The organism is Steroidobacter cummioxidans (assembly GCF_003104955.1).
In genome coordinates, this window is sequence record NZ_LSRW01000003.1 from 1 (window position 1) to 115343 (window position 115343).

Here is a 115343-nt window from a genome sequence, read left to right on the forward strand (position 1 = left end):
GCAGCGTCAGATGTGTATAAGANACCGCTATACGAGTATGTGGAAGGCACTGAAGCTTTTCCGAAGATCGCCAGAGAACGAAAGGGGTTCGTGTGGACACCGGGCAACAAAGCGCGTGTTGCTCGCACAACGTATGAGCGCAGTGCGCAGACTAGACTATAGACAAGGCGCTGCGACACAATCTTGTTCAAGATGCGCTTTTTAAGCATCTCGAAGAAATTCATGGCAAAGACGATGTGAGCGGAGAGCAAGAGTACGGGAACGGCACGCGTGTCGATGTCTCCGTTAAAGATGGGGATAGCTATGTGTACTACGAAATCAAGACGGGGCTCTCGGCGCAGAGCTGTATCCGCGAGGCTCTCGGCCAGTTGATGGAGTATTCGTACTGGCCGGGCGCTCAACAGGCCGAGCGACTGATAGTCGTCGGAGAAGCGACTTACGACAAGGACGCGAAGGCATACATCAAAAGACTGCGGACCGAATTCTGCCTGCCGATCGAGTATCAGCAGTTCGATATGAAGTTAGGGAGACTGATCTAATGCCTGTCATTGCATGTCTCGGCTGGGGATCGCTCGTCTGGGACCCGCGAACACTCGGGATTCAGCGCCAATGGTTCAATGACGGGCCCTTCATCCGGGTTGAGTTTGTACGCAGGTCGAGTAATGGGCGGATCACCCTGGTGCTGGATGAAGCCGCGCCTCCCGTTCGTTCTCTCTGGGCAGTGATGGATGCAACAGAGATTGAAGCTGCGGCGGAAGCCCTTCGCGAAAGAGAAGGGGTGCTGGAAAAGAACAAGCAGAGAGACATCGGACGCTGGATAACGGGAAGCGCTTCACCTGCGAATATTGCGGGCTTGCCGGAATGGGCACGGGCACACGGCATCGACGGCGTCGTCTGGACGGCCCTCGGGCCGAAATATCATGCCTCCGGCTCTCGCGCGACCGCCGAGGACATCACGGGCTATCTGCGCGACCTAACCGGGCGCATGCGTGATGATGCCGAGCGCTACGTGCGATACGCGCCGCCGCAAATCGATACACCGTATCGACGCGCAATCGAAGCAACGCTGGGATGGACACCTGTCGATCTTGAGCGCAGGTCACTCTGATCTCGCCGCGTAGGGCTAGAGCGGATCGACTACCAACCCCTTGTCGAAGCGATCGGAGGAGCGCTAAATAAGGGAATGACGATGTAATGCTTGTAGTCGCCGCTATCGACGGGATCCGCGCAGATGTCAGCCGCCGACCAGAGGTAACGTTCCAGTTGCTCGCGTGACAGCCCTGTCGAGATCGCCGAGAACACGCCGTTAGGCCATTTGTTCGCTCTTCTGTCTAGCAGCAACGCCTCAGCCAATCTCGCGCCCTTGCGCACCCGCGTTGCAAGCCAACGCCAGCTGTCTACCAGCTTGCGTAGCTGATCGACTCTCTCTCTCTCTCTCTCTCTCTCTCTCTCTCTCTCTCTCTCTCTCTCTCTCTCGGCCCGCACTTGGTCGGACGCAACTGGCAGTCCCCAGCTATTGGAGATCTTCTCATATTCGACCGAATCGGCTTTGGCGTCATTGCTGTTGCGGCGGCTCGATCCCAGCAGACTCAGTCACAAAAGCCAAGGTCTCGACGGACGGCTACTCATTCGATCGAACCGCTCTCTCTACCGAACCGCAGCAGAACATGAAATGCCGGATGCCCAGTCTTCACGAACTGCTCCGCACGTCGCATGAGCCAATAATCTAAGCCCATCATCGGTGTCGTCTCCTGACTCCGCGCCGCAATCATCGAACCCGCCTGGACAATCCTCAATAGCTCGGATGGGTCCAGAATATGGAGCAACCCCTTCCTGTCTTCCATGAGCGAACGATAGAACGGGACTCCAACTTCATCGCTCACGGCGAGCAGAGTCAGGTCGGGAATCAAAATCACTAAGTGGGGCGGTTGATCACGGTTGACGTCAACAACTTTGCCTGCCCGATCCGTTACGCGCAGGCCGGCCGCGATGTTGCGGGCCGCCCCAGCAAGCTGACGTGCCGCTTTGCGAACGTGACGAATCGTTTGCTGCGCAAGCCTCTCCCTGGACGGCAGATCAGGCCGCGAAAGCAAGCTCAGAGCTTTGGACTCAAACAGGATACTGCCGTACCGATGAGTCAAGAGAATATCCGTCAGCTCGCGAGGCTTGCCCCGCTCGTCGACTTGCGGGCTCCGGAATATCCCATCAGGCGCAAGTTCACCCACAAGCCAATGTGCAAGCGCCTCTTGTTGCCCGCCCTCGTCATCGTCAAAAAGCGATACGAATCCTGACGCAGCACTTCTGGTAATAAAGTGACTGTTTATTTGCGTCCATTCAGATGGGGGCAGCAAATCGAGAAAGACGCCTTCGCTTTGCGGAAGGGTGCCGTCGATGAGTCGTCCTAGACGGCCGTTCGCCTCCTCGGTCGTTTCGGCGTCGACTCCGCTTGGACTGAATGGATAGGGCTTCACGCCCGCGCACAGCGCTCCAATACTAGCCGACGTGCTGACAGCACAGTCGCCGCTAGTGCTGCAGGTGGCAACCTCATTGAATACGGCCAATCTCACGCTCGAGCGCGTCGAAAGCCCGCGCAGGGCCTCGACTTCGTGTGGCTCCTCATACAGCGACCACCTAACAGCCTCTTCGGCATCTCCATCATAGAACAGCACGCCGTAGAGCAGGAACTCGCGGACGCGCATGACGGCGACGCGAATACGTAAGGAGCGCACGAGATATTTTGCCGAGAGCGTCGTCGTCTTTAGCAGGAGGACTGGACCGGCGTTATCCTCACCCATTCGCACAAGTTCTGGACAAGCAAGGAACTCGTCTCGAAGACGGCCAGACAGGATGTACATGCTCGAAGTTCCCTTTGTACTGGTTGCCTAGATCAGCGATGCTACACTCATAGTAGCGTTTGTCACCAAACAAACCGTGTTTGCAGAAACGTTTTCGCAAGCCTCCCCCTTGGGCCTGCCCCGTCTAGAACTCGAACTCAGCAAGCTCGGCTGCGCTCTAGGTTCGCTCCTGCTCCACAGAGCCACTCCCGTAGCAAGTGTGCTGGGGTATCGCCGATATGTCCGCAATACTCGCAAGTTCAGGTTTGACAGCATCAAACTAGCCCGACGCCGCTACAAACAATTACGCCACAATCCGGACTACTCCCTGCTCAAGTCGCGACCAGCGCAAACTGAACCCGGCTTAGTTGCGCACCTGCGACGAGCTGCTTGTCTTCCTACTGTTCTTGTTGTGCTCCTCCAGCACATCGATGATCCGGACGACGAAGCGCTGCTGCGTTTTAGACAGCGCCTGGAGGCGCTCCGCGTGGCGCATCGCTCTCGGCGAGAGCCGGCGCTTCCTGACCGGTTCTGGAGCGAAGCCGAGGAACTGGTCGATGTTGAGCCGGAACAGCCTCGCGAGCCGTTCGAGAACGAGGACGGAAATCCGCCTGTCCCCGATTTCGTAAGCAAACACCGCCTGCTGAGAAACACCTAGTGCGCGTGCCAGCTCCGCTTGCGTCATACCTCGTGACTTTCGCAACTGCGTAACGCGCTTTCCGAGCGCAGCGAAGTAAGCACGACTTTCTTTTTTGATCTGCGGCGACTTCGGCGGTGCGGATTGCGTGTCGCTCACGTGCGCGCCCTGCCCGCTCTACGTCGAACTACCGGAGCCAGCGCCGCCCGGCGCCTTGTTCGGCGGCGGGCCGAACTCGCCGGCCTTGAAGCGCCTGACGATCTTCTCGAGCGCATCGACTGACTCTGCGATCAGCCTCGCGATGACCTGGGCCACGTCGGCATGCATCGTTCCATCATCGTCATCGGAGTACAGCAAGACGTCGTACAGACATCTGGCCATCCCTTGAACCTGCATGAGATTGCCGCGCTCCGCTTCGATGAGTTCTTCGAGAGAGCGGCTGGCGGGAGGTGCTTCGTATGTTTCCTTCTCCGCCATGAGTTGTTACCTCTTGCGGAGCGGTGAGCTGCACAACCGCTCGATGGCTTCTGCGCCACCGATTAGTCGTTCGTGGAGAGCAGCTTGGCCTTCGTGACATTGTTGAGCCGCGTCGCGGAGGCCGTCAGCGACGAAGAGTGCTTCTGTGATGTCGTCACCCATGTCGCGATTGTCTGGGAAGAACTTGCGCTGGGTGGCAAGGATCGCGTGCGTCAGAAGCCTGCTTCGCCGAAGTGCCGACACATCCCCTTGGGATCGCCACCATGCCTCGGTCTGCCGCACGCTGGCGAGCAGCGCGTTGAGCCCCATCCTGAGGACGACCATGTCTTCGCGGCTGGCGCGGGTCATGGCTCGGACCTCGCGCGAGACGCACCGGGCCATGAACCAAGCTGGTCTGAACGATTGTTAGAAGATACCGGCGAGTATCTGCGAACGCATTCTCGCCGCAGGTTCATGGCCGCGCCCTACCCGATGAACTTCGGTGGAGCACGGCAGAGCCGTTTGCTCTGTGACATACACGCGCACATACCCGCGCAAGCGCCGGGTGCGCCATAATGAAGGAAGCCATAACTGCCTCGATGAAGGCGTTGTGGTTAGGCTCTCGTCGGTGTTGGTAGCACCGGCGGGGGCCGCCCTTGGGCGGATCATTTGCCGCGGGACGACACTATTCCGATAGCGGGTTGGAAGTCCAGACAAACAGACTTGGCATTCATGTTGCGCCGGAGAGCATAAACACCCATGCGGAACCAGCGAGCGAGCGCCGGCGGCTCCTCTCGCGGATCTCCGTGCAGGCTACTCGAACATCAATGCAGTATGCGCATTCGGAATAGAAGAAGCGGAATTCGCCCGTACCCTACAGCAAGCCTGAGAAGATGCTGTTAAAGCACTCGTTTACCTCGCTGCGCCTAAAATGCCCTTCATCATCCAAAGCGGAAACAACGCCGTGTAAGACTGCTGGCTCATTGGCACAGCCATGCAACTTGTTTATGAGCGTCGCGCGCCTATTCGGCTGACCGATGAATGAGTTCTTGAGCTTTCCATCAGCAAGGAGCTGGTTCTCCACGCACGACATGGCGTCATCGTTACGGAGCAAGACCTCCTCTATCGTCCCAGACCAAACAAATGTATTCGCTTTTGCCAGCAGCTCTCTGGATTCTCGCTTGCGAGCTGTCGTGAGCGAGGTGCGAAGCTGGCCCTGCTCCGCGCCGCTAAGCAAGCCGGTTTTCTCGATAAGCCGTTGCAGGGCAGAGCCGTCGTACAACGTTCGCGTTGGTAAGCCCTGATCGACCTCGGAGCGGACCGCTGAAAGTAATTTTGCAGCGTTGGTGCCACGCTTCGTTTGGCCACTGAGAATTTGCTTTACCAAATCGATCGCAGCTAAAGCCTCCGCTCGCTGCTCTGCCTGTAGAGGCTGTATATAAGGCGTCTCGACTGAGTAGAGAGCATCGTTATCCATGACGCATTTCCAGTCCACTCCCAGGCAATGTATGAGATGCACCAGCGCCACAACGCGATCTTTCCCGCCCGCTGCGACAACCAAGAGGTCCGCTTGGTCAACAGTCCGACCGAATCGCTTCTCAAAGAGTGCTGAGAGAACAACTTTATCTGAGGCACCCTCGACTATTAGCACACGGTTCGTCAGAAGCGGCTCGGTCAACCGCAACCCATAGGCATCCAAGTGTGTCCGCGCTTGCTTGTCCGTATAGTGCTTGAAGATCGTCACTTTCCGGCGTTGAGTTACTCCCGTGTTTGAGAATAGAGGACGTACGGGCTCCAACCCTGTATGCCCAAGAAAGACTGGCGAATGAGTGCTCACCAACACCTGTGACTTCGACGATATAGCCTTAAGGTCATCACAGATCGATCTTATGGTAGTGGGATGCAGATGGTTGTCCGGTTCCTCGAACATATACAGAACCGAGCCCGTGATGGCTTCTCCAAGCTGCCTGTACAGATTCATGATGACAGCGCTTTGGTGCCCAGTTCCGAGGGCGCTCAGAGGAATATCGGCGCCCCCGACCCTGACGCGCAACCCAATATTGTCGTAAAGAGCTTCGATATCTATTTGACTCGTATCGAGCGTCAGACTCTCAACTCCAAGGATTCGTGTTGCGACTTCATGCTGCTGCTGCAACAGTACAGTGGCTCGGTTCGACAGGACCTTTCTTGCTTGATCGCCAAGACTCCGAATACTCCCCTGCCCCCTCGCCTTTTGAAGAGCCGCCTTGAGCAGCCTCTTAAAAGGCAAGAGGCCGTCGGCGCTCAGGTCACGTATCGGCGGAATGTAGACTGTGACGAAATGCTCTTTCAGCACCCGGAACTCATCAGGAGTCAAGGAATGCTCTCCAAGCTTGCGCGTGACCTTCCCCGCTCGTGTCAAACGAAGTGAATATTTGAGTTCTGAGGATGTAGTACCCGCGATCTGTTGCAGCGCCTCTGGAACATTAACAAACGAGCAATCTACCCAAATCGATAAGGTAGGCCCGCCTTGGCCCATTTTTTGTGCGCTCAGATTCGCCGATGCATCTTCGACTGACAATTCTTCAGTAAAGGCGAGCTGTAGTGCGCGAAAGATGTTCGATTTCCCACAGCTGTTTGGCCCACAAACCACAGTCAGTTGAGACAGATCAATCTTGATGTCTTCGAGAGATCGGAAGTTCCGAACTCGAACCTCAACCATACGCATAGGAAGAGCGCCCCAGGGTCATCGATCTACGAATTCTGACCCAAATCGACGTCGCTCGCGATTTGGCATTCCACAACTGTGAATCGGTCCAGTCCGTTCCAATCGTGAACTGCGTCACACCGGACCCAGAAGACGCCTGCAAGTCGAAGGCGGCAGCATAGCAAACGAACCGGTTACCTCGCGCGGTTCTGGGCCGACGGTTTTGCCTCGCCTCACCGCAAGCTCATGATCCATCCCCGACACATAACGGGAGCAAGCAGCAGTCGTTGAGCCTACCTAAAACGAGTCAATGGAGCTGTTGTTACGCTTCAGCATCACTGGCGTCCCGCTCCGCGAAGCTCGCGATCACCAGCGCGAGCTCCCTCAATTGGCACAGCAGCTGAGCCAGACTCTCGAGAGGCATTCGAAACGCTGCGATCTCCAGAAATGCTCCATCCTCAGATATCGCCAGAGCATGCGGTTCGTTTTCGTTTAGTTCACCACCCTGAATTTTATCGTCCATATGTTCGATCGCGTTACGAAATGAAGTGACATCAGATTCATGACTTCGTATGAGCCTCCGGCTCAATCGATTGATCTCTGGACCGTTAGGATGTGCCGCAATCCGGTCAACGAAACGCAGCGCACGCTTGACAGAGTTGATGCACGTTTCGAACCGACCGAGGCCTTCTACTAAAAGCGCCCTTTTGTTCGCTGAAGCCGCGTACGCAACCAGACAGTCCCGACTAGCAATGTATTCCCTCATCGCCTTGTCAACCACAAGGACAAAATTAGTAACGAACGATCGGGCTCGGTCATCTCGCAGCCCCCCCGCGCCTCAGCACAATGTTGAATAGGTACTGAGGCAGGACGGGAGCGCTCACGCTGGACAGGTCCGGGGCCTTGCATTCGGTGATGTACGGCAAGAAAAACTCCTGTTGATCTCGACATCAGGACGGCCGGAGCATGGCGCGCAAGCCCCGCTGGTGGCATCTATCCCGCTACAGCCCGCCCAGTATCTTCATCGCGGCTGTTTTCGGATCGCCATAAAATATTGGATCGACGTGCTCCACGATGTCGGCGCTCACATCTAAGAAGTTTCGCTTGTTCTCGATTGGGATCAGCGCACGCTTGGCCCCGTTGTCCTTCGCAACTTGGAGTGGCTCTGTCAGTGAGCGCAGTGGCTTGATATTTCCCTGCACACTCATGTCACCCAATATCAGCAACGCTGGACTTACTGGCGCCTTTCTCATCGCCGAATACGCTGCTACAAAGAACGCAACGCCGAGTTCTGCTTCGACTCTGTTACCAAGCAGGTCAATAACTTCAACGTGCAAATCAGATACATCAAGATCACGTGCAATAGCGAGCTCTGTCTTCTTGGCTTGCAAGAAACTGAAGGCGCGTTGGATCGATTCCTTCATCGCACCGCCGCTGCCGCCAGCCGACTTCAGCTTTCCTGTACCGCTCGATACGGAGACTTCGAGCCGGTACAAGCCAACAGTGCCATCGGACGTCACGCCGGCGCTGTACACCGTCCCTGGGGCGAGCGGATCAGTAGAGATGAGGTCGCGTCCGCCTTGCTCGGGAACGCCGACGAACCTTTCTTCGCCCGTTTCTTGTGACGTATAACTGAATGACGTATGGTAGTACTCGAATGAGCCCATTTTCTTCAACTGCTCTTTCACACGGCGACGGCCCTCCATCGCGAACTCGAGCAATTCGACGAGTTCATCTCGCCCGACCTCTCCATGCGGGAACAAAATCTTCATCAGACCTGAAACAGTCTTGCGTACGGCTTTCCGGTCACGGGCATTCAGGTGTGTGCCGAGCGAGAAGTGTCGATCGATGATCTCCGTGTAGTTGTGCTTGCGCATCTCCCGCAGGGCTTCAGCCAGATAGTCCACCACGAATCCGTAGTGGTCCGTGAACATGTCGTTGCGCATCTTCGGGATCTCCCAACCTGGGAGATAGAAGTGCAAGCGATCGATGAATGCCATGTCGTCACGAATAATGTCTGGCATCGGCGCGAAGAGGTGACCGGTCTGCACCATCACATCGACGGGTTGATTGGTGTTGCCGAACATCGCGATGCTCGCATCGCCTGCCACCGCTTCCTGACCGCGCTGGAACGTTCCCGATTCGCAGTAGGTTTTCATCGTGGTGATGACTTCTTTCGGCATCTTCTGGAGATCGGCAACCTCATCGAAGCCGACGACATCCCAAATCTGCACCATCCCCTTCTGTCGACCGGTCATATGCCCGAAAAGGTTTGCCACGGTCGTCCCGCCAGTCAGCAGCGCTGAGTACGGTGATACTTCCTGCACTACATAGCTCTTGCCCGTGCCACGCGGTCCAAGCTCCACCAGGTTGTAGTTGCGTTCGGCCAGTGGGATGAGCCGCACTAAGAACAGCAGTTTGAGCCGTCGCGACATCTCCTTCGGCTCGTAACCCATGCTCCGCATGATGAGATCGAGCCATTCATCCGTCGTGAACTCACGACGCACGCGCCGATACTCTTCGAGATCAAAGGTTGCGATCTGAATTGGGGTGAGCTTGTCGATCCAGAATGGATTCTTGCCTCTCGACTCTTCGTCATACTCAAAGCGCATGTCCACTTGCGCCCACACACCTCCCATCACCAGACGCTCGTATTCGCGGACGTAGTGCTCGGGGACGTGCACATTCTTGTGCCCGAAGTTCGTCACTTCAGCCCAGAAATCGGAGTCGACGAGGCGCACCTTGACCTTGTCGATGAAAGCGTGGCGCCCTTGGTCCTTCACCTTCGCCTGCGCCTTCATCGATTCGTCGGAACGAATGTAGTTGTTCGCGAGGGTGTCGTTGACGACCTGCAGGCCCATCTGAATGGCCACCTCATCCGACGATGCGCAGTACTTGCCGAGAAGAAACTCGAGCACGAACACAGGGACGTTCGCGCCCACCTTTACCTTCCGCACGAGATCCTTACGCACCACCTTGCCGGCGAAGAGTCGGTTGACCTTGTCGTCAAGAGCGTCTCGTGTCGGGGTTGCTCCGTTGCTCATTGCTTACATTCCAAGTCGAACCGGGATGTCAGTGGGAGAGCGATATAGCTCGGCATCGGTGCTCGGGTCCTGCACCACGACGCGCAGCGATGATGCACTCTCGTCATTGAGCAAGAATGCGATCGTGACTGGCTTGTTGGGCTCGAGCTTCACGGTACCCGTCACACGATCCAACTCCGCGTCTACGGCCATGCCTACGGCACCCACTTGCTTGCCGCCTGCCATCAGTAGTGGCCTAACTTGAACACTGGTGGCGCCGAGCAACATCTGCTTGCCGCCGTAGTAGAACGTCACGCTGAAGATGCGGTTGGTCACAGCCTCTGGAAGCCCACCCGCTTCAATCGGCCCGGCCGAGGGACGGGCGGATTCACGTGCCTTCGTGCGCACCGTCACCACCGGAATAACCATCTCCTGGAGCGATGGCCCGCCGTGATGGAAAGCGAGATCGCCGCCTGCCTTGAAGACGCCTGACGCAGCCGGGAACACGAACTCAAGGTCCGAGGAGTAGCCAAGCGCCGAAGCTTGCACGCGAACGCAGCCAGTCCGCCTTGCCCCACCTCGCCCGATCCAGCAACGCCGATGCAGCTCCACGGTGTCGCCGCCAGGCGCATCGGTGCGCATGGACTCGTCGCGGTCGTTTGCGAAGAACAGGTGGCCATGATCCGCGCTCACCACCGCGTATTCGATACCCGCGCCAGCAAGCTTGCGAATGGCTCGCGCCAAGTTGTCTATGACGGTGTCCATCACCTGCCGCGCCTGGAATGTGAAGCCAGTCTCGCCGGCATGATCGATCTCCTGCGAGCGCACCACAATTACCTGTGCGCCATCGAGCTTTTTCGCGAGCTTCGATGGCTGAAGGCTGAGGAGCTCATCGAGTGAAACGTCTACCAACTTTGGCACACGCGCGCCTGCGTGCTTCTTTCGGCTGGCGAGGTCAGGAAGAAAACTGCCATCAATCTGGGCGCCCAGTTTGCCGTTCTGCTCGACGACCGAGAAACTTGCGGAGGCGCCGGGCTGGAGAGCCGCCATACCGATGGGCGTAATGCTTGGCAGCGCACCGACTGCCGCTCGAACTGAGACCTCAGAGGTCTTGGGTAGCCGCTCGGCAAGCTCGACGCCCATTTCGTAGCGCATCGCATCGACGAGGAAATAGGCAACGGGCTTAGGCTTGTCGCAGACCACATCGCTCCAGATGCGAGTCTGGTGGAGAGCACCAGGCACAGTCCAACCGGCCTTCGCGAGAGCATTGGTGAAACCGTCCGCCATGGAATGACAGACGTCCTCGTATGCGCGCCGGACAACGCTCAGCGGGCGCTCCTCGGGTTCTTCATCAAGGTTCGCGACCCAGGCCTCAAGGCGACGCTGAGCCTGGTCGAGGCGGAACCAACCGTTCTTCGACACGTAGGCATCCAGCCAAGCAGCGGAATCTCCCGCGGTCTGTCTGACTGCCAATCGCACTTCCATCGCTACACTGCCCAGCTCGGCCATACGTCGAGTGGCATCCCATTGCGCCTTTCTGCTGACGTCCCGGTCAAGCCAAAAGCTCTGCTCTCGGTCTGCGACCAACGCGAGCGCCTCGGTGAACTTGCCGTTCGAGATAAGATGGCCCGCATGTCGAAGAAGAGCGCGTTCTTCGAAGCGGAACGTGTCGATCGAACCGAGCGCGCCGGCCGGTAGCGTCGCGTTCTTGAGCCCCAGCTCTTCCTCGATGCGGTCCGCGAGCGCGGCGTATGCGTCAGCGTGGCTCCTGCGAAGGCGCCGCGCGATCTCCCGCACTGCCGACTCCCCGTCCTTCGTGGACGGCTTGGCCACGCCGTGGAGCGACGCGGGCACATCGCAAGAGAGATCCAGCCGGAACTCGCCCGCCAACACGTAGCGCAGCGTGATCGCGCGGAGCTTCGGCAAGGGTGAGTCGGCGGCCAGTTCGAGCCCGAGACGGGCCTTCACAAGCTTGGTTAGCTCGCGCGCCGCATCCTTGCTTACAATCTCCGGGTCACGAGCGTCGCACACAAGCCACGCTGCGAGGAGCGCATCGTTGCCGCTCGCGTCGTGAAAGATGCTCTTCAGAATCGACGGAGGTTCGGCGCCGGAGTTGCGCGCCGCTGCGCGCGCGAGATCCTCGTAGGAGACCTTGCGCTCGAACCGCAGCATCTCGTCGACGAGGCCGAGCGTGTACGTCTGGAGCAAGAGGTTTTTCGCGAGCTGCTTCAGCTCTGGCTTCCAGATCCGCCCAGCCTTCTCCAGCTCCATCAGTACTGATGACTTCACATCGTGTGCCAGGCCCGGGATGAAGATGACTACAGGATCGGGCTTATCGCCGCAGACGAGAGGCTCGACGATCGCCCGCAGTTCGAACAGCGAGCCCGCGTACTCGGCAAGGGCAGCCTTCGCGCCCGCGAGCGCTACCGGAACTGGCTTGGTCGCAGACCTAGGACCACCGCGAACTTCGTCAACGAAAGGCTGGAACTCGCGACGCTCGTCGTACCAGACGATGACGCCATGATCCTTTAGCTTGTCGGCGAGCTGCTTCGCCACGTAGTCGTGAAGCGGGTGCATCAGGCTTCTTCTCCCTCGGCGGCAACGGCAGAACCCTTTTGCCGACTAGCGCTCTTGCGTCTGGTGCTCTTGCCGGTGGCCATGGGCGCCTCCAGCAGGCTCTTCAGTGCGGACTTGACGGCGGGCGAGGTGCGCTCGCCCACGAGATCCTCGATGCTGCGCGTGGACGTGCCGCGAGCTGTCCATTTGCCATCGGCCCCCTCGACCCAAAACACATCCTCAAGTCCATGAGCAATGGCGAGGCTTCGGTCCTTCGCGCACTTGGTGACGACGCGCTCGGGCCAGAGGTGCATCGAAAGGTGTGCCCAGTCGTACTTGCCTTCGCAGAGCGCATCCCAGGTCGCCTTGAGCTCCTTCTGCCAGGACTTGTTTTGCGGAACGAGCCTCCAAAGGGGCGCGAAATTGGTGATGACGCCGTCGTCGAGGTTTGGGTTCCAGAGCGGCGCGACTCGCTTCACCTCGTCAAGGAAAGCACGAAGCTCCTCAACGAACGCGTGCTGGGCCGTTACCTCCTTCGTGGGCGCCTTCTCGCGCATCATCAGATCTAAGCGACGTTCTTCGTGCGCGAGCTTCGGCGCGACGTATTCGTTTTGCACGCGAAAGAGCGTGTCCTTGCCGAATGCGTGAATGTAGAGCCACACCGAGTAGCTCGCCGTGGGTGTAGCGAGCTGCCAGTAGATCGGTGCCTTACGACGGCTCTTCGAGTAGCGCCGAACGTGGTACGCGAAGAACTCACGCGCCAACCACGGCCGCAGCTCGTCTTTACCAGAGATCGCCCGACAAACCTCCTGTCGCCAGGCATCGGCCCTCGGCCCGAAGTGCTGTTCGAGCACTTGGCTAACGGCGCCAGTAATGTCGCCTGCACTGCCGGGGTCATCAACTCCAACGAGCTCAGGCGCATGCGCGCTTCGTCGGCGCAGGACGACCGCGTCGAACGGGCGCTGCTTACTCGACGAAGAAGCAGTCTCAGCATCCTGCTGAAAGTGTCCAGCTACAACTCCGAAGGCGAACCCAATCAACTCTCGTGCGAGTTCGGCTGCGTCTGCGCTAGCAGATTCATCGTCCTCATCGGCGTCATCGTCCTCCTGAGCTGGCTCCTCGTTGCTCGGACCGGCCGTCTCAGTCGCTCCGAAACCAGAAGCAATCGCGAGCTGGTCTTCGTCGTTGATGCCGTACGCCGCAAAACACTTCTCGTCGATGAGCTGCTGCACGCGCTGATACCGCGCATCGAGATCTTGGACGTGTTCAGTCCAAGCCGTCGTTCTTGCGGCCAAGTCATCACCGGGAACCCTGAGCAGTGCGGGCGCCGTAAACGACGGGGATACCTCGGCACGTAGAGACAATCCGTGGCGAGCTCGCCATGCTTCAAGTGCGAGCTGAGCGAGCTCAGCTCGAGCAGTCGCAGTGAGCTCTGGCACCGGCGTGCGCTGAAAAATTCCGACCTCATACGAGCGTGCGGCCCCCCCGCGCCCGGTCGGCTCGGCGGCTGCAAGCTGAAACTCGATCAGCGACAGGAAGGCCCTGCTATTGCTGATGGCGAGGAGGGCAAGTAACTCCTCCTCGTCGTCCCCATCGACAATTGCAGCGGGCCCTTTGTCACCGAAAATGCACCCTGCGGGCAGCGCACGAACGGAGAGTTCTCCCTTCGTGCGACGGGTCCAGGTCAGGCCCGGCCGGAAGTACAGCTCTCGGCTAGGAACGATCGCGAACTTGTACGCGCGCGTCGTCACGCGCTCCGCAAGCATCTCCTCGCCATTTTGGCCCCACTTTACTTTCATCTGCGGATCAGCGTGGAAGGGCGACCACGGGCCACCCTTGACATGCAGAGCCCAATGATCGCCGTTGACCTCCCATGCAAGTCGAAGAAAGCGATAGTCATCGTTCGTATTGACACCACGCCGCGCGACACGTCCTCGTGACTCCAACTTCGGTAGACGCGCGAACACTGCGCGCAGGGCGTCACTTACCCAGTAAGCGAACGGAGAACCGGTCACGGCACCGAATGCGCGGGGATCGACCTCAAACCATTGTCGCCCCAACGCCCGATCCGGAGAATGGAGCACTGCCTCCAGGGCGCCCTTCTTGTCCGTGCGCTCTTCAAGCACCCGGATGAACGTCGTTTGGATGCGAGTGCGTGTAGGCCCGAGCTGCAAGCAGTACGCCGCAGCCTCAACCATCGCCGCGTCCATCACGCCCAACCCCAGGTCGGCGACAACCACGGGGGGCGCGCTGTTCAGCACAACCTCCTCACGCCAGCGCTGAAACCGCGGCAGGAAGAAACCGGTTCTGGAAGTGATGGCACCAAGCATCCCCGAAGGAACAAGCAGTTCGGTGCCACGCTCAACGAAGGCAGCGTAGATGTCGTTCTTTGTCCTCGGATAGGATTGGTCGAAGGCCTTCTTCGAACGCATGCTGCCGGCACCGAACGGCGGATTCATCAGTACCGCATCGAACTTCTTCTCCGCGACGCCGAGCAGCGCCACCGCATGCGCTGCATCGTCGGCAAACAGGCGTCGCCGGGTATTGGTCGCGCTGGCATCCTCGCGCACGAACCGATTGAGTGCTGCGCGTATGCGTTCCTCCGTTGGTGCGAATAGCTCGCCCTGGTTTTGGGTCGCCTGGACTAGCGTTTCGACGCGGAGCAAAAGTCCCATGTCGCCTGCAAGGTTCAACGACTCGACGAGTGACGTGAACACGCGCCCGAGCTCCGCATCGCCCAACTTCGCGACGAAGTCCTTGGCGATCTGCTTATCGGCCACGAGAGGCTCAGCTACGACGATGTTCGACCGGCGGATCCGCGCACGCTCGGCGCGCCCGACACCGAAATCGCGATAAGCCCTTTGCGCGCGCATCCAGAGGGCGAGCTGCGCAATCTGCGCGCAGCGCGGGTCGATATCCACGCCATACAGGTTGTGGGCAAGGATTAGACCCGGAATGGCATTTCGAAGCGCGTCGAGGCTCTGGTAATCCTCCGCGAGCGTCTTCCCCGTCGCTTCGCTCTTCGGGCTGTCCGGATCGGCGTAGGCCTCCTCGTAGATGACAAGGAGAAGGTCGAACGCATAGAGCAGGAAGTGCCCGCTACCACAGGCTGGGTCTAGCACGCGGAGATCGCGGGGGTCCTTTTTCGCGCGCCGCGCGAACTCCTCGCCGGGCTTGTGGACCATGTACTCGCACTTCTCGGCGAGTACTGTGTCAGTGCCGCGCATTTCATGCCAGATGCGTCCCAGCGTGTTGTCGGTGAGGAACTGAACGACGTATCGTGGCGTAAAGAACTGATTGCGCACAGCGAGCTCGCGGCTGTTCCGCGGCGACTGACTCTCCTCGCGCATCTTTCGCCGCTCCTCCTGGCCGTTGAAGAACTGATAGACCCAGCCTATTGTTTCGTCCTCCCCCCACACCTTGGCGAGATCAGTGGCATTCAGAATCTCAAGAAGCTGTTCGAACGTCGCACGCTTCGGCCAGAGCACGCTCGAAGAATCCCGTCGATCGAACAAAACCTTCACCTCGGTCGACAACTCATCAAAGAGGGACTCGATGTAAAGGCGGTAGCCGTCGTTCTCGTGCAGGAGCGCTAGGCCCGGCGCCATACCGTAGAACTCCCGGTAGCCAGCCGACTGCTCTCCCTTTGTGATGCACTCCTGCGCCAAATCGCGGCACTCGAGCATCTTGAGCGCGACAAACCGGTTCAGCGTCGTAAACGCAGCATCCCGTAGATAGTCCGCGACGGAATCCGTGGCGCTCATGCCAGCGGCACGCTTGTGCTCGATGGAGGAGACAATGCGCTCGCGCTGAAACAGCTTGCGGGCATCGTCCTTAAGGTGACGACCGGCTTCGGGAGCGACAGTGCCATCCTCGTGCACGTCGAAGATGCCCTCCAGCTGGTCGGCGAAGTCGTCCGCGAGGAGCTTACGCGCTCGCTGCGTGGCGCGTTCGATGGCGTTGCGTGCGTCCTTGTCCATCAGGTCGTTCCTGCTCGAACCGATTGAGGTGGAGCGGCCGCCTCCGGATATCTCTCTGCGAACCATCGCACCCTCGCCACACCGTCCGTTGGCGAATCGGTCGTGGGAGCGTGAAGATGACGGCCGATCTTCGGAAGGAGCAGCACTAGAAGGAGGTCCGAAGAATTGGATTCGAGAGTGAAGCGCGACTCTCCGTGAATCTCGAGTCGACGCGAGAACGCATCCAGGGAGGCGCGCGCGACGTCTGTCAGCGGCTCTACCGACCCAAGGACCCGACGAATGCTGTCAGGGTTGACGAGGCGAATCGGTTTCAGCGCCTCGAAGAGAGCACCTGCGTTACGACCGAAGTCGACGCCTGGAAACCAGCCACGGAGTCGCGCCACAAAGTCGTAGACGTCAGTGAAGGCACCACCCTGCTCGCGCTGCCGCCGCTCGGTTTCGGCGAAGAGGCTAGAAATGGTGCCGTCGCCCATCCGGACCGACTGGCCAAGCATCACAAGGAAGTTGCGTTCCTGATCTGACAGGACTCCGGCGGCCGGCTTGTAGCCGAGGTCGTGTTCGATCTCGTTCCAGACGTGCGCCATCATGCTGCACACCTGCACCTCGCAGGGCACGTCCATCACGTTGAGATAAGTGCCCACGCCATCCGCTGGAGTGAGAAAGACCTCGACATGGCTGGATCGATAGAAGTTGTTGGGGTCATCGCGGTTCTTGTCTTTGCGCTCGTGGATCGGCCGCTCGCCGCTTGCGCCCATAAAGCGGTTGCAGACAAGCTGCACGACGTGGTCCTCGTGACGCTGCTCGTACGTGGCAACGCGGACCGCGGCGAGATCGCGAATATGCTCGAACACCGCGTCGACGTCCGGGAACGACTTCTTGCCGCTCGCGGCGAAGCGACGCAGCTTACCCTCGAGACTTTTCGGACTCTTCGCCCGCGATGTGACCTGAGCGCGTATAGCATTGCCCTCGACGATCTCCGAACGGCAGATCTCGGCCACGCGCGCAGCAAGCTTCAGATAACGGTCGTACTCGCGGTGGTACCGCTGCACAGCCTTCTTGATCGTGTCGTCCGAGATCGTCATGTGCGCTACTGGATGAACACCTTCTTGCCAGCGCCGATAAGCCTGGCGCACTCCTCGCGAATACCTTCGAGCGCCGCATCGAGCTGATCCTTTGTCTCGATGCCGCCAGCGAAGTAGCTCGCGACGCTCAGCGAAACCGCGCGATCGCCCTCGATCAGACGATTGAGCTCAGCAAGGGCGGCACGTAGGCGGCCCTCACAGGCGTCCCGGTCCGACCGCAGTTGAGGAATAGGTACAGGCTCTATATCGCGTTTACGCAGCAGCTCGAATGGCGCAACGAGGCGATCCCGCGCTGGCTCAAGGCGCTTCCGGTCTTCATCGTTGAGATCGAGCCACGCGGGCACCTTGGCCAATCGGCTGAACGCTTCCTCGTAGGTTGCAGCGCGGGCCCCAAGAGCGTCTTCGAAGCGGCGGCTGTATTCGGTCTCGATAGCCTTTGTGTGCTGCTCGATCGTGTGCAGCTCCCTGAAAAACGTCTCGCGGGCGAGCAGGTCTTCGAGTGCCGCAGCGCGCGCACGCAGCTCCTCAGATATATCCGACTCCTGGCTTAGAAAGCTCCACAGTCCACAGGTGCGAGTGTGCCTTGCGCGCGCGGTCGAGATCGTGGAGGCGGGGCTCGTCCAACACCTGCTCAAGCTCGACCGCACGCTTGATGACCTCCTTGATGGCTCGGTGGCTCGCGTTAAACGTCGCGATGGCGTTGTCCTCGGAACCTCGGAGGATGGCCTTTATCTCGCCGATTGCGCTTTCGAGCACCGTGCCGCCGGGAAGTCGGTGCGCGGTGAGAGTCGCGAGCGCCGACGAGACATTATCCTCATTACGTGCGACTTCCTTGCGAAGCTCAGTCGCGATCGCTCCTGCGTTCAGCTCCTTGACCTCACTGCCAAATGTATCGCGGAATGCCTCGGAGGCCTTCACCAGCTCCTCAAACTCGATGCCCTTCTTCGGCCGGAACGAGGCCTGCCGAAACAGGTTGTTATTCGAGAAAGTGTCGCGGGCTTCGACGCCTGTCACGGTGTCGATCATCTGACCTTTGCTGGTCGCCTCAATCTTTCCGGCGCGCAGCAGCGAGAGCACGAGCAGCCGTACGACTTCGAAGTCCCAGCCGAACGGTTCCTTCGCGAATTCGTCGCTCAGGTAGCGGCCGCTCGCAGTGTCCCCGTAGTTCGCGCGCTCCTCGATGCGATCGAGCACCTCCTTGATAGGTCCACTCTCGGTGCGAAAGACTGTCTTGCCTTTTTCGTCTCGCAGGAGACCAATGCTGCCAAACACGCTCGGCAGGCCCTGGAGGTTATCGGCGGTGAACAGGGCGTCGGCGCCCTTCTTGATCTCCGTGACCTTGGCAGCGGCCTCTTTGAAGCGATCGAAGACCTCCGGCAAGACCTGGCCGAGGACCTCCGCAGCAGACTTGCCGACGTCGACGGCACGGTCGCCGGGACTGCGATCGTTGCCACGGAAGTAGATGCGCCCGGATAGGCACGCTGCACGCAACAAGCGCCGGAGCTCATCGCCATGGCGGCGCAAACGAACGCGCTCATCGGCGAGGAGTTTCGGGGTGTCCTCGCCCTTGGTCTCACGCTCCTTGCGCGCGAGCATTTCCTTGCTGCGGAAGAGCTCGACGGTCTCGCGCTCTATTGATTCGGTCACAGCGACAGCCCAAAAGACGTGCTTGCGCTCTTGCTGGCTGCGCGTGCGCAGCTCGGCTGCTAGTGAGTCGAACTCTTTTCCGTCCTCCGCGAGATGGACCTGGAACATCATATCGCCGCTCGTCACTTCGCGGCCTTGGATGGCGAGGCCTGCTTTGAACGTTTTGGTGTCGAACAACGTGTGCCACGGCTGTGGCTGCCAGAACGCTGACAGCACCTCGGAGTAGAGGCGATGGAAGTCGCCGGGCTTCGGGCTGATGCCGTTACGCAGTCGCTCCCAGTCGTCCTCAGCGGGCGTCGGGATGCGATAGCCATCGTCGCCATGGCGGACTTTGTGGGATGCCTCGAGCTCGCGGAGCGCCTCCTTCACCAAGGCAAGCTGCGAGTCACCGCCGACGCTCCGGTGGAGCGCCGCAGCGATGTTCTCGGCGCTCCGGTGAACGCTCTTGACGTACTGCAGCAGACAGATCGCCTTCGCGACCGGCTGCGCGAGCGGATGGCTCAGCTCCTTCGAAATGGCTGCTATCTTCGCGCGGACCTCCGAGCTGATGTTCCCCTCGACCAGGTCGTAGACCTGATCGAGCCGTACGAGATCGCCGAGCAAACCATTGGCCAGATTCACCGCCGGGTTGACGAGAAGCTGCTGCGCCAGCTTGATGATGGTGCGGTTCGCACCGCCAACGTGCTTGCTCGCGCCGCCCTGCGTGCGCAGACCGGAGACGACCTGGATGATGAGGTCAATCTGATAGGGCAGCAGCGGGTATAAGTCGATGAAGCTTTCCCGCGACAGCTCGGGGAGCTTGATATCGGCAGAGAGTCGCGTGTGCTCGGTAAGGCGCCCACGATACTCCTCGAACAGTTTTCCGAGCGCGCTCTGTGCGGCGGCGTTCTTCGAAAGCACGCGTCGGCTCGTGACCTCCGAAATGTCGGACGGCTCCAGATGCACCTGGAGCGGAAAGCGGTCCCTCAAGCGCGAAATCTCGATTCTCTTGTCGTCGAGCCCGGAGACGATCTCGCCGAGCTGCTCCTGCGAGGTGACTACCACCCAGTGCTTACCGCGCCCCTTCACACCGAGCTGCTGCACGATGGCCTGCAAGTCGAGCATCTTCTGTACGTCCCGAGCGACGAACTGGCCGACCTCATCAACAACAAACATGAGCGCGAGGCCCGGCTTCCGGCGCTTCATCAACTCGCCTGCGCGTTCAGCCAGCTTGCCCGGCGTAATGTCGGCCTTGTTCTTGACTGCCTTCACCCATGAGTCAGCAAATGGGTACGTCTCGGAGTCGAGGCTATTAAGTACGCGACTCGCCTCGGACAACGCAAATGCGACCTTGCCTTTCTCTGAAGACCAGTCCTTCTTGAAGATGCGCTTGTATTCCTCCTCGAAACGAGCGAGCCGCCCCTTCTCCTCAAGGGCAATCTCGAGCTCCGAGAGGTCGAGATCTTTTGCGTAGCCAAGGCTCTGAAGGAAGAGGCCATACATGATCTCTGTAAGAGTCTGGTTGCCGCTGCGAATTCCACGGTCCGTAGAGACGTCGAAGATGACGGCATGTGTCGGGATCTTCTCATTGATCGCCTTGAGCAGGACCTGCAGCTTCTTGTCACCCGCTCGCTCGGCAAAGCGATCGGCAGCCGACTCGCCCGCCACAATGCGGTTCGCGATTGAAAGGCCAACCATCTTCGCAAAGCTCGATTTACCCGAGCCGAAGAACCCCGAGACCCAAATGGCAATTCCCTCATGCGGTTTGTTCGGCGTTTCGCTGTAAGCATCGAAGATGTTGGTGTAGTGCGCGCGAATCGCGTCAGTAACGACGTATTCCTTGATTTCGTCGCGGATGATCTCTTCATCAGTCTGGTCGACCTTGATGACCTCTTCGATCCGACGATAGATATCGTTGGCGAAGAGGGTCTTGATAGGCGTGGTGGTCATAATCGTCCGCGGTCCTCAGAAGATCTTCGGGCGATAGTTGTGCTCTGCGTCGAGCACGCCCATGAAGCGCAGGCCTGCCGCGCCATCGAGATCGCCGGGGTAAAAGAGAACGGTGGGTACGTGTACGCGGCCCTTGAGCTGCTCGAGCAGCGAGAAGGTGCGGTACACGGGAAAAAGCGCCCCTGTGCGCACGATGAAGACTACGTCGCGCAACGGATCGGGGTCGTCCGGCATGCGCGCGGCGACGAGGTCAACGAGTGGCGAATACTCAGAGAGCACTGAGTGAATGGTCTCGACCATCGTCTCGACGCCCTGTTCTCGCTCTGCGGTGAACCACTCCTGAAGTGGGCGCTGCGAGCGCATCGCCTCATCGAGACACTCTGCCAGAGAGATACGCTTCACGCGTTTTCCCTTCTGTGAAAGGCGCGTCTCGAGCAGCGTCACTTGCTTGCGCAGTTCAAACTCTTCCTCGGGGTCGTAGCGAAACAACGCGTACGGCATGTCGTGGTACGCACTGATGCGCTCCCGGGGGTCAGGAAGTTCAAGTACGGGCTCCAGGCTCTGTTTGATTCGCTGCTCAAGCTCACTCATGCAACCATCCTCTCCGCGTACTCGCGGGTGCTCGTGCACGGCAGAGACAGCTGCACAACGCTACCGGCAACGTGGTATTCAAGCTTGCGGTACTGGTGAAGCCGCAGGAGTTCGTGTTCGACATCGGCAGGGCGCATTAAAAACAAGCGCCAATCGCGAGACGAGATGAGCTTGCTGGGGCTCAGGTTCTCATCGCGCATCGCGTGAAGCAGGTACACAAAGCTTCGCTCAGGCAAGTGGGACGAAACGAACTCCTTCGAGACGGAGCCGCGCAGCAAGCCGAAGTCGACGGCGATCTTCAGAAGTCCCGCCGCCACACGCCTCGTGGTTTGCTCCGACCACGAATGCTCTGTTTTCCCGCCACGGTTCTCGATCGTCGCGAGGTATTTCTCTACGTCGTCCGCATGGACGCGGAAAGCTCCAGAGTCGTAGGCGTCGAATAGCCAGTTTGCGAGAAAGTCACGGACCAGAAACTCGTCACGAGTTATGTGCCAGAGGAGCAGAGGCTTCCATTCCTCGACAGGCAGGCCATGCTTCGCCAGCACCACTAGCGAGCGGTCGCGGCCGACAGGGTCGAAGCGGCGGTTCAGCACCTTGGCAACGTCACGAAGCCAGGTGGAACTGCTCGCGCCGATAAAGTTCTGCTCGCGCAGGCGGTCGAGGTTGTCGCGTTTCGAGCGCTCGAAGTCCCAAGCCGCGAACACGGCGTAGGTCTCTTCGATCATCGCGCCCTTGATGATCGTGAAAGACGACGCGACATTCGCACGAGCGGACAACTTCAAGCGCCCGCCCTCCTGGCATATGGCACTGCCAACGAGTTCGGTTCACCTCGCGCGAAGCCAAGCGCAAGCAAGGCAATGTCTGAGTCGCTCGATGAGAACGGGCTCGGTAGTGGAACGGCTCGACCTTCGTTCGAACGGCGAAGACGCGCGTACGCGTCGAGGTCGCTATCACTAACTACCTCGAATGCGCGCAGCGTCTCGACGAGGTCATTACCCTGGATCGCTTCAACCTTCTCGAAGAACGAGGACCACTCGTTGGCAGAGTCGAGCCATTGCTCCCAGCGAGCGTCAAACCCTTCTTCGATCGACTCTGGCAAATGCCACAGCGTGACCGAGTTCGGTGGATTGAACCACTCAGCGCATCTATGCGCAGCGACTACGAATACAGAACGCGCCTGGGCGAAGCGGTAGGTGCGCGGGAACCCGCGTTTCAGCGTCAGCGCGCCGAGACGCCCAAGCTGTCCCTTCGTGTTCCACCATCTCGCGAGATCCATCTCACCAAAGCGCGCAACCACGACACGCAGTCGCAGCAGGCGGTCAAGGTCAATCAATTCTGTAAAACTCCGTAATGGCGAGGCCCCGCCGCGTGAAGTCCGTTAGTCCCAGCCCACAATACGCAAGTGTCCCCGCCATCTTCTTGTAAATCGTTGATCTTAGTCGCAAAGATTAGCCTTCCAGCCCGTTTCTGTCGACTAGGGAATGGCTTATTTGGAGCCCAAATTCAGCGACCCGCCGTTCCCCTACCCTTCGGCAGTGCCTTACGGCATGTCCGGCGCACCGGAGATGCGTATCTAGAACTGCTACTGCGACAACCCAGCTCGCGAGGTCACTCCGGAGAGCAGCTAATGATCGCCAGAAATCCCGGCAAGCTGAACCCACGGGCCTTTCAGCTCTGCTTGGCAGTCTCGATTACCGGACCGCTTCCGGTCGTGGGATCCAAGTTTGCGTCGGTCCCGCCGTGGCGGTCCGACGCCGCGGCTGGGCGAGCACATCTGCACACACCCCTTTCCCTTTCGGTCTGCTGGCGGACATTCGGCGGACGAAATGCGCTACTTGGTCAGCGAGTTCGCGTTTCCGTAGGCCGCGAGAAGCTGGTCGACCGCTCGCCATCCTCGCTCCAAACTTCCTTCGCGTCTGCGGCGTTCCACATGAACCGATCCGGCTGATAGCGCTGCATTACCAGTTCTGCGAACGTGCGATTATCTCTAATCCTCCATCTTTCGAACATTCACAATCGTCTTTGAACGCTCGCCTTACCTATCATCGAACGAGATGCTTATCTTTCGAACGCTGCTGACGCGCAAGCGTCATTAGCTCATGTGCTAACTCCTCCTTTTCGGTGCGCGCGGGCGGCATTTGGTTGACGAACCCCGCAACATCATTGGCAAGCTGATGCCGTCCCTCAACGAGCAGAAGATCCCGCACGGCTTTCCAACCGCGCAGGACTTTTAATCTCGTTCGCTGGAGCTGAGCGGCACCGGATCTGTCCAGGGACCCTGCTTTCAACTCGCGCACGACATCGTTCACCCGCGCGGCCACGTGCGACGACTGTCCCCTCTGAGCTGCCCTAAAAATTGAGTCCAACTTCGGTGCCCGACTTTGGCCGCGCACACTACGCTCCGTAGCGCTCGCCTCAACGCCGTGCGCTCTAAGCTGTCGCGCAAACTCTTGCCGCCAATATCGCAGAGTCGCCTTGCGAATGTTCAGTCGCACGCCATCTTCGCTAAGCGCCTTCACCACGACATGCACATGCGGATGTGGCTCATCCGTGTGCAGCACCATCGCGTATCGGTGCTTGAATCCGAACTCCTCACGCGAGAAGTCGCGGACGGCCGCTAGAACCTTCTGCGGCGGCGTGCCCGCCGGCATGGAGAAGATCAGCCTGTGGACGAGCTTCGGCGGCGTTCGCCGATTCGTCGCGAATAAGTCGAGCCGCTTGCGATCCTCCTCCAGATCCAAGTCCCAATCATCGACGAGATGCCACCCTACTCCCCGGCCGGTCAGACGCTGGCCGTCGTCCGTCTCGATCTCTAACTCACCCCGCCTGCCGATGTAGCTGAAATGAGCATTAACGCCTCGGCCCGTGGTCGAACCCCCACCGCCTGTCACCTTGACCACCACTTCAGGCGCTCGCGAGACCGTCCGGTGGATCTGTGCGATCTGAGCGGGCGTCAGCGAAAGGCGAGCGCCCGGACCTGCACGGCCATAGCTGATGATGTCCAAGATCGGTCGACCGGTCTCAAGTCTGATCGTTCGCATGGCCTGCCTCCCAACTCCGGGCATTGGCTTTGATCAGCCCCTTGGTGTGAGCGCGCATCGCTTCGCATACCTTGAGCATCATTTGCAGAACCTGCCCGCCGGGTGTGACCGAGCCCGGTCGCTGGTGCGCCAGACGAGCCAGCTGGTTGAGGTTTCTACCGATCGCACTGAGCTCGGTGACAGAGCGCCTGAGCTCCATCAGCTCCGCCTTGGGAAGCGGCGACAGCGCCCGCAAGTGGGCGCGCACCAGGACGGAAACGTACGTGGCCGCCGGCATCTGCCGAGCTGCCGCCCTTTCCGCCAGCAACAACTGATCGTCCGGGTGCAGTCGGACACACAGTCGAGCGCCTCGCAGACGTCGCTCTGGCGACTTCAGAACATCGGCATCGTTCACGCCGCCGGTGTGTACGGCCATATCGACGAGCCGTTTCAGCAACGCCGACTCCGTCATCTGCTGCTGTTCCGCGAGACTGCGGAACCGCGCTTTCGTCTCCGGAGAGACGCGAGCAGCGATGAGGTGCGTGGTGCCCATGGACCAGAGTGTTAAACAAAAGCAGCCGCAGGCCAATCCTGCCTTTAGCCGTTTTTCTGATCAAAACTCAAACTTTCGCAGTCACTGATTACAGCGGAGTGCGTAGTAGTTCGAGGAGGGAGAGTTCGACCGTTGGCGATATTTGCTAATTTTTTCCAGGTCGGTGATCTTTGGTCCGGATCGCGCGTGTTTTATGGCGAGACTGAGATTTCGGTGCGCATGAGTTCTGGAATATATCGCCGGGTGTGCTCGGCCGAAGTCAGCGTACCGCCTTGCATCCAAACGCAGGCGACGCGACGGCCTGTGTAACGATCACCCAGAACGCTCCTTTCGATCTTGGCCCACCACCCCGCCGGACGCCTGCATCACGGGCTACACGAGGGGCCGCTCGCGCGAGGGATAGACCCTGCCCAGTCACCAAGACAGCAGCAGACTCGTGCTCGCATCGGTGGCCGACGGGGCCCTGTCGAGGCGATGCCCATCTCTACGGGGCCAGTTGTCGGCTGGGCGGCGGCAGGAAGCTTGCCGCAGGCGGCTCTTGGGTCGCTTTCCTACAAGCTCACCCGATCTCACCGTTCTTATTCGTCACGACATCGGGAGACTATCGAAGCAGCGCGCCGCGAGACTACTCGCCTATAGCGCTCAATCGGATCTGGTGGCAGTGACGTGGATTGTGGAGCCGTCGCCAACATAGAAACGGTCGCGCGACAACTTGCGACGCCACGCGACCGTTTGGGATTGCCACCTATCCGTCACAAGCCATACTCCGCGCGTGCACGTTCGACGAATCGAGCGACGCCCTCCTGGCCTTGCCCGCGCAGCCACCGGATGAAGCCATCAACCTCGAGCGGTGGCCATTTCCCGGTTGTCGTGCCCAAGTGCCGCCGTCACTCCTTGGGAATGAGACAACGTACGCTGCACTTTCGCAAGCCGCTCGCGGGCTACGCGGAAGTAATCGGACTCCAGCTCCACACCAAGGTAGCGCCGGCCATTCAACGCAGCGGCTACCAGGGTGCTACCGGAGCCAGCGAAGGGATCGAGGACGAGTTGCCCAGGCTGCGAGAACGCTTCGATGAGCGGCGTCAGAATCTTCACCGCCTTCTGAGTCGGATGATCCGGATTGCCCGAGTACACCCAGGGCTGGATGTCATCGATTGGCTGCTCCGGCATCTTCGGCGATCCCTTCGCCAGCACATACGCCTGCTCGTGACGGTAATGGAGATAGCGTGTGCGCGACGCGTAGTCCTTGGCCCAAACGATGTGACCGATCGGCCGAAACCCCGCGCGGCGCCACGCTCGGAAGAATGCATCCACCCGGCCCCAACCGTAGAAGGAGATGCAGATGCTGTTGGGCTTCAGAACCCGGTACAGATCTGTAAAGGCACCCAGAATGCGACTCGGATCATCGTCGTTCGCAATCGTCCGACCTCTGCTGTCTTGATAGCGGACACCGTAGGGCGGATCGGTTATCACGAGATCGACGAACGAATCCGGCAACCGCCGCAGTACACGAGTGCAATCACCCTGAAGAACTTCGTTGACCGGGAACATGATGGCATCTCCATTGGCATCGGTGGGTTTGCCGATGCGCTCTCCCGATCACGGCGCGCGGAGCGGTCAATCGAAACGCGGCGGGACGTGGAATAATGGAGGGGGCCCCGCGTCTTCGCGGGGAGGTGCCGTTATGCCGCGAAAGCCCGGCGGGTTTCGATTGACGGCGAGCACGGCGTGATATCGTAGCGGAGCAGGGGCAAACTCACCCTCCTACTTCCCTCTCTTCTGCAGCACTCAGCGTAGCCAGTTTGGCAGTGTAATCACGAGAAATTCGACGAGCGGAGTACCACAAGCGGCGCTCACCCGGAAGGTCGAAATCCTCGGGATCGAACGCTTCTAGAAGCCCATATTTCTCGGCTAGTGCTTTGAATCTGTGATTCCCGCTCTCGCCCACACCATAGTGGAAAAGAAGGAAGAGCTCTCCGGGCGAGAATGTCGCGCGAAGAATATCTGTGTAGAAGATCGCATCGGAACGATTGTTCTTCTCGATGAATTCTAGCGTCATCAGAACCAGGGCAAAGTACGACGACAGTTTCGGCCGATGAGTTGGATACCAGCTCGCAAGCACGCTCGCAGCTCCATCAGGCGCCAGTTGGCGGCTTCGCAACTGTCCGTGAGCGTGATCTCTCAGCTGTACTGCCCACTCGAACATCGCACCGATGCCTCGCGACCTCGAAGTAGCCTCGAAACTTTCGGTCAACCTACGCAGCGCCTCCATGAGACGAAAGAACGTAGCCTCAAAAACCTCTCGCTGAGCGGCCTCTGCCTGTAACTGCAACTGCTCGCTTTGTTTCGATAGTACGGCCCTTGTCTGCTCCAGCTCTGCTCGCTGTAAGTTCAGCTGCTTCTTAGCCTCCCGCAATGTATCGTTCTGTATACGAACACCGACCGCGAGCAGCCCCAACGCGGCAAGTGCGATAATTGGATTCATCACGCCGCCAAAATAGTCACCGAACTGTCCCCAAGCATCTGGCTCAGTGGAAATGCGTCGGCCGACATACAGAGAGAAGTAAAGCATGTACGCGAGGGCCGCGATTCCAGCCGCGATTAAGGCGGCAGCAAATACCTTAACAATCCCGACTGACAATTGTGGCTTGGTGGCCTCGAGATCCTTTGACATCATCTCCCCTTTTCTGTTGGAGCCTACTAGAGCATCAGCGATTGTTACGCTACTACCGCGGAATAGCTTTCTCGGAGCACGTTGAAGAATAGAGCGCCACCATCAGGTTGTGTCGCCCAACACTCGTCGATCTTCGGATGCGCCTGTCCGCCGGGCAAAGACTCCAAGTTTGCGGAGAAGGTGGAGAGGAGCACCTTCTCGGCGGTGTACGCTGCGGACTGATGTTGAGTCTGGAGTCTGGCCCGGGAATCGGGCCGTCCGCTTCAACGCCGGTGCTGATGTATATCTCGTTCATGCGAAGTGCTTCATGTGAAGTGCGCCGGCTGGGTATTAGCAGTGCCACTTTCTAGCAAATGGCATGCGCTTTACCCAGCACGCAGCCTCAAAGCTGGTGAGCTTCCGCCGAGATCCGGCCGACAGCGTCATGTTGTGATCAGGCGGGCCGCGTCCCTCAGCAACGAGGATTCAAACTGCAACCCCAGAATTCGCTATCTGCCACCACACCAAGGATGCCAGGACTGAAGCACTGCACCCGAGCGCGAAGCCAACTGCCTCTCCTTCCATTTCGACCGCCAGCTCGTGGCATCGACAAGCAGTCGCCTGAGCTCGGCATTCTCGAGCTTCAGCGCCTGATAAGAATTCTGAGTCTCCTGACGGTGGGCAAGAGAGACCTCCAGATCCTTGTGCAGGGCCTCTGGCACCGCGAAATAGGGCGCCTCGGCGCGTTCGGTTGCGATTCGCCTGTCAATCTCAATTGCTCGGCCCAGGCGTCTTTGGACCTATCTTTAGGCAACCTTCCTGCTTTGAAACCATCCCCTAAAACCCTCACCATCCCCGTGCATCATCACGAGATGCAACTCGATCACAAATGATGCGCGATGCCTGCCGCCCCCAATATCGTGGTAGTCCAGCTCGAGCCCCAATTCCGGCACACCTGGAAATGGCTCAGGGTCATGGCCCTTTGACGAGAAGTAGATGAGCGCTGATATCAATTGCATGTATGCATGCGGAACTTGGACACGAACGCCCGCGGGATCAAAGGAGGCAGGCAACGCATAATCTATGGATGCCTCCTGTTGATTTTTCCACATCGACATTGAGGTACCCAGACGATCCGACTTGAGTGACAGCATGCCCTTCTCAAGAGAAAAGTAGGCCGGGACCAATGCCTTCTGAGCTCTCGCATTGACCGTCGCAACAAGGTCGGCAAGCGCGAATGACCACTTTAACGTTAGCCCTTTTGCCGCCCCAAGCCCTATATTTCGAAGGGGCAAAGCGAAAGCCGCTGGTGCGACATCGCTTTCAGAACTCCCTTCGTCCCTCTCGACCACCCATAACTCAGCAAAGCTTGCAGCCCTAGCAGGATGCTTTGACGCTGTAAATACAGTCCGAGTCAACACCAACTCAGGCCGGTAGGAAGCTTCCCTCTGTTTAGCATTTTGCCGCACGGCGAAGAGCGCCACCATTGCTGACATGCATGCTCCAACACTGGCTGCCAGCGCGATAACTTGATCTATCGTCATGTAGTTGCAATCTTTCTTCTTGTCTGATGGTTCCGTTGGCCGGGCTCCAAACGCGCCCGGAGCGATGGGTTAAGTTTCTCTTGGATTGCAGGAGTAGTTTTGGATTGCATTCGTCACTACCTTCTCGACATATTGAGCTTCCGTGAGCTCTCCGAAGTACGGTTCGGCCGTGTTCCGAATTCTGCTCAAAATGCGATCGATGCGCTCCTGAACTTCATCTGACAGCCCGACCGCCGGACGCTTGACGGACACAGCAATCATCACATGAAGTGCAATCTTAGCCGCCGAACGGATTTCTCGCATATATTCATCGAGAGTGACGCAGCCTCTCTCACTCTTGAGATCGAACCATGGCGCCATGACGAGATTGTGAACGAATACGTTCCGTCGCTCCAACAGGTCGTCAAGTGTTTGGTCAAAGTGCTCGGGCAGGTCAACTCTCTCAGCAAAGTGCCTCAAGAGCCGACCCAGAGTTTCCTTGTCGCGGAGTAATGCCTTTTGGAGTCTCTGATCCGCCTCTGATGGTGTGACTATGCTGAGTAGCACCGCACTTAGATAGTGCTCAAATTTCTGTAGGATGAGCAGCGTTTCGCCAATCATGAGAACTGTGGATTCGCGCGTGCGGCTGGCCATAAGGAATCTACCGAGATTAGAGCAACGCCGTTGTCCGAACCTTCTTAAGTGGTATCGGCAGGCACAGCGACGCCAATCCACTGGAAATACAATACCCTCTTGCCAAGCAGTCAGTATAACAAGTGAGGACACTTCGAGCTGCTTTTGTTCGCTCAGACTCGGCGTCACGGATGAAACCTTAGCCAGCGTATTCGATTGCAAGCGCAGAAGACTTTATCGTTGGCTTTGCAAATTTGTTCCTGATTAGTCTCTCGGCGACCATTGCTCCGCCGCGGATATGACTTCATCGGCGTACGCGAGGAGTTCGTCAAGAGTCGCCAACCCCTTCCGCCCCTGATCGTAGATGATCGGGTATTTGTTGCTTGCAGCATCCTGCAGCATCAACTCCAGCACCGCCAACGCACCAAAGTGGCGAGTCATTGGAGGGAAATACTCATCTTCATAGCGCTGCTCCTTGATGTCGCGCAAGCGATTGTAAGCTTTGAACCGGCGCCAGTTTACACCCCCGATGGCGGCATCGATTAAGTGCTCGTGAGTCGCCTCGTTCAAGTCAGCGAGGCTTGCCAACGTGATATTGGTTTTTGTCGCGGCACGAACAGCGCCCGACTGAAATCCGGTTTCGGACAGTAGAAAGCCGCGATCCGCACCGACGTCCTGCACAATGGCGGCGAGCGCCATTACCTTCTCCTTCGGAACATTGCTCGCCCATGCCTTGCATTCCACAATCCACCTGAATTCGATGCCCTGGTACTTGCCTTGAACTAAGACATCGACGCTGTGAACCGCGCGCACGCCTTCAACGGCGCTCTCGATGGTTGCGGTTAGGCCAAGACGCCGGAAAAAGTCTGCGCTTCTTTGTTGATACTCCTTCCATTGCACCGATGAGGTCATAGCGAGATTGATTCCAATGTGACGTTGGTTCTTGGGATGCGCTTGCGCTTCCGGCAATGTTTCTAACTTTTCGGAGAAGTGGACACGAGCAACTTTATCTGCCGTGTACGACAGCCTTCGCTTAAGGGCATCAAGCCCAGTGGAATGCATTTGTGAGAAATATAGGCGTGGTCGAACTAACAAACGCTTTCTGAAGCATCGTCGACGATCTCAAACTATTTTCAACCCCGTTGTTTCGGGAACTCGCCCAAGACAAGCCCCACGCTGATGAACAGCCACAGCCACTCAAAGCAGACAGCCCCCCGCCAATTCAGCGCCAATCTCAACCATGGTCCTTGCAAGCTAACAACAAACTTTTCCTCGATTAAGCTCGCTGGACAGGACATTCTCTCAAGCCGCAAATTGCCCCTTGCGCTGAATGAAGCTCCGGACTATATAGTCTATTTACCTACAGGGGTAATTAAATAAATAGAGGGCGCGCGTATGTCCGGAAGCGGCGGCGGCGGTGGCGGCGGTCACGACTACGATTCTCCATGTGACACGGTGCGATTTGAAGCGCAGCTCACGAGCCCTCGGCCAGCAGTTGTTGAGACGCTCGCTCCCAAAGAAGTTCTCGACATTGGAGTCGCGAATATGAAGGGACAGATCGTTGTGCAAGTTCTAAAGAATGACCAATTAGTGGGCGGACTGGCTGGCCCCGATGCTACGCGACTCCGAAACTGCATAGACCGCGGCTACCAATATAAGGCCACTGTCCGGACCATCAACGGAGGACAAATCCGCGTCCTTGTCGAGACCGCCTGATGACCTTGCATATCGTCGGCGGCGTGTACTGGGAGCACTGCGTTCACCCTCATTGGAACGAAATCTACGGCTCGGCGGGACGAGCAGCACTTGCGATCGCTGAGTTCGGCACTCCTGTCGTTCTACACACATATGTGGGTGCAGATGCTCTACAAGTCATCAATGACAAGGGCGCCTGGCTAGACACGTTTCAAGTCAGTCCAACGATGGTGCCAACCACCGTTGGCTTCACGTACCTGTATGACATGGCAGTGCCAGACATACGAGGCATTCCCGAAAGGCCGCATGCTCCGCTAACATTGACCGAAGACAAAGTCGTCCGTTTTGGCATGCTCGAAGGCGATGCCGTCGTGCATGCTAAGTGGGCAGTGTACGATCCTCAGAATGTTAGGAACGGACAGCCGTTCGGTACAAATGGATCGACGGCTGAACACCTAGCGCTTATCTTGAATACAGACGAAGCCAGCCAGATGGCTGGCATACCGGGAGCACATCCAAATCAGACCGCGCCTGTTTTAGCGCAGCAGCAAAACGCAGAACTCGTAATTGTAAAGATGGGGCCCGAAGGTGCTTTCATCTGGACGCCAACCGAGACAGCGCAGGTACCCGCCTTTAGAACGAACCGCGTGTGGAAAATTGGCTCTGGCGACTGCTTCGTCGCACATTTCGCGAACGCGTGGATGCACGAGGGTAAGACACCCGTAGAGGCAGCGGAGATCGCGTCTCGAGCGACAGCGTATTACTGCGAGACGCAGGGCTTCCCAACCTCTGATCTTTTAGCGCAGCGGAGATTTTCGCCTGTGCAGCTTGGCGCTGATTATCCAACTAACGCGCCTCGTCAAGTTTATCTAGCCGGTCCGTTTTTCGACCTGCCGCAGGTATGGATGGTGCACCAAGCACGCGCCAATCTGCTCGGGATGGGATTGAAGGTAGTCTCGCCTTATCATGACATCGGGCTCGGAAGCGCCGAGGATGTTGTTGAAAGGGACTTAGAAGGTATCCGCGCTTCGGATTTGGTTCTAGCCATCACTGATGGTCTTGATGCCGGGACGATCTACGAGATCGGATACGCACGAGCGCTGAATAAGCCCGTCATCGTGTACAGCGAGCGCCATAAAGGTGAGAGCCTAAAGATGATGGAAGGGTCTGGATGCATCATCTGTGACGACTACACCACCGCTCTATACTCTACCTTGTGGGAAGCGGTGAAGATTTGAAGACAGGATTGCTCTTATCTGGCGGCATGGACTCGATTGCTGTCGCATGGTGGAAGCGCCCTCATTGGGCCATTACTATTGACTACGGCCAGAAGGCTGCCGCGGCGGAACAACTCTCATCGGCGCAAGTCTGCAGGGAACTCGGCATAGAGCATGAATTTATCCGTGTCGATTGCGGCGCTCTGGGATCGGGTGACATGGCGCACACCATTCCAAACGTCCACGCATCGACTTCGGATTGGTGGCCATACCGCAACCAGCTCCTTATCACCTTAGCCTGCATGCGAGCGATCTCACGCGACGTACGGACGCTTTACATCGGGACCGTCAAGTCCGATGGTGAAAGCCATCGCGATGGGACGCCGGATTTCGTGAATTGCATCGATCGCCTGATGTCGCTTCAGGAGGGAACGCTGAGTGTTGTCGCTCCCGCCATCGCGCATACAACTGCAGAGCTGGTAAGGTTGGCCGCAGTGCCTTCCGGATTGCTAGCGTGGGCGCATAGTTGCCACAAGGCTGACATTGCCTGCGGCGATTGTCGGGGCTGCAACAAATATCTTGAAACGCTTGCGGAACTAGGCCCGGAGTACGCAGGTGGTAGTTGACCCAAAGCCCCGCGCACACCCCGCGAAGTACCGACCGTTTGATTGGCCCTCTGGCTTGAAGCTTCAGCTAGAACCACGCGATCAACCGCTCAAATTGGATTTGTGTGCGCTACTAGAGCAGCGACAGACCCGCAGGACTTTCAGTAACAAACTGGAAAACGTAGCACTGGGCGAGTTCCTCTGGCTCGCGTGCCGCAATCGCAGCTCACGAGCCAGTCCCTTCGGACCGAACCAAGAGTCTCGGGTATATCCGTCCGCTGGGGCTATGCATCCTATACACGTACTGTTAGCTCGGCGCGGGAGCCCATGGATGCGGTACGACCCGATAGAACATGCACTCGTCGATCTGGCAGGGTCGATGGAAAGTGCTGCAGCAAGCCGAGACGCGGCCGGAAGTCTCATAGACCTCGGCCAGGGCACGCTCATAGGCCTCGTGGCCGAGTTCGGAAAAACAGCTGCCAAGTACGAGAACCACGAAACTCTTGTATGGCGTGACGCGGGCGTGGCACTGGGTTATATGTCGATAGTAGCGGAAGCACTCGGCCTCGCCTTTTGTCCCCTCGGCATTACCGGCCAGCCTTACCTTACAGACTACCTCTCAGACGCAACGCGACTACAGGCGGCCGGTCTTGCGGCACTTGGCCCTGCGTAAGCCTCCGCTACACAAAGCTCAGCCGAACCTGCCTGCTATCATGTTTCCCGCGTCGGCGATTCGTGTCCATTGAGGAGGCGCGCAACTGATCGATGAGGACTCGCGCTGTTGCGGGAGAGGACGCCATTTCATGCCAAACCACGGCATCAAGCTCCGAAGCACGAACATCGAGCGCCCGGCTAAATTGCAGGAATAGTGCTTCGAGATCGAAGTAGTGCCGATCAACAGTGAGGTTCGATGGGAACAAACCTATTATCTGGCCGACACGCATTATGTGGATGTCTAAGATGGCTACATCATCGGCGTCCATCCAATTGCGAGCGATCCAGGAAGCGGTCTTTGGTCCGATTCCCGGCAGTTCCATGAGCCAATCTCGCAGGCATCTTCCGCTTTGGAATGCAGGCGCCGATTGCACAATGGGAAGGGCTGCGGCCAAGTATCGCGCCTTCTGTGCCGCGAACCGATATCGCACTTGGCGGTCACCTATCTGAAGAGGCTCACTAAGCCATGCCCTAATTTTCTCTTGAGAGGGAGGTGAGTCGGAGAAAGCCTCAAGACTACGCAGCCGCTCGTATGCGGCGATGCCCACAGGCGCCGGAATGCCATGCCCACCCAGTAGGCACGCCCCAACTTCCTCTGCAAGCGTGCGGCCAAGTTTGTATCTAGGAGGACAGCCCGATAAACGTCGAGCGACAACTTGGAATTGCCAGTACGCAGGAGTTGGGAACGCGTCTACCGCCCCCCATCGAACTCCCTCCAACAGGAGCGTTTGTGGCGAAGGAAGCTCCAGTTGGATTGCTCCCGTTCGCGTAAGAATGGCGACTGTCTGCGTCATCGTTGGCCACTCCCGAATTCGCAGGGATACATATCATTCAGCCAGCGGACGAACGCCGACCGCTCGATCGGCGACATGCGCGTCACCCTGTCTTGCAGCCTTTGCAAGCGACGTTTAATCGTCTGACGCGCCCTGAAGTCATCGCCTATATAGCGGCCATCATGGAGCGCCCGAGGCGGCTCAAAATTGAACCAAAGTGTTTCCTCTCGTGTATCGACATGAGTTTTCGCACTGAACTTACGTGTCCGCCACCCAGATAGTAATTCGTCATAGAGGCAATTGGCATAGCCCGACAGAATGACCATACATGGTAAAGACACAAGAATCTTCAATAGTCGCTCGTGATCCTCTTCCGAGTAGTCGTAGGCATAAACTCGCGACCGCCGTCGAGTATCCGGATGATAGGGCGGATCGGAATAGACCAACTCGTCCCCCCGGAATGCGTAATTCACGAGGAAATCCTCAGCTCTCCCGTACAGCAGTTCGATTCCAGGAGCACTCTCAACGCGCCACGCTGAAACTACTTTCGGATCTGCATCAATCCCAATGCTGCGAAACGAAGGTCGCTTGTGCCTCAACACGGCTCCACCACCGAGATGAGTCTCAATATAGACGCGATGCGGAGGCATCAAGTTGATTACGTGCTGATAGGTCTTTCCTTTGCCACCGGGATAGCGCATGCGTCGAATCATCGTCAGTTCCGACGATGACGTCAAGACGCTTCACGTGTGACAGCGAAGTTGATGGCGCGGCGGCATTTCAGAAACCGCGCATGACTACCGGAGGCGGCCCACTAAGACTGATGCGCCAGTGTGGTGCCCGACCACGCAATCAACCGCAACCAGTTTCAACCGCTTTCTCGGCGAAACTCACTGCACGACTCTGGTGACCGGATTGCTCGGTTTGCCCCTGCTCTATCCCGTCGCTTTCGGATGCGGGAGTTTCACTGCCGGCGACCTTTACAATCAGCGCGCACCATCAACAGCACGTTGAACATCAGCGCCGCCAATCCGGGTTATCTTGATGAACTAAGGACGTGCCGCATGCACTACTCGCCTAGGCCTCTTGCAATCACTCTCCGAACAGAGCTAACACACCTCTGTTTCTATCAATTCCCGTCAATTTCTCCGGCTGACATTTACTCGCCGGCCAGGAATGATCTTTATCGAGTAATACCGTCCCGACAGTTGAGTAAAGCCCCACGCAAATGCGGCGAAACTCGGTGCACATATCGGATTTGTTTCGCCGAATTTTCGGCGAAACTCCCCGCTGACATTTCCTCGCCACTGAGGGATGCTGCCCATGGAGTTGAGCTTCGTTGCCTCGATCATCGAAATCACATCAGGAGTAACGATCATGAATCCCTATCCGTCCCGATCGCTCCGTGCGATACCCACTTCACCAGCAGCTACGCACCCGGCCCACACGGCTGGGCAAGTCGAAGCACGCGCACTCACCGGTCATTCGATCGATCCGGTCTCTCCGACACAATCGGAAGTACCGCAAGATGCACGACGCGCCACACCGATTCGAATGCTCCGGCTCTCGCAAGTCGCAGCCATCACCGGCTTGAGCAAAACGAAGATCTATCAGCTCCAGAATGAAGGTGACTTTCCGATGCGAGTGCAGTTGACGCCGAGACGTGTCGCGTGGGTGGAAGCGGAAGTGCAGGCCTGGCTCGCCGCACGTATCACATCCAACACGCCTCTGATCGAACGCTGACTTGGCTCGACTCACATGACCCATCAGCTTGAGCGCTCGGCAGCGCCGCATTGTCGCGGCCTCCGAGCGGCCTTTCTCTTGCCTAACGTCCTTCAGCGCGCCACCAGTTCGCCGCAGCGGTTCCCACTCAAGCCACCTCCGTGGGCTCGACGATCACATACGGCACCATCTCCGGCTCGGGCCATACGCTCGCGGCATCCAAATCACCACCAGTGAGCTCCTCCATCCAGCGCTCGAGAACCTCGCGCATCTCCTTCACATAGCCGTATCGGTTGTAGATCGCAGTTACGCTGCCATCGGCATGGCCTAGCACTCGCTTGATCAGTTGCTCACCACCGACACCCAGCTGCTCGGCGATCCGGGTGGCAACTGTTCGTCGCAGATCGTGTGGCGTCCACGGCGCCACGCCCCGCTCGCCGCTCACAGCCGTCATCGCACGGATCATTCTGCTTTGCGCCTTGGTCCAACCCGACACCGGCGATAGGCCGTCGGTGCCGCTGAAGACGAAGTCGCCCTGTCGTCCAGCGTAGTTCGTCAAAGTGTGGTCGAGTATTTGAACCGCAAACGGAACAAGCGGCACCACATGCACGTGATCGCTCTTGTATGCCTGCGCCGGAATGACCAGCAACGACTGCTTGAGGTCGATATATGTCCGGCGACATCGTGACCACTCGCCGGGACGGCAACCAGTTAGCAAGATCAGGCGATAGAGCGGACCGAACGGATAGCCAAGCGTTCCAGCGGCATGCCAAACGATCTGGGCTTCCTCCAGAGACAGGACACGCTCCTTCTTCCTCTTCTTCGGCAGGTTGTCCTCCATCCCCGCGACGGGATTGTCCGTGCGCTTCAACATCCGCTCCCGAATGCCCCAGTTGATCATCTTGCGAAGCACGCCAATCACGGATCTCGCTGCTTCGATGCCGCCGCGAGGACGAGACTTGCCTTGACCGGTTGAAGGCATCTGCACCATGACCTTCTTCATGAGGCCGCGCACTTGGTCGCGAGTGAGCATGTCAGCAAGCACCCGCCCTACCCCTTCAACGATGTGAGTCCGGATCGCCAGCTCATACTTACGCGCGGCGCGCAGTTGCTTGATATAGACGTAGTCGGTGAGAAACTTCTCGGCCAGGCCTTCAACAGTGAGGCGCCCGGTCGCTACTCGCTCGAGCGCCTCGATCGGACTCTCACCGCGCCTCGCTTGGTCGATATACGCGCTGGCCTTTGCTCGGGCGGCGTGCAAAGAGACCTGCGGGTACGAGCCGAGCGTTAGACGTCGCTTCGGGCCCATAAGCCACCTCGCTCCTGGGGTGTCACCTCAAATTCGTGGGTGCCAGCCTCAGATTTGCGGGTTTCAAACCACCGCTCCGGGGTGCCACCACAGGGTGATACTTTGCTCGTCTCTGCCTGAGAAAGCGAGCACCTCCGTGAACTACGAAAGACGCGAAATGCCTATTTTTATAGTCTTTGCGACACTCCATCACGTTCCCATAGAAGCGCCAGAAGATAATTCGGGACGCATAGGCCGCAGGTTCAAATCCTGTCGCCCGACCACCTCCAACGGCGCCCTCCTCATTCGATCAACCCAAAAAAAACCAACATCTCCAGTCAAGCAACCGCAAGCCAGCGCCTCCCATCTCTTCACCTATCTGCTCCACTCATCCGCCACTTTTCTGCTTACCTTAAAGCCCTATTGATCGCCGCCATCCCTGGCTCAAATCAGCTGGCGAAACTTCCTGGACCTGCCCTCCACCTGTAGAATCCAACAACTCAGGATGGGGCACACGTCATGAAAGAGCGACATGGCAAGGGATGGTTGCCCGAGGAGACCCAGATACTCCTCGATGCATTTGCTGCCGGTCGTTCCGTAGCTGAGATAGCGCATCAGCTGGGGCGCAGCGAGCGGGCTGTTCAAATTAGGGCCGAACGGCACGGCCTCATCGCTTCGATTTCCTCTCAGCCGAATGAAGGGCTTTCGCGATCTCAGACAAACGTCCCAGTGCAGGCACCGCAAAGCATAGATGCGCTCACTCGTCTGATACTCGGAATCGACGGGCTCGCATCATCGCTCGCGACACTCAGGGAGGTAGCGTCAGAGGGCCATCTTCCTTCCTCGGCGGTTACAGCGGTGGCTCGCGCTTACGATAGATACGACGCCACTCTGCTTCAGCTGCTCGCGCAGCCGCAGAGCGGTGATTCCGAAGACAGCTCCTCCGATCCTCTTCCTGATCGACTGCGAGAAGCGTTAACCGCAGTGATCCGTGCATGCGTTCGGGAAAGGAAACGACGTTTCATAACGTTTCAATTGTTGGGGCTCGATGATGACGGCATTCCGCCGAGCATGGCGACGCTGGCCCGCACGATTGGAAGGTCTCGCGAGCGGATCCGACAGCTCCGCAACAGCGCATTCCGCCAGATCGCATCGAAACTCGCCATTCGGATCGGTAGCTCGGCGCGCCTTCGTACTGTGCTCAATGCCATCAGCCCGGACACGGATTGGTCGAAGCCATCAGGCACAGCGCCGTGGATCATCAAGTTGGCTACGGACAACTTCGCCGCTGCCGAGCTACTTACGTTCATTTGTTGTCGGGCAGCCGGTGCGGACGCACCTGCCAAGATCTTGAGACAAGAATGTGCCAATGCGGCGTCTCAGGCCGCCAATGATCCGAACCTGCATGGCTCGTGGCGCTTCAACCGCTGGGAAGAAGCTCAGGCCAAGGCAATCTTCGCAACTCAGGCGCGCTTTGAATCTCCGCCAGCTGATTTGATAGGGCTCAAACGGACACCCGGCCGTGTAAACGGCACCACAGCGTTCGACATCAACAGCAAGCTTCTCGGCCGCCCAGTGCTGTGCGAATCCGGTACTGAGAGGCGCGTGTATCAATGGCTCGAGCGGTCGCCGACAGTGCAATGGTATCAGGAGCAACCGACTCACTTGCCCTATCAATTCGCGGGGCGGGAACGACAGTACTACCCCGATGTCGCAGTCATGAGCACCGATGGCCAAGTGGTTGTAATCGAGGTCAAACCGGCCTACCAGATGTATCGTTACAAGACTCTCGCCAAAGCGAGCGCAGCGCTACGACACTTTGGCGCACGGGGGATCGGATTTCTGCTCATCGATGCCTCGGGACGAACGTTGACTGACATCGCGCGCCACCCATTCTCACTGGAAGTGGCAGAGAGAATCGAGGAGCTTTTGGCCAACGGCGCCTTGCCATTTGGTCAAGTAAGACACGAACTCACAAGGCTTCAGGGGCGCTTCGATTTCGCCACCTTCTCGTCAATGGTCGTCAATCGTGACTGGGGCGTCACCGACGCTCCTGGCGTTCGCGTCCTCAAGCTACCAGACGAGCTGTCGTTCCGTCCGTTGCTTAGTGCAAGCGATTTACCGTAGGAATGATCCTCGGTCAGATCGGCGTCGGCAGCACCGATGAGGACGTTCTCACAGACTACCCGCAACTCGGACGCGAAGGCGTACCTCACGGCCTTCGATATGCAGTCTGGCTCGCAAAGAGTGCGTGAGGTCGAAACTGGCCACGACGAAAGCACGACCGCCACTGCCCGCAGCTTGAGCCCCGAGCGACAGAGCGAGCGTTACTCATAACCCCTAAATGCATCAAACCTAATCTGCAATCGATCGGGATCCGGATGATCCCGCTTCCGATCCGGAAGCAGGATCTTCTCTCCATGCACTCTTTTCAGCAGCTCCAGCATTGGTCCGCCATCCTGCATGAGCAAGCGACGCGACACGTGAATCCGGAAGTTCGAATCGACGCCGAGCAAATGAGCGTCAAATGCCGCGTGGTGTAACTTTGACAGCGGCAAACCATTCGCGACAATTGGCTGACCAAGGGCCTCATTCGCGTCACTAACAATGTGCGCCGCATCTAGCAATCTAACTTCCGGCAGTCCCGAGATCGCGCACCTACTTCGATATGCTGCGAAGACCGCCTCTCTGAACGACGCCTGATGCAGTCGCTGCTTGACTTCCCTGAGAGCATAGCGTCGCTCGCCGCTGGTGGCGGGATATTCGGGGACCGTTGATTTCTCCGCTACGCCGAAAGCGAGACTCGCCTTTAGTTTCGTAGCGTCCCAACCCACGATGTAGGTAGGAATGATTGCCTTGTATAGGCCGGGCGCAACGCCAAGGAAGTAGATGATTGGAGTCCGACTCTCCATCGCCTCGCGCAGCCAGCGATTGTCTGCGGCGTTGGGATCAGTGCCCATGAACGCGTACTCGACCTGCTCTTCACCCTGATAGATCTGACCGTGCACCGATCGTTGATCGTCGTACCAGACGCGAGCTCCAGGTTTCGGGAAAACGGTGCGGATGGAAAGCAGGTACCGCATCCGCTGTGGTTTGAAGATCCCTCTTTGCGGATTGATCAGGGGTACGCGCGTTCCCTGAAACTGAAAGCCGGCCTTGAGATCTGCCGAGGTTAGATCGCCCTGTACCTCGGCGAGCTGCCGAATGGCCGCGAAGGCAGCTTCACGTATTGCTGAGTCATCGTTAGCGACCACGACCACCGTGACCTCCGTTCACCCTCGGCTAATATAGCTATTTGTTTCTATCTTCACCAACAGGCAGCCAATGGTGGTCAGGCTAGGCTGTGACTACGACAGCGAAACTGGAAAAGAAGCCGACACCGTAGCGGTGATGACGAGATCAGATACCGCGATGTCGTCTTGACCGGCTCATCCCGACGACCGCCATCCACAGCCCAAACTCAGTTATCACGAGTCCCACCTCCACGGCCAAAGTCTTGAAAAGCGGCCACGATAAGATCGCGCCAATTGAGCCAGCGATGGGCGGCTTTCACAGGTCTGCGAAGCGACTACCTACCAGCACACCCTCAGCGGGCCGACAGCTCACAAGTTCCTTGATCTAAATCAGCGCGCGAGCACGCGTGAGCTCAAACTCCCGCCAGCCTTCCACCAAGGCCGCAATTGAAAGACGAAGACCGCCGCGCCATGATCGTCCAACGCATGCGCGAACAAACCGGCATCGACGAGATGCATGATCGAGCAGCTGGTTCACGGCTTTTACGGCCGCGTCCGCCGACGACCTCCTCGGCCCGATCTTCGATGCACGCATTCGCGTCCTCGTCGTAACCGGCCCATCCCGAGACGCACCATCCACCGCCACAATCTCCGTCGTATCCGCCCCGGCTCCCGCGATCGAGTGAACTCCGCCCGCGATGAGACCCTGTAAGCAAAGATCAGGCGATATAGTGGCCCGAACGGATAGCCCAGTGTTCCGGCGGCGCGCCAAACGATCTGCGCTTCCTCCAGAGATAGAATGCGCTCCTTACGCCTCTTCCTAGGCAGGTTGTCCTCCATTCCGGAGACCGGATTGTCTGTCCGCTTCAGCATCCGCTCACGAAGCACGCCCAGCACAGTCCTTGCTGCTTCCATGCCGCCGCGAGGGCGCGACTTACCTTGGCCGGTCGAAGGCACCTGAACCATTACCTTCTTCATGAGGCCGCGAACCTGGTCGCGGGTCAGCAAATCGGCCATCACCCGCCCTACTCCTTCAACGATGTGAGCCCGGATCGCCAGCTCATATCTGGTAGGAGACCGCGCGCCGGGCGCACGACTACCCCTGTCTCGAACCAGGCGCGCGAGCAACCACTCAGGCCAGGCGACACCATCCGGAGGTTCGCGAGCCTCTCAGCGGCCAACCGCGCGGTGCGCGAGAGACGACAAGGCGATCGCTCAGCTTTTCTACCAGTTAATCAATAACTTATGCGATCAAGCGACTTCGACAGGTCTCGACCAGAAACCCCAAAGATCCCTCGACGGGACGTTTCTCACTGCGGCCGAAACGTGTACCGTAGGCGGATGGTAGGGAGGGGGCTACATGCGTTGGATTCTTCGCGAGGGTTAGAGCAAAGCGGCTTGGTTCGGCAGCACAACCTTGGCCACAGCTTGGCGCGCGCGGGTCAGCTTGACCCAATCCCCGACGATCTCCGGCAAACGCGTCTCGACCTCGCGCCCGAACAACACTTCTTGAACGTATCCCATGTGAAGCATGTCGACCATTCTGCAGAGGTAGCCTCGCCCCCGGCTGCTCCACCACGTCGGCTTGGCGTCGACGATCAACAAGTGTTCGACTGCCACGCCTTCCTCCGACCGCATTTCTTCAAGCTCCATTCCGTCGAGAAGCGTTTCATAGACGCCATCCGCGACTCGGCTTCCGAAAGTTGTCGTGTGGTAATACTCTTTGATCTCCCAGATCGCGACTGGATTGACTGTTGCGGGGAACGCCCCATCCACTCGTCTGGAGAGAGTCCGCAGGGGGCGCCCGTTCCTGGTGACTGTTGTCAACTTCTGAGGATCATGGGCGTATTCGATTCCCTCCGAATTTGCTTCAATAAGCATGTTGACAATCGCGGTCAGGTAAGCGATTTGCTTCTTGTCGCCCTTCTGCTTATTCATCGTCGCTGCGATTCTGTACTTCTGAACCCCGAGCAGTTTTTCATACAGTGCTTTGGCGGCCTCTGCATCCATAAGCTGATGCTGAACGGTGTTGTTCAAGACCTCCGCACGGAACGCAAAGTAATCGAGGATCTGTTTCGCAAAGTCTGTGGGCTTGCCACGTTGAACAAGATGATCGGTGACAAGCTCCAGCTTTTTCATGCCCCTAAGCATTTCGGCGAACGTCGGCGCCTTTACGGCATCCATTCGGCGCACCGTGTAGCCTAGAGTTTGAGACAAAGAACGTACATGAGCCCAGAAACTCTTATCGAGCCCTTTGAAATTGACGCTAGCTCGCACGGTTCTTCTTCGAAGATGATGAAGGGCCGAGAGTACATCCAATCCACACTGCCGCTCAATGACGACGACCGGGCCATGCCTGAGCTGAAGGGGCAATTACTCAAGTGGATCGGCAACAAGCAGAAATTTGCAACTCAGATCATCCACCATCTGCCAAAGAACTTCGGCACCTATTACGAACCTTTCCTGGGCAGCGGCGCAGTGCTTGCGCACCTGGCACCCAAGCGTGCTGTCGCAGCAGACGTGTTCAAACCACTAATGGAAATCTGGCAGCAGTTACATGATGACACTGACGAACTGATCCGCTGGTATGCTAAACGCCACGCGCTAATAGCCAAAATTGGCAAAATCAAGGCCTACGAGAAGATCAAGGCCAACTACAACGCGTCGCCCACAGGCGCAGATTTACTGTTCCTGTCTCGCGTCTGCTATGGCGGCGTCATTCGCTTTCGCAAGGCAGATGGTTACATGAGCACACCGTGCGGCCCCCATCGTCCAATGGCACCAGAGAGCTTTGCAGAACGCGCCAGAATCTGGGCGGCTCGCACCAAGGGCGTTGAGTTCGTGCACGCATCCTTTGAAGAAACCATGAGCCGCGCAAAGGCCGGCGATGTTTGCTATCTCGATCCGCCGTATGCCGATAGTCAAGCCATCATCTATGGTGCGCAGGGGTTCAGTTTGCCGCGCCTCTTCTCGGTCATTGCCGACTGCAAACGCAGAGGCGTCTATATCGCGTTGAGTATCGACGGCACAAAGAAGTCAGGCACCAAAAAGATCTCACTGCCCATCCCGGACGGCCTGTTCAAACGGGAGGTACATGTGCACCTTGGTCGCTCAATGCTTCGGCGCTTCCAAATGGATGGTCAAACTTTGGAGTCTGAACACGTCACGGACCGACTGCTGCTCACGTATTGACTGTTCAATCAATCCGAGAGGCTCCGTTGCTCAAAAAATCACCAGCTCGCGTTTTATCCCTATTGGTGTAGGATTTTTGAGTTGATGCACAGGGTTATCCACACATAATGTGGATAACTTGGCGCCACTGTCACAGTCCCCATCTCGGCGTCGAGATCAGCCAGGGCATGCCCCAGTCTGCTTCCAGATATAAGCGCTCGCCAAGATCCTGCAATACACGCGTCGAACAATAGGCGGCCGTGCAGGAAGCCTCTTTCTTCGAGCGCAGCTCCTTGAGCTTGGGAAGTTTGCCGAAGGCCTCGCGACCGCTCACCAGCGAGCTGTCCCTGGGCAGATCGATCATGAGCTTCAACAAATCGGCGGCGCCTGACGGAGCCGCCGACATTGCGCTTTGTAGTCTCGTTGGACTGGTGCCAAACCAGTAAGCAGCCTTTGCTTCCTTGGTGTTGAAGCGCGGCCGGGCCTTGGCATCGGGAGTCGCCATGCCGCGTGAAGTTGCGTCGAGCCGCGCGGAGTACGGATCCCAGTACATGACTTGAAGCGGACGGTATTGACGGACTCCAGCCGCATCGAAATACGCTTCGGTAGCCCTGACGGAAAGGTTGTAGCCGCCGACATGGAACTGCTCGGTAATGTCCAACACCCAGACACTGCCCGTCTTATGGTGATCGAGCAGACCCGTTATCTCGTCGCTCGTCTCTATGACGCTGGCGCGCATGTACTGGAACGGCGGCTTCGTCAGCAACTGAACTTGCTTGCAGGGTGAGAACAGGCAACCGAAGCTGCTCTGAAATCTCTGCTTCTGGTCGACCTGGTCGAGCTCGCTCTTCATCTTTTCCACCAGTGGCTTGTTCGGCATGTCGCCGAGGCTGGCGAGGCCTTCGGCGATCATGGCCGTGCCCCAAGGCAAATTGCCCGACGACACCTTCGGATTTCCGGTGAACGAATAGATGAAAAGTGGCGCTTCACCCGCAGTTGACATCTCCCCTTCGGCCGCGGCCACATTGAAGAAATGCAGTCCCGCGAGTCCACAGAGCAGGAGTGCCCAACAACGACGCTGCATGATGAACAAGATCCCGCCCGGCTGTTTGTTGTAGTTCATGGCGGCTAGCTTACACCGTGTGCCCAGCAGCCCGCTCCTCTAGCTCTGCACACCCCTGGCAGTTTCGCTGTCGGATGCGGTCATCCAACTGTTGCTGAGTGTCCTCGTGGCACTGACCACAGGCTGTACAGGTGAATCCCATATTCTTTATGACCTCTACTGGCCACTCTGTATATCCAAGACCACCCAACGTTCCGCCTCAGCGGGACTGAACTCGACGCGCTCCGCTGGTGAGAACCGAATGGTAAAACTGGCCCCAGCGCCAATCCGCAGCTTCGAGCCGTCCGTGAGTCGCACGTTGTTCGTCAAAGGGACCCACCCGCGCTGTCTCTCTAGAACTTCAACATCGCCCGATACCTTGTCGGTGACACATTCGCGCGGAATCGGGATTACGTCGAAGGTCAGGATCGGGTGCTCCAATGACACCGTCGTGGGCTGCGACGTTATCACTGGCAGCGTGTCTTCATGCGTTGGCTTCGCCGCTGTACTGCTGCAGCCTGCCACCACCGGAACAAGCAGCGCATAGATGAGCCTCATGCCATCCAACAGCTTGTCATACGTCATGCAGATCGCGCCGTGTGGCAGACGCTAACCGAATGCCCAAATACATGAATGCACTAGATACCGCCCCGGTCCCGACTGCCCCAAGGACGGCACCGGCGCGATCATCTGACGAGCCGAGGAGCGCCACCAGAAGCATGAGCACGGAGGAGAAAATTCCCAAGGACGACAACACGATCAGTCCGATGCCACCAATGCGCCACCAAAGCACGACCGCTTTCTCCGCCAAGGCGTCGAAATCTGCGCTCATCTGGACCTCTGACGTATCACGATGACGTCGCCCAACTTCATAGACCAACCAGACATCCCGTGTGAACTCGTGCTGTCCATTCATACATTTTAGCCAACTTATGGAGACCGACCCAAACTGCCTTCATCGAACCACAATCCCCTCTCTTGGCGTCTGCGGCTTCGCTCCCATGTCCGCAAGCACATTCACCGCGAATTGCTGGACGCGCGGATCGACGCGCGTCGGGTTGATTAAAGTGCTGTCCAGGCCCCACATCCATTGAATGGAGCCAGTGGAGAACACTTTCGCGCCGCTGGGGTGCGTGTAGCGGACGGCATTTGCGACCTGACTCGGGTTCTTCGGAATTCCAGTCGTCACGGATGAGGCAAGCACCGGTGAGACGCCGAGGATGACGAGCCCGGGTGGAGTGTGGCCGTTGTCGACCACGCCGTCCCACTCGTAGCCGTACAGCTCTCGCGGGGCCGGCGCCTCGTCCAGCCCGGTATGGGCGAAGTACGGATCATTCGTGTTCTTGACGATCCAGTCGAAGCCGCCGTATACGTTACCGTAATTGCCAATCGTCATCACGCCGACGAGCGCGTTCTCGGGCAGGTTGTTAGGGGGATCGCGCCAGCGATAGGTGGGCGCAACAGGATCGGGGGTGCGCGAATCCTTGTAGCACACCATCACCCGATTCGGGACGCCGCTGCTCGAGGGTTCGAAGCGCACGCGCCAGTACACATTGTTCGCAGAAAAGAATCCGAGATTCACTCCGGCGTTGCGCGCCGCTTCGACCGCATCGCGCTTCTCTTTCGACCAGTACTCGTCGTGCCCGACCGACAGATAGACCTTGTGATCGAGCAACGACACCTCAGTCGATTGCAGATCGAAGTCTGCAATGTAAGTGACGTCGTAGCCCTGCGACTCCAGCCAGCGCAGCATCTGCAGCTCAAAGTTCAACAGCCTGCTCGCCGTGTCTTGTTCAGTGCTCGGCCGATCGAGCGACACCTTCTTCGCTGCGTTGTTGTTCGTGCTGTTGTACGTGTACAGGCTGTAGTGCTCGGTCGCATTGCCCCAGCTCGAATAAGCAAGCGCAGTCGCCCGGCTGCTCTGGAACACGATGTCGGAGTCGCGAGCATCGTCGCGCACGATGAAGTACACCGGATATTCTGCGCCGGTCGCCGAGTGCGTCAGCACGGCGACATAGATTCCAGACGTCCAGTCGTTGCCAGTCGTGAGCACGTAGGATTCGTTCCACTTGCATTCGATGAGTCGCGTCTCTCGATCCGTCACGGCGCAAGCCGTCTGCGTGACGCCGTCGAGCTCGCCGCTGCTCACGACGTGCCGCGTGCTCAGTCCGTTGTAGTAGCCGAGGCGATATACATCGACCTCGTACTTGCCTGGTTGCGATGTCGACACCTTGAATGTGATCTGCTCACCCACGTTGACGCTCGCGGCATCGGCATATCCAGCGATCGTGTCCGAGTTGTAGTTCTTGATGAGGCTCGATAGCACGTTTGCCGTGCCGGCCTTTTGGTTCTCGGCCACGATCGGATTCAGCGCAGGCGGGTCCGGCTGCTGTGGCGGATCGGGTTGTGACGTAGTGGAGGCCGGAGGCGCCTGCTGCGCTGGTGAAGGTTGTTCCGCTTGTTCGGTCCCGGAGCGACTGCCACCCGAGCACGCTGCACAGGCGACGAACACAGCACTCAGGATGGAATAGAAAACCCTCGTTGCAGCGCGTTGCATGATCTGCCCTCCCGCGAGCGAGTTCCTCTGCGAGCAGGGAGCAAGATATGTGCCGCGTGTTCACCGCGGCATGCGTTGACTTCACTGCCGAGGGCTGGATTGCTTGCCGTAGAAACTACACGCGGCTGCGAAAAAAATGCCAACCGCGTGGCGCTTCGCGCTGTTGAACAACCCGTTATCCCTACTCAGCGGGAAAGGGGCAGCAACACTGCCCCGAAACATCGATCCAGCTCGCAGGCGTGCTACTCAGTCCTGCTTACAAACCAGTCGCGTAACGGTTGTTCCCGAGGTGAAGTTTGGGACGTCCGCCCGCACCTTTTTTCCTTCGGGCGTATCGAACACGGCCGCCATCTGTTCAGGGCTGTCAAACCACATTTCAAACACTCGATAGAACGCTGGCGGCGAACCATCGGCTTGTGGCAGACATTTGGCCGCTTCCATTCTGCGTGCACCCTTGATGGCGGCGACCAGCGGCATATGGACGCCGAGGTAGTACTTTTCAAATTCTTCGGGACTCGGCGGGTGACCGTAAAGAACCATGAGCTTGATTCCACCGGTGTCCTTGGCAGTCGCTGTGGCGCTGAGCCCTGCCGTAGCCAGTCCAACCGTCAGGAGCGAGAGAGAAGTTCTGCGGTCCATGGTTCATCCTTGTGTGGTGGAAGGGCAGTGTATCAACAACAGACATCGCCCCGCTCGCAGATCATCCTCTGAATCCCTTGGCCACGACATAGACCTCCCTCGATCGGGGCCGGGACGCCTTGGGCTTGCGCACCGAGACCTTTTCGAACGATGAGCGAACGTCTTTCAGATACGCATCTGATCCGGTGCCCTGAAACACTTTGACCACGAAGTTGCCCTTCGGCTTGAGCACTCGGCGCACCATATCGAGCGCGAGCTCGACGAGGTACATGGAAGTGCCCTGATCGGCGGAGTCGATGCCGGTGATGTTGGGCGCGATATCCGAGATGATCAGATCGGGTTTTGCGCCATCGAGCGCTTCCAGAATCCGGTTGAACACCGCTTCGTCGGTGAAGTCGCCCTGGATGAAGTCGACGTTCACTATGGAATCCATCGGCAGGATGTCGGTGGCAAGCACGCGCCCCTTCTGGCCGACCAGCTTCCCGGCCACCTGCGACCAGCCGCCCGGTGCGGAGCCCAGGTCCATGACCAGCATGCCGGGACGGATCAGCCGATCCTTGTCGTTCAACTCGATGAGTTTGTAACTCGAGCGGGCGCGATAGCCGTCCTTCTGCGCCTGCTTGACGTACGGATCATTGATGTGTTCTTGCAGCCAGCGATGACTGCTTTTGGATCGGGCCATAAATAACTACCGAGTCGGGGGCACAGGGACGGTACAATTCGCAGCACATTCTACCGCTCCTTTGCCGGACATACCGGCCAGGATGTCAGCCGTGATTCGTATTACCGAACTGTCGTTGCCCCTCGAGCACCCCGCTGAGGCCGTACGGCAGGCCATCGTGAAGCGTCTGAAGATCACCGACGCCGACCTGCTCGACTTCACGGTGTTCAAGCGCAGCTACGACGCGCGCAAAAAGAACAGCGCCATCACGTTCGTCTACATCATCGATCTGACTGCCCGCAACGAAGCCGCGATCCTGAAGCGGTTCGCCCACGACCCTCATATCCGCCCCGCGCCGGATACGAGCTACCACCCTGTCGCACAGGCGCCGTCCAATCTGCAGGAACGACCGCTGGTGATCGGCTTCGGTCCGTGCGGCCTGTTCGCGGCCCTCCTCCTCGCGCAGATGGGATTCAAGCCAATTGTGCTCGAACGCGGCCGCGATGTTCGCCGCCGTACGCAGGACACGTGGGCACTGTGGCGCAAGAAGACACTGACCCCGGAATCCAACGTGCAGTTCGGTGAGGGCGGCGCGGGTCTGTTTTCGGACGGCAAGCTGTACAGCCAGATCAAGGACCCGAAGTTCTACGGTCGCAAGGTGATGAGCGAGTTCGTTCGCGCCGGCGCGCCCGACAACATCCTGTATGTCAGCAAACCGCACATCGGCACGTTCCGGCTCACCGGCGTGGTCGCAAAGATGCGCGAGGAGATCATCGCGCTCGGCGGCGAGGTGCGGTTCGAAAGCAAAGTCACCGACGTATCGATCGAGAACGGCCGCATCGAGGGCGTGACGCTCGCCAGCGGCGACACGCTTCGCAGCCGACACGTGGTACTGGCACTGGGCCACAGCGCGCGCGACACGTTCCGGATGCTGCATGCTCGCGGCGTGTACGTCGAAGCGAAACCGTTCGCGCTGGGTTTCCGCATCGAGCATCCGCAATCGCTCATCGATCAGGCGCGGCTCGGCAAGTACGCCGGCCACGCGGAACTTGGCGCAGCCGACTACAAGCTCGTACATCACGCCCAAAATGGCCGCGCGGTGTACAGCTTCTGCAATGTGTCCCGGCGGCAACGGTCGTCGCCCGCGAAACCCTCGGAGCCGGAAACGCGTCGTGACCAACGGCATGAGCCAGTACTCACGCAACGAGCGCAATGCCAACGCTGGCATCGTCGTCGGCATCAATCCCGAACAGGACTTTCCCGGCGGCCCGCTGGCCGGCGTGGAGCTGCAGGAGCGCTTGGAATCGCTCGCCTACGAACTCGGCGGCAGCGACTACTGCGCGCCAGGACAACTGGTCGGTGACTTCATTCGCGGGGTACCGTCCACGGCGTTCGGCGATGTGGAACCGTCGTACCAACCCGGCGTGCGACTCGGCGATCTTTCACCGTCGCTGCCTGCCTACGCGATCGAAGCGATCCGTGAAGCGCTGCCCGCCTTCGGCAAACAGATCCGCGGTTTCGATCGTCACGACGCCATACTGACCGGCATTGAAACCCGCACGTCCTCGCCCGTTCGCATCACCCGCGATGCCGACACATTGCACAGCCTGAACGTGCGTGGCTTGTACCCCTGCGGCGAAGGTGCAGGCTACGCAGGGGGCATTCTGTCGGCCGGTGTCGATGGGATCAAAGTCGCGGAAGCTGTCGCGAGATCGATGCTGGAGTCTGCCACTTCTCGGGAGCCAGCATGAAATTCGACGACATCAAAAAGCTGCACCAGAAGAAGTACCGCGAAGAGTTCCGTCACTTCCTGGTCGAAGGCGAGCATCTGGTGCTGGAGCTGCAAAAGGCAGCAACAAAGAACACGCCGCTCAGGGCCAGCAAGCTCTACGTGTCGGGCCAACACGAGCACTGGCGCAGCCAGTTCGAAACTCATGTGATCAGCGATCGCCGCATGGCGGAGATGTCCGAGACAAAAACGCCTCAGGGCATCGTCGCCCTGGTACCGATGCTCCCGGCAACCGCGCCACGCCAAGGCGAACACGCGATCTATCTCCACGAAATCCAGGATCCCGGCAATCTCGGCACGATACTGCGCACCCTCGCCTGGTTCGGGAACTTTCGGTGCCTGCTCGGCCCCGGCAGCGTCGATCCCTACAATTCGAAAGTCGTGCGCGCCAGCGCGGGCGCGATCTTTCACGTGCCCATCGAGCTGGACGTGGCCCTCGACTCACTGCGCAGCCGCTTCGAGCGCATCGCCTGTCTGGATATGAAAGGCGATCCGGTACAGTCGGCCGGATTCCAATCGTTCGAGTGCTATGTGTTCGGTAACGAAGCCCGCGGCATTCCTCGCGAGCAACTAATAAAGCTCGATGCCAAGGCGTTCTCGATTCCCGGCTCGGGCGCCATCGAGTCGCTGAACCTCGCCTCGGCCGTCAATCTATGCGTGTATGAGCTGAAGCGCTGATTCGGCGGCCGGGTCGGTGTCACATCATCTCGACTCGCCGCGTTCGCGAGCCAAGGCTTCCACGCGGCCCTGCTCCCGACGGATAGCTTCCTCGCGAGCCTCGTCGATGGCCAGCATGACCTCACCGACATCCGTAACCGTTTCATCCTTGGCAAAAAGTCCCGTGAGCTGTGTCTCGGGTTTCAGTTCGCCGAGTTCGAACAGCGCCCACATCTCGGCTGCATATTGTGTATCGAGAAGCTCCGGCGCGAATCGGCCGAGCGTTGCGGTCACGTTCCGTACATCGCGATCGAGCATCGCAAACGCGCTGTTGTTGCCCGCCGCGTTCACAGCCTGAGGCAGATCGATGATGACGGGCCCATCGGCGCCGACGAGCACATTGAACTCCGACAGGTCGCCGTGGATCAGACCGCTGCACAGCATGCGAACGATCTGCTCGATGAGGATGCCGTGATATTCGAGCGCCAGGTCAGCCGACAACGTGACTTCACCCAGACGCGGTGCCGATTGCCCATCCAGATCGGTAACCAGGTCCATGAGTAGCACGCCGTTGAAGAAACCGAACGGCTTGGGCACCCGCACGCCCGCGGCGACCAACTGATATAACGCATCGACTTCGGTGTTCTTCCACGCGACTTCCTGCTCCTTGCGACCGTAACGCGTGCTCTTCGCCATCGCACGCGCATTGCGACTGCCGCGAACCTTGCGGCCCTCCTGATACTGCGCACGCTGCTGAAAGCTCCGTTGCGCCATGTCTTTGTACACTTTGGCGCAGCGAATCTCGGCCCCACAGCGGACGACGTAGACGGACGCCTCCTTGCCGCTTTTGAGCTGGCGTACGACCTCATCGATGATGCCGTCGTCGAGCAACGGCTGCAGACCTTCAGGAGTTCTCAATCTCTTCTCACGCGGGACTTACCCGACCGACTTGAATGAAGCAGTTCCCGCATTATATCGATATCCGGCAATCGTTCCGACTTTGATGCGGCTCACCGCCTCGTCGATGACGAACCGGGGCACAAGCTCATGTGCCGTTTCCTTGCCTCCGGTCGCGCCGATCCCTGCACCGCCCTACCTCGCTGCGTAAGCGCATATAAACCGAACAGCACCTCCAGGCGCTCGGTATCATTTCTGAATCGTCGTCCCACGTAGATGCGCTCCACGACCTCATCATTGCGGTCGTGGGCCTGCTGCAAATGAGGAAACTCATTACGCATCCGCTCCGGATCATACATCTCGTCGATCGTTTCCGGGTGATACCTCTCCCGCGCCTGCAAGATCTCGCTCGCAGCGTTGCTCAAATCTGCCTTGTCCTGCTCTGTCAGAGGCGGCAGCGGGAACGTGTTCCAACCCAGAGTATTGGAGTAACGATAATCGGTCTTCAACTTGCCGCAGACGGCGGCGATCCAGGCGAGATGCAGGCGTGACACGAGCAACGCCAGATTCCACAGCGGCGCATCGTACAGGGCGAACGCACTATCCGCGACAATCGTGGTCGCATCCAACAGACCCACTGGCAGATAGGCGCGACGCTCGGAACTGTGACGTGGGACGATGATCGCCGACTGCCGGGCAGTGCCTTGGATCTGGACGAATCTGTAAGGCGCTTTTGCGTACTCGCGGGTTGAGTCGGCCTTGCTGGACAAGCGCATGGCTTTCACGGCCTCCAGACGTTGCGCGATCAATGGCGAGCCGGCCGCTTCCTCATATTGGGCTTGCTCGATCCAAAGACAGTACCGGATCTTTCCTTGGATGAAATCTTCCGACCCGACAAATCGCCTCAAGTACTTGCCGTAGATTGCGTCGCTGCGCTGCCCGGCGTCCTTCTCCTCGTGAGAGGCAATCAGATGGCCACCATCGCGCGGCATGTTACCGAACAGCATTGGCGCGCGATCCCTCGGAGGATCGCGTCGGGCCTCGACGACGAGATTCGGGCCATCCACGAGATATGGATTGATGTTGCCGCAGATCTTCTCGAGTGCTGTGCCATCGGCATCGAGGGTGTAAAGACGCTTTTTCTTGCCCGGCGTATTCGACAGGCCAACGATGATTACGATGACGCCAGCATTGCGACTCGCCAGATTCGCCCACTTGAATGAGGTATGAGCGAAATCGATGTCATGCGCGGTTGCAAATATTGACGGCCACAAGATAGGGACCTGTTGTCCCTGACAAATCGAATTCGTGGCCACGAACGCGGAGCCGGCGTTGGTCCTGGTTCCATAGTCCGCGGCTTTCATCAGCCAGGCCGCGGCGTAGTCCAGGGACTTCCAACCTTCCACACGCCCATCGAACACGGCTTTCAAATCGGCCTTTTGCTCGTCCGACTGGAGCTTGTTTCCTAAGTACGGCGGATTCCCACAGAGATAGGTCTCTCCACCCGAGTTTTCGAGCTCGCCATCCACTTGGGCCGGGTCGGCGGGATGCTTCACGCCAGGCCCCACTGGCGGACAGATGCTCAGCCAATCCTCCCGCAACGCATTGCCGCACGTTATCCCGATCTCGGCATCCAGCGGCAGGATCTCCGCCAGCGTAAGTTTCTTACCGCGATAGAGAGCATCGCACTGATACGCAGCGATGATGAGCGCGAGGCGTGCGATTTCCGCCGGAAAATCGCGCAACTCGATGCCGTAGAAATTCGACAGCGGGATCTCGGTGGCGCGGTTCAACTCGCCGCGACGCTCATTGATCTTCGCCTCGATCGCTCGCATCTCCTTATAGGCGATCACGAGGAAGTTACCGCTGCCGCACGCCGGGTCGAACACCCGGATTTTCGACATGCGCTTGCGGAGATTGAGCAACGCCCGAGCGTTGTCGCCGGCCTCGTTGAGCCGCGCGCGCAGATCATCCAAGAACAGTGGATTCAGCACCTTCAGGATGTTCGGCACGCTCGTGTAGTGCATGCCCAGCGCGCCGCGCTCCTCGTCGTCGGCAACAGCCTGAATCATCGACCCAAAAATATCCGGGTTGATCCTGGTCCAGTCCAGGTTGCCGATGTGCAGCAGATAGGAACGGGCGATCTTGCTGAACCTCGGCACGTCCAGGCTGCCCGAGAACAAGCCGCCGTTTACGCACGGAAACGCGGCGGCCCAGCGCGGAAGGTTGACCGCTTCGTGGTCGACTCTCCTGGTGTTCAGCGCCAGAAATATGGTTCCAATCACTTCACTGGTGTTGGAAGACTCGCGGGCGCTCAAGCGCTCCACGGTGGAGGTAAACAGGCGGCCCGTCGAGCCACTGGGAAAGATATCGGTGTGCTCGGCGAAGAAACAGAAGATCAGCCGAGCCATGAAGCGGTTCATGTCATGGCGGCTCTCCTCCGTATCCCAGGCCGGATTGTCCTTGCGAAGCTCGACGTAGAGGCGATTGAGGCGGCTCGTCGCCCGAATGTCGAAGGAGCTGTCCCGTACTTGCGGGACGGTGGTAATCCCAGCCAGCGACAGGAAGAAACCGAAATGATCCGGGAACTCGCTGTAGGGGCAGGAGATCGCCTCACCGTTGCCGATATCCTCGGCCGCAAAAGTCTCCCCATCGGTCGCCAGCACGAATTTCGCTTTCGCTCTGGCCGTCGCCGGGCTGGACTTGAGCGCGACCAACGTCTTCGTCACCTCGCCGGGGGCGGCGACAGCAATGTGGATGTTGTTGGTCTGGAGGACCCCGCCCAGATCGGACTGGTTGGACTCGCTCCTGCGCAATCGCTTGAGGGTGGTTTCCTTGATGCCAAAGGCGTGCAGGAAATCGAATGGGAACTGCGTGAGGTCGAAAGTCTGCTCAGCTAATGCTGAAACAGCCTCTTCGATCTCAACAGCGTTCATTCTTCGCCTTTTTCGTCGCAGGTTGCCAGGATCGGCTCAGCTCCCAAGCTCGAATGCGTATAGCCGACCCTTGAGGTCCACGGCATACACGGTGTCGTCCACGATCAGCGGGGACGCGCCAAAGCCCCAGTTTTTCTTCGCGTCGATGACGTCTTTGGACGGCTCCTCTTGATACAGCCAGCGAACTGCGCCGCTACCGCGCTCCAGTGCGACCAATGCACCGCTGCGGGATCCCGGTAACGGGCCGACGCCAACCGTGCCCGCCACGACGAACTTGTCGTTCACCGCAGTACGTGACCACGACCAGCCCGGTACCGGCGTTTTCCAGTGCAAGGAGCCGTCTGCGACCTTGATTGCATAGACGCTGACAGCATCCGACGAGCCCGTATAAACGAAACCGTCGCGCACGACCGGAGTCGACTCGATCCACGAGAACCAGTAGTAACGCCGCCATTGTTCTTTCCCGCTGGCGGCGTCCAGAGCGATCAGGTCGTAGGTGCGACTGCCGAGCAGTACGCGATCGCCGCTGATAACGAGATCGCCAGGCACCGCCAGCTTTGCATCGTAGGTCCACCGCACCTTGCCATCACGCGCTGACACGGCCTGGACCTTGCCGTCGAACGCCGCGAAGAGAACGAGATCGCGATACACCGCAGGTGTCGCGGTCATCATGTCACCTGCAGTCACGCGCCAGATTTCGCGGCCATTCTCTGGATCGAGCGCATAGAGGTTGTTGTCGCGGCTGGCAACATAAAGACGCTGCGCGTCTGCGACGACGCTCGATCCGTACTGGTCCCAGCGTGATTTCTCCTGGTCAGTGGGAAGGCGCTCCGGGCTGCCCGCGTCGATGCGCGCTCGCCACTTCTCGGCGCCGGTGTGTTTATTCAGTTGGTACAGGAAGCCGGAGTCCGAAGTGACATAGACGCTCTCGCCAATGACGGCGGGCCGGCCACGAATCGCCTTTTCCGTCGGGAATTTCCACCGAATGCTGCCGCTAGCGTCGACAGCGTTGAGCACCCCCTGTTCATTGCCGACGAACAGCAATCCGGACTGCGCATCGCGCTCCAGCCCCGCCCACGCCGCAGCGCCGAGCTGCACCGACCACTTGACCTTCGGCTGCTTGCCCTTCCATTGCATGGGCTCGGGTTTTGCGACGGGCTCGCCTCGATGGAATTCGACCGCGATGTCGTAGACCGGCACCGCATCGTGCGGCAGCACGCCACTTAGCGTCCGACTGTCGGGATTCCAGGTGAGAGGAAAAGAAAGCGGCTTGGTATCGATGCGATTTCCATCCAGTATCACTGTGCCCAGCGAAATTGCATACGCACCGATTGCAGGCAGCGAGAGCTCCGCTACGGGCTTGCCATCCTTCTCGCTGAATTGCAGCACGACCCGGGACGACTCGCCCGCGTAGACCGGATCCGCCGACCACCAGCCGGCGAGGTCCGAGAATGCCAAGGTCGCAGGTTGCGCCTGCAACGCAATCGCATTCGTCAGGCAGATCAACCCAATCCCCAACCGCACGATCATTCTCACGGTGCTCCCCTCGTTCGAAGTTCTCCGACTCCTCCAGCGAGCAGCTTCGGGAGTAGCGTGTCGCGCAAGCAAGCGAGCGCTCTGGATTCGCGATCGTTCTTGGCTATCTGTGCAAACAACGGCTTTGCGATGTGACCGAACGCAGCTTGCAGCGACAGCGGCGGGACAACAATGGTCATGGCACCCAACGAAGCGCGACTAAGCTCTGTTTGGCCGGTCGAGCCTTCGGCCAGCTGCTCAATCTCCGTTTCTCTGCCGGTCAATTCCAGCCCGAGATAGTAGGGATCGACCTCGCTTCCAGGACGCACGACAGTCACATGCGAGTCCACTATGGTCGGTTCCGATAGCTCCAGAACCTGAGCGACGCGCCCCAACGTCCCGGTACCAGTGGAGTTCACAAGAATGTCGAGCGGGCGGAGCAGTCGACCGCGAGTGCTGCGTTTCCGATCATTGTGCCGTCGCGCGTGATGGGCACTGACGCGATGATCTCGAATGCACTTCTGATTCAGCACCAGGACGCCGCCGGTGTCGCAATAGGCCGGTCCGACACCCCGACTCAGATAGTCGCACAATGACGCGAGCGGTCTCGTTGTCCATCCGCTCGGCATCTGCCGGCGCTCGAAATCCACGAACCAGTTTCGAAAAAACGTGCGAGCCAGCGCTTCAAGCGACGCACTCATGCGTCGATTCAACTCGATCTTTGCATCCAGCGTGCCCAGGATCCGCGCTATCGCTGCTTGTTCTTGCAGCGGCGGGATCGGCAGCGGAATGACCGCTAGATTCCCTTTGTTGAATCCCGCTTGCGCGCTTCTCGCCCCGCCTGCGGCCAGTGGCTGCTGAAAATAAGGACTGCGGAGCAACTGATACACGAAATCGACATCGACGTGGCTGCTGGGAATGACCTTTGCCAAGGCAACGTTGTAGGCACCGGAAAGCCCCCGGCAGATACGCCCAAGGGCGGCTCCATAGCGCCCGATCAGCACATCGCGAGTCTCACACTTGCTCCATTTGGCCGAGTCAGGAATGTAAGTCCGGTGCGCGTCGGTATCGAAGTCTCTGATCTGAACCAGCCGAACGTAACCCTCTCGCTCCGAGTCGACAAACGTGGACGCGGGCGGTTGCGTGCCCCCTTCGACATCCAGTACGTCCGTAAACCATTCCCACCGCCAGCCTGCGGGAAGCCCATGAAGCTGCTTCGCCAGCGAGTCCCGAATGTCAGTCGCCATAGCCCAACCCCTCGAGATTGGCCTTGATTGCTCGTTCGAGCCGCGCGGACTCGGCAAACTGTGCCTTCAGCTCCGCAACGAGCTTCTGCACCTTTTGTTCGAAGGGCTCGCCGTCGTCCTCCACTTCCTCCGCGCCGACATATCGTCCTGGCGTGAGCACATATCCATGAGCGGCGATTTCGGCGAGCGCTGAGGATTTGCAGAATCCCTTGATATCTGTGTAGCCGTTGCCGCGTTTCCACGCTTTGAACGTGTCGCTGATCCTATCCAAATCGGCCGCAGTGAGGTCGCGCAGTACGCGATCCTTCATATAACCAAGCTGCCGGGCATCGATGAACAGTGTTTCGCCGCTGCGATCGCGATTGTGTCTGCGCGACTGCTTGCTTTTGGTCAGGAACCACACACACGCGGGAATCTGTGTATTGGTAAAGAGCTGGCTCGGCAACGCGAGGATGCATTCCACCAGGTCCGCCGCCACCAGCGCTTTGCGGATTTCCCCCTCGCCTTTGGTATTGGATGACATCGACCCGTTTGCCAGCAGCAGCGCCATCGAGCCGTGCGGGGCCAGGTGATACAACATGTGCTGGATCCACGCAAAGTTGGCATTGCTCTTGGGCGGCAAGCCATAGACCCAGCGTGGATCGCCTTCCAGGCGGCCGTCCCACCACTCACTCATGTTGAATGGCGGATTGGCCATCACATAGTCGGCGCGCAGGTCGGGATGCTGATCGCTCAGGAATGCGTCAGCAGGCTGTTTACCAAAGTTGAAGTCGATGCCGCGGATGGCCATGTTCATCGCGGCCAGCCGCCAGGTCGTGGGGTTGCTCTCCTGACCATAGACCGACAGCTCACCGATGCGACCGCCATGGCTTGCGATGAAAGCTTCACTCTGCACAAAGAAACCGCCGGAGCCCATGGCAGGGTCGTACACCTTGCCTTCAAAGGGCTCGATCATCTCGACGATCACGGCGACTATCGACTTGGGAGTGTAGTACTGCCCACCATTTTTTCCTTCCGTCACCGCGAACTGACCCAGGAAATATTCGTAGACGTGCCCCAGGATGTCCTTGGCGTTGAGGCTGGCGTGACGGAACGGAATGGCGGAGATCACCTCGCCGATCAAGCCAATGAGCTTGCCGGGCTCGAGCTGCAAGCGCGCATAGCGGTTCTTTTCGATGACGCCCCTGAGCCGCAGATTCTCCTTCTCGATCGCTGCCAGCGCATCGTCAAGCAAACGCGCGACGGAGCGAAATATGTATGTCTCGGTCGCGCCGTTGCGAACGGCAATTTCAGTGCCCGGCGCCAGCGTTGCGCTTTCCCGAATCGTTTGCCATCGCGCCAGCGCAGGCACCCAGAAGACGTTGTTCTCGGTGAAGTAATCGCGATCTTCCAGCTCGGCGTGGATCGCCGCGTCGTACGCAGCGTCGGATTCGTAGTCGCTGCGATCCAGAAAACAGTCACTGGCCGGATCTTTGAACGCCGCCTGCAACTCCTCCCGACGAATATCGAACGCGTCGGAAACGTACTTCAGAAAGATGAGTCCGAGCACGGCGTGCTTGTAGACCGCAGCATCGAGATTGGAGCGCAATCGATCGGCGGCATTCCAGAGCTTCTTGTCGAGCTCGTTGAGGAACTGTTGCCCACTCTCATTCATGCACAAAACCTTCGATCTGGTTCAGCGCTGCCACTCCGCGCCGCCTGATGTCGTTGTAATGCATTGATCTGGATCGCAATATAGCCCAAGGCAGCGGACCCGTCGATGAGCCAGCTGAACCTTTTCCCCACTCGCGAGTTGCTCCAAAAGACTATCTCCTTCAGTCGAGCACCGTCTCATGACCAGAAACTTCAAGCCAGGCGACCACGTCCGCTGGAACTCCGAAGCTGGTCGCGTCAGCGGCAGGATCATCGCCGTTCACTTGAAAGACGTCGACTATAAGGGCCACACGCGTCACGCGAGCCCGGACGATCCGGTGTACGAGATCAAGAGCGACAAGACGGATCACATCGCCATGCATAAAGGCGCCGTGCTCCATAGGATCAACTGAGACGGGCTACCGTGCGGCGCGATTTCCTTGGTGTATGATCGACGCTCGCTCGAGCAATGAATGTTAGTGGATGATGAGAAAGATCGCTGCCGCCTGGATTATTTACCTGCTCACCACCACTTCGGCCTTCTCAGAAACAATCCAGCAACAAATGGGCTGGGCTGGCTGGTTCAACACTCACCGGCTGAGCGAGCACTGGGGCTACGTATCGGACGTGCAGCTGCGCTCGAGCGATGATTGGGAAGAGGCGCAGAATGCTTTGCTACGTCCGGGCCTCACTTACTTTCTCGACAATCGCAACAACGTCTCGCTGGGCTACGCGTGGATCGCCACGCTCAACAACCCAGGCGACAATCTGATCGAACATCGCATCTGGCAGCAGTACATCCATACTCATAGCTGGAGCGCGGCGGCGATCATGCACCGCGTCCGCCTCGAACAGCGCTTCGTCGAACCGCAAGGCGGCGGCGATCGTCGGTTCTCACAGCGCCTGCGCTATTTTGTCCGCTCGGTGATACCGATGAGCGCCGGCCAGTCTCCTTTCACCCAAGGACCGTTCGTCGCCCTGCAGAACGAGCTGTTCTTCAACATCCAGCACGACGAGAACGTCAACGGCCACGTGTTCGACCAGAATCGCCTGCTGCTCGCGCTTGGCTACCGCCTCAGCAGCCGTTACGACCTCGAGCTCGGATATATGAATCAGTTCATCAACGGTCGCGTCAATGACACGATGAACCACATCGTCCAGTTCGGTTTGTATTCGCGCTTCTGATCGTCGCTCCCACTACGCCGCCACCCTCTTTGCCCCCACCACGCACGCCACCACGGCGAGCGTCACCACAAGCATCCCGGCACTGACGTGCTCGCCAAGCAATGTCGCGGCGAGCGCGAGACCGAAGAAGGGTTGCAGCAGCTGTAACTGCCCCACCGCAGCGATGCCGCCCTGAGCGAGGCCTCGATACCAGAACACGAAGCCGATCAGCATGCTGAACAAAGAAACATAGGCGAGACCGAGCCACGCAGGCAGGCTCACATTGCCGAAGCTCGGCGGAGCAAGCGTGACAACCAACACGAGCATCAGTGGCAACGACACGGCGAGCGCCCAGCAGATCACCTGCCAGCCACCGAGCCTGCGCGACAGCTTCGCGCCTTCCGCATAGCCCAAACCGCAAATGACGATTGCCGCCAGCATCAGCATGTCGCCGGTCGGTGAAGCCGATACACCTTGCCCGACGGCGTAGCCGACCACGAGCGCGCTGCCGACGCAGGAAAACAGCCAGAACGCCGGCCGCGGTCGCTCACCTCCGCGCAGCACAGCGAAGATCGCCGTCGCGAGCGGCAACAAGCCGACAAACACAATCGAATGAGCAGAAGTGATGTGCTGTAGGGCCAGCGCCGTTAGCAACGGATAGCCGATAACCACACCGATCGCCACGATGACGAGTGACGGCACATCGCGTCGCTCCGGGAGTTTCTCGCGCGCCGCGAGTAGCAACGCGATCCCTAGCAGCGCGGCGATGGTCGCGCGAGCAACGGTGAGGAACACCGGATCGAAGTCCATCACGGCCGCACGCGTGGCCGGCAGCGAGCCACTGAAAATCAGCACACCGAGAAACCCGTTGAGCCAGCCGCCCGCCGTCTTGTCCACGCACCGCTCCGCCACCTGAAGATTGCGCATGAATTCTGTGTTGGCGGGCGATCCTAGCCCAGGGACAGTACGGTACAATTTCGCCGAACTGTCCTGGTCGTTGGAGCGGTACGGTGGACGGACAAATGGCGGAGCCCGCCGCAAGCGGGACATTGATCGAACAGGTGATCGCGACGATCAAGCAGCGGATCGCCGGGCGCAACTTGACGCCAGGCGCGCAGCTGCCATCGATTCGCGCACTCGCGCAAACACTGAAGGTTTCGAAGTCCACAATCGTCGAGGCCTACGAGCGGCTGGCCGCCGAAGGCATCATCCGCTCGCGCCCAGGTGCCGGCTTCTATGTCGCCGGACATCTCGCGCCGCTGTCGCTGGCCGACATCGGCCCGAAGCTCGACCGCGCCATCGATCCCTTCTGGATTTCTCGACAATCGCTCGACGCCGGTGACGCGGTGTTGAAACCGGGGTGCGGTTGGCTGCCGCCCTCATGGATGCCAGAAGAGGCATTGCGCCGTTCTTTACGTACGCTCGCGCGAGCGCCGGAGGCAACACTCACCGACTACGGAACATCGCTGGGCTTGCCGGCACTGAGACAGCTGCTGGCGCGACGCATGAGTGAGCGAGGCATCGAAGCGTCGCCGGAACAGATCATGCTCATGGAGTCCGGCACACAAGCCATCGACCTGCTGTGTCGATTTCTGATCGAACCGGGCGATACTGTGCTCGTCGACGACCCGGGCTATTTCAACTTTCACGCGCTGCTGCGAGCCCACCGCGCCAACGTGATTGGCATTCCGTACACGCTGACCGGCCCGGATGTCGAGTTGTTTGCGCAAGCGGTGAGCGAACATCGACCGCGCCTCTATATTACGAACTCGGCCATCCACAACCCGACCGGCGCAACGCTCTCGCCCGTGACGGCGCATCGCGTGCTCAAGCTCGCGGACCAGGCTGGCATGACGATCGTTGAGGACGATATCTGGGCCGATTTCGAGCACACGACGGCGCCCCGGCTCGCTGCCTTCGATGGCTTGAATCGAGTGGTTCACATCGGCAGCTTCTCGAAGACGCTGTCGGCTTCGATCCGTTGCGGCTACATCGCCGCGCCTCGCGGGTGGATCGATGGCTTGATCGATCTCAAGATCGCCACCTCGTTCGGCGGCGCCCGCCTGTCGCCCGAACTGGTGCTGACCTTGTTGAAGGACGGCAGCTATCGCAAGCACATGGAATCGGTGCGGTCGCGGTTGTCCAAGGCCATGGGCAGGACGATCGCACGGCTCAAGCCCCTGGGCCTGAAGCCATTGATATCGGAGCCGTCCGGAATATTTCTCTGGTGTCGCTTGCCCGACGGTATCGATGCGACGGACGTTGCGCATCGAGCCTTGGCCAACCATGTCGTGCTCGCCCCGGGCAACGCGTTCAGCGTTTCGCAAACGGCGAGCAGCTTCTTGCGCTTCAACGTCGCCCAATGCGAGGACGAGCGAATATTCAAAGTCCTGAAAGCGGCGATGCGCCCGTAGCCGATCGAGTCACCGTCGCGAGGAAACGGCGATACCCCCGACGATCAGCGCAAATGCCACGCCATGAAACCATCGCGGCGGTTCGCCCAGCACCGCGGACGACAGGATCGCTGTGAAGACTGGCGTCAGATTGTTGAAGAAGGACGCAACGGCCGGCCCCGCTCGCTGCACACCGAGACCCCAGCAGCGATAGGCAATGAGCGAGGGGCCGATCGCGACGTACAACAACAGCGCGACGATCCAGCCGTTCCACTCGACATGAGCCGCCCCGACCGACCACTCGCCGAACGCGGCAGCACTCGCCCACAATGCGCCGAACGCCACCTGCGCCTGCAGGAACTCGGCCCAGGGCCAAGTGCCGATCGATGGATCGCGCGGCCGGGCTAGCATCCAGCTGTAGAACGCCCAGGAAATGATGGCCACCAACACGAACAGATCACCGGGGACCAGTTGCACGTTCGCAAGCATGGTCCAGTCGCCATGCGACAGCACCAGCAGCACGCCGACCAGTGACACCGCGGCACCGATGATCTGCATCCTGCGGGGTCGCTCGCCATACCAAAGCGCGCCCACGCACAGCGTCCACACAGGCAAGCTCGACGTGATGAGTGTGACGTTGATGGGCGTGGACGTCTGCAACGCCAGATACTGAAACGCGTTGTAGCTGCCGACGCCGAGCAGACCCAATAGCAGAAAATAGCCCACGCGGCGCCACAGCGGGCTGTCCGCACGCAGAACTTGCCGACCGAGGGGCAACAGAATTGCGAACGCCAGCAGCCACCTCAGCGCGTTGAGCAGCAACGGCGAGATCCAGCCGACAGACATCCGTCCCAGAGTGGCATTACCCGCCCACAACAGCGGCGGCAGCATCAACAGAAGTGCAGTTCGAGCAGTCAGCGGGGTCGTCATCAAGGATCAGGCAGCGTGAACGTCGCTGATCATGTTACCGCGGCATCGACATCGCTGCAGGTTGACCCATACCCCGCCTTACTCGAACACCTCCGCCGACGCCACCGCCCGGCGCGACTCATCCAATCCGCCCACGATAAGGAGCTTCCCACTCTGAAGCGCCGTCACGGTGTGCCAGAACCGCGTTCTCGTCATGACCGGCCCATCCCGACGGCCGCCCTCGACGGTCATGATCTCAGTCGTGCCCGTGCCGTCGCTCGTGAACGTGTCCAGCCCGCCCACAATGAGCAGCCGCGAGTCGACCAGGCGTCCAACACCTAGGGACGCGCGCGGTGTTGCCATCGATGCAAACGGGGCGAACGTATTGGCAGCGGGATCGAAGCGCAGGACGGCGCTGATCGGCTCATCGTCCGCGTCCACGCCGCCCAAGATGAGCACGCCGCCATCGATCATCGTGTGAGCAACGTGTCTTGCTCTGGCAACGGGCTCCGGTGCAGGAAGCAAAGTAGATGTTGTAGATACCGGATCGTACAGCTCGGGTGGCGCGGCTTGGCCGTCAGCCGTGTACCCGCCATAGATCAGCACACGCCGATCATCGATACGAACTGAAGTATGTTCCGCGCGAGCGACTTGCAGAGTTCCTGGCAGCAGCGTGAAGGCACCCGTCGCGGGATCGTAAATCTCGACCGTGTTATCCGGCCCCACGCCTCTCAGGCCGCCGGAAATGAGCACGGTGCCATTTGGCAGCAGGCTTGCGGCTGCGAACGTGCGATCTCGTTGTGGCGCATTGGCCAGCGGGGTCGCCGCGCCCGTACTCCCATTGATCAATTCGGCGCGAGGCGAACCGGTCAACGAGCGGAAGCCGCCAGCGACCAGGATGTTGCCGTCGTACAGTTTCACCGATATGAAGCCCACGCGCCCGGTGGCGAGCTCGCCGATCTGCGAGAACCGCTCGGTGGCGGGATCGAACGCCCAGACGCTATCGGGGAACACCGGACCATTGTCTTCGCCGCCGAAGATGATGACGCGTCCGTCCTGCAAGGTAGAGGCAGCGTGTTCGGCTCGTGCGAAAGGCATATCGACCGCCCGGGTACGCTCGCGATAACTCACATTCAGATCGAGATCGCGTGACACGGACTGAGCGCCACCAGTAACCACCAGCTTGTAACGGATGGTGTGCGTCAGATCGCTGATCGTGACTGGCTGCCCGCTCTGCACGGGGATGTCGTCGGGTTGGAGTACAGCCGTGCCGTTTGCGAAGACCGCCGTCAACCGCGCGCTCTCGCCGACGTAGTAGGCGGAACGATCGGAGGTAAATTGATTGATCACCGGGCCCGTCGGCGGCGGCGAGCCGCCGCCCCCACCTCCACCACCGCAGCCGCTAAGGAGGATGCCGAGGGTAACGAGCGCTGCCGCTGCTCGATAAGTGTGTGCAAGCACGTTGCCGGTCCGCTGCATAAACATTAGCGCGCGACAATGCCAAAGCGCACCAGCCAGGTGCATCCGCCGAACGGGCTATTGAGTGGGGCGCTCTGGCCGAAAAGCGCTCTCTGCATCGGCGCAGGGCTACTGGGGCCTTCTCCCTCGAAGCGGATCGTTCGTCTGCGCCGGGTCCGCCCGCGGATGCATGGGTTTCTTCGGTGAATCTTTCTTTGGCGGGCGGCCATGAAGCTTCGATGGATCCGGCGCAGGTCTCGGCTGCGGCTCCACATACGTTCCTTCGCTCTGCGCATCGTCCCGGACATCCGCTGTATCGGCGACGCTTGCTCCAGCAAGCAGCATGCATCCGGTGACGATCGGGACTCCACGAAATCGCCTGTTCATGCGCTCTCCTTCCTTGTTGTTGGCAACGCGAGAGCGACTGTAGAGGCGGGTGCGACGCGACATCCGCGAGTTACGACATAAGCGACGCACTTTATTCTCATCCCTCCCTGCCAATCGATACGGTGCAAGCGATCGCAACCGCCTGCGGCTTTACCCTAATCGATCCCGATGACGTCAGGTTCGATCCAATGCCGGACGGACGCTCGCCGGCCGCCACCGAGGCGTATTGCATGCATCGTGGATGCGGCATTCCCTGAGAATCTTGGATTGGGAAAATGTTGTGCACAACCGCACTTCAGTTCCCCAACAGCCGACCGCTACACACCTGCGGTACGCACTGGTATGTGCTCTGGAGTCTCAAGGTCAATGTTCAACGATATGAAGGTAGGCACTCGCCTCGCGATGGCCTTCGGCGTGGTTCTGCTACTGCTGGTGGGCGTGGTGCTTACCGGGGTCAGCCGCATGGCCAATATCAACACGATGCTGCAGGAAATTACGCAGGAGAACGTCGTACAGATGGCACATGCCCAGGAGATTCGCGCGGCATCGTATGGGCTCGGCACGTCGAGCCGCGATCTGATCATCCTCACCAATGAAGACGACATGAAGGCCGAGTATGCGGTTCTGCAGGCCACCCTCGAGAAGTTGCGCTCGGAGCGCACGGCGCTCGGCGAACTGTTCAGCAAGCTCGACAGCACCACTGCCAAGGAAAAGGAGCTGTTCGCAAAGCTGGACGAACTCAGCAAGCCCGTCCCGGCGCTGATCGAGAAGGTCGCCAAGTTGGCCCTGTCGAACAAGAATGCCGAAGCCACTCAGGTGCAGCGAAACGAAGTCTCGCCGGCCACCGACGCTGTGATCGAGGCGGCTGAGGGGCTCGTGCAACTGGAGAGCGACCTCAACGACAAAGCTGCCGTGGAAGCGGTGCAGACCTACGCTGCCGCTCGCAACATGATGGTTACGCTCGGTGCTCTCGCGGCACTGCTCGCGGTCGCCGCTGCTTTGCTGGTCACGCGTAGCATTCTCCAGCAGCTCGGTGGCGAGCCCTCTTATGCCGCGCAGCTGCTCACGTCCGTGGCGAACGGCAACATCAACATCGAGGTGGCCACCAAGAACGGTGACAACAGCAGCATGCTGTACGCCGTGCGCAATATGATCGACCGCCTGAAGCAGGTGATCTCCGGCCAGCAGCGCGTGGTCGAAGCCGCCAACCGCGGCGATTTCAAGGAGCGCGTGGACCTCAACGGCCTCGCCGGCTTCCAGAAGGAAATGGGCGAAGGCCTCAACCAGCTGGCCACTACCACCGGCGGCAGCATCGACGACGTGGTGCGTACGATGCGCGCGATCTCCGAAGGCGATCTCACCAAGACGATCGACAAGGACTATCAGGGCGCTTATGGCGAGATGAAGGAATACGCCAACAACACCGTGCTGAAGCTCTCGATGATCATCAGCGAGGTCAACAGCGCGACCGATTCTCTGTTGAGCGCCGCTGAGCAGGTCAGCACGACCGCGCAGTCGCTGTCGCAGGCCGCCACCGAACAGGCGGCGGGCGTCGAAGAGACCAGCGCCGCCATCGAACAGATGACTGCCTCGATCGCGCAGAACACCGAGAACGCCAAGGTCACCGATACAATGGCGTCCAAGGCGTCGACTGAAGCGGGCGAAGGTGGCGAGTCGGTGAAGGCCACGGTCACGGCGATGAAGCAGATCGCGCAGAAGATCACGATCATCGACGACATCGCTTATCAGACCAACCTGCTGGCGCTCAATGCCGCGATCGAAGCGGCCCGCGCTGGCGAGCATGGCAAAGGCTTCGCCGTGGTCGCCGCTGAAGTGCGTAAGCTGGCCGAGCGCAGCCAGGTCGCCGCGCAGGAAATCGGCACCGTCGCGACGGGCAGCGTGGAGCTCGCGGAGCGCGCCGGCGCCCTGCTCAGCGAAATCGTCCCGAGCATCAAGAAGACTTCGGATCTGGTGCAGGAAATCTCGGCGGCATCGCAGGAACAGTCTTCCGGTGTGGGTCAGATCAACTCGGCGGTCGCGCAGCTCAACCAGACGACGCAGCAGAACGCAGCTTCGTCCGAAGAGCTCGCCGCCACCGCGGAAGAAATGAGCAGTCAGGCCGTGCAGCTTCAGCAGACCATGTCGTTCTTCAAGACCGGCGGCAGGGCGTCTCGAGCAAGCGCGCCCCCGGCTCGCAAGCCCACGGCGGTGAAAGACCAGCAGCGCAAAGTTGCTTCAGCCGCGCCGGTGATGGGCAATCTCGCAGTTTCGGGCAACGAGCCTGATGCATCTCAGTTCGCGAAGTTCAACTGAGCGAGCGCCGCGATGACTCAGGCAAGCACACATCAGGCAACGGCGGCAGCAATGCCGCTGGCGCCCGGCGCGGAAGCGCAGATCAATCAATATCTCACATTCGTCCTGAACGCCGAGACCTTCGCCATCGGCATTCTCTCGATCAAGGAGATCATCGAATACTCGAGCCTCACCGATGTACCGATGATGCCGCCCTATGTCCGGGGCGTCATCAACCTGCGCGGCGCGGTCGTGCCGGTGATCGACCTGGCAGTTCGCTTCGGGCGCGTCTCGGCGCCGGTCACGAAGCGCACTTGTATCGTCATCATCGAAGTGATGGTGAACGCGGAGCGGCAGGTGATTGGTATCGTCGTCGACGCGGTGAACGAAGTGCTCGACATTCCGGCTGCGGATGTCGAGCCGCCACCGGCGTTCGGCACCGGCATCCGCACCGATTTCATGCTGGGCATGGGCAAGGTGCACAACAAGTTCGTCATCCTGCTGGACGTGAACCACGTGCTGGCGTTCGACGAACTCGCCAGCCTCGAGCTGCCTCCTGCCGAGTAAGGACGCGCAACACCAGGTGAATGGATAGCTGGCTGGGAAGAGCTCTCCCAGCCAGCCTCCTGCTGCAATCCGGTGCGATTCGACGTACACTGCCCGCCTCTGGATGCAAATCCAGAGCCCTATGCGCCAATAAACAACCTCTGCATTTCCTACTTGTTTCTCCTGCAGACGTGCACGCCTGTGCGCGGAGGTTGTTTATGTCCCCAGTTATCGTGGCGCGCGACGTCGCGTACGAATTTTCCAATGGGCGCGAGCTGTTCAAGCAGCTGAGCTTTTCCCTGAATGCCACGCGCTGCGCCTTGGTCGGCCCCAACGGCGTCGGTAAAACTTGTCTCGCCCGACTGCTTGCCGGAGAGCTCGAACCGACCCGTGGCGTCATCCAACGTCACGGCTCCGTCTCACTGTTTGCTCAACGCCAGCCCGCCGAGCCCATCGCCGTGGCTGACTATCTTGCAGCCGTCGATGAATGGTCGCTGACGCGAGACCAATTGCTGACAAACATCGATCAGCAAGCGCTGTGCACGACTCTTAGTGGCGGACAGTGGATGCGAGTGCGGCTGGCACGCGCGCTGGACGACGGATTTCTAATTCTCGATGAGCCCACCAATGACCTCGACCGCGAGGGTCGCGAGGCTGTATTCCAGTTTCTTCGTGCACATACGGGCGGCGCATTGCTGATCTCTCACGATCGCGAGGCACTCGAGCTGTGCGATGAGACCCTGGAGCTGTCCAACCTCGGCTTGATGAAATTTGGTGGCTCGTGGTCCGAATACGTCATCGAGAAGGATCGAGAGCGCGCACGCCTCGGCGCGACACTCGATCAAGCGAAACGTGAGCGGGATGCAGCGGTCGCTCATCGCGTCGAGCAGCAGGCTCGGCAAGAGAAGCGCAATCGTCGTGGACAGGCGGCCGCGGACCGCGGCGGCCTGCCAAGAATTCTGGCGGGTGGACGCAAGCGTGCAGCCCAAGTCACCACGGGCAAACGCGACATCGCTTTAGTTGAGCGCGCCGAGACTGCTGTGACGAGGGCACATGAAGCGTTCGCGGATCTGAAGATTGATCCGGTGATGTACGCGGATCTGATGGGCCAGGCACTGCACTCACAGAAACTGATCGCCGAGGCCCGCGACTTCAACATTCGCTTTGGCGATTGGCTCTATCCGCAGGACGTCGATTTCAGCTGGCGCGGCAATGTGAGACTGGCCTTGCAAGGCGCCAACGGTTCCGGCAAGTCCACGCTGCTCAAGGCAATCACTGGCGCACCCTTGATCACGCGCGGTGAATTGAACCGCGGCCCGCTTGTTACCTTATATATCGATCAACATTGCAGCGTGCTCGACGACACCTTGAGCGTGCTCGACAACGTGCGCTCCGTCGCCACCGGCAGCGAAAGCGAAATCCGCACGCATCTCGCTCGCTTTCTATTCACCAAGGACACCGTCTTTCAAAAAGCCAGCACCTTGAGCGGTGGCGAACGCCTCCGCGCCACCCTCGCCCGCGCCCTGCTCGCCACGAGCAAGCCCGAACTCCTGCTCCTCGACGAGCCCACCAACAACCTGGACCTGGCCAACATCGAGTTCCTGGAAACCCTGGTTCGCGAATTCCGCGGCGCACTGATCGTCGTCTCGCACGACCAGCGTTTTCTGGAGAACTGCGGGATGTCGTCGGAGTTCGTGCTGCCGACGGCTCGTTGATCCACTCCCAGCGCGCGTGTCGTTCATACGGCACGCGCGCTCCTGGCAGATTTCCGCGGCACGGACGCCGCGGCGTGCTGCGCGCGGCTGTCCACGGAATCAGCCGCGTAAGCAATCTTGAAACAAACAGCTATTCATCATTTTTGAGCGCACTCATCGATGCATCATCGTAACGGCGGGTTCGCCAATACCGAGCGACTCGCGATGGAGGTGACGGATCACCGCCGAATGGAGCAGTCCATCGATGGGCGTAAATTGGGACTCGGGCCTCATTTACTGGAAGGACCACATCCCCAGTACATCAGAGCGCTACTCGCTCTCTCATTTGCATCCTTTCATCCAGCCATTGAACCTGTCCGCTACCGAGAAGCACCCCAGTCGCAACGTGCAGCTACACGTCTCCTTCGGCCTGCACACATTTACCCGCGCAATACTAGCTTGCGATAGCGATCATCAGTTCTACCGGGACAACAGAGAGGTGCGCAGCTTCTGCGCGAAGAGATATGCAAGCTCGTTTGAGCTGCCACAGATCATTCAAACTCTTGAGCACCGTCGCTGTGAGTTCGCGCGTGGCATGGGCGGCATCATTAACTACGTCACAGTGGAAACGCGGAGAGGCGAGCGCTATGCAGTTTTCTTCGACCTGCGACGATTCAAGAAGGCTGGCGCGGATGCTGTACACCTGATGGTGCAATCGGCGTACGTACTCGATGCCAACAAGCCGGCGCCAGGCCGGGGCCGCATCAGCTTCCATGCCTTGCTGGGCCATATTCTGCGGGGCACAAATCCTCGCCCTCCGCCTTGAACATCGAACCCCAGAAACGCGAAACCCCGCTCGAGGCGGGGCTTCGTCAGTCCGGATCCGCTTACCTGCCACCGGGGCAGACCTCTCGCGAGGCGGGCGTGCACCGGGCCGGCTTTTGTGCACTGGTGGGGAGTGTAAGGCGACCGCCGGAGGAGAACAAGCCGGTTTATTTTATTAATTAGGCAGACCATCTCATTGGTTGCTCCCTACGGACCACCCTCCCAATCGGCTACACTAGTTTGCTATTCTGTGTATCCGTACAGTAACCCAAGCAGGGGACGACGATGAGCGACGCGCAAGGGTTGTCCGAATTTCTCGTCATTTCCAAAGGAACGTGGGATGAAGACAAGTCTCCGGAAGAGATTCAGGCGGCCATCGATGCTTTTTATAAGTGGCACGACGTGCTGGTGGCACAGGGCAAGATGATTTCCGGGCAGCGGCTGCAGCCGGCCAAGAGAGTAGTTTCCAAGCATGGCATCACCGACGGGCCGTTTGCTGAAACCAAGGAAGTGATCGGCGGTTACTGGCATTTTCTGGCAACCACCCTGGAAGAGGCGGCTGCACTGGCCGCGCAGAACCCGTGTCTGGCGTGTGGGCTGAGTTTGGAGATCCGGCCGATCGAGCCGGTGCGCTGTTCCGCGTTCGAGCAGACGACCGAGACGCCGAAGAGCCGCCGGAAGTAACGACCGTCAGCGCGCCGCGAAGTGACCAAGCACCGCCTTGGTCTCGAGGAACTCCTTCAATCCCTCGCGCCCCCACTCGCGGCCGTTGCCGGACTGTTTATAACCGCCGAACGGCGCGTTCATATCGATCGGCGCGCCATTGATATGAATCATTCCCGCGCGCAGCTTGTTAGCTACATGCTGCGCTCGTTCCAGATCCCCGGAATACACATAACCTGCCAACCCGTAGATCGTGTCATTGGCGAGGCGAATGGCCTCCTGCTCGTCCCGGTACGGAATCATCACTAACACAGGCCCAAAGATCTCTTCGCGTGCGATGGTCATCGAGTTGGTGACATCAGCGAAGATCGTCGGTCGCACAAAGTAGCCGCGCGTGAGCTCGTCAGGCCGCCCGAGCCCGCCCGTGACCAGCCTCGCGCCCTCCTCCACACCTCGTTGAATCAATCCCTGAATCTTTTCGAACTGCGCCTTGCTCGCCACCGGCCCCATGGTCGTGGCCGACGCTTTCGGATCGCCAACGACGCAACGCTCGGCCACACTCTTGGCAATTCGCACCGCCTCATCGTAGAGCTTCGCCGGCACTAGCATGCGCGACGGCGCGTTACACGATTGACCGCTATTGGTGAGCATCGGCATCACACCGTTGCGGATTGCTGCGGTCAGATCGGCGTCGTCCAATATGATGTTGGCGGACTTACCGCCGAGCTCCTGTGACACACGCTTCACCGTGTCCGCAGCCATCTTGGCTACCTGGACACCCGCGCGCGTCGATCCGGTGAAAGAAATCATGTCCACATCCGGATGGCGCGCCAATGCCTCACCCACCGTTGGACCATCGCCATCCACGAGATTGAACACGCCCTTCGGCACGCCCGCCTCATCGAGGATCTCGGCGAACACATGGGCACACAGCGGTGCAATTTCACTTGGCTTCAAAACGACCGTACACCCCGTCGCAAGCGCCGGCGCCACTTTGCAGGCGATCTGATTGATCGGCCAGTTCCAGGGCGTAATCAAGCCGCACACGCCGATGGGCTCGCGGCGTACCAAGGTGCTGTCCATCTGCTCTTCGAACTCAAACGTGCGCAGCGCCGTCAACGCCGACATGAAATGGCCGATACCCGCACCGGCCTGAATCTGCACCGCCAATCCCAGCGGCGCGCCCATTTCGTCGGAGATCACCTCGCCCAGGCGCGGCAAATGTTTCTGCATCACCTCGATGATCCGCTGCAGCAAGGCAATGCGCTCTTCACGAGATGACACCGAGAACGACTCGAACGCAATCCGCGCCGCCTTCACGGCTCGATCGACGTCCACTGAAGATCCCAGGCTGATCGCACCGACCGGCCGTTCCGTCGCCGGATTGACGACTTCGAGATCCCGATGCGATGCCGGCGCCACCCAGGCGCCGTCGATATAGAACTGACGGAAATCGTACATGGTTGCCTCTTACTTCGGCGGCATGCGCTGAGCACCGTCGAGACGGATGGTCTCGCCGTTGAGGAAGGGGTTCTCGGCGATCGAGATCACCAGCTGCGCGAACTCCGGCGGCCGCCCCAATCGGGCCGGAAACGGAATCGAAGCGGTCAGTGCCGCTTGTAACTGTTCATTGAGCTCGCCACCCAGCATCGGCGTTTCAAACACACCCGGCGCTATAGTCACGACACGTATGCCCACGCGTGCGAACTCACGGGCCAACGGCAGCGTCATGCCCACGACACCGGCTTTCGATGCCGAATATGCCGGCTGTCCGATCTGACCATCAAACGCCGCGATGGACGCGGTGTTCACGATCACCCCTCGTTCACCGCCATCGAGCGCATCCGCATTCTGCAAACGCGCGGCCGCGAGGCGGATGATGTTGAACGTGCCGACCAGATTCACATTGACGATGCGCGAGAACTCCGCGAGCGACAGCGGCCCGTCACGCCCCACAGCCTTCCCCGGTCTGCCAATGCCAGCGCAGTTGACGATGACGCGCGCCACGCCGTTGCGCTGCTCTGCTGATTCGATCGCGCGGACCGTGCTCGCCTCATCGGCAACGTTGCACACTTCGGCATGACAGCCAAGCGCCTTCGCCTGCGCTGCCAGCGTCGTCTCGTTCAAGTCGAGTAACGTGACTTTGGCTCCCGCCTTCAACAAAGCCGCGGCGGTCGCGGCTCCGAGGCCGGATGCGCCGCCCGTGACAATCGCTCCATGACCCGCTAAATGCATTCGAGCAACTCCGATTAAGCTGTGTGAGGCGGCTGCACGATGGCTTTGATCGCCAGGCCGCTGGCGCACGCCGCGGCCGCTTCGTTGAGCTGCGCCAGATTGAAATAGGAAACCAGCCGATCGAACGGAAACTGTCCAGCGCGCCACCAATCGATCAACTGGGGAATGAATCGATGCGGCACGCTGTCACCCTCAGTGACACCCCGCAGCGTCTTGCCGTACAGAAAGCCATTCATGTGAAACTGCGCTTCGGCCTGGTGACCAGCGACACCCAGCGACGCACACGCGCCACAAGCTCGCAGACTATCTACTGCTTGCCTCAGCACGACCGGCGAACCGGTACACTCGACGCTGTAGTGAACCCCGCGCCCCTTCGTGATATTTCGAATCGTCGCGAGGGCATCATCGACCTGAGCATTGATGGTGGCGGTCGCACCCAGCTCCGACGCGATTCCCAACCGTCCGGCGTTCCTGTCGATCGCGATGATCGTCGCGCATCTGGCGATGCGAGCGGCCATGATTGCCGACAAGCCGACGCTGCCCGCCCCGAAGATCGCGATACTGTCGCCGCGTCTCGGCTTCAGCACATTGATGACGGCACCAGCGCCCGTCTGCATGCTGCATCCAAGCGGCCCCATCAGCTCCAGCGACACATCGGTCGGCACACGGATCGCGTTCGACTCCAGCACGAGCGCGTGCGTGCTGAACGCACTCTGTCCGATAAAGCGAGCAAAGAGCGACTGACCCTCTTTGTCTCTCGCTAGCGCACTGCCATCCGGACGCACGCCGCCAAAGTTGAGGCGAGCGTTCCGCGTGCAGTACGCCATTCGATCATCCTGGCAGTACTCACAATCGCCACAGTATGCATACGAAAGCACGACTGCATCGCCGGGCCGCAATCGCGTCACGCCCGCGCCCACTTGCTCGACGATGCCGGAACCTTCGTGCCCCAGAATCGCAGGCAGCTTGAACGGCAGCTCCTGGTCGCGCGCACTCAGATCCGTATGGCACAGGCCGCAGCCGACGATGCGCACCAACACCTCGTGCTCCCGAGGTGCGTCGATCTCGATCTGTTCGATCTCGAACGCACCCGGGCGACGGACAACGGCGGCAGTGGCAGCTCGCATTCGGATCCCACCAGCTCACGCCCGACTAGAACGACATCCGCAGTGTCACGCCGTAAGTGAGCGGCGCGGAGACGTAGCCGTTGGCGTCCGCTCCTTGCAGTGGCGAATTGAAGTGCTGAGTCACGTAGCGCTGATCGGTGCAGTTCTGACACCAGGCCGTCACGGACCAGGCGTTGTCCGGCGATTTCAAACCGATGTTGAAATTCAGCTCGGTCTGCGCATCCCGCATGAGATCGTTGGAGGTGTTCGTGTATTGCTCACCCGTATGAGTGGCAGCGACGCGCCCGATGAGCGAGAGGCTGTTGCTCAAAGGCTGATCGAGATTCAGCGAGATGTTGGCCGCCAGTTCAGGTGCCTGCGCAAACTCACGACCCGACAGATTGAGAATCGACGCAGACTGACCGAACTCCGCCTTCGCGAGCCAGGTGGCGTCCAGACCGAGCGTCAATGTGTCTGTCAGCGAGTAGCTGTTTTCTGCTTCGAGTCCATACACGGTGGCTTCTGGCGCATTCACGATCGTGAACTGCGTGCCCAGGAACTGCGCGACCTGCAGGTCTTTCATCTCATCGTAGAACGCAGCGAAGTTGCTACGCGCGCGACCACCGGCGTACTGGGTCTTGAGACCCACTTCGAAACCATCGACATACTCCGGCTTGTAGCGCGGATCGAGCGGCACGGCGCCTGCAACTTCGGCGGGATTGTTGGCTCGCGTGCCCGCAGCGGTGTTGTCGATGTTGACGCCGCCAGCTTTGAAACCCCGGCTGTAACTCACGTAGCCCATCACATCCGGCGTGAATTGATACTGTAGACCCAGCGTTCCGGTAACTGCCTCATCTTCTTGCCTGGCGCTGTACTCGGGACCCGGCTGGACACTCAACAACCGGAACGCGGCGTTCGGCAGCGGCGTGAAGTAGAAGCGCCGGAACGCGCCGGTCTTGTCTTCGCGCGAATAGCGGGCACCGACGATCAGCTTCAAAGGATCGCTGAGCGCGATGCTCCAATGCGTGAATGCGGCGTATGAACGGCTGCTCGCCGGCAGAACCGCGTCGCTCCACAAACCCTCCGGCGCAGCCGACGTACCCGGCGGCAGACCAGCCTGCGCCGCGAACAGCACATCGAAGAACGCCTGCGCTTGATTGCCCCACAACAGCTGGTGAGTAGCGTCGATGTCCTCGTCGGCGAAGTACGCGCCGACGACATAGTCCGCCGCAGCGAGCGTGCCGTTGTATGTGAGCTCCTGCGAGAAGAAGTCAGTGCGGAAGCTTTCATTGATAGTGAGGATATTGGCGCCGGTGAAGTCGGCGTCCATACCGTCCTGCTTGATCTTCCAGCTGCGATAGGCCGTGACCGAGTGCAGCGAATTGCCGTCGCCGAGCTCCCAGTCAGCCTGCAACACGACCCCTTTATCGGTGAGATCCTGGCGCGTGTCGTTGCTCAGCACCTGCTCGTAATCATCGAACTTCGGAGACGGCGGGTTCAAGCCGCGAGCACGGATGAGTGTGTCGATGAAGGGCTGCAGAGGGCCATCCACATCATCGACCTGTCCATAACAGCAGTTGCTCTTCTCCTCGGAGTAATCGGCGATCAATCGCAAAGTCAGCGACTCAGTGGGCTCAATCAGCAACTGCGCCTTGGCGGCGCGCGGTTTGCGTTCGTTATAGGAGTCGCCCGTGTTCGGGTTCTCGATGAAGCCATCTGCTTCGGACCACAACGCCGCGACACGCGCAGCCGCGCGGTCACCCAGGGGAATGTTCACGACGCCCCGTGCGAGCAAAGTGTCGTAGTTGCCGTACGTCAGCTCGAAATTGGACTCGACATCGCCCAAAGTCGGTCGAGTGCTGTTGATGAGCAGCGCACCGGCGGAAGTGTTCTTACCAAACAGGGTGCCCTGCGGACCGCGCAGCACTTGCAGACCGTCGATGTCGAGCCAGTTCTGCAGCGCCTGGCCGGCGCGCGTGCGGTACACACCATCGACGAACACGCCGACGGCGCCTTCAAACGCCCGGCTGTTGCCGACCGTGCCGATGCCTCGAATTCGGATGTTGGCGCTGTTGGCTGCGCTGTTGCTGCTATCGAATGAAATGCTCGGCGAGATCTGTTGAACGTTGGCGATGTTCTCGACTCGCGCGGCTTCGAGCGCTTCCGCCGTCACGGCGGTCACAGCGACCGGCACTTCTTGTAGATTTTGCGCGCGACGCTGAGCGGTGACGATGACCTCTTCGGTGTGTATTCCGGCGCTCTGGTTCGTGTTCGCAACCTTCGATTCTTGCGCAACCGCAGTCCCCGCCACGGCCAGCATGACCGCCAGCGACCCGCCCACCCGCTTGTACCCCAACTCGATAGTCATCGTTTTCCCCCCGACTCTTATAGATCTGGCGCAAGCATGGACCCGGGGCGGGTCGGACCGACTCGTCGGATCTGACGATCTGCGATCAGGGAATGAGGTTCAGCTTGCGGGCCACGGCGATGGCCTGGGTGCGGTTGTGCACCCCGAATTTGGCGTTGATATTGCGTAGATGGGTGCGCACGGTCGTCTCCGACACGAACAGTCGACCGGCGATCGCAAGATTCGACAGCCCTTCGGCCAGCAGTCGCAGGATTTCCAGCTCCTTGCGGGTCAACGCCTCTGTGGCACCCGGCGCGGGGGTCGGCGCTTCGACCTTCTCGGTGCGTTGACCGGCGAGGCGCTTCAGGTATTCGGCCAGATTCGCGGTCTCGTCGAGCTCGTTCTGTTGAGCCAGTGACAAACGCTGCAACAATCGCTGCATGGGCTCGCCTTCATCGAGGAAGATGCGCACGAAGCGTTCGCGCGCCCCTAAACGCAGCGCGTCGCGGGCCATCCGTAGCGCCGCTTTCGAGTTGCCCGACTTGTCCAGCGCGAGCGCCAGCAGAATGCGGAGCTTCAACGCCCGACGATGGCGCTTGGCATTCTCGGTGCGCTCCAGCTCCTGCTTGAGTTGATTCACTGCTTCGTCGGCAGCGCCGCTGTGAATCATCAAACGCAGCTGGCCTTCCAGCAACGTATCCATGTCGTTGCCGAACAGCGCACGCGACATCACCGGCGTCCAATCCACCGCCGCACGGGCTCTTTGCAGCGCTTCGCGAGCGCTCTTCGCATCATTGCGCCACAACGCGAGCCGTGCCCGCTCCAGCTGCGCATTCGCTACCAGACGCGGCAGGCTCATGCGATGACCGAAACATTCCATCTCGGTAACGGCCAACAGCGCGCGATCGTGATCGCCAGCATGATGAGCGATGCGCGCCAGGCTGCGATGGCCGCAGATCAGATGATCTGTCATGCCCAGCTCCTGCATCAGCGGCACATACACGCTCAGCAAGCGTTCCGCCTCTGTCAGCTCGTCCTGTTCGTACAGAACTTCAGCGAGCAGGATGCCAGCCATGGCATTGCCATTCGTATCGATGAGGAACTTGCGCGAGCCCACCGCAGACGAATGCTTGAAGCGTGCAGTCGCCTGCCTGAGGCGGCCATGCAGCAGGTCGATCGCACCTTCCACACACTGCGCGAAAATCGTCATGAACGGACCCGCCGGCGCATCCTGCTGCACCCGACTGCGATCGAGCAGCTCACGAGCGCTCGTGTACTTGCCCATAATCATGTGCAGGTTTGCGAGTGAGGTGCGCAGGATACTGAAAGGAAAGACCTGCTCCGCAGTGACCTGCTCGAGCGCGCCTTGTGCGGCGTCATAACCTTCATCAAAGCGATCGAGCATCGTCAGCAGCATCGGCCGCAAAGCGAGCGCATGCACTTCCAAATGCTGAGGCAGCGGCCCTTGCGCCTCGATGCGTTTGAGCATCTGCATGGCTTCCTGCCCGCCTCGCGTGAATGACAGCGACCACGCGTGCATCAATCGCAGATGCGGCCAGTTCGCCAGTTCCTGCGGCGGCACCGAATCCAGCAATCGCGCCAGCAGTCGGATGCGTCCGCCTTCCAGCAGCTGCTCGGCAATGCGTTCCAACATCGGCAACGCATAATCGAAATCCGCCGATGCGAGCGCATGTTCGACCGCTGGGACCGGACGATTCTGCGCGTCATACCATCGAGACGCGGCTCGATGCAGATTGGGAATGTCCTGCGGATACTGACGCTCCAGTTGAGTGCGCAGAAAGCCGGCAAACAAGCTGTGATATCGAAACCACTCGCCGTCTTCGCTGATCCGCTGCACGAACAGATTCGAGCGTTGCAACGATTCGAGAATCTCGCGGCTATCGCGTTGACCGCGCACCGCGTCGCAGAGCTGTGCGTTGAAATGATGAAGCACACTGGTGCGAACCAGGAACTCACGCACGCTCTGGCTCTGCTGCGCCAAAACTTCCTCGGCGAGATAGTCCGCAACCAATGCGTTCGAACCCGAGAAATGCGAGACCAATTCCATTGAGCGATCGCTGCGCTCTAGCGCCAGCGACGCGAGCCACAACGCGACCGGCCATCCTTCGGTCGCACCTTGCAGCCGCGCGATGTCGGCCCCCGGCACGTTCAAGCCGCGTTTGTCGCGCAGATAGTCGCCGGTCTCGGCAACGGAGAATCGAAGCTGCATCGGATCGATCACCAGCAACTGACCGCGTGCCAGCAGTCGTGGCGCGCCGATATCCAGCATGGTCCGCGAGCCGATCACGATGCGGCAGCCTTCGGGCAGGTTCTCGATCACCTGTCGCAACACCGCCAGAGAGGCCGCGTTCTGTAACGACTCGGCGTCATCGACAAACAGCACAAAGGGCGCGGGCGTGCAGGCAATGCGTTCCATCAGATCGAGCGCGACCACACCGGCGGCCTCATCGTTCTCCGGCTCGGTGCCGGGCGCGACGCCGCTGAGCAATTTGTCGAACGACGCGTCGAGGAAGGCGAGAAAGCGCCCGACGTCGTTGTCGGCCGCATCGACGGTCAGCCAGGTGGTGGTGACACCCTGCGCACGCAGGCCGTCCATGACTTGCAGCATCAACGTGGTCTTGCCGAACCCGGCCGGCGCTTGAATCAGCACCACCGTCTCGCCACCGGCACGGCACACGCGTTCCTGCAATTCCTTGCGTTGAATCTGCGAAGCGGGCAGCGTCGGTGGCGTGGTTTTCGCCAGCAGCAAATGATTGCGCACGCCCGAGACGAAGTCAGAACGATTTTTCGGCAATCCCACGTACATCTATCGACCCGCGGCCGCAGGCTCACCGCGCAGCGACCACCCCCCTGATGAATCGACTCGATTTTGCGTAATTCGTCGTCCGCCCAGTTGAGCGGGTTTGGCCGCGGCTGCAATCGTCAGTTCCGACGAAGTGTCGCGCCGGCCGCTGCCTAGAATACGGGATCGTTGCCTCCAACGTATCGCCCCGAGGAATCGATCATGCCAGAAGCTTACATCGTTGCCGCCGTTCGCACCGCAGGCGGGCGCAAGGGAGGACGCCTGTCCGGCTGGCATCCGGCCGACCTTGCCGCGCAGGTGATCGACGCGCTCGTGGCTCGCGCCAAGGCACCGAGCGATGCCATCGACGACGTCATCATGGGCTGCGTCAGCCAGGTCGGCGAACAGGGCTTCAACGTTGCACGCAACGCCGTGTTGTCCTCGTGCTTGCCCGAAAGCGTGCCGGGCACTTCCGTCGATCGCCAATGCGGTTCCTCGCAACAGGCGATTCACTTCGCGGCTCAGGCCGTGCAGGCCGGCTCGATGGATGTGGTGATTGCCGCTGGTGTCGAGAGCATGACGCGCGTGCCCATGGGCCTGTCTGTGTCGCTGCCTCAGAAGCACGGATTCGGGTTTTATGTCAGCCCGGCCATGCAGGCTCGCTATCCCAACGTGGAGTTCAGCCAGTTTCTGGGCGCGGAAATGATGGCGCGCAAATATGACTTGTCGAAGGACCAGCTGGATGAGTACGCGCTCAAGAGCCATCAGCTCGCAATTGCGGCGACCCAAGCTAAAGCGTTCGACAACGAGATCGTGCCGGTGCAAGTCCGCCGCGCACCGGTAACGGTGCCGAGCGGCGAAGTCGTGACGCCCGCAGCGACCGAAGACCTGCACACGACCGACGAGGGCATCCGCTTTGACGCCAGCATCGAGGGCATTCGAGGAGTGAAGCTGCTTGCCGAGGATGGACGCGTAACCGCCGCGACGGCGAGCCAGGTGTGTGATGGCGCCGCCGGCATCATGATCGTCAACGAGCGCGGCTTGAAGAAGCTCGGGGCGACACCGCTGGCCCGCATTCATCACATGAGCGTCATGGGTCATGATCCCGTCATCATGCTGGAGGCACCGCTGCCCGCCACTCAGAACGCAATCAGGAAAGCCGGCCTGAGCATCGACGCTATCGATCTGTTCGAAGTCAACGAGGCGTTCGCGCCAGTGCCGCTGGCCTGGTTGAAAGTGACTGGCGCAGATCCGGCGCGGCTCAACGTGCATGGCGGCGCCATCGCGCTCGGCCATCCGCTGGGCGGCTCGGGTGCAAAGCTGATGACGACGCTCGTGCATGCGCTCCATCGTCGTGACAAACGCTACGGACTACAGACCATGTGCGAAGGCGGCGGCATGGCCAATGTGACGATTGTCGAACGCCTCTGAGGCGCTCGTAGCGATGCGTCGAGCGGTCTCAGCCGCTCGATGCCCACTCCGCCCAACCATCCAACGCCTCGATCTGCTCGCCGTTCGCGCGCAGTGGATTGATCTCCAACGACACCAACTCCGAACCCAACGCCAGGGCCGCATCGCCCAATGCAACGATGACGCTGGCAAGGGCGTTGCGATCGACGGCAGGCGTGCCGCGGAAGCCATTCAACAATGCTTTGCCTCGCAGCTCATCGAGCATCGCGAGCGCATCGGCTTGCGAGATTGGCAACAGCCGCAGGCTCGTATCGCGCAACGCTTCGACCCAGACACCGCCGAGACCGACAGTGATCACAGGCCCCCATTGCGGATCGCGCATCGTGCCGACGAACAGCTCAACACCTGCGTCGCGCATCGGTCCGACAGACACGCCTTCGATGCGAGCCTGAGGGCCTGCCTTGCGGGCGCTCGTCAATATTTGCTCGTACGCCGCCGCGACGTCATCGTCGCCCGTGACGCCCAGCATCACACCGCCAACCTCGGTCTTATGAGGAATGTCGGGGGACACGATCTTGAGCGCGACTGACGAGCCGAGCGCACGAGCATGACGGACGGCCTCGTCCGCACTGTTGACCACTCTGGCAGGAATGACCGGCACACCGCGACGCTGCAGGTACTCGAGCACCTGGCGTTCTGATCGCGGTTCCTCCCTCGACATGCACCCGCTTTGCAGAACGGACAAGTCTCGACATGACAGCTCGCGCGCAAGCCTCGACCACTCGATCGCGCGCGCCACCGCTCGAATGCCGTGCTCCACGCCGCAGGGAAGATAGTTACAACCCGTGATATCGATGATCTCTTCGCTCAACTCGCTGAAGGGTCGCACGGTATGGCTGATCAGCAGCGTCGGTCGGCTGGCGCGAGCCTGTGCTGTGGCGACACCAGCGAGCAGCTGCCGCAACAGTTTGCTGTCATCTGCGGTCGCCGAAGCCACATCCAGAACAGCGACCACCGCCGCGAACTCGGGTTCGTCCGTCATGGCATCCAGCGATTTCTCCAACAACGACGGATCGAGTAACGCGCCGCCAGTCACGTCCAGTGGGTTGTGTGGCGTTCCAAAGTTCGGCAACGCTGCCGCCAGCCGCGCTGAGGTAGCGGACGATAACGCCGGCAAGCTCACACCCGCATCGGCAGCGCGATCGGCGGCGATCTCACACAAGCCACCGGACAACGAAATCAATCCCAATCCACCCGCTGGCAGCCTGCCCCATCGAGCCAGCACTTCGGCGGTGAGAATCAAATCTTCAAGCGATGTAACGCGCACGAGGCCGAAGCGACGACAAACGGCGTCGAACACGCGATCGTCACCGACCAGCGAGCCAGTGTGTGCCTGCGCCGATCGAACCGTGACCTCGCTGCTGCCGATCTTGAGCACCACGACCGGTTTGCCGGCTTGCGAAGCTCGCAGGCAGGCACGCGCGAACGCAGGAGCATCCCGCACTGATTCGAGGAACAGCGCGATCGACCGGGTGGCCGGATCATCGACCAGATAATCGATCACCTGCGCGACACCGACGCCCGCCTCGTTACCCGTGGATACCATGTAGGTGAGCCCGATGCCCTGCCACTGCGCGAAATAGGACATCTGCGCAGCCAAGGCGCCGCTTTGAGAGATGATCGCGATCTTCGCATTGCGCGCACGTTGCGGCCGCAAGCTCACGGTCCATACCGGCGCTTTGCTCGTGTAATTCACGAACCCGAGACAGTTCGGTCCGAGCAATGAGATGCCGTGATCGCGAGCCAGGCTCGTCAGCCGGCCTTGCAACTCACGCCCCGCAGCACCGGACTCGGCAAATCCAGCACTCAGGATAATGGCGTTGCGAATGCCTGCTACACTCAGCTCGGGCAACGTATCAAGCAGCGCCTCTGATGGAACCATCAGCAGCGCGACATCCACCGGCTCGCCAATCTCTGCAATCGTGCTGACGGCCGGGTGCCCCAGCACCTCGCCGCCCTTCCGATTGACCAGGAACAGCTTGCCGTCATAGCCGAGCGTGGCCAGATTCGCGAACGCAGCGCGTGTCCAGACGGAGCGTTCGGTAGCGCCCACGAATGCGATGGAACGCGGCGAGAACAATGCGGCAAGTGGATGTGACATGCAGTCGCCAGTCGCTCGCCTCAAGATTCCCAGATCACGGGCTGCGCGAGCTCGCGCCACCGCGTCGCCTGGGCGAGATAGCGGTTCTCGATCTGACTCCGACGGATTTTCATGGTGGGGGTGAGCATGCCGCTCTCAATGGTCCAGGGCTCCCTGGCCACGACCATGTAGTCCACCCGCTCGTGGTCTTCCAACGAAGCGTTCACTTGTTCCAGCAGCGTCGCCAGTTCGCGATCCAGTTGCGCGTGGATCGTTGCGTCTGCTTGCGCCTGACGATATTTATCCGCCGCGATCATGAGCAGCGCGAACGGCTGCGGCTCGCCGTGACCCGTGACGCAAATCGCCTCGACGAACGGATGCGCGCCCAGCCGATTCTCGATCGGCACTGGCGCGACGTATTTGCCCTTGCTGGTCTTGAACAGTTCTTTCACGCGTCCCGTGATACGCAGCCGGCCGGCCTCATCCAGCTCACCGCGATCGCCGGTGTGGAAGAAACCATCAGACGTGAAGCACTGCTTCGAATCGTCTGCCGCGCGGTAGTAACCGAGCATCTGCCCCGGGCTTTTCACCAGCACTTCGCCGTCCTCGCCGAGCCGACACTCGACCCCAGGTAGCGGCACGCCAACATAGCCAGGGCGCACGTCGTCACGCGGGCTCGCATGGGAAGTCGCGGCATTCTCGGTCATGCCGTAGACCTCGATCAGATCCAGCCCCAGCTCGCGATACCACGAAAGAATCTGTGCCGGCAACGGCGCAGCGCCGGTGAATCCCAGCGTCGCCGCATCCAGCCCCAGGCTTGCCAGAATGTTTTTCTTGGCGATCGGGCCCTGCACGGGATCGGCAAATATCACCTTCTGCTTTTCCGGCGGCACCTGCTGATTCACGGCCTGATAGAACTTGGTCCACAAGCGCGGCACCGAGAAGAATCGCGTCGGACGCGCGCGCTTCAGGTCCGCCGCAAATGTTTCCAAGCCGAGATTGAAGAACGCCTGGAAGCCGAACACGATCGACGGCACCTCCAGAGCGACGCGCTCAGCGATATGCGCGAGCGGCAGATACGACAGCATGCGGTCATCGGGGCTCGTGCCCCACAACGGCGCGGTTGTCAGGCAGGGCGCGGTCAAGGAGTTGAAGCTGTGCATCACTCCCTTGGGTTGACCCGTCGTTCCCGACGTGTAGATGATGGTCGCCAATGCGTGCCTGTCGCGCTCGACTGACCTGGCCAGAGGCTCTCGACCCGCAATGAGATCTTCCCATCGCATGCTCACAGTCGATGGCGCCATCGGCAATCCGATCTTCGGCAGTGAGACCGGCAGAACTCGCTGGACGTCGTTCCAACTATCCGTCACACCATCGACTCGCCCGATGAAGATCAGGCGAGCATCGCAGTGACGCAGCACATAGTCGGCCGTCGATGAGCTCGCGCTCGGATACAGCGGCACACTCACATGCCCCGACATCCAGATCGCCAGATCCGCCATGATCCAGTGCGCGCAGTTCTTACCGTAGATCGCAATGCTGCTGCCGGCGGGCAACCCGAGCGAATGCAGATGTGCCGCCATGCGCCGGGCCTCATCCCAAACGCGCGCCCAGCTGTATTCGACGACCGTGCCGTTCGGCAGCGGTTGGGTGAGATAGGTGCGGTCGGGCGTGGTACGGGCCCAATGTTCCAGACGCTCCAACATCACAGCGTCCTCGCAATCAGTTCCTTCATGATCTCGTTGGTGCCGCCGTAGATCCGACTGGCACGGTTGTCGATGAAGGCGCGCGCGATCGGGTATTCGAGCATGTAGCCGTAACCGCCGTGCAATTGCACGCACTCATCGACGACATGACACACCAGCTCCGAAGCCGTGAGCTTGGCAGTGGCCGCCGCTTCGGGACTCAATTGATGCTCCAACACCAATTCGAGGCAGCGATCCACGAACACCTGGGTCACGGCAATCTTCGCTTTCAGATCGGCGAGCTTGAAGCGCGTGTTCTGATACTCCGCGACGGATTTGCCAAACACCTTGCGCGTACGCGTGTAGTCGACGGTCCAGTTGAGCGCAGCCTGGGCCGACGCGATGGAAAGAATGGCGATGATCAGTCGCTCCCAGCCGAGCTCTTTCATCAGCTGTGGGAATCCTTGACCCTCCACGCCGCCGAGCAGATTGGAGCGCGGCACCCGCACGTTCTCGAAGAACAACTCGCAAGTGTCCTGCGCCTTCATGCCCACCTTCTTCAAAGGCGCGGCCTTGGTGAAGCCGGGTCGTCCGTTCTCGACCAGGATCAGGGAAATGTCCTTGGAACCGGAGCCCGAGTTGCCGGTCTTCGCGACCACCACGACGATGTCGGCGAGATAGCCGTTGGTGATGAAGATCTTGTTGCCGTTGATGACGTAGTCGTCGCCGTCGCGCTCAGCCCGGGTTTTCACCGCCTGCAGATCTGAGCCTGTGCCTGGCTCGGTCATTGCGATGGCCCCGATCGCCTCGCCGCTTGCCATCTTCGGCAGCCACGTGCGCTTCTGCTCTTCGGTGCCGAAGTTCAGGATGTAGTTCGCGACGATGTCCGAATGCACCGAGAAGCCGGGACCGGTGACGCCGGCATAGCTCTGCTCTTCCATGAGCACCGTGCTGAACAGGCGATCGCCGCCCATGCCGCCGTATTCCTCCGGAACAGTGAGACACAGAAATCCCAGCTCGCCTGCACGCCGCCAGATATCGCGGTCGACATGTTGCTGCTCCTCCCAGCGCGCGTGGTGCGGCACGCATTCCTCGTCCAGGAAGCGCCGGACATTCTTGCGGAACTCATCGTGATCGGCAGTAAAGATGGTGCGAGCGAGCATGATTGCCTCAGTAATACTTCCGTCGTTCACGCGCCATGGAGCGCAGCATCGGCGTGGCTTGATATTGCGGCCCGAGGGCAGCGTAACGCTCCGACAGCTCGATCACCCGATCCAGCCCGAGCCAGTCGGCGTACTTGAGCGCTCCCCCAAGGTACGAAGGTAAACCCACGCCGAGCAGTAGCGCCATATCCAGTTCGGGGGCGCTGGCCACCACGCCCTCTTCCAGGCAGCGGGCCGATTCGAGGAGCAGCGGCAACATCATGCGTTCGACGATGTCGGCGTCGCTGAACGATTGCGGGCCTTGGCTTTGTACGTCCTGCAACAGCACGTGAGCCACCGGATCCGGGTGCTTCATGGGCTTGCCGGTGGCGCTGGTCTCATAGCGATAAAAGCCCAGGCCGTTCTTCTGGCCCAGGCGGCCGTGCGCGACCATGAGCTGCAACGGATCTTTCCAGGTCCGGCGCAACCGTTCAGGAAACCCGGCACAAATGATCTCGGCGACATGCACACCGGTATCCATGCCGACCACATCGTTGAGATAGGCCGGTCCCATGGGCCAACCGAACGCTTCCATCGCCGCGTCGATCTGCTCGTAGTCCGCGCCATCGGCAAGCAAACGTCCGAATGCCTGCATGTACGGCGTGAGGATTCGGTTGACCAGAAAGCCCGGCCCATCGCGCACGACAATCGGCGTCTTGCCCATCGAGAGTGCGTAACTCACGACCGTCCCAACTGCAGCGTCGCTGGTCCTGGCGCCGCGAATGACTTCAACCAGCGGCATCATCGGCACCGGATTGAAGAAATGCATGCCCACGAAATTCTCGGGCCGCTGCAGCGGCGCGGCGAGGTCATCGATGCGCAGGCTGGAAGTGTTGGACGCAATCACCGCATCCGGTCGGACGTTCTGCTCCAACTCTCGCAGCACCTGATGCTTGATCTGCAGATTTTCGACGACCGCCTCAACGATCACGTCCGATGTGTTGAAATCCTGGTAGGTCAATTGCGGGACGATCGACGCGAGTACGCCGTCGGCCTGAACTTGCGCGAGTCGGCCCGCCGTCACTTGTTTGTTGAGCAACTTGCGCGCCTCGCCGATGCCAAGATCGAGCTGGCCTTGCGCGATGTCCTTCATCACGACAGGAATGCCGCGGCTCGCGCTGGTGAAAGCGATTCCGCCGCCCATGATGCCCGCGCCAACGACCGCGGCTCGCTGCACTCGACGGCCGCTGCTCGCGTGCCGTTTAGCCGTCTTTTTTACCTGCTGTTCGCTTAGAAAGATCTGCACCAGCGAACCCGCCGCCTGGGTCTTCGCGATCCTGGCGAATGCAGCGGCTTCAGCGGCGAGCGCGGCATCTCTGTCCAGCGTCATGCACTCGTGCAGCAGGTCGAGCGCAGCTTGAGCGGCAGGCTGATGCTTGGGCATGCGTGCGATGAGTGTTCGCTTCGCCTCCGCAAACACTGCGCTTACATCCGTACCTGCGGTATTCACGGGACCCAGCTTGGCCGACCGACGCGCGCGCCAGTCGAGTTCGCCACGGGCCGCTTGATTCAGAACCTCTAGTGACGTTTCACGCAGAGACTCGGGTGATGCCAGGAAATCGACGACTCCGGCCTTCTCCGCCGCGGACGCTTTCGACGACTCGCCACCAACGATCCAGCGAATGGCGACTTCGATGCCAGCAACCCGAGGGAGTCGAACCGTGCCGCCAAAACCCGGAAACAAGCCAAGCTTCACTTCCGGCAGTCCGACCTGAGCGTCCTGCGCCATCACCCGATAATCGGCCGCAAGTGCAGCTTCCAGTCCGCCACCAAGCGCGAAACCGTTGATTGCAACGACGACCGGCACCGGCAGCGCTTCCAGCGCATGAAACACGCGATTGGATGCCATGTTGCTCGACATGACTTCCTGCTGTGGCTTGCTGAACAACGCACCAAAACCGCCGATGTCGGCGCCGACGATGAATGACTGCTTCGCGCTGGTGACCAACACACCGCGCAACCCATCATGCGCACTGATCGCCGTTATCGCCTGCTGCAATTCACTGACGGTACGTTTGTCGAACTTGTTGATCGCGTCTTCGTGGCGATCGAAACACAGTTCAACAAGGCCGTCCTCGATCGCACTGACACGAATCGACTCGCCCTGGAACATTGGAATCTGCCTCTCCTCGCGCTCGCGCGCTCAATGAAAACAAGCGGTGACGTGCCGCAGCCGCTCGCGGCATTCGCTCACCATGCGCTCAATGAGTTCGGCGCACGTCGGCACGTCGTCGATCAAACCGACGACCTGGCCGGCCGCAATTACGCCGCCATTCGGATTGCCGACAACGAGTGCTTCGCGTCCGCGCTGGCCCGCGACCAGATGCCGGATGTCGTCGAACTGACAGCCCTTCGCCTCGGCCGCGACCACTTCCTCCGAGATCGTATTTCTGAGCACGCGAGCGGTGTTGTGCAGGGTACGAAAGATCAGGCGTGTGTCGCGTTCGCTGGCCGCGACCAGTGCCTGTTTGATGTTGTCGTGTATTGGCGCTTCACGGGTGGCACAGAAGCGAGTGCCCATGTTCACGCCGTCAGCACCCAGCGTCAGCGCGGCGGCCATGCCACGCCCGTCACCGATGCCGCCAGATGCAATGATCGGCACCGACAGTCGGCGCGCAGCGGCGGGAATGAGCACCATGCCGCCAACGTCGTCGTCACCGGGATGGCCGGCGCACTCGAACCCATCGATGGAAATGGCATCGGCACCATGCTTCTGTGCCGACAACGCATGTCGCAACGACACGCACTTGTGGATGACCTTGAGTCCCGCCGCCTTCGCAACCGCGATGAACTCCGGTGGCACCTTGCCCGCCGTTTCGATGGCCGCGACCTGGGCGCGCACGATCGTGTCGAGATAGCGCTCGTACGGCGGCGGATTGATCGTCGGCAGCATGGTGAGATTCACGCCGAATGGCCGATTGGTCAGCGTTCGGCACTTGCCGATTTCTTCCCACAACGCTTCGGGCGTCGGCTGGGTCAGTGCCGTGATGATGCCGAAGCCGCCGGCATTGGAAACCGCGGCGGCGAGCTGTGCCGTGCCGACCCACATCATCCCGCCCTGGACGATGGGATACGTGCTGCCCAGCATGTCGGTGATGCGCGTGCGCAGAGGATCCCCCGGTTCTTCATGTTTCGGTGCGGTCAAGCTAGGGGTCGGGGGGAGGAGCACGCCTCGTCGGTTCTGACGATTTTCGGCGTCTGGCCGCCGTGCACGATGAGCTGCACAGTTAAGGCTCGAGCATGGCAATCGTTTCACCGCATCGAATTCCCGTCATCGTCGGCGTCGCCGACGTCATCGACCGGCCAGCAGCTCTGGCGCAAGCTCGCGAGCCAGCGACATTGATGGTCGATGCACTGCTGGGCGCTTTGCAGGACGCGGCCGGTGCCGCGGCTCCAGCGTTGCTCACCGCGCTGGATTCGCTCAATATCGTGGCCGAACACTCCTGGCCGTACGACGAACCCAGCGACGTGGTCAGCGCCCGGATCGGTCACATGCCGAAGCGCTGCATTTACGGTACTGCTGGCGGCGAATCGCCGGTTCGTTTCATTCACGAAGCAGCATTGCGGATCGCTGCCGGTGATAGCGTCGTCGCTGCCGTCGTCGGCGCGGAGTCGCAGCACTCCGTCGCCGCTGCCAGCAAACAATCGATTCAGTTGCCCTGGTCGCCGCGCGGTTCGAATGCCGGTCTGCTACGCGGGAAGGACCTGTGTCATCCCATCGCGATCAGCCATGGAATGACTCAGCCCGCCCACGTCTATCCGCTTTACGAAAATGCCGCGACGGCTGCGTGGGGGCAGACACCGGGCGAGGCGATACGCGAGTCGGCGGAACTGTGGTCGGCCTTTTCCAGAGTCAGCGCCGAAAATCCTTGCGCCTGGCTCAAGCAAACCTACTCCGCAGAACAGCTCGCGACACCGACGCAGGACAATCGCCCGGTCGCCTGGCCGTACACCAAGCACCTGGTCGCGAATCCTTTCGTGAATCAGGGCGCAGCGGTCGTTCTGACTTCCTTGGCGAAGGCCCGTGAGCTCGGCATTTCTGAAGAACGGTGCGTGTTCATTCACGGCGGCGCGCGGGCAGTTGAGCCAAGAGATTATCTACAGCGCGACCAGTACCAGCGCTCTTACGCGCAGGAAGCAGTGCTGGCGGCCATGCTCGACGCTGCAGGCCGGTTCGACGCGGTGGAGCTGTACAGCTGCTTTCCCATCGTGCCGAAGATGGCGCGCCGAGTGCTTGCCTTGCCAGCAAACGCGCGACTGACTTCGATCGGCGGACTGAGCTTCTTCGGCGCGCCGCTCAACAATTACATGACGCATGCAGCAGCCGGCCTCGTCCGTGCACTCCGGAACCAGCGCAACGGCCGCGCCCTGCTGTATGGACAAGGTAAGTTCGTCACCAAACATCATGCGCTACTGCTCAGCTCATCGGCTCCAGCGAACGATCTGGCGACCAGCGATGGCGACGTGCAGCCGCAAGCCGATCGGCAGCGACACCCCGTGCCGGAGTTGATCGGTGACCACAACGGACCTGCCGCAGTGGAAACATTCACCGTCGTTTACGGACGCGGCAGCGATCCGGAGTTTGGCACGGTGCTCGCCCGTACTGCCGAAGGTCGCCGCCTGATGGCGCGCGTCGCTCCGACCGACAGCTCATCGCTGCAAGTGCTGACCAGCCTATCAACGACTCCCGTCGGCCGCGTCGGTCAAGTGACCCGCGGCGCGGACCACCTTCTTTACTGGACTGTGACATGAGTGAGCCGGTACTCGTCGAGCATTGCGGCGATGTCGCCATCGTGACGTTGAACGTGCCCGAGAAGCGCAATGCGCTCGGCGTCGCGCTGTATCGCGGACTCTCGCAAACATTGACGTCGCTTCAGGACGATCCGTCGGTGCGCGCGCTGGTCTTGTACGGTGGCACACACTTCTGCTCGGGCGGTGATCTATCGTCGCTAGGCGCGACACCGCTTGCCATGCGCTCGGCGATGCACGTCGGTCATCGTGCGGTTCGCTCCTTGATTGGCGGCCGACTGCCTGCAGTCGCCGCCGTCGCTGGCAGCGCGTTCGGTGCTGGCTTCTCGCTCGCGATGGCCTGCGATTTCGTGGTCGGCGATCCATCGACCACGCTTTGCGCCGCTTTCGGCAAGGTCGCTCTCACCCCTGATTACGGACTGATGTGGACACTGCCCCAGCGCATTGGCATCGGACGCACGCGAGAGCTGTTGATGTTGTGCCGGCAGGTCGGTGCCGAAGAAGCGCTGTCGATGCACTTGATCGATCGCCTCGTGCCTCCGGGCGAGACGCTCGGAGCAGCGCTGCAACTCGCCAAAGAACTGGCCGCCGCTGCGCCGGGTGCGATCGCAACCACCAAAGCCATGTTGTCGCGATCGCCGCTGTCGCTGGACACGATGCTGGCGTGGGAGGCGGACACACAATCCCTGCTCGCGCGAACGCTGGACCTGCAGGAAGGCATTCGCGCCTTCGCCGAGCGGCGGCCGCCCGCATTTCGTGGAGAGTAACGCGATGTTGAATGCGGCAGCCGACACCATGCGCGCCGAGATCGAAACCGTGCCGCAGTACTGGCCGCGTCTCGCCGAGTATCTGGCGGGCCTGGGCATGCAACTGGATCTCGATACTCCGCCCCAACAGTTCGCCGGCGGTTTCGCGAATCTGAACTATCTCATCCAGCTCGACGGCCAATCGGCCGTGCTGCGTCGACCGCCGAAAGGCCCGCTGCCCGCCGGCGCGTACGACATGGCTCGCGAGTTTCAAATTCTCTCGCGCCTTTGGCAAAAATTTCCGTTGGCGCCACGCGGCCTGCATCTCTGTGAAGACGCTCGTGTCATCGGCGCACCGTTTCAGATCGTTGAATATCGAACCGGTGTTTCACTACGAGACTCGCTGCCCGCTCCGCTCGCCGGTGACGCGACAGTAGGTGCAAGACTCGGCAACACGCTCGTGGACATCCTCATCGAGCTGCATCGAGTGGATCCTGCTAGCGTTGGGCTGGAAACACTTGGCAAGCCCACCGGCTTCCTAAAGCGCGCCACCGAAGGCTGGATCAAGCGTGCCAGCGTCGCAGTCGATGGCTGGGGCACCCCGACGACGCTGCAATTGATCATCGAGCTCGCGCACTGGCTGCGAGAAAACTGTGTTCCTGACGCAAACCACACGCTGCTTCACAATGATTTCAAGCTCGACAACGTGCTGCTCGATCCCACGAACCTGACTCCGCTCGCCGTGCTGGACTGGGATCAAGGCACACGCGGCGACGGCCTGTTCGATCTGGCGGTGCTACTTAGCTACTGGACGGAGCCTGGCGATCCGGCCGCCATGCATCAGATGGCGCAGATGCCTACGGCAAGCGCCGGCTTTCCCACACGGCAGCAAGTTGCTGAACGCTACGCGTCGGCGCTGGGTCGCGACCTCTCCACCTTTCGCTTCCATCGCGTGCTCGCTCAGATGCGCACCGCGGTGATCTTCCAACAACTCCATGTGCGGTGGCGACGAGGCGAGACTCGCGATTCCCGCTACGAACGCTTCGGTGAAATCGGCGAGGGACTCTTGCAGTTCGCACGCTCGATTGCGCGCGGCGAAGTATTCTGACCCCTCAAATAGAAACGCCGCGTAACCGACCTTGGAGAAGATCGATTACGCGGCGTGAAGCCAACCCTATAACGTCTTGATGTATTCGATCAGGGCCCAACGCTCCGAGTCGGTCAACGACTGGGTGAAGTCGTGGCCGCCGTTGTCGTTGCCGTACAGATAGCTGTTATAGACCATGCGCGACTTGATCTGCTGATCCGTGATCGGCGGGGGCGACTGATACGCCAGGTTCAGATACTGAGCCGCCACGTTGTCCCACATCGAGTACAGGATATCGATGGTCGCCATGTTATGCGTGCAAGGCAGGAACGGCGAGGTGAAGATACTGTTGTTGCAGGCTACCGCTGTGTACTTCCAGCCCAGCTTCTGCCAATCGTACGAAGCGAAACTGTAGTCATAGCCCGCGTTCTTGCCGCCGATGCCCGCCGCGGTGTACGGACGCTTCCACAGCTTCGGTCGATCCGAAGGCTTCAGCACGCCCCACAGATTCGGCACGCTGCCATTGTGGAAATACGGAGCCGTGGCCCACGCGCCATACAGCGGCGGCGCGATGTAACCCGTCGGCTCTTCCCAGATATTGGGTCCGAGTGGCGAGTAGATCGGTCCACCATTGTTATAAATGGCACGCGGCACGCGACGCAGTTCGCTCGCGACGATGTTGTCCGAAGGATAGCCGGTCCAGCTGGGGCTGAGATTGTTGTACGCCCACCAGCCACTGTTCCAGGCGCGGCGCTGACGCTCATCGGCCATCAGCCGCATGCGTCGCGGATCGGTACGAATCGTTTCGATCGGCGTGACGACCGCGGCAACCCCTTTCAAACGAGGATCCGGCAGATAGTTGGGATCCGCCGCGTGACGCGGTGAATAGACACCATGACAGCTCGCGCATGAGCCGTTGCCGGCCGGCTTGGGAATCGCCCCGTTCGCGCCGCTCGCCCACAGGTCGCGCTCGTGATAGATGACCGCGCCCTGCTCCGCCAATGCCGTATTGATGGTTTTTGGATAGGTCGCCGGCGACAGCGAGATCAGGAAGTTGTTGATGTCCTCGAACTCGTCTTCGAGCCCTCGGCGCGCGTTGGCATCGCGGAAGATATTCGCAACGCCAAAGGCCATTTCCGAGTGCACGTTGTCCGATGACAGCGAGCCGTCCCAGAACTGACGCGTCTTGAACGCTCTCGCCCACCAGGCCGGCGCCTTGGTCATGCCCGCGTGCGGGGCATCGGCGACGTACTCGAGCAGACTCGGCGCCAGGGTCAGGGTTTCCATGTCGAACAGCGCCGGCAGCAGCGAGATCAAGCCGATCGCGTCCGAGCTGCCACGACCCGTGCTCCACGGAATGGGTAACAAATTGCCCAATGCCGTGATCGGTGTGGTCCGGAACATATCCGACGCCAGCAAGCCCGCGTCGTTCGCGCTGTTGGGCAAGCCCCACTTGAACGATGCTTCGCTGGCGGTGCCGAGCCGCGAGTCGTGACAGGCCGAGCACGACGCGCCGATCAGGCCCGTCCACCGACCGTTGTCATCCTTGCCTTGAATCAAGCCCAACGGCAGTTGTCCGCTGCCACCATTGGTTTGATTGGGATCCTCGCCCGGCAGCGGGTAGGGATTGCGGAATGGCGCAGGATACAAACCATACCGCTTCGACACCTGCTCTTCGAAATCGGGTGGGCGAATCAGATAGCCCCATTGCAGGAAGATGAAGTGATAACTGGTCGCCAGCGCCATGGGCTGGAAGAATTGTCTCTCTTCGAGATTGACGCGCCCGCGAGTGGCGCTCGCACGAAACTGTCCGCAGGTCGTCGGCCGTGGCGGCAAACGATTCACGAACGGCGGCGGTGGATTGTGCAGGTCGACGAAATAAGCGTTGAACTGAAGCGCCGCGTTTGGATTGGAATTCACTCCCTGCTTCACCAGCGAGCGAGGATCCACCGGCAGCGGCGTACTGTCCGGCTTACCATTGCAGCCCACCATCAACGGCGAGCGGATCGATGCCTGATCGAGCAGTGGCAACGCCTGCCCGCCGGCTCCCTGTCCTATGAACAATATGGGCGTGAGTGCCAACGCAGCCCACGCCCTCCTTAGCCCAAGGCGTCTTGCGATCATGATTCCCCCTGTACGTCCCAACGAATGAGTTCTGTACAGGGTGAATCTAACGACGCAACCTGGATGCGGCTTCGTCGGAAGGGACGATTTCGAGGATGATTTCAGCGCGCGGCGTCAGCCGNGCGCCAGCGCCTGCAACTGCGGGAAAGCTTTGCAACCCATGGCGAAGTAGGTCACGTCGCGTTCCGTGCCAATCGCGTGATAGCCCAGATGATCGGCGGCGGCGAGGGTCGAGGTACTGCCGGCGAATGGGTCATAAACAATGCCGATGCCAAGAGGCAATGCCGCACGCACGATCTGACGCAGGAAACGTTGTGGCTTGAGCGAAGGATGAGGAGCGATCTCGCGTTCGGCACCACGCGTCGGCGAACAGGCAATGACGTCCTTGAACGGCTCTTCGCCGGAAATGCGGCGCAGCCCGCCAGTGCCCCACTTGCGCAAATTTTCCGCAGCCGTGCCTTCGAATGGCTTTCTGAACAAGCCCCACGGCTCCCAGCACGAGCGGGCCATCATCGAGACATCGGAGAATTCTTTTTCAGCGCCCTTCGGACGATCGCCACCGCGCAAGGTTTGCACGAGACGGATGACTTCGCCGCGCTTCTCGAAACCGGCGCGCTGGAACGCATGAAACGTCATCGTGGACAGCAAAGGATTGGACGCAAGGAACACGTGGCCGCCCGGCACCAGTGCGCGATTCAAGCCGTAAGCGAGCGCGCCGAAGAAGTTATAAAGAGCGCTGACTTCCTCTTGCGATAGGACTGTAAAGCGCGGCAGCGGGCTGCGCTTGGCACCGTCAAAGGAGGGAGGAATACGCCATACACCACCGCGCCCGGATCGCAGCTTGCGATGATTCTTCTCCTCGAACTCGACCATGCCGTAAGGCGGGTCGGTAACCACGGCGTGGACGGAATTCTCGGGAAGCTCGGCGAGCCACTGAATGGCATCCCCCAGCACGCCGGTCGTCCGCTCGGACAGGTGTTCCCGCCGTTGCTCGCCATGCTCTCGCACTCGTTGCCAGAGCTCCGCTTGATGCTCGACGAGCGCGGCACGCCAGGATTTCGTGCGACCGGCGCCGGAGGCGATTGTTTTCATGGCCTGCGATTCTGATTCAGCCGGCATCGCAAGCCAAGCCACCCGTGTGCCGCTACAGATAGCTGGTCACTTTCGGCTCGTGCATCCAGTCGTAATCGCGGCCATTGAGATACTTGATTGGCAGCGACGCCAGTTCCTCATCCGATACGCCGTCGAGGCACGCGATGTTGATGGACACGAAAGCGCCGCCGATCTCCGGCACGTTGCCGCGACCGAAAGAGCGCAGTCCGCAACGCTTGCAGAACAGGTTGTGACCTTGCATCGAGCCGAACTGGTAATCCCCGAGCAGCGCTTCGTCGGTTTGCAGGCGGAACGCTTCCGGCTTGATGACGATGCCCCAGTACCGCGTCTTCTTACAGATGGAGCAATTGCAGCGGGTCGTGCCCTGACTCAGATCGATGTCCGCTTCGTAGCGGACGGCGCCGCAATGACAGCTGCCCTGGTAGGTCTTCAACATGGCCGTGCTCCTGGAGGTGAAACCTGCTTGCTGCCAGGCAGTGTAGTGGGCACCGCTGTCAGATCCTGTCAACCTTCCGTCGCTGCCGGCGCGCGAGACCACGCCGACCCCGTTCAGGCAATCCCTGATCCGCGCCACTGGCGGCTGCTCAATGCGCATTTTGCGAGCCACTTCACTCAAGAAGTAGCCCCCTCGTTTCGATTACTACATATCACGCCTGCGTCTGAAGTTGCCGATACAGGCGATAGACAATATCGGCGGCGATTCAGGGCGATCCGAAGATTGAGTGATGTGTTGTGACGACTGGCATCGACACTGACCCTTGGCGCACCAAGTACTTCAACAGCCTGGGCCGGCTGGAAGAGCAGCAATTGCAGTTTCAGGCCATGGAAGCGGCCCTCAAGCGGCTGGTTGGCCGCCTGTGCACGGCTGCACTCGGCCTGGCCCCACCGCTGGATGAGCAGATCAGAAAGCTGCAGTCGGTCATCCGTCGCGAAGCCACTGCGGAAGAACTCGAGCAGCTCACCCCCGCGCTGACCGACGCCATCGGCGCGCTCGATCACCCGCTGCCGGCCCCGACCATGGCCGCCGTGAATGACGAGCAGCTGCGCTCCATTCTCGCCGCCCTGCTGGTCGAGTTGCGTCGCGATACCGAGCTGGTCGAGCAGGCCGATGCGTTGGATGCGAAGCTGTCGGTGGCGCTCACCAGCGAACAGCTGCCCGAAGTCCTCGGCTCATTGACCGAGCTGGTCGGCAAGCGCATCCAGCACATCGAGCGCGCCAAGGACGAAATCGAAAACCTGCTCAGTCACATGGTCGGCAAGCTGGACGAGATCGGCCAGTTCGTCGCCGAGCAGCACCAGAACCAGGCCCAGTCGCAGGCCAGCAGCGACACCTTGAACACCCAGCTGGTCGGTGAGATCAAGGCCATGGGCGAGAACGTCGAGACCGCCAAGGACCTGCAGCAGATCCGTCATCAGGTGCGCAGCCGCATCGACTCGATCGACCGGCATCTGCAGGAATTCCGGCAGCGCGAAGCCACCTTTGCCGCAGCCGTTCGAGCTCGCAACGAGCAAATGCGCTCGCGCATCGTCGAGCTGGAAGCCGAAGCCAAACGTTTGCAGAATCAGTTGCAGGACGAGCAGCGCGCCTCAACCGTGGACATGCTCACTGGCATTCCCAATCGTCAGGCGTACGACAAGCGCGTCGACGAGGAGCTGCAGCGGCTGCGTCGTTTCAAACAAGCGACCTGCCTGGCCGTGTGGGACGTCGACAATTTCAAGCGCATCAACGACACCTACGGACATCGCGCTGGCGATCGCGTGCTGCGCGTGGTCGCGGACTGTTTTGCCAGCCGGATCCGCTCGTCCGACTTCATCGCTCGCTATGGCGGCGAAGAATTCGTGATGCTCCTTCCCGGCACGCATTTGGAAGATGCATCTCGCTTCAGCGAGCGCATCCGCGCGGCCATCGCCGAGATCGGCTTTCACTTCCGAGGCGCGCCGGTATCCATCACTGTTTCTAGCGGCATGACCGCACTGTTGCCCGACGACACCGCGGGCGCGGCGTTCGATCGTGCTGACAAGGCTTTGTATCGAGCCAAGCAAGGCGGCCGCAATCGCTGCGTGACTGCCTGAGTCTGGAAATCCCGGCTCTATAGCGCCTCGCGCAATCGCCACTCGCGCTTGCCGGTGTAGAATGCCGGCATGAACACCACGTCCGAAATCTTCCAGTTCGAAAAGGATTTTGCCGGCGCGTTGTACTGCATTCCCATGGCCGTGCGTCGCAAGCTCGATCTGAGCGGCGTCAAGGTGTCGTTGAAACAATGGAATCATTTTGCGCTCGACGAGCGCGAGCAGATGGTTGCGCAGAACTGCGAAACCTCGAGCGAGATCGACGACTACGGCCGTTACGTCGTCGCCGTGATCGAAAAACGGACCCACCAGCCGGCTCAGTTGCTCGAAAGGGACGACGGCTCGGAATGGAATGACACGCAGAGCGTGCCTCAGCGCGTCGTAGACTATTCGATCGAGTGCGAGGTTGCTCCGCCGACCGCGGCACAGTGGGCCAGACTCACGCCGTTACAGCGCTTCGCAATTTTCAAGCTGACGCGACCCGGTCACAGCAACGAGAACTTCGTGCCTGCGATGCGCGAGTTCAAGCTGATTCAGTAACTCAAGCCTTGGCCTTGGCCGCCGTTTCCTCTGCGAGCCGCTGAACCGCGGTTCGCACCGGTCCTTCGAGGTCTTTGCCGCTAGTCTCGTTGTAATACCCGATGATCCGCGAGCGCATGCGCGGATCCCAGTAGCGGTGGATGTGCTGCCGGATGCTTTCAGCCGCGACGCTCTGGTCCTTCTCGCTGGCGAAGAAGGCACCGATGTCATTGGCCATGCGAACTAGGTAGTCGATGTGCATATGAGTCGCGAAGGATGCGCGTAGATCACGTGTTGATGCTCACGCGCGAAACCGATCAACGTCAGTCCGGCCGTTTCGGCCATTCGAATGGCGAACGCAGTCGGTGCCGAAACAGCGGCGAGCAACGTGCCGCCGACCGTTACGGCCTTCTGAACCATTTCATAACTGGCCCGGCTGGTGACTACGAAGTATCCATACTTGAAGTCGCCACCCGCGCGAACCACGGCGCCAATGACTTTGTCCAGCGCATTGTGCCGACCGACATCTTCGCGCACCAGTCTGATCCCCGAATCGGGCATCACCCAGGCAGCGGCATGAACGCTGCCGGTGCGCGAGTTGATTGCCTGATGGCCGTGCAACTCCCGCAGAGCTGCATGTAACGACTTCACGTCGACAGTCACTCCGCCCTGCACGGGCACCGGCTGACGAATCGCATCTTCAATCGTCTGCGCGCCACACAGACCGCAGCCCGTGCGGCCTGTCATATTCCTCTGCCGACGTAGCAGCTCGGATAATTTTGACGCGGTAATGCCGATGCGCACTTCGAGCGTCCCGTCTTCGCGTGTCGAGGCGTCTACTGACACGATCTCCTTCGGCGAGTCGACGATGCTCTCGCTCAACGTAAACCCGACCGCCAGATCTTCCAGATTTGCTGGCGTCGCGAGCATCACCACATGCGGCACGCCGTTGAACACCAGGGCGACTGGCAATTCCTCAGCGACTTGATCGACGACGTGCTCGACATCGCCATCACGCCAGCGATGTACCGTGACTGCACAGCTGGTCGCTGGCGTTGGGCTGGGGCTGGGGCTGATATCAAGCATGCACGCCAGCACTCCGGCGAATGCGCGTGTTGCGCTCGGTCAGCTCGCGATAGCGTTTCTGCCACTCCGACGGCTGATTCACCTTCACGACCTGCACCGCCGTCACCTTGTACTCGGGGCAGTTCGTCGCCCAATCGGAGTTGTCGGTGGTCACGACGTTGGCGCCGGACTCCGGGAAATGGAACGTCGTGTAGATGACGCCCGGCTGCACTCGGTCCGTCACTTCCGCACGCAGCACCGTCTCGCCGGCCCGGCTGGCGATGCCAACCCAATCGCCGTCGAGAATGCCGCGCACATCGGCATCGTGCGGATGAATCTCCAGCCGATCCTCGTCGTGCCACACCACGTTTTGGGTGCGACGCGTCTGCGCGCCCACGTTGTACTGGGTAAGAATGCGCCCGGTCGTCAGCAACAGCGGGAAGCGACTCGTCGTCTTCTCGCGTGTCGGCACGTAGTCGGTTACGAAGAACTTGCCCTTGCCGCGCACGAAGTGACCGATGTGCATCGTCGGCGTGCCCTCAGGAGCTGCGTCATTGCACGGCCACTGGATGCTGCCAAGCTCGTCGAGCTTCTCGTACGTCACACCCGTGAACGTCGGCGTAAGCATGGCGATCTCATCCATGATCTGCGACGGATGCGTGTAGTTCATGGGATAGCCCAGCGCATTCGAGAAGCGCACCGTCACTTCCCAATCCTCATAGCCCCCGAGCGGCTGCATGACCTTGCGCACGCGACCGATACGTCGCTCCGCATTCGTGAACGTGCCGTTCTTCTCCAGGAACGACGAGCCAGGGAAGAACACATGTGCGAACTTCGCCGTCTCGTTCAAGAACAGGTCCTGCACGACGACGCATTCCATCGCGCTCAATGCCGCGGTCACGTGTGTCGTGTTCGGATCGGACTGGGCGATGTCTTCGCCCTGGACATACACGGCGCGGAAGCTGCCATCGAGTGCCGCTTCGAACATGTTGGGAATTCGCAGCCCCGGCTCGGATTGCAGCTGCACGCCCCACTCCGCCTCGAACGTCGCGCGAACCGCATCATCGGACACATGTCGATAGCCGCTGAACTCGTGCGGGAACGAGCCCATGTCACACGAGCCTTGCACGTTGTTCTGACCACGCAGCGGATTCACGCCGACGCCGACGCGACCGAGATTGCCTGTCGCCATCGCGAGATTCGCGATCGCCATGACCATCGTCGTTCCCTGACTATGCTCGGTGACGCCCAGGCCGTAGTAGATCGCGCCATTCGGCGCCGTACCGTACAACCGGGCCGCACTGCGCACCGCCATTGCCGGTACGCCAGTGATCTCTTCCATCGCCTCGGGCGAATTCTTCGGATCGCTGACGAACGCCTGCCATTTTTCCCAGGAGTCGATTTCGCAGCGATCGACGATGTACTGATCGTGCGCCAGCCCTTCGGTCACGATCACATGCGCGATCGAATTCATCAGCGCGACGTTGGTGCCCGGCTTCAACTGCAGGTGATAGTCCGCTTCGATGTGCGGCGTGCGCACGAGCTTGATCTGACGCGGATCGATGACGATGAGCTTCGCGCCCTGACGCAGCCGACGCTTCATCTGCGAAGCGAACACCGGATGACCCTCGGTGGGATTGGCGCCGATCAGCATGATCACGTCGCTTTGCATTACCGAGTCGAATTCCTGCGTGCCGGCCGATTCGCCGATCGTGTTCTTCAGACCGTAGCCGGTCGGCGAATGGCACACGCGAGCGCACGTATCGACGTTGTTGTTGCCAAACGCCGCACGCACCAGCTTCTGCACCAGGAAGGTTTCTTCGTTGGTGCAACGGGACGAAGTAATTCCGCCCACCGCATCCTGGCCGTATTTTGCCTGGATGCGCTTGAACTCGGAGGCCGCGTAATTGATGGCCTCGTCCCAGCTCACCTCACGCCACGGATCGGTGATCTTGCTGCGGATCATTGGCTTCGTAATGCGATCCGTATGCGTGGCATAGCCGTAAGCAAAGCGGCCCTTCACGCAGGCGTGGCCGTGATTCGCATGACCGTCGCGAGACGGCACCATGCGAATGACCTGCTCGCCTTTCATCTCAGCCTTGAACGTGCAGCCGACGCCGCAGTAGGCGCACGTCGTCGCGACCGCGCGCTCGGCTCTGCCGAGCGAGATGACGGACTTCTCAGTGAGCGCCGTCGTCGGGCACGCTTCGACACAAGCGCCGCACGACACGCATTCCGACTCGAGGAACGACTCGGCCTGACTCGCCGAGACCTTGGAATCGAACCCGCGCCCTTCGATGGTCAGTGCAAAGGTGCCTTGAATCTCGTCGCAGGCCCGCACGCAACGTGAACACACGATGCACGCATCCTGATTGAAGACGAAGTAAGGATTGCTGTCGTCCTGCAATGAGCCTTGATGATTGAGACCGGCGGCCACACCGTCGACCGCAGGCAGCGAATAGCGCGATTCGCCAACACCCGCGGCGGCCGCCATTTCATGCAGCTCGCAGCGGTTATTGCTGGAACAGCACTCGGACTGCGATGGATGATCCGACAGATACAACTCGAGCACGTTGTTGCGCAGCTCGCCGAGCTTCGCGCTTTGCGTGTGGATCTTCATGCCATCGGCCACAGTCGTCGTGCACGACGCCGGATAGCCTTTGCGACCCTCGATTTCCACCAGGCACAGGCGGCACGAGCCGAAGGCTTTCAAGGAGCTCGTCGCGCACAGTTTGGGAATTTGATTGCCGAGCAGCGACGCCGCACGCATGATGGAAGTGCCATCCGGCACCGTCACGGTGAACCCGTCGATCTCGACGGTGACCTGCTTGGCCACCCCCTCGGCGGTGGTCGGCACGGCCGGTGTGCCTGGATCTACGAAATCGAGTGCGTGCATGGCTTACTCCGGCTACTGCACAGTCTTGCGAAAGTCTTCAGGGAAATATTTCAGCGCGCTCTGCACCGGGAACGGCGTCATGCCGCCCAAGCCGCACAGCGAGCCATTTAACATGGTGTCGCACAGCTCTTCGACAAGCCGCAAATTCCGCTCACGATCGATATTGGCGAGCACGCGATCCATCAACTCCACTCCACGGGTCGAGCCGATACGGCACGGCGTGCACTTGCCGCACGATTCCTTCGCGCAGAACTCCATCGCATAACGCGCCATGCCAGCCATGTCGACGGTGTCGTCGAACACCACGACGCCGCCATGACCCAATAACGCACCAATGGCACCGAGCGCTTCATAGTCGATCGCGGTATCGAACTGCGACTCTGGAATGTAGGCGCCCAACGGACCGCCCACTTGCACGGCGCGAATCGGCCGCCCCGAGGCGGAGCCGACACCGTAGTCATAAATCAGCTCACGCAGTGTGAGCCCGAATGCGCGCTCGATCAGTCCACCGTGCTTGATGTTGCCTGCGAGCTGCAGCGGAACCGTGCCGCGCGACTTGCCGGTGCCGAAGTCTTTGTAGAAGTCGGCGCCTTTCGCGAGGATCACCGGCACCGATGCGAGCGAGATGACGTTATTGACGATCGTGGGCCGGCCGAACAACCCCTTGATCGCCGGCAACGGCGGGCGCACGCGCACTTCGCCACGTTTGCCCTCCAGGCTTTCGAGCATGGAGGTCTCCTCGCCGCAAATGTATGCGCCGGCGCCCAATCGCACTTCCAACTCGAACTGCTTGCCGCTACCGAGGATGTTGCTGCCCAGATAGCCGCTGGCGCGAGCTGCGGCGATGGCTTCATTCAGCGCGCGATGCGCATGCGGATATTCGGCACGTAAATATATGTATCCCTGCGTGGCGCCGACCGCGATGCCCGCGATCGTCATGCCCTCGATGAGCATCAGCGGATCGCCTTCCATCAGCATGCGATCGGCGAAGGTACCCGAGTCACCCTCGTCGGCATTGCAAGTCACATATTTCTGCTGAGGCGGCTGATCGAGGACCGTCTTCCACTTGATGCCCGTCGGGAACGCCGCGCCACCGCGGCCCCGCAGGCCGGACTGAGTGACAGCGTCAACGATTTCTCCTGGCGACATAGCGAGTGCACGCTGCAGCCCGGCGTAGCCCCCGTGAGCAATGTAATCATCGACGGAAACCGGATCGATAACACCCACGCGCGCGAATGTCAGACGCTGCTGACTCTTCAGCTCCTTGATCTCTTCGGTGAGCCCAAGGTGCAGCGGATGTGCCTTGCCTTGCAGAAAGCCTGCATCGAACAAACCCGCAACGTCTTGAATGGTCACAGGCCCATACGCATGCCGACCGTCAGGCGTCGCGACCTCAACCAGGGGCTCGAGCCAGAACAATCCACGCGAGCCGTTGCGAATCAGTTGAATCTGCAGCCCGCGACGCTGAGCTTCGCGATCGATCGCGGCGGCAACCCGGTCCGCGCCGAGCGAGAGAGCGGCTGCATCTCGCGGTACATAGACTTTGATATTCATGACAATGGCGCGATCAAAGCATCGAATGCATCTGGCGTAACCCGACCGTGCAGCTCGCCATCGATCATCACGGCCGGACTGCAGGCACAGTTGCCCAGGCAATACACGGGCTCGAGCGTATAACGACCATCTGCCGTCGTTCCATGCAGCTGAACGCCGAGCTTGCGCTGAGCATGTTCCGTCAGCTTTTCACAATGCATGGAGCGGCAGGATTCCGCCTGACACACCTGGATGACGTGCCGGCCCGCCGGAGCCTGCCGAAAGTGATGATAAAAGGTAACGACGCCGTGCACGTCGGCGCGAGACAGATTCAATGCCTCGGCAATGATGGGGATGGCCGCCGGCGGCACATACCCCAGACGATTCTGAACCTCGTGCAATACCTGCAGGAGCGGCCCGGGCCGACCTTGATGGACCGCCAATGCGGCTTCCACCTGGTCGCGCGCGAGGTCGTCGAGCGGATCGCGGAGCGCCCGATCTGCACTCATATCTATCACCCTCCACCAGCGTTGGGAGAGTGTGACACTGTCGTGCAGAATCAACCACCGCGACCGCGTCGATTCGACCGTGCGGTCTGGCTGGATTGTGCGAGTGAGCCGGTTTTTATCGATACCGGGCCAACATGGCCTTAGCTGTCGAGCTGATCGCGAACCGTATCGCGACGAACGGCAATGCATCGCAGCCAGGTAGGACCGAGCTTACGGAGCATCGCAGCGCTCAGCGCCCACCTTTGCTGGCCAGAACGCCGTCGCCGTGCAGCCTGGTCTTCAGGCCGCTGCGCTTCAGGCGGGTTGCGACTTCGTTGGGGACATCACGACCCGTCGTGAGCTTGTTCGGTGTTCCAGTGTAATGAAACATTCGGCCGCCGCGTTTCAGAACACGCGCGAGCTGGTCGTAAAACACCTGCGAGTACAACTCGCCGGCGATACCGAAGCGTGGCGGATCGTGGAGAATCGCATCGACGGACGCATCCGGCAGCTCCGCAATCTTTTCCGAGACATCGCCTTGCGTCAGTGAGAGCGCCCCGCCAACTTGCGGCGACCAGGGGTTCAGACTGCGCAACCAGATCACGTCCGGGTTCTTCTCAAAAGAAATGATCCGCGCCGCACCACCTTCCAGACACCACGCCGCGAAGTAGCCCAAGCCGCCGCAAGTATCGAGCACCACCTGCCCACGCGGCTCGATCAGCGCGACTTTCGCTTGCGCATCCTGAAACGGCGACACCTTCTCGCTCGGCAACATCTTGATGCCATCGATCTCGAACGTCGGTGCACCCCAGTCGGTCGGCACCAGCTTGATCAGCGACGAGCTGTAGCGAGACACGGGCGCAAACTCACCGTCACGCCAGTAATACACCGTGCGCTCCTTGCACTTCTCCAAATACGGATAGCGCTGGCCCTGCCAGCTCCAACCGGACTCATCGACCGTCACCGTCGTCGTCGTGCGATCCAGATCGAGCGAGCACGTCGACTCGCCAGCACCCGCGCGCAGCGCTTTTCGCAGCTGCTCGTGAACCTTCAATGTCAGCAATGGCTGTGTCATGCGCGCAATGATACCGGGGATATGCACGCTTGTTGCCCGATCTACCGATCTTGATCGAGAGCGGCGCTGTGGATCAATCGCGCTGAAGTGAAACTCATCGGTGAGAATTGCCGAATAGGGCGAAGATGCGTGTGCAGAAAAAATTCCTACTGTCACGAATCACGACAGTAGCGCGCGCCGACGTAGCGCGTACACTGAGATTGCGTTCGGCGATTTCACTTATCATTGCGAACCGTCCACGCAGGCGTGTTCGCAGCAGGGAGACCGAATAATGCGCAAGGCGAGTCTTTGGGCGGCGTGCGTGGGCTTGATCTGGTCGGCGACCTCATCGGCCATTCCGGTTTACTACACGTACGGTTACTTCGGTGAGGGTCGCAGTTACGAGAATGGCGACGATCCTACGTTCAGGTTCACGATGGAGTATGACGTGGACATCCAGCCCACGTACCTGAACAGCGGCGGCGTACTGGTGACACAACTGGATCAGGGCCTGCACACCGACCCCAACGACCCCTGGTTCGGTCACTATCAACTGGATTATTTCCACGCGCGGCTGGTCGGCACGACCGAAGCGCTGGATTGGGATCTGGCATCGCCGAATCAAAGCACCAGCTACCGGCAGTTCCTCGGCCCGAATCCACAACAGCCCTTTTATGAAGACGTGGTTCGCTGGGCGTCGGGCGATTACTTCATTCAACTGGTGCGCACTTCGGTCGTCGATGCGCCGCTCGGCCACAACTTTTCTTTCATCGCCGACATCGGCCTCGGTCAGAACATGATTTGCCTCGGGACCTGCGGTGAAAACCTGCGCCTGGTGGCAGTGTCACCGACCAACAACATTCCCGAGCCCGCAACGCTGGGCCTGCTGACGCTCGGCGCCGGACTCGCTATCGGCGTAAAACGTCGGCGCGGGGCGAAAAAGAGCGCCCGCGCCTGACGCGAGCGCCCCCGCCCCCTTTCGATTAAGGCATCTTCACTCGCATCGGCATCGGCAACGATGCCGTGCGGCTGGGCATCGGCGCGCGATCCGCTGGCGTCAGTCCCGTCACCAACTGATCGATGCGCACGGACTGCCCCGTTTTGAAGCACTGATTGGCCGCGGCACCGATCAGCATCGAATACGCACCGCCGCGCTCGTCCGACGCACGCTTGTACTTATCCGCCGGCGCATCGCCGAAGATCTCATTCAACATCACATCGTCGCCGCCGCCGTGACCGCCCGTCCCAGTCCAGGGCTCGATGTCGCGCGGCGCGCCTCGCAAAGGAATGATTCGCGTGGTCACGCCATCATCCTTGATCTTTCCTTGCGTCTCGTCGGCGCCCGCGACACCGGCTTGCTCGACTATTGAGTGCTCGATGCGACCTTTGGTGCCGTTGAATGCGATGTGATAGCCCTCCCACGAGTTGAACGCATTGAGCGAATAACTGAGCGTCGTGCCGGTGTCGTAACGAACCACGACATTCATCGTGTCTTCGATATCGATGTCCGGGCGCCACACGCATTGATCGCGGAAGTAGCCATCGTGCTGCTCGTTATCCAGATACAGCGCCTTCAACCCCGGATCCGCTGCGAGATCGAAGTAGAAAGTGCAAGCGGCCCGCTCAGGGCAAGTCCGACAGCGCTCGTGATGACCCTTCAGCCCCATGCGCCTGGCCATGTCGGGTGTATAGAACTCTCGTTTACCCACGGCGATCACCGACTCCGGTTGCGCCCCCAGCCACCAGTTCACCAGATCGAAGTGATGCGTGGCCTTGTGAATCATCAGGCCGCCGGAGATGGCTTTATTGCTGTGCCAGCGGCGGAAGTAGTCCGCGCCATGCACGGTGTTCAACAACCAGTTGAAGTCCACCGAGAGAATGTCGCCGATGTCGCCGTTCATCAGCATTTCTTTGATCTGCGTGCGCGGTGGCGAGTATCGATAGTTGAAAGTCACCCGCACGTGCCGGCCATTGCGCTTGCAGGCATCGAGAATGGTCTGAGCCTTCTCGGCAGTCGTGGTCATCGGTTTTTCGGTGATGACATCGCAACCCGCATCCAACGCCCGCACGATGTAATCGTTGTGAGTGGCATCGGGCGAAGTGACGATCACGGTTTGCGGCTTGGTTTCGCGAATCATGCGATCGAAATCGACCGCGCTATAAATCTTTGGCTTGCTCGCGCCGGTCGCGGCAATGGCCTTGGCGGCGAGCGCCGCGCGGCCGGCGTTGTTATCGCTCACTCCAACCAATTCGTTGGCGTCGCGAAATTTGCCCGTGATGGCGTTCGTGTACATGCGTGAGCGCGAGCCCAACCCGACCACCGCGAAGCGCTTCCTGGGCGTGGCGGCATAAGCGGTGCTCGCCAGACCGAGCGCGACGGCACCAGCCGACTTGAGCACGGTGCGTCGATCCAGGCCGACCGAATCTTTGTCATTCATGCATGAAACCCCTGGAAAATAAGTGTTTTGTGACAGTTCGCAAGCTTGGCGCCGGAACCCGGGCGAGCGCCTTGGCAGAGATAATTGTCTGCTTTATTCGCTCGACCTGATCGATCGTCGTGACGTGCGATCGAGCCAGCAGTGATTTGCTCGACCTCTAGCCAACTTCAATCAACTATGATAATTCTCGCTCATTGCCGGTCATGGCGGCAAGAAATGATAGCGGTAACTCGCAGGGAGAAGCGCAGAATGCGATCGGTATGAGCCGGTCATCATCAAAATGATTCAAAACCGCTCACGCGCTGGCGCGGGCGACCAAGACAAAATTTCTTCATAGGGGGCTATGAAATGATCGGGAGATGGAAACATCGCCGGCGGGCGGCTGCGCTCGGCTTCGGCGTGGTATTCGCGGGTTCCACTTTTGGCACGGCGGCATTCGCACAAGACGCGCAGCGCACAGAAGTGGAAGAGGTGCTGGTGACAGGTTCGAGAATCGCGCGCGCGGGCATCGATACCTCGACGCCGGTGAGCGTCATCGGCGTGGAGGAGATAAAACTCTCCGGCGCGGCCAACGTCGAAAAGATCCTGAGCGACTCACCTCAATTCGTGGCCTCCACCAACGGTGGCGCCTCGGCGAACACGGTGCCGGGCGGCACCGCCGATGTGAACCTTCGCGGCTTCGGCGCATCCCGCAATCTGGTGCTGGTCAATGGACGACGTTTCGCAATCTACGGTCCGGAACAGGTCACCGACCTCAACACTATCCCCACTGCGCTGATCGAGCGCACCGAAGTTGTGACTGGCGGCTCCTCTGCCGTGTATGGCTCCGACGCCATCACCGGCGTCGTCAACTTCATCATGCGTGATGACTTCGAAGGCGTCGAAGCCACGGCGCAAACCAGTTACGACAGCCCGACGACCACGCCGACTTACAACATCGACCTCACTGTTGGCGGTAACTTCGCCGAGGGTCGCGGTAACGCAGTCGTGTCGGTGAACTATCTCAATCGCGGCTCCATCACTCGCGGCGAGCGTGGCGAATGGGCATTCGACTCTCTATCCGACGGCTGCGTGACACCGCAATCTGCCAGCCGCGATCGCGCGGGCGTGCCAGTGTCCGTGCCTTCCGGCTCATCGTGTCGCGCCGCTGGCGGCGTGCCCGGCCTGATTGCGGGCGGCAGTGGTGACATTCCTAACGGCCGCTTCACAGGCGTGCCGCTCGCCGGCTCGTCCACGTCGAATCCCGGCTTGAATGCTGCGCTGGCCGCTGCCGGCCTGACCGGCATGGGCTCGCGGGGTTTCACATTCAACGACGATGGCACAGCGGTTCGCCCTGCACTCACCCCGCAGGACGATTTCAATCTCGGCCCGGACAACTATCTGCAAGTGCCGCAAGAGCGCTGGATGGTGAACGCGTTCAGTCATTACGACTTCACCGACAAGGCGACCGGCTATCTGGAGTTCCACTTCAGTAACAACCGCGTCGACCAGCAGCTGGCACCGACCAACATCGGCGGTCCGTTCCTGGTGAACGTCAACAATCCTTATCTCGCGAACATCCCCGGGATGAACGAGGTGCTGCGCCAGCTGGATCTCGCCGAGACCGGCCCGACCACGGTGACTACGGGATCGAGCTCACGCGTCAACAACCCGAATGACGGCTTCGCGGTCCTGAACGTCGGCCGTCGACTGGTCGAAGTCGGATTGCGCGAGAACGTCTCCGATCGCAATGTCTGGCGCATGGCGCTGGGGATGCGGGGCGACATCGGCGATGTCTCGGAGAAATTCCTCCGCAACCTCGCCTACGATGTCTACTACACCTTCGCGCGCACCGAAGAAACGAGCCGTCAGTCGGGCAACGTTTCTCGCAGCCGCTTCCAGAGCGCCTTGCTGTCGAGCGGCGGCGCGGCGCCGGTGCTCAACATCTTCGGCCAGAACATCTCGGACGCCGCTGTGAACGCCATTGCCATTGGCGCAACCAACGTCACCGAGGCGGAGCTGCAGGTTGCGGCCGCAACGCTATCCGGCCAGGTGTTCGATCTGCCCGCCGGCCCGCTGGCCTTCGCGGTCGGTGCCGAGTGGCGTTATGCGTCGTCCAAGTTCACGCCGGATGAGTTCCTGCGCTCGGGCGACGTGGTGGGATTCAATCCTGGCCTGCCGACCGAAGGCGATGTGACCGCCAAGGAATTGTTTGGTGAGTTGCGCATTCCGCTGCTCGGCGGCCTGCCGTTCATCGACAGCCTCACCGCCAACAGCGCGTTCCGTATGTCCGATTACGATCTGGACGGAGTGGGTAAGGTCTGGACCTATCTCTATGGCCTCGACTGGCGTTTGAATGGAGACATCGCGTTCCGCGGTCAATTCCAGCGCGCCATTCGCGCCCCCAATGTAGCGGATCTCTATGGCGGCCTGCGTCAGAGCGTCGAGCCGGCAACCGATCCTTGCTCCGATAAACAACCCGCCTCCGGCCAAACCGACGCCGTGCGGCAGCTGTGTATCGCGAGCGGCGTTCCGGCTGCGTCGGTGTTCACGGCGGGCGTGCAGCCGAACACCATCATCCCGGCCCTGTTTGGCGGCAATCCCAACGTTGGCGAAGAAGAATCCGACACGCGCACCTTCGGTGTGGTGATCACCCCGCAAGCGTTGCCGAAGCTCGCCGTCACATTGGACTACTTCGACATTTCGCTGAAAGGCGCGATCGCCCAGCTCGGCGGTGGCCTGAACAACACGTTGAATCTATGCTTCAACGTCATCCAGAACATCAATAGCGAGTTCTGCCGGGCCATCAACCGCAATCCGGTGACGGGCGAGATCAGCGTGCCGTACTACGCCGAGATCCGACAGGCGAACACGGGCGGGCTGGCAACTTCCGGCTATGACCTGTCGGCGCGTTACGGCTTCGACTTCGGATTCGGCCTGTTCGGCAACGGCAGCACGCTGAACATCAGCACCGCGTGGACCAAGACGAATGAGCTCACGCTGACGCCGGTGCAGGCGTTTCCGAATGTGAAGAACCGCTGCGTCGCTTCTTACGGCACCACTTGCGGCGAGCCCATTCCCGAATATCAGGGCGTGACTCGCTTCACCTGGACGACCGGACCGCTGAGCCTGAGTCTGCGGCATCGATACATCGACGATGTCACCGTGGATCGTTATCTGCTGCCACAGCGCTCGGGCGCGACACCGCCGGCCTATGCCGATCTGGTGAATCCGCGGCTGGCCGCGCAGAACTATCTTGATTTGTCCTTCTCTTACGACTGGGGCAAGCAGGTGCAGTTCTTCGGCGGCGTGAACAACCTCGCCGACGACGATCCGCCGGTGGTCGGCAGCTCGCAGATTCGTGCCAACACGTGGCCTGCCACCTACGACTACAACGGTCGCACCATGTTCATTGGTATGACGGTCCGCACGTTATGATCGAGAGGTGGCGGCGTGACGGTCACCCCCATGCTGTCACGCCGCCACAGGGAATTTGAGAAAGCATGAAGTCGATTGCTCTTGCCTTAAGCTCGGCTTTGCTCATGGCCGCGACGCTCGTTGACCCCACGAGCGTCGCGGTTGCTGAGCCCCTGCCTTCCTATCGCAATCCCATTCTGCATTCGGACTACTCGGATCCGGATGTCATCCGCGTCGACGACAGCTACTACATGGTGGCGTCGACGTTTCATTTCTCACCGGGTGTGCCGGTGCTCAAATCCAAGGACCTGGTGCACTGGACGCTGATCGCACACGTGCTGCCGCGCCTGAGCTTCGATCCCAACTACGACCTGCCCGGCCCGGTGGAATTCGACGACACCACCGAGCGCATTCCTTTCAACACCGGGATGGGCCATCGCTACGCCGCCGGCGTGTGGGCACCGGCCATCCGTTTTCATGAGGGGCGCTTCTATGTGTACTTCGCAACGCCCACCGAAGGCGTGTTCATGGCTAGCGCTGCGCGAGCCGAAGGCCCGTGGAGCGCACCTGTCAAAGTCATCGACGAGCCCAATCTCGAAGATCCGTGCCCGCTGTGGGACGACGACGGCAACGCCTATCTGGTTCATTCGCGCGTCGGCGCGGGCCCACTGATCCTGCGCCGAATGACAGCCGACGGCACCAAGGTGCTCGACGCCGGCAAGGTAATCGTTGAAGACCCACAACGATTGCCCATTCTCGAAGGCCCGAAACTGCTCAAGCGCGACGGTTACTACTACATCTTCGCGCCCTATGGCGGCGTCGGCGAAGGGCCGCAGGCGGTGCTGCGCTCGAAGAACATCTATGGTCCTTACGATGTACGCACTGTGCTCTCGAAAGGCACCACTCACGTGCAAGCGCCTCATCAAGGCGGTTACGTCGAGACACCTTCGGGCGAAGGCTGGTTCCTGCATTTCAATAGCACGGGCGCGTACGGCCGTATCGTTCACATGCAGCCGGTGCGTTGGGAAGACGGCTGGCCGGTGATGGGCGAAGTGCTACCCGGCGCTGCAAATGGGCAACCTGTGCTGTCACATCGTGTGCCGGACGCCGGCGCCAAGGCTGAACCGGTACAGATTCAAACCTCCGATGAGTTCTCCGCGACCCAACTCAGCGTGCAATGGGAATGGAATCACAACCCTTCCGACGCGCATTGGAGCTTGAGCGAACGCCGCGGCCACTTGCGACTGAAGGCGCTGCCCGCCCCGAACTTCGTCAGTGCGAAAAACACGTTGACTCAAGTCCTGCACGGCCGCTCGTCGCAGATCACGACACGAATTCTGGTGAGCAAGATGCGCGATGGCCAGAAGGCCGGCCTCGCCATGTTCGGCAAGCGGCCGAGCTGGATCGGGCTGACGCAACGATCGGGCAAGCGTCATCTCACGTTCTCTTATGCGGGGACGGACTCGATCGGCGCTGTCATTGCAGCTGACTCGCTGCTGCTGCGAGTCAACGTCGACGATGAATTCGCCCGCTATTCGTACAGCACAGACGACGGCAAGACGTTCAAGCCGTTCGGCACTCGCGCGAAGCTGATGTTCAGCTGGTGGAAAGGCGCGCGACCGGCGCTGTTCACCTTCACCTCCGACCCCAAGGGAGGTGGCATCGCTGACTTCGATTGGGTCCGCGTCGAGGACACCGCCATCGATCGGCAAGGCCTGGTGACCCGGCACAATCCCACGCTGACCCGCATCGACCCGGCCTCGCCCTTCATGGTCGGGAATGGCAACCTCGCCTTCACTGCCGACATCACGGGGCTGCAAACCTTTCAGGAGCAATATTCGTCGCTGACGCCGCTCATGACTCAGGCGCAGTGGGGATGGCACCGCTTTGCGAATCCCAAGCAGTATAAATATGAGGACAGCCTCAAGACCGTCGACGTTCGCGGGCAGCCACAGCAGTACCCGTGGCTACGCGATTGGTCCGAGGCGCAGCGCCCGGAGATTCAGTGGCTGCGCGAGAATCCTCATCGATTCTCGCTCGGGCGCGTGTCTCTGCATCTGCTGTCGAAGGACGGCAAACCGGCGCAGTTCGCCGATCTGCAAGCGACCCGACAAACGCTCGACATGTGGAGCGGCACCTTGCGCAGTCACTTCGAGATCGAAGGCCAGCCCGTCGATATCGAGACGAGTGTGCATCCGCGGCTCGATCTGCTCCAAATCAGTATCAAGGCTCCGACGATCGAGCCGTGGCGGCTCGGGGTCGATCTGAAATTTCCAGGGGTCGCGGCTCAGCTCAACCCGAATCCGGCGGACTGGGAGCATCCCGAGCGTCACACGACGCAAGTGCTCGCCAAGACCGTGCGGCAGATTTCTTTGCAGCGGCGCCTCGACGACACCCGCTACTTCGTCACAGCCGCCAGCGATGCCGATGTGACATTCGATGCCATCGGTCCTCATTCGATTCGGATCCACCCCACGGCCGGGGATGGCGTGTTCAGCTTGAGCGTGCTGTTCTCCTCCGAGCAATATGAACAACCGCTGCCGTCAGCATCGTCAACACGGGACGCCGTAACGACGCACTGGGATTCGTACTGGAACAATGGCGGTGTTATAGATTTTTCCGGCAGCACGGATCCGCGCGCGCAGGAACTCGAGCGTCGCGTGGTGCTTTCTCAATATCTGATGGCGCTGAACGCCGCCGGAACGCTGCCGCCTCAGGAAGAAGGTTTGTTCTCCAACAGCTGGAACGGCAAGTTCCACTTGGAGATGCACCCCTGGCACGCCGCGCACTTCGCCCTGTGGGGCCGCACGGAGCTGCTCGAACGCAGTATGCCTTGGTATCAACAGCATCTGCCCGAAGCGAAGGCACGCGCAGCCGCTCATGGACTGAGCGGCGCGTGGTGGCCGAAGATGGTGGGGCCTGAAGGCCGCGAAAGCCCGAGCACCATCACGCC

General features: G+C 60.1%; 88 protein-coding genes and 1 pseudogene (1 of these 89 running past the window's edge). 28 read left to right on the forward strand and 61 right to left on the reverse strand.

Features of this window, described 5'->3' with window-relative positions; all coding sequences use genetic code 11:
• Window positions 1-236: 236 nt before the first annotated feature.
• Together D0550_RS01390 and D0550_RS01395 are read left to right on the forward strand one after the other, a co-directional pair.
• A complete protein-coding gene (locus D0550_RS01390) occupies window positions 237-539 on the forward strand; it encodes a hypothetical protein (protein ID WP_116807315.1) in 303 nt (100 codons plus the stop codon).
• Entirely contained in the window at window positions 539-1108 is a 570-nt protein-coding gene (locus tag D0550_RS01395) for a hypothetical protein (RefSeq protein ID WP_153066994.1), read from the forward strand. Before D0550_RS01390 ends, D0550_RS01395 begins: the two co-directional genes overlap by 1 nt.
• 517 nt (window positions 1109-1625) lie before the next feature.
• On the opposite strand, the gene D0550_RS01405 is transcribed toward D0550_RS01395, so the two are convergent.
• From D0550_RS01405 to D0550_RS01515, 22 genes are all read right to left on the reverse strand, one after another.
• Complete coding sequence (locus tag D0550_RS01405; protein WP_116807318.1) at window positions 1626-2855, reverse strand: hypothetical protein; 1230 nt, start codon at window positions 2853-2855, stop codon at window positions 1626-1628.
• Between the two features lie 343 nt (window positions 2856-3198).
• A complete protein-coding gene (locus D0550_RS01410) occupies window positions 3199-3630 on the reverse strand; it encodes a helix-turn-helix domain-containing protein (RefSeq protein WP_153066995.1) in 432 nt (143 codons plus the stop codon).
• An 18-nt stretch (window positions 3631-3648) separates the two neighbouring features.
• Window positions 3649-3948: a hypothetical protein gene (locus D0550_RS01415; protein ID WP_116807320.1), complete on the reverse strand. Its 300-nt coding sequence runs from the start codon at window positions 3946-3948 to the stop codon at window positions 3649-3651.
• Between the two features lie 6 nt (window positions 3949-3954).
• Window positions 3955-4296: a hypothetical protein gene (locus tag D0550_RS01420; protein ID WP_153066996.1), complete on the reverse strand. Its 342-nt coding sequence runs from the start codon at window positions 4294-4296 to the stop codon at window positions 3955-3957.
• 505 nt (window positions 4297-4801) lie between these two features.
• Window positions 4802-6634 carry an ATP-dependent nuclease gene (locus tag D0550_RS01425; RefSeq protein WP_116807322.1) on the reverse strand — a complete coding sequence of 611 codons (1833 nt, stop codon included), beginning with the start codon at window positions 6632-6634 and terminating at the stop codon, window positions 4802-4804.
• A 301-nt stretch (window positions 6635-6935) separates the two neighbouring features.
• Window positions 6936-7136: a hypothetical protein gene (locus D0550_RS01430; protein WP_116807323.1), complete on the reverse strand. Its 201-nt coding sequence runs from the start codon at window positions 7134-7136 to the stop codon at window positions 6936-6938.
• A gap of 478 nt (window positions 7137-7614) precedes the next feature.
• Window positions 7615-9657, reverse strand: a complete 2043-nt coding sequence (gene brxL / locus D0550_RS01435) for a protease Lon-related BREX system protein BrxL (protein ID WP_116807324.1) — start codon at window positions 9655-9657, stop codon at window positions 7615-7617.
• A 3-nt stretch (window positions 9658-9660) separates the two neighbouring features.
• The gene (locus tag D0550_RS01440) at window positions 9661-12213 is read right to left on the reverse strand and encodes a PglZ domain-containing protein (protein ID WP_116807325.1); all 2553 of its coding nucleotides are present in this window, start codon (window positions 12211-12213) and stop codon (window positions 9661-9663) included.
• Entirely contained in the window at window positions 12213-16172 is a 3960-nt protein-coding gene (gene pglX, locus D0550_RS01445) for a BREX-1 system adenine-specific DNA-methyltransferase PglX (protein ID WP_116807326.1), read from the reverse strand. The genes D0550_RS01440 and pglX overlap by 1 nt, the downstream gene beginning before the upstream one ends.
• Entirely contained in the window at window positions 16172-17254 is a 1083-nt protein-coding gene (locus tag D0550_RS01450; RefSeq protein ID WP_116807327.1) for a GTP pyrophosphokinase, read from the reverse strand. The genes pglX and D0550_RS01450 overlap by 1 nt, the downstream gene beginning before the upstream one ends.
• Window positions 17255-17259: 5 nt before the next feature.
• Window positions 17260-17607 carry a hypothetical protein gene (locus D0550_RS35375; RefSeq protein ID WP_206606030.1) on the reverse strand — a complete coding sequence of 116 codons (348 nt, stop codon included), beginning with the start codon at window positions 17605-17607 and terminating at the stop codon, window positions 17260-17262.
• Between the two features lie 172 nt (window positions 17608-17779).
• Window positions 17780-20830: a BREX system P-loop protein BrxC gene (brxC, locus tag D0550_RS01455; RefSeq protein WP_206606031.1), complete on the reverse strand. Its 3051-nt coding sequence runs from the start codon at window positions 20828-20830 to the stop codon at window positions 17780-17782.
• 15 nt (window positions 20831-20845) lie between these two features.
• Window positions 20846-21421: a BREX protein BrxB domain-containing protein gene (locus tag D0550_RS01460; RefSeq protein WP_116807328.1), complete on the reverse strand. Its 576-nt coding sequence runs from the start codon at window positions 21419-21421 to the stop codon at window positions 20846-20848.
• Complete coding sequence (locus tag D0550_RS01465) at window positions 21418-22203, reverse strand: BrxA family protein (RefSeq protein WP_116807329.1); 786 nt, start codon at window positions 22201-22203, stop codon at window positions 21418-21420. Before D0550_RS01465 ends, D0550_RS01460 begins: the two co-directional genes overlap by 4 nt.
• Window positions 22200-22754 (reverse strand): BrxE family protein, encoded by a 555-nt coding sequence (locus D0550_RS01470; RefSeq protein WP_116807330.1) that lies wholly within the window; start codon window positions 22752-22754, stop codon window positions 22200-22202. Before D0550_RS01470 ends, D0550_RS01465 begins: the two co-directional genes overlap by 4 nt.
• A gap of 709 nt (window positions 22755-23463) precedes the next feature.
• Complete coding sequence (locus tag D0550_RS01475) at window positions 23464-24462, reverse strand: relaxase/mobilization nuclease domain-containing protein (protein ID WP_161965577.1); 999 nt, start codon at window positions 24460-24462, stop codon at window positions 23464-23466.
• The gene (locus tag D0550_RS01480; RefSeq protein ID WP_116807332.1) at window positions 24443-24994 is read right to left on the reverse strand and encodes a plasmid mobilization relaxosome protein MobC; all 552 of its coding nucleotides are present in this window, start codon (window positions 24992-24994) and stop codon (window positions 24443-24445) included. Before D0550_RS01480 ends, D0550_RS01475 begins: the two co-directional genes overlap by 20 nt.
• Window positions 24995-25831: 837 nt before the next feature.
• Window positions 25832-26545: a DNA methyltransferase gene (locus tag D0550_RS01485; protein WP_116807333.1), complete on the reverse strand. Its 714-nt coding sequence runs from the start codon at window positions 26543-26545 to the stop codon at window positions 25832-25834.
• A gap of 205 nt (window positions 26546-26750) precedes the next feature.
• Window positions 26751-27671 carry a putative phage abortive infection protein gene (locus D0550_RS01490; protein ID WP_116807334.1) on the reverse strand — a complete coding sequence of 307 codons (921 nt, stop codon included), beginning with the start codon at window positions 27669-27671 and terminating at the stop codon, window positions 26751-26753.
• A 782-nt stretch (window positions 27672-28453) separates the two neighbouring features.
• Complete coding sequence (locus D0550_RS01505) at window positions 28454-29191, reverse strand: hypothetical protein (RefSeq protein WP_116807336.1); 738 nt, start codon at window positions 29189-29191, stop codon at window positions 28454-28456.
• A 69-nt stretch (window positions 29192-29260) separates the two neighbouring features.
• On the reverse strand, window positions 29261-29824 hold the full coding sequence (locus D0550_RS01510; protein WP_116807337.1) for a hypothetical protein: 564 nt from the start codon (window positions 29822-29824) through the stop codon (window positions 29261-29263).
• Between the two features lie 243 nt (window positions 29825-30067).
• Window positions 30068-30715 carry a restriction endonuclease gene (locus D0550_RS01515; RefSeq protein ID WP_206606032.1) on the reverse strand — a complete coding sequence of 216 codons (648 nt, stop codon included), beginning with the start codon at window positions 30713-30715 and terminating at the stop codon, window positions 30068-30070.
• Window positions 30716-31518: 803 nt separating this feature from the next.
• Here D0550_RS01515 and D0550_RS01525 point away from each other — a divergent pair.
• From D0550_RS01525 to D0550_RS01535, 3 genes are read left to right on the forward strand one after another with little or no spacing between them, the layout of a single operon-like run.
• Entirely contained in the window at window positions 31519-32736 is a 1218-nt protein-coding gene (locus D0550_RS01525; RefSeq protein ID WP_116807340.1) for a PfkB family carbohydrate kinase, read from the forward strand.
• On the forward strand, window positions 32733-33341 hold the full coding sequence (locus D0550_RS01530) for a 7-cyano-7-deazaguanine synthase (RefSeq protein WP_116807341.1): 609 nt from the start codon (window positions 32733-32735) through the stop codon (window positions 33339-33341). Before D0550_RS01525 ends, D0550_RS01530 begins: the two co-directional genes overlap by 4 nt.
• Window positions 33331-33993: a nitroreductase family protein gene (locus D0550_RS01535; RefSeq protein WP_116807342.1), complete on the forward strand. Its 663-nt coding sequence runs from the start codon at window positions 33331-33333 to the stop codon at window positions 33991-33993. Before D0550_RS01530 ends, D0550_RS01535 begins: the two co-directional genes overlap by 11 nt.
• 7 nt (window positions 33994-34000) lie before the next feature.
• On the opposite strand, the gene D0550_RS37075 is transcribed toward D0550_RS01535, so the two are convergent.
• The gene (locus D0550_RS37075) at window positions 34001-34828 is read right to left on the reverse strand and encodes an 8-oxoguanine DNA glycosylase (RefSeq protein ID WP_116807343.1); all 828 of its coding nucleotides are present in this window, start codon (window positions 34826-34828) and stop codon (window positions 34001-34003) included.
• A complete protein-coding gene (locus tag D0550_RS01545; RefSeq protein ID WP_206606034.1) occupies window positions 34825-35520 on the reverse strand; it encodes a DNA adenine methylase in 696 nt (231 codons plus the stop codon). Before D0550_RS01545 ends, D0550_RS37075 begins: the two co-directional genes overlap by 4 nt.
• A 610-nt stretch (window positions 35521-36130) precedes the next feature.
• Here D0550_RS01545 and D0550_RS35810 point away from each other — a divergent pair.
• Entirely contained in the window at window positions 36131-36550 is a 420-nt protein-coding gene (locus D0550_RS35810) for a helix-turn-helix transcriptional regulator (RefSeq protein WP_241520686.1), read from the forward strand.
• Between the two features lie 127 nt (window positions 36551-36677).
• On the opposite strand, the gene D0550_RS01555 is transcribed toward D0550_RS35810, so the two are convergent.
• Entirely contained in the window at window positions 36678-37838 is a 1161-nt protein-coding gene (locus D0550_RS01555) for a tyrosine-type recombinase/integrase (protein ID WP_116807344.1), read from the reverse strand.
• A gap of 498 nt (window positions 37839-38336) precedes the next feature.
• On the opposite strand from D0550_RS01555, the gene D0550_RS01560 reads away from it, so the two are divergent.
• Together D0550_RS01560 and D0550_RS37080 are read left to right on the forward strand one after the other, a co-directional pair.
• Window positions 38337-39944, forward strand: a complete 1608-nt coding sequence (locus D0550_RS01560; protein WP_116807345.1) for a TnsA endonuclease N-terminal domain-containing protein — start codon at window positions 38337-38339, stop codon at window positions 39942-39944.
• Window positions 39945-39946: 2 nt separating this feature from the next.
• Window positions 39947-40072, forward strand: coding sequence for a DUF433 domain-containing protein (locus D0550_RS37080; protein WP_116807346.1), 126 nt, complete (start codon window positions 39947-39949; stop codon window positions 40070-40072).
• Between the two features lie 72 nt (window positions 40073-40144).
• Here the strand turns inward: D0550_RS37080 and D0550_RS01570 are convergent, their stop codons facing one another.
• Window positions 40145-41077, reverse strand: coding sequence for an HNH endonuclease (locus D0550_RS01570; protein WP_116807347.1), 933 nt, complete (start codon window positions 41075-41077; stop codon window positions 40145-40147).
• Between the two features lie 1356 nt (window positions 41078-42433).
• The gene (locus D0550_RS01575) at window positions 42434-43327 is read right to left on the reverse strand and encodes a DUF7687 domain-containing protein (protein WP_422664254.1); all 894 of its coding nucleotides are present in this window, start codon (window positions 43325-43327) and stop codon (window positions 42434-42436) included.
• Between the two features lie 75 nt (window positions 43328-43402).
• Between D0550_RS01575 and D0550_RS01580 the strand changes: the two genes are divergently transcribed.
• Window positions 43403-44242 carry a DNA adenine methylase gene (locus tag D0550_RS01580; RefSeq protein ID WP_349770694.1) on the forward strand — a complete coding sequence of 280 codons (840 nt, stop codon included), beginning with the start codon at window positions 43403-43405 and terminating at the stop codon, window positions 44240-44242.
• Between the two features lie 130 nt (window positions 44243-44372).
• Here D0550_RS01580 and D0550_RS01585 read toward each other — a convergent pair whose 3' ends face one another.
• From D0550_RS01585 to rlmE, 6 genes are all read right to left on the reverse strand, one after another.
• Window positions 44373-45344, reverse strand: coding sequence for a hypothetical protein (locus D0550_RS01585; protein ID WP_116807348.1), 972 nt, complete (start codon window positions 45342-45344; stop codon window positions 44373-44375).
• A 156-nt stretch (window positions 45345-45500) separates the two neighbouring features.
• Entirely contained in the window at window positions 45501-45908 is a 408-nt protein-coding gene (locus D0550_RS01590; protein ID WP_116807349.1) for a FecR family protein, read from the reverse strand.
• Window positions 45898-46155 (reverse strand): hypothetical protein, encoded by a 258-nt coding sequence (locus D0550_RS01595; protein ID WP_153066997.1) that lies wholly within the window; start codon window positions 46153-46155, stop codon window positions 45898-45900. The genes D0550_RS01590 and D0550_RS01595 overlap by 11 nt, the downstream gene beginning before the upstream one ends.
• 123 nt (window positions 46156-46278) lie before the next feature.
• Complete coding sequence (locus tag D0550_RS01600; RefSeq protein WP_116807351.1) at window positions 46279-47880, reverse strand: N,N-dimethylformamidase beta subunit family domain-containing protein; 1602 nt, start codon at window positions 47878-47880, stop codon at window positions 46279-46281.
• Between the two features lie 246 nt (window positions 47881-48126).
• On the reverse strand, window positions 48127-48519 hold the full coding sequence (locus tag D0550_RS01605; RefSeq protein WP_116807352.1) for an EthD family reductase: 393 nt from the start codon (window positions 48517-48519) through the stop codon (window positions 48127-48129).
• Window positions 48520-48580: 61 nt separating this feature from the next.
• On the reverse strand, window positions 48581-49201 hold the full coding sequence (rlmE, locus tag D0550_RS01610) for a 23S rRNA (uridine(2552)-2'-O)-methyltransferase RlmE (protein ID WP_116807353.1): 621 nt from the start codon (window positions 49199-49201) through the stop codon (window positions 48581-48583).
• A 91-nt stretch (window positions 49202-49292) separates the two neighbouring features.
• Between rlmE and D0550_RS01615 the strand changes: the two are divergent.
• Window positions 49293-50931 (forward strand): annotated as a pseudogene (locus D0550_RS01615) (NAD(P)/FAD-dependent oxidoreductase).
• The gene (locus D0550_RS01620) at window positions 50928-51647 is read left to right on the forward strand and encodes a TrmH family RNA methyltransferase (RefSeq protein ID WP_116807354.1); all 720 of its coding nucleotides are present in this window, start codon (window positions 50928-50930) and stop codon (window positions 51645-51647) included. Before D0550_RS01615 ends, D0550_RS01620 begins: the two are co-directional and overlap by 4 nt.
• Before the next feature lie 24 nt (window positions 51648-51671).
• Here the strand turns inward: D0550_RS01620 and D0550_RS01625 are convergent, their stop codons facing one another.
• From D0550_RS01625 to D0550_RS01645, 5 genes are all read right to left on the reverse strand, one after another.
• Window positions 51672-52544, reverse strand: coding sequence for a PA4780 family RIO1-like protein kinase (locus D0550_RS01625; protein WP_116807355.1), 873 nt, complete (start codon window positions 52542-52544; stop codon window positions 51672-51674).
• A gap of 92 nt (window positions 52545-52636) precedes the next feature.
• Entirely contained in the window at window positions 52637-55459 is a 2823-nt protein-coding gene (locus D0550_RS01630; RefSeq protein ID WP_116807356.1) for a class I SAM-dependent DNA methyltransferase, read from the reverse strand.
• Between the two features lie 36 nt (window positions 55460-55495).
• On the reverse strand, window positions 55496-56989 hold the full coding sequence (locus tag D0550_RS01635; RefSeq protein ID WP_116807357.1) for an outer membrane protein assembly factor BamB family protein: 1494 nt from the start codon (window positions 56987-56989) through the stop codon (window positions 55496-55498).
• A 2-nt stretch (window positions 56990-56991) separates the two neighbouring features.
• Complete coding sequence (locus tag D0550_RS01640; protein WP_116807358.1) at window positions 56992-58221, reverse strand: restriction endonuclease subunit S; 1230 nt, start codon at window positions 58219-58221, stop codon at window positions 56992-56994.
• Window positions 58211-59875 (reverse strand): class I SAM-dependent DNA methyltransferase, encoded by a 1665-nt coding sequence (locus D0550_RS01645; protein ID WP_116807359.1) that lies wholly within the window; start codon window positions 59873-59875, stop codon window positions 58211-58213. Before D0550_RS01645 ends, D0550_RS01640 begins: the two co-directional genes overlap by 11 nt.
• A gap of 178 nt (window positions 59876-60053) precedes the next feature.
• Between D0550_RS01645 and D0550_RS01650 the strand changes: the two genes are divergently transcribed.
• On the forward strand, window positions 60054-60266 hold the full coding sequence (locus tag D0550_RS01650) for a hypervirulence associated TUDOR domain-containing protein (RefSeq protein WP_116807360.1): 213 nt from the start codon (window positions 60054-60056) through the stop codon (window positions 60264-60266).
• 70 nt (window positions 60267-60336) lie between these two features.
• A complete protein-coding gene (locus tag D0550_RS01655) occupies window positions 60337-61038 on the forward strand; it encodes a DUF2490 domain-containing protein (protein ID WP_241520688.1) in 702 nt (233 codons plus the stop codon).
• Between the two features lie 12 nt (window positions 61039-61050).
• Here the strand turns inward: D0550_RS01655 and D0550_RS01660 are convergent, their stop codons facing one another.
• Window positions 61051-61914, reverse strand: coding sequence for a DMT family transporter (locus tag D0550_RS01660; RefSeq protein ID WP_116807483.1), 864 nt, complete (start codon window positions 61912-61914; stop codon window positions 61051-61053).
• 125 nt (window positions 61915-62039) lie between these two features.
• Between D0550_RS01660 and D0550_RS01665 the strand changes: the two genes are divergently transcribed.
• The gene (locus tag D0550_RS01665; protein WP_116807361.1) at window positions 62040-63431 is read left to right on the forward strand and encodes an aminotransferase-like domain-containing protein; all 1392 of its coding nucleotides are present in this window, start codon (window positions 62040-62042) and stop codon (window positions 63429-63431) included.
• A 9-nt stretch (window positions 63432-63440) separates the two neighbouring features.
• Here the strand turns inward: D0550_RS01665 and D0550_RS01670 are convergent, their stop codons facing one another.
• Window positions 63441-64340, reverse strand: a complete 900-nt coding sequence (locus D0550_RS01670; RefSeq protein WP_116807362.1) for a DMT family transporter — start codon at window positions 64338-64340, stop codon at window positions 63441-63443.
• A gap of 78 nt (window positions 64341-64418) precedes the next feature.
• Entirely contained in the window at window positions 64419-65780 is a 1362-nt protein-coding gene (locus D0550_RS01675; protein ID WP_161965581.1) for a Kelch repeat-containing protein, read from the reverse strand.
• Between the two features lie 762 nt (window positions 65781-66542).
• On the opposite strand from D0550_RS01675, the gene D0550_RS01680 reads away from it, so the two are divergent.
• The 5 genes from D0550_RS01680 (at window position 66543) to D0550_RS01700 (ending at window position 72205) form a co-directional block, all read left to right on the forward strand.
• A complete protein-coding gene (locus D0550_RS01680) occupies window positions 66543-68477 on the forward strand; it encodes a HAMP domain-containing methyl-accepting chemotaxis protein (protein WP_206606038.1) in 1935 nt (644 codons plus the stop codon).
• Between the two features lie 12 nt (window positions 68478-68489).
• The gene (locus D0550_RS01685; RefSeq protein WP_116807365.1) at window positions 68490-69023 is read left to right on the forward strand and encodes a chemotaxis protein CheW; all 534 of its coding nucleotides are present in this window, start codon (window positions 68490-68492) and stop codon (window positions 69021-69023) included.
• A gap of 197 nt (window positions 69024-69220) precedes the next feature.
• Entirely contained in the window at window positions 69221-70717 is a 1497-nt protein-coding gene (locus D0550_RS01690) for an ATP-binding cassette domain-containing protein (protein WP_116807366.1), read from the forward strand.
• A gap of 244 nt (window positions 70718-70961) precedes the next feature.
• On the forward strand, window positions 70962-71522 hold the full coding sequence (locus D0550_RS01695; RefSeq protein ID WP_153066999.1) for a hypothetical protein: 561 nt from the start codon (window positions 70962-70964) through the stop codon (window positions 71520-71522).
• A gap of 284 nt (window positions 71523-71806) precedes the next feature.
• Window positions 71807-72205, forward strand: coding sequence for a YciI family protein (locus D0550_RS01700; RefSeq protein WP_116807368.1), 399 nt, complete (start codon window positions 71807-71809; stop codon window positions 72203-72205).
• Between the two features lie 6 nt (window positions 72206-72211).
• Here D0550_RS01700 and D0550_RS01705 read toward each other — a convergent pair whose 3' ends face one another.
• From D0550_RS01705 to D0550_RS01725, 5 genes are all read right to left on the reverse strand, one after another.
• Entirely contained in the window at window positions 72212-73645 is a 1434-nt protein-coding gene (locus D0550_RS01705) for an aldehyde dehydrogenase family protein (RefSeq protein ID WP_116807369.1), read from the reverse strand.
• A 9-nt stretch (window positions 73646-73654) separates the two neighbouring features.
• Window positions 73655-74419 (reverse strand): SDR family NAD(P)-dependent oxidoreductase, encoded by a 765-nt coding sequence (locus tag D0550_RS01710; RefSeq protein WP_116807370.1) that lies wholly within the window; start codon window positions 74417-74419, stop codon window positions 73655-73657.
• A 14-nt stretch (window positions 74420-74433) separates the two neighbouring features.
• Window positions 74434-75546, reverse strand: coding sequence for an NAD(P)-dependent alcohol dehydrogenase (locus D0550_RS01715; RefSeq protein WP_116807371.1), 1113 nt, complete (start codon window positions 75544-75546; stop codon window positions 74434-74436).
• Between the two features lie 25 nt (window positions 75547-75571).
• Window positions 75572-77893 carry a TonB-dependent receptor gene (locus D0550_RS01720; RefSeq protein WP_206606039.1) on the reverse strand — a complete coding sequence of 774 codons (2322 nt, stop codon included), beginning with the start codon at window positions 77891-77893 and terminating at the stop codon, window positions 75572-75574.
• Between the two features lie 85 nt (window positions 77894-77978).
• Window positions 77979-80699: a winged helix-turn-helix domain-containing protein gene (locus D0550_RS01725; RefSeq protein ID WP_116807372.1), complete on the reverse strand. Its 2721-nt coding sequence runs from the start codon at window positions 80697-80699 to the stop codon at window positions 77979-77981.
• A gap of 198 nt (window positions 80700-80897) precedes the next feature.
• Here D0550_RS01725 and D0550_RS01730 point away from each other — a divergent pair, with 198 nt between their 5' ends.
• Window positions 80898-82106 (forward strand): acetyl-CoA C-acetyltransferase, encoded by a 1209-nt coding sequence (locus D0550_RS01730; protein ID WP_116807373.1) that lies wholly within the window; start codon window positions 80898-80900, stop codon window positions 82104-82106.
• 28 nt (window positions 82107-82134) lie between these two features.
• On the opposite strand, the gene D0550_RS01735 is transcribed toward D0550_RS01730, so the two are convergent.
• From D0550_RS01735 to D0550_RS01755, 5 genes are read right to left on the reverse strand one after another with little or no spacing between them, the layout of a single operon-like run.
• Window positions 82135-84246: an acetate--CoA ligase family protein gene (locus D0550_RS01735; RefSeq protein WP_116807374.1), complete on the reverse strand. Its 2112-nt coding sequence runs from the start codon at window positions 84244-84246 to the stop codon at window positions 82135-82137.
• Between the two features lie 20 nt (window positions 84247-84266).
• Window positions 84267-85931 (reverse strand): AMP-binding protein, encoded by a 1665-nt coding sequence (locus D0550_RS01740; RefSeq protein ID WP_116807375.1) that lies wholly within the window; start codon window positions 85929-85931, stop codon window positions 84267-84269.
• A complete protein-coding gene (locus tag D0550_RS01745) occupies window positions 85931-87073 on the reverse strand; it encodes an acyl-CoA dehydrogenase family protein (RefSeq protein WP_116807376.1) in 1143 nt (380 codons plus the stop codon). Before D0550_RS01745 ends, D0550_RS01740 begins: the two co-directional genes overlap by 1 nt.
• A gap of 7 nt (window positions 87074-87080) precedes the next feature.
• A complete protein-coding gene (fadB, locus tag D0550_RS01750; protein WP_116807377.1) occupies window positions 87081-89225 on the reverse strand; it encodes a fatty acid oxidation complex subunit alpha FadB in 2145 nt (714 codons plus the stop codon).
• Between the two features lie 30 nt (window positions 89226-89255).
• On the reverse strand, window positions 89256-90221 hold the full coding sequence (locus tag D0550_RS01755) for an NAD(P)H-dependent flavin oxidoreductase (protein ID WP_116807485.1): 966 nt from the start codon (window positions 90219-90221) through the stop codon (window positions 89256-89258).
• A 131-nt stretch (window positions 90222-90352) separates the two neighbouring features.
• Here D0550_RS01755 and D0550_RS01760 point away from each other — a divergent pair, with 131 nt between their 5' ends.
• The 3 genes from D0550_RS01760 to D0550_RS01770 are packed head-to-tail and all read left to right on the forward strand — an operon-like array spanning window position 90353 to window position 93715.
• On the forward strand, window positions 90353-91864 hold the full coding sequence (locus D0550_RS01760) for an acetyl-CoA acetyltransferase (RefSeq protein WP_116807378.1): 1512 nt from the start codon (window positions 90353-90355) through the stop codon (window positions 91862-91864).
• Window positions 91861-92628: an enoyl-CoA hydratase/isomerase family protein gene (locus tag D0550_RS01765; RefSeq protein WP_116807379.1), complete on the forward strand. Its 768-nt coding sequence runs from the start codon at window positions 91861-91863 to the stop codon at window positions 92626-92628. Before D0550_RS01760 ends, D0550_RS01765 begins: the two co-directional genes overlap by 4 nt.
• A 4-nt stretch (window positions 92629-92632) precedes the next feature.
• Window positions 92633-93715: a phosphotransferase family protein gene (locus D0550_RS01770; protein ID WP_116807380.1), complete on the forward strand. Its 1083-nt coding sequence runs from the start codon at window positions 92633-92635 to the stop codon at window positions 93713-93715.
• Window positions 93716-93781: 66 nt separating this feature from the next.
• Here the strand turns inward: D0550_RS01770 and roxA are convergent, their stop codons facing one another.
• The 3 genes from roxA to D0550_RS01785 form a co-directional block, all read right to left on the reverse strand.
• Entirely contained in the window at window positions 93782-95818 is a 2037-nt protein-coding gene (gene roxA, locus D0550_RS01775) for a rubber dioxygenase RoxA (RefSeq protein WP_206606040.1), read from the reverse strand.
• A gap of 114 nt (window positions 95819-95932) precedes the next feature.
• Window positions 95933-96937, reverse strand: a complete 1005-nt coding sequence (locus tag D0550_RS01780) for a DNA-methyltransferase (protein ID WP_170134662.1) — start codon at window positions 96935-96937, stop codon at window positions 95933-95935.
• A 25-nt stretch (window positions 96938-96962) separates the two neighbouring features.
• Complete coding sequence (locus D0550_RS01785) at window positions 96963-97367, reverse strand: GFA family protein (RefSeq protein ID WP_116807487.1); 405 nt, start codon at window positions 97365-97367, stop codon at window positions 96963-96965.
• Window positions 97368-97663: 296 nt separating this feature from the next.
• Between D0550_RS01785 and D0550_RS01790 the strand changes: the two genes are divergently transcribed.
• Together D0550_RS01790 and D0550_RS01795 are read left to right on the forward strand one after the other, a co-directional pair.
• Window positions 97664-99004: a GGDEF domain-containing protein gene (locus D0550_RS01790; RefSeq protein WP_116807382.1), complete on the forward strand. Its 1341-nt coding sequence runs from the start codon at window positions 97664-97666 to the stop codon at window positions 99002-99004.
• A 69-nt stretch (window positions 99005-99073) separates the two neighbouring features.
• Window positions 99074-99541: a nitrate reductase associated protein gene (locus D0550_RS01795; RefSeq protein WP_116807383.1), complete on the forward strand. Its 468-nt coding sequence runs from the start codon at window positions 99074-99076 to the stop codon at window positions 99539-99541.
• A gap of 1 nt (window position 99542) precedes the next feature.
• On the opposite strand, the gene D0550_RS01800 is transcribed toward D0550_RS01795, so the two are convergent.
• From D0550_RS01800 to D0550_RS01825, 6 genes are all read right to left on the reverse strand, one after another.
• Window positions 99543-99758: a formate dehydrogenase subunit delta gene (locus tag D0550_RS01800; RefSeq protein WP_206606041.1), complete on the reverse strand. Its 216-nt coding sequence runs from the start codon at window positions 99756-99758 to the stop codon at window positions 99543-99545.
• 5 nt (window positions 99759-99763) lie between these two features.
• The gene (fdhD, locus tag D0550_RS01805; protein WP_116807385.1) at window positions 99764-100606 is read right to left on the reverse strand and encodes a formate dehydrogenase accessory sulfurtransferase FdhD; all 843 of its coding nucleotides are present in this window, start codon (window positions 100604-100606) and stop codon (window positions 99764-99766) included.
• Window positions 100599-103481 carry a formate dehydrogenase subunit alpha gene (gene fdhF / locus D0550_RS01810; RefSeq protein ID WP_116807386.1) on the reverse strand — a complete coding sequence of 961 codons (2883 nt, stop codon included), beginning with the start codon at window positions 103479-103481 and terminating at the stop codon, window positions 100599-100601. The genes fdhD and fdhF overlap by 8 nt, the downstream gene beginning before the upstream one ends.
• 12 nt (window positions 103482-103493) lie before the next feature.
• Window positions 103494-105035 carry a formate dehydrogenase beta subunit gene (locus D0550_RS01815; RefSeq protein ID WP_116807387.1) on the reverse strand — a complete coding sequence of 514 codons (1542 nt, stop codon included), beginning with the start codon at window positions 105033-105035 and terminating at the stop codon, window positions 103494-103496.
• Window positions 105032-105523, reverse strand: coding sequence for a formate dehydrogenase subunit gamma (locus D0550_RS01820; RefSeq protein ID WP_116807388.1), 492 nt, complete (start codon window positions 105521-105523; stop codon window positions 105032-105034). Before D0550_RS01820 ends, D0550_RS01815 begins: the two co-directional genes overlap by 4 nt.
• 229 nt (window positions 105524-105752) lie before the next feature.
• A complete protein-coding gene (locus tag D0550_RS01825) occupies window positions 105753-106577 on the reverse strand; it encodes a class I SAM-dependent methyltransferase (protein WP_116807389.1) in 825 nt (274 codons plus the stop codon).
• Between the two features lie 271 nt (window positions 106578-106848).
• Between D0550_RS01825 and D0550_RS01830 the strand changes: the two genes are divergently transcribed.
• Window positions 106849-107514 (forward strand): PEP-CTERM sorting domain-containing protein, encoded by a 666-nt coding sequence (locus D0550_RS01830; RefSeq protein ID WP_116807390.1) that lies wholly within the window; start codon window positions 106849-106851, stop codon window positions 107512-107514.
• Window positions 107515-107539: 25 nt separating this feature from the next.
• Here the strand turns inward: D0550_RS01830 and D0550_RS01835 are convergent, their stop codons facing one another.
• Entirely contained in the window at window positions 107540-108994 is a 1455-nt protein-coding gene (locus D0550_RS01835; RefSeq protein WP_116807391.1) for a Gfo/Idh/MocA family protein, read from the reverse strand.
• Between the two features lie 348 nt (window positions 108995-109342).
• Between D0550_RS01835 and D0550_RS01840 the strand changes: the two genes are divergently transcribed.
• Both D0550_RS01840 and D0550_RS35390 read left to right on the forward strand, forming a co-directional pair.
• Complete coding sequence (locus tag D0550_RS01840) at window positions 109343-112411, forward strand: TonB-dependent receptor domain-containing protein (protein ID WP_116807392.1); 3069 nt, start codon at window positions 109343-109345, stop codon at window positions 112409-112411.
• Window positions 112412-112515: 104 nt separating this feature from the next.
• On the forward strand, window positions 112516-115343 hold the 5' portion of the coding sequence (locus D0550_RS35390) for a glycoside hydrolase family 43 protein (RefSeq protein ID WP_206606042.1). 919 nt of this gene lie beyond the right edge of the window; 2828 of the gene's 3747 nt are visible here — the first part of the coding sequence; its start codon is at window positions 112516-112518; the stop codon falls past the right edge of the window.

Coding starts and splice junctions, on each gene's coding strand:
- D0550_RS01395 (WP_153066994.1), top strand. CDS start 539: ATGCCTGTCATTGCATGTCTCGGCTGGGGATCGCTCGTCTGGGACCCG.
- D0550_RS01405 (WP_116807318.1), bottom strand. CDS start 2,855: ATGTACATCCTGTCTGGCCGTCTTCGAGACGAGTTCCTTGCTTGTCCA.
- D0550_RS01415 (WP_116807320.1), bottom strand. CDS start 3,948: ATGGCGGAGAAGGAAACATACGAAGCACCTCCCGCCAGCCGCTCTCTC.
- D0550_RS01420 (WP_153066996.1), bottom strand. CDS start 4,296: ATGACCCGCGCCAGCCGCGAAGACATGGTCGTCCTCAGGATGGGGCTC.
- D0550_RS01425 (WP_116807322.1), bottom strand. CDS start 6,634: ATGCGTATGGTTGAGGTTCGAGTTCGGAACTTCCGATCTCTCGAAGAC.
- D0550_RS01430 (WP_116807323.1), bottom strand. CDS start 7,136: ATGGACGATAAAATTCAGGGTGGTGAACTAAACGAAAACGAACCGCAT.
- brxL (WP_116807324.1), bottom strand. CDS start 9,657: ATGAGCAACGGAGCAACCCCGACACGAGACGCTCTTGACGACAAGGTC.
- D0550_RS01440 (WP_116807325.1), bottom strand. CDS start 12,213: ATGCACCCGCTTCACGACTACGTGGCGAAGCAGCTCGCCGACAAGCTA.
- pglX (WP_116807326.1), bottom strand. CDS start 16,172: ATGGACAAGGACGCACGCAACGCCATCGAACGCGCCACGCAGCGAGCG.
- D0550_RS01450 (WP_116807327.1), bottom strand. CDS start 17,254: ATGACGATCTCGGACGACACGATCAAGAAGGCTGTGCAGCGGTACCAC.
- brxC (WP_206606031.1), bottom strand. CDS start 20,830: ATGACCACCACGCCTATCAAGACCCTCTTCGCCAACGATATCTATCGT.
- D0550_RS01460 (WP_116807328.1), bottom strand. CDS start 21,421: ATGAGTGAGCTTGAGCAGCGAATCAAACAGAGCCTGGAGCCCGTACTT.
- D0550_RS01475 (WP_161965577.1), bottom strand. CDS start 24,462: ATGCGAACGATCAGACTTGAGACCGGTCGACCGATCTTGGACATCATC.
- D0550_RS01480 (WP_116807332.1), bottom strand. CDS start 24,994: ATGGGCACCACGCACCTCATCGCTGCTCGCGTCTCTCCGGAGACGAAA.
- D0550_RS01485 (WP_116807333.1), bottom strand. CDS start 26,545: ATGTTCCCGGTCAACGAAGTTCTTCAGGGTGATTGCACTCGTGTACTG.
- D0550_RS01490 (WP_116807334.1), bottom strand. CDS start 27,671: ATGATGTCAAAGGATCTCGAGGCCACCAAGCCACAATTGTCAGTCGGG.
- D0550_RS01505 (WP_116807336.1), bottom strand. CDS start 29,191: ATGACGATAGATCAAGTTATCGCGCTGGCAGCCAGTGTTGGAGCATGC.
- D0550_RS01510 (WP_116807337.1), bottom strand. CDS start 29,824: ATGGCCAGCCGCACGCGCGAATCCACAGTTCTCATGATTGGCGAAACG.
- D0550_RS01515 (WP_206606032.1), bottom strand. CDS start 30,715: ATGACCTCATCGGTGCAATGGAAGGAGTATCAACAAAGAAGCGCAGAC.
- D0550_RS01525 (WP_116807340.1), top strand. CDS start 31,519: ATGACCTTGCATATCGTCGGCGGCGTGTACTGGGAGCACTGCGTTCAC.
- D0550_RS37075 (WP_116807343.1), bottom strand. CDS start 34,828: ATGACGCAGACAGTCGCCATTCTTACGCGAACGGGAGCAATCCAACTG.
- D0550_RS01545 (WP_206606034.1), bottom strand. CDS start 35,520: ATGATTCGACGCATGCGCTATCCCGGTGGCAAAGGAAAGACCTATCAG.
- D0550_RS35810 (WP_241520686.1), top strand. CDS start 36,131: ATGGAGTTGAGCTTCGTTGCCTCGATCATCGAAATCACATCAGGAGTA.
- D0550_RS01555 (WP_116807344.1), bottom strand. CDS start 37,838: ATGGGCCCGAAGCGACGTCTAACGCTCGGCTCGTACCCGCAGGTCTCT.
- D0550_RS01560 (WP_116807345.1), top strand. CDS start 38,337: ATGAAAGAGCGACATGGCAAGGGATGGTTGCCCGAGGAGACCCAGATA.
- D0550_RS37080 (WP_116807346.1), top strand. CDS start 39,947: ATGATCCTCGGTCAGATCGGCGTCGGCAGCACCGATGAGGACGTTCTC.
- D0550_RS01580 (WP_349770694.1), top strand. CDS start 43,403: ATGCCTGAGCTGAAGGGGCAATTACTCAAGTGGATCGGCAACAAGCAG.
- D0550_RS01585 (WP_116807348.1), bottom strand. CDS start 45,344: ATGAACTACAACAAACAGCCGGGCGGGATCTTGTTCATCATGCAGCGT.
- D0550_RS01590 (WP_116807349.1), bottom strand. CDS start 45,908: ATGACGTATGACAAGCTGTTGGATGGCATGAGGCTCATCTATGCGCTG.
- D0550_RS01595 (WP_153066997.1), bottom strand. CDS start 46,155: ATGAGCGCAGATTTCGACGCCTTGGCGGAGAAAGCGGTCGTGCTTTGG.
- D0550_RS01600 (WP_116807351.1), bottom strand. CDS start 47,880: ATGCAACGCGCTGCAACGAGGGTTTTCTATTCCATCCTGAGTGCTGTG.
- D0550_RS01605 (WP_116807352.1), bottom strand. CDS start 48,519: ATGGACCGCAGAACTTCTCTCTCGCTCCTGACGGTTGGACTGGCTACG.
- rlmE (WP_116807353.1), bottom strand. CDS start 49,201: ATGGCCCGATCCAAAAGCAGTCATCGCTGGCTGCAAGAACACATCAAT.
- D0550_RS01620 (WP_116807354.1), top strand. CDS start 50,928: ATGAAATTCGACGACATCAAAAAGCTGCACCAGAAGAAGTACCGCGAA.
- D0550_RS01630 (WP_116807356.1), bottom strand. CDS start 55,459: ATGAACGCTGTTGAGATCGAAGAGGCTGTTTCAGCATTAGCTGAGCAG.
- D0550_RS01635 (WP_116807357.1), bottom strand. CDS start 56,989: ATGATCGTGCGGTTGGGGATTGGGTTGATCTGCCTGACGAATGCGATT.
- D0550_RS01640 (WP_116807358.1), bottom strand. CDS start 58,221: ATGGCGACTGACATTCGGGACTCGCTGGCGAAGCAGCTTCATGGGCTT.
- D0550_RS01645 (WP_116807359.1), bottom strand. CDS start 59,875: ATGAATGAGAGTGGGCAACAGTTCCTCAACGAGCTCGACAAGAAGCTC.
- D0550_RS01650 (WP_116807360.1), top strand. CDS start 60,054: ATGACCAGAAACTTCAAGCCAGGCGACCACGTCCGCTGGAACTCCGAA.
- D0550_RS01655 (WP_241520688.1), top strand. CDS start 60,337: ATGATGAGAAAGATCGCTGCCGCCTGGATTATTTACCTGCTCACCACC.
- D0550_RS01665 (WP_116807361.1), top strand. CDS start 62,040: ATGGCGGAGCCCGCCGCAAGCGGGACATTGATCGAACAGGTGATCGCG.
- D0550_RS01670 (WP_116807362.1), bottom strand. CDS start 64,340: ATGACGACCCCGCTGACTGCTCGAACTGCACTTCTGTTGATGCTGCCG.
- D0550_RS01680 (WP_206606038.1), top strand. CDS start 66,543: ATGAAGGTAGGCACTCGCCTCGCGATGGCCTTCGGCGTGGTTCTGCTA.
- D0550_RS01685 (WP_116807365.1), top strand. CDS start 68,490: ATGACTCAGGCAAGCACACATCAGGCAACGGCGGCAGCAATGCCGCTG.
- D0550_RS01690 (WP_116807366.1), top strand. CDS start 69,221: ATGTCCCCAGTTATCGTGGCGCGCGACGTCGCGTACGAATTTTCCAAT.
- D0550_RS01695 (WP_153066999.1), top strand. CDS start 70,962: ATGGGCGTAAATTGGGACTCGGGCCTCATTTACTGGAAGGACCACATC.
- D0550_RS01700 (WP_116807368.1), top strand. CDS start 71,807: ATGAGCGACGCGCAAGGGTTGTCCGAATTTCTCGTCATTTCCAAAGGA.
- D0550_RS01705 (WP_116807369.1), bottom strand. CDS start 73,645: ATGTACGATTTCCGTCAGTTCTATATCGACGGCGCCTGGGTGGCGCCG.
- D0550_RS01710 (WP_116807370.1), bottom strand. CDS start 74,419: ATGCATTTAGCGGGTCATGGAGCGATTGTCACGGGCGGCGCATCCGGC.
- D0550_RS01715 (WP_116807371.1), bottom strand. CDS start 75,546: ATGCGAGCTGCCACTGCCGCCGTTGTCCGTCGCCCGGGTGCGTTCGAG.
- D0550_RS01720 (WP_206606039.1), bottom strand. CDS start 77,893: ATGACTATCGAGTTGGGGTACAAGCGGGTGGGCGGGTCGCTGGCGGTC.
- D0550_RS01725 (WP_116807372.1), bottom strand. CDS start 80,699: ATGTACGTGGGATTGCCGAAAAATCGTTCTGACTTCGTCTCGGGCGTG.
- D0550_RS01730 (WP_116807373.1), top strand. CDS start 80,898: ATGCCAGAAGCTTACATCGTTGCCGCCGTTCGCACCGCAGGCGGGCGC.
- D0550_RS01735 (WP_116807374.1), bottom strand. CDS start 84,246: ATGTCACATCCACTTGCCGCATTGTTCTCGCCGCGTTCCATCGCATTC.
- D0550_RS01740 (WP_116807375.1), bottom strand. CDS start 85,931: ATGTTGGAGCGTCTGGAACATTGGGCCCGTACCACGCCCGACCGCACC.
- D0550_RS01745 (WP_116807376.1), bottom strand. CDS start 87,073: ATGCTCGCTCGCACCATCTTTACTGCCGATCACGATGAGTTCCGCAAG.
- fadB (WP_116807377.1), bottom strand. CDS start 89,225: ATGTTCCAGGGCGAGTCGATTCGTGTCAGTGCGATCGAGGACGGCCTT.
- D0550_RS01760 (WP_116807378.1), top strand. CDS start 90,353: ATGGCAATCGTTTCACCGCATCGAATTCCCGTCATCGTCGGCGTCGCC.
- D0550_RS01765 (WP_116807379.1), top strand. CDS start 91,861: ATGAGTGAGCCGGTACTCGTCGAGCATTGCGGCGATGTCGCCATCGTG.
- D0550_RS01770 (WP_116807380.1), top strand. CDS start 92,633: ATGTTGAATGCGGCAGCCGACACCATGCGCGCCGAGATCGAAACCGTG.
- roxA (WP_206606040.1), bottom strand. CDS start 95,818: ATGATCGCAAGACGCCTTGGGCTAAGGAGGGCGTGGGCTGCGTTGGCA.
- D0550_RS01785 (WP_116807487.1), bottom strand. CDS start 97,367: ATGTTGAAGACCTACCAGGGCAGCTGTCATTGCGGCGCCGTCCGCTAC.
- D0550_RS01795 (WP_116807383.1), top strand. CDS start 99,074: ATGAACACCACGTCCGAAATCTTCCAGTTCGAAAAGGATTTTGCCGGC.
- D0550_RS01800 (WP_206606041.1), bottom strand. CDS start 99,758: ATGGCCAATGACATCGGTGCCTTCTTCGCCAGCGAGAAGGACCAGAGC.
- fdhD (WP_116807385.1), bottom strand. CDS start 100,606: ATGCTTGATATCAGCCCCAGCCCCAGCCCAACGCCAGCGACCAGCTGT.
- fdhF (WP_116807386.1), bottom strand. CDS start 103,481: ATGCACGCACTCGATTTCGTAGATCCAGGCACACCGGCCGTGCCGACC.
- D0550_RS01815 (WP_116807387.1), bottom strand. CDS start 105,035: ATGAATATCAAAGTCTATGTACCGCGAGATGCAGCCGCTCTCTCGCTC.
- D0550_RS01820 (WP_116807388.1), bottom strand. CDS start 105,523: ATGAGTGCAGATCGGGCGCTCCGCGATCCGCTCGACGACCTCGCGCGC.
- D0550_RS01825 (WP_116807389.1), bottom strand. CDS start 106,577: ATGACACAGCCATTGCTGACATTGAAGGTTCACGAGCAGCTGCGAAAA.
- D0550_RS01830 (WP_116807390.1), top strand. CDS start 106,849: ATGCGCAAGGCGAGTCTTTGGGCGGCGTGCGTGGGCTTGATCTGGTCG.
- D0550_RS01835 (WP_116807391.1), bottom strand. CDS start 108,994: ATGAATGACAAAGATTCGGTCGGCCTGGATCGACGCACCGTGCTCAAG.
- D0550_RS01840 (WP_116807392.1), top strand. CDS start 109,343: ATGATCGGGAGATGGAAACATCGCCGGCGGGCGGCTGCGCTCGGCTTC.